General features: G+C 47.5%; 88 protein-coding genes, 2 tRNA genes, 5 pseudogenes and 1 riboswitch (1 of these 96 only partly in view). Of the genes and pseudogenes, 43 read left to right on the top strand and 52 right to left on the bottom strand.

The window, feature by feature from the left end:
• On the bottom strand, positions 1-444 hold the beginning of the coding sequence (locus BN102_RS05155) for an NADP-dependent malic enzyme (protein ID WP_019208030.1). It extends 1848 nt beyond the left edge of the window; only the first 444 of its 2292 coding nucleotides appear in the window; it begins with the start codon at positions 442-444; the stop codon falls past the left edge of the window.
• A 290-nt stretch (positions 445-734) separates the two neighbouring features.
• Between BN102_RS05155 and BN102_RS05150 the strand changes: the two genes are divergently transcribed.
• The 5 genes from BN102_RS05150 to BN102_RS05130 are packed head-to-tail and all read left to right on the top strand — an operon-like array spanning position 735 to position 8018.
• A complete protein-coding gene (locus BN102_RS05150) occupies positions 735-1916 on the top strand; it encodes an efflux RND transporter periplasmic adaptor subunit (protein WP_036787334.1) in 1182 nt (393 codons plus the stop codon).
• Between the two features lie 37 nt (positions 1917-1953).
• Positions 1954-5175, top strand: a complete 3222-nt coding sequence (locus tag BN102_RS05145; RefSeq protein ID WP_036787331.1) for an efflux RND transporter permease subunit — start codon at positions 1954-1956, stop codon at positions 5173-5175.
• Positions 5176-5179: 4 nt separating this feature from the next.
• On the top strand, positions 5180-6565 hold the full coding sequence (locus BN102_RS05140) for an efflux transporter outer membrane subunit (RefSeq protein WP_019208027.1): 1386 nt from the start codon (positions 5180-5182) through the stop codon (positions 6563-6565).
• 17 nt (positions 6566-6582) lie between these two features.
• Positions 6583-7356 (top strand): acyl-ACP--UDP-N-acetylglucosamine O-acyltransferase, encoded by a 774-nt coding sequence (gene lpxA / locus BN102_RS05135; protein ID WP_036787459.1) that lies wholly within the window; start codon positions 6583-6585, stop codon positions 7354-7356.
• On the top strand, positions 7353-8018 hold the full coding sequence (locus BN102_RS05130) for a TetR/AcrR family transcriptional regulator (RefSeq protein WP_051007712.1): 666 nt from the start codon (positions 7353-7355) through the stop codon (positions 8016-8018). Before lpxA ends, BN102_RS05130 begins: the two co-directional genes overlap by 4 nt.
• A 25-nt stretch (positions 8019-8043) precedes the next feature.
• Here BN102_RS05130 and BN102_RS05125 read toward each other — a convergent pair whose 3' ends face one another.
• The gene (locus BN102_RS05125) at positions 8044-9468 is read right to left on the bottom strand and encodes a sensor histidine kinase (RefSeq protein WP_019208024.1); all 1425 of its coding nucleotides are present in this window, start codon (positions 9466-9468) and stop codon (positions 8044-8046) included.
• Between the two features lie 221 nt (positions 9469-9689).
• On the opposite strand from BN102_RS05125, the gene BN102_RS05120 reads away from it, so the two are divergent.
• The 3 genes from BN102_RS05120 (at position 9690) to pfkA (ending at position 12617) form a co-directional block, all read left to right on the top strand.
• Positions 9690-10514, top strand: a complete 825-nt coding sequence (locus BN102_RS05120; RefSeq protein WP_019208023.1) for an AAA family ATPase — start codon at positions 9690-9692, stop codon at positions 10512-10514.
• Positions 10515-10529: 15 nt separating this feature from the next.
• On the top strand, positions 10530-11552 hold the full coding sequence (locus tag BN102_RS05115; RefSeq protein ID WP_021311510.1) for a DUF4435 domain-containing protein: 1023 nt from the start codon (positions 10530-10532) through the stop codon (positions 11550-11552).
• A gap of 84 nt (positions 11553-11636) precedes the next feature.
• On the top strand, positions 11637-12617 hold the full coding sequence (gene pfkA / locus BN102_RS05110; RefSeq protein ID WP_019208021.1) for a 6-phosphofructokinase: 981 nt from the start codon (positions 11637-11639) through the stop codon (positions 12615-12617).
• Here pfkA and BN102_RS05105 read toward each other — a convergent pair.
• From BN102_RS05105 to coaW, 8 genes are all read right to left on the bottom strand, one after another.
• Complete coding sequence (locus tag BN102_RS05105; protein ID WP_019208020.1) at positions 12585-13295, bottom strand: HAD family hydrolase; 711 nt, start codon at positions 13293-13295, stop codon at positions 12585-12587. The genes pfkA and BN102_RS05105 overlap by 33 nt on opposite strands.
• Complete coding sequence (locus tag BN102_RS05100) at positions 13292-14065, bottom strand: prephenate dehydrogenase (protein WP_036787457.1); 774 nt, start codon at positions 14063-14065, stop codon at positions 13292-13294. Before BN102_RS05100 ends, BN102_RS05105 begins: the two co-directional genes overlap by 4 nt.
• Positions 14066-14075: 10 nt before the next feature.
• Entirely contained in the window at positions 14076-15143 is a 1068-nt protein-coding gene (locus BN102_RS05095; RefSeq protein WP_019208018.1) for a bifunctional 3-deoxy-7-phosphoheptulonate synthase/chorismate mutase type II, read from the bottom strand.
• A 13-nt stretch (positions 15144-15156) separates the two neighbouring features.
• Positions 15157-16347, bottom strand: a complete 1191-nt coding sequence (locus BN102_RS05090; protein ID WP_019208017.1) for a pyridoxal phosphate-dependent aminotransferase — start codon at positions 16345-16347, stop codon at positions 15157-15159.
• On the bottom strand, positions 16322-17164 hold the full coding sequence (locus BN102_RS05085) for a prephenate dehydratase (RefSeq protein ID WP_019208016.1): 843 nt from the start codon (positions 17162-17164) through the stop codon (positions 16322-16324). Before BN102_RS05085 ends, BN102_RS05090 begins: the two co-directional genes overlap by 26 nt.
• A gap of 651 nt (positions 17165-17815) precedes the next feature.
• Complete coding sequence (locus BN102_RS05075; RefSeq protein WP_019208014.1) at positions 17816-18181, bottom strand: DUF2023 family protein; 366 nt, start codon at positions 18179-18181, stop codon at positions 17816-17818.
• A 20-nt stretch (positions 18182-18201) separates the two neighbouring features.
• Positions 18202-18696: a flavodoxin gene (locus tag BN102_RS05070; RefSeq protein WP_019208013.1), complete on the bottom strand. Its 495-nt coding sequence runs from the start codon at positions 18694-18696 to the stop codon at positions 18202-18204.
• Positions 18697-18846: 150 nt separating this feature from the next.
• Positions 18847-19668, bottom strand: a complete 822-nt coding sequence (coaW, locus tag BN102_RS05065; RefSeq protein WP_019208012.1) for a type II pantothenate kinase — start codon at positions 19666-19668, stop codon at positions 18847-18849.
• Positions 19669-20071: 403 nt separating this feature from the next.
• Here coaW and BN102_RS05055 point away from each other — a divergent pair, with 403 nt between their 5' ends.
• Genes BN102_RS05055 through BN102_RS10530 form a run of 4 tightly spaced genes read left to right on the top strand, consistent with a single transcriptional unit; the run spans position 20072 to position 27735 of the window.
• Positions 20072-23158: a SusC/RagA family TonB-linked outer membrane protein gene (locus BN102_RS05055; protein ID WP_019208010.1), complete on the top strand. Its 3087-nt coding sequence runs from the start codon at positions 20072-20074 to the stop codon at positions 23156-23158.
• A gap of 11 nt (positions 23159-23169) precedes the next feature.
• Positions 23170-25050 carry a RagB/SusD family nutrient uptake outer membrane protein gene (locus tag BN102_RS05050; RefSeq protein ID WP_019208009.1) on the top strand — a complete coding sequence of 627 codons (1881 nt, stop codon included), beginning with the start codon at positions 23170-23172 and terminating at the stop codon, positions 25048-25050.
• 27 nt (positions 25051-25077) lie between these two features.
• On the top strand, positions 25078-26304 hold the full coding sequence (locus BN102_RS10535) for a DUF5000 domain-containing lipoprotein (protein ID WP_083867200.1): 1227 nt from the start codon (positions 25078-25080) through the stop codon (positions 26302-26304).
• Between the two features lie 21 nt (positions 26305-26325).
• Positions 26326-27735: a DUF4998 domain-containing protein gene (locus tag BN102_RS10530; RefSeq protein ID WP_021311494.1), complete on the top strand. Its 1410-nt coding sequence runs from the start codon at positions 26326-26328 to the stop codon at positions 27733-27735.
• Positions 27736-28029: 294 nt separating this feature from the next.
• Here BN102_RS10530 and BN102_RS05035 read toward each other — a convergent pair whose 3' ends face one another.
• Positions 28030-29718 (bottom strand): phosphatase PAP2 family protein, encoded by a 1689-nt coding sequence (locus tag BN102_RS05035; protein WP_019208006.1) that lies wholly within the window; start codon positions 29716-29718, stop codon positions 28030-28032.
• A gap of 230 nt (positions 29719-29948) precedes the next feature.
• Here BN102_RS05035 and BN102_RS05030 point away from each other — a divergent pair.
• Positions 29949-30021 (top strand) — tRNA-Gly (locus tag BN102_RS05030).
• 127 nt (positions 30022-30148) lie between these two features.
• Here the strand turns inward: BN102_RS05030 and BN102_RS05025 are convergent.
• From BN102_RS05025 to BN102_RS05015, 3 genes are read right to left on the bottom strand one after another with little or no spacing between them, the layout of a single operon-like run.
• A complete protein-coding gene (locus tag BN102_RS05025) occupies positions 30149-31036 on the bottom strand; it encodes a carbon-nitrogen hydrolase (RefSeq protein WP_019208005.1) in 888 nt (295 codons plus the stop codon).
• 10 nt (positions 31037-31046) lie between these two features.
• Positions 31047-32087: an agmatine deiminase family protein gene (locus BN102_RS05020; RefSeq protein WP_019208004.1), complete on the bottom strand. Its 1041-nt coding sequence runs from the start codon at positions 32085-32087 to the stop codon at positions 31047-31049.
• Positions 32084-36553, bottom strand: coding sequence for a translocation/assembly module TamB domain-containing protein (locus BN102_RS05015; protein ID WP_019208003.1), 4470 nt, complete (start codon positions 36551-36553; stop codon positions 32084-32086). Before BN102_RS05015 ends, BN102_RS05020 begins: the two co-directional genes overlap by 4 nt.
• A gap of 296 nt (positions 36554-36849) precedes the next feature.
• On the opposite strand from BN102_RS05015, the gene BN102_RS11225 reads away from it, so the two are divergent.
• Both BN102_RS11225 and BN102_RS05010 read left to right on the top strand, forming a co-directional pair.
• The gene (locus BN102_RS11225; protein ID WP_019208001.1) at positions 36850-36972 is read left to right on the top strand and encodes a hypothetical protein; all 123 of its coding nucleotides are present in this window, start codon (positions 36850-36852) and stop codon (positions 36970-36972) included.
• Positions 36973-37087: 115 nt separating this feature from the next.
• Positions 37088-38275: an MFS transporter gene (locus tag BN102_RS05010; RefSeq protein WP_019208000.1), complete on the top strand. Its 1188-nt coding sequence runs from the start codon at positions 37088-37090 to the stop codon at positions 38273-38275.
• A 184-nt stretch (positions 38276-38459) separates the two neighbouring features.
• On the opposite strand, the gene BN102_RS05005 is transcribed toward BN102_RS05010, so the two are convergent.
• Positions 38460-40268 (bottom strand): glycoside hydrolase family 2 protein, encoded by a 1809-nt coding sequence (locus BN102_RS05005; RefSeq protein WP_019207999.1) that lies wholly within the window; start codon positions 40266-40268, stop codon positions 38460-38462.
• A gap of 439 nt (positions 40269-40707) precedes the next feature.
• On the opposite strand from BN102_RS05005, the gene BN102_RS05000 reads away from it, so the two are divergent.
• A complete protein-coding gene (locus tag BN102_RS05000; protein WP_019207997.1) occupies positions 40708-41547 on the top strand; it encodes a CPBP family intramembrane glutamic endopeptidase in 840 nt (279 codons plus the stop codon).
• Here the strand turns inward: BN102_RS05000 and BN102_RS04995 are convergent.
• The gene (locus BN102_RS04995) at positions 41468-42295 is read right to left on the bottom strand and encodes a glycerophosphodiester phosphodiesterase family protein (RefSeq protein ID WP_019207996.1); all 828 of its coding nucleotides are present in this window, start codon (positions 42293-42295) and stop codon (positions 41468-41470) included. The genes BN102_RS05000 and BN102_RS04995 overlap by 80 nt on opposite strands.
• Positions 42296-42905: 610 nt before the next feature.
• Between BN102_RS04995 and BN102_RS04990 the strand changes: the two genes are divergently transcribed.
• Positions 42906-43973 (top strand): glycosyltransferase family 4 protein, encoded by a 1068-nt coding sequence (locus BN102_RS04990; RefSeq protein WP_019207995.1) that lies wholly within the window; start codon positions 42906-42908, stop codon positions 43971-43973.
• A gap of 269 nt (positions 43974-44242) precedes the next feature.
• On the opposite strand, the gene BN102_RS04985 is transcribed toward BN102_RS04990, so the two are convergent.
• The 4 genes and pseudogenes from BN102_RS04985 to BN102_RS11155 all read right to left on the bottom strand — a co-directional run.
• Entirely contained in the window at positions 44243-44614 is a 372-nt protein-coding gene (locus BN102_RS04985) for a hypothetical protein (protein WP_019207994.1), read from the bottom strand.
• A gap of 382 nt (positions 44615-44996) precedes the next feature.
• The gene (locus tag BN102_RS10890; RefSeq protein ID WP_156810940.1) at positions 44997-45221 is read right to left on the bottom strand and encodes a hypothetical protein; all 225 of its coding nucleotides are present in this window, start codon (positions 45219-45221) and stop codon (positions 44997-44999) included.
• Between the two features lie 200 nt (positions 45222-45421).
• Positions 45422-45899, bottom strand: a pseudogene (locus BN102_RS04980) (IS982 family transposase); the annotation flags it as partial.
• Between the two features lie 75 nt (positions 45900-45974).
• Positions 45975-46082: pseudogene (locus BN102_RS11155) on the bottom strand (IS982 family transposase); the annotation flags it as partial.
• Between the two features lie 12 nt (positions 46083-46094).
• Here BN102_RS11155 and BN102_RS11280 point away from each other — a divergent pair.
• Positions 46095-46394 (top strand): annotated as a pseudogene (locus tag BN102_RS11280) (IS982 family transposase); the annotation flags it as partial.
• A gap of 124 nt (positions 46395-46518) precedes the next feature.
• Here the strand turns inward: BN102_RS11280 and BN102_RS04970 are convergent.
• From BN102_RS04970 to BN102_RS10710, 6 genes and pseudogenes are all read right to left on the bottom strand, one after another.
• Complete coding sequence (locus tag BN102_RS04970) at positions 46519-47211, bottom strand: ABC transporter ATP-binding protein (protein ID WP_019207992.1); 693 nt, start codon at positions 47209-47211, stop codon at positions 46519-46521.
• A 923-nt stretch (positions 47212-48134) separates the two neighbouring features.
• Positions 48135-49046 (bottom strand): radical SAM protein, encoded by a 912-nt coding sequence (locus BN102_RS04960; protein ID WP_019207990.1) that lies wholly within the window; start codon positions 49044-49046, stop codon positions 48135-48137.
• A gap of 192 nt (positions 49047-49238) precedes the next feature.
• Positions 49239-49955 carry a B12-binding domain-containing radical SAM protein gene (locus tag BN102_RS04955; RefSeq protein WP_019207989.1) on the bottom strand — a complete coding sequence of 239 codons (717 nt, stop codon included), beginning with the start codon at positions 49953-49955 and terminating at the stop codon, positions 49239-49241.
• A 38-nt stretch (positions 49956-49993) separates the two neighbouring features.
• Positions 49994-51442, bottom strand: a complete 1449-nt coding sequence (locus BN102_RS04950; protein WP_019207988.1) for a hypothetical protein — start codon at positions 51440-51442, stop codon at positions 49994-49996.
• Positions 51443-51591: 149 nt separating this feature from the next.
• Complete coding sequence (locus BN102_RS10880; RefSeq protein WP_156810939.1) at positions 51592-51735, bottom strand: hypothetical protein; 144 nt, start codon at positions 51733-51735, stop codon at positions 51592-51594.
• Between the two features lie 633 nt (positions 51736-52368).
• A pseudogene (locus BN102_RS10710) lies at positions 52369-52473 on the bottom strand (transposase); the annotation flags it as partial.
• A gap of 9 nt (positions 52474-52482) precedes the next feature.
• Here BN102_RS10710 and BN102_RS04945 point away from each other — a divergent pair.
• Complete coding sequence (locus BN102_RS04945) at positions 52483-53034, top strand: DUF6261 family protein (protein WP_198006552.1); 552 nt, start codon at positions 52483-52485, stop codon at positions 53032-53034.
• 180 nt (positions 53035-53214) lie between these two features.
• On the opposite strand, the gene BN102_RS04940 is transcribed toward BN102_RS04945, so the two are convergent.
• The 4 genes from BN102_RS04940 to BN102_RS04925 are packed head-to-tail and all read right to left on the bottom strand — an operon-like array spanning position 53215 to position 59200.
• Complete coding sequence (locus tag BN102_RS04940) at positions 53215-53736, bottom strand: lipid-binding protein (RefSeq protein WP_019207986.1); 522 nt, start codon at positions 53734-53736, stop codon at positions 53215-53217.
• Positions 53737-53748: 12 nt separating this feature from the next.
• On the bottom strand, positions 53749-54462 hold the full coding sequence (locus BN102_RS04935) for a BT_2262 family domain-containing protein (RefSeq protein ID WP_021311479.1): 714 nt from the start codon (positions 54460-54462) through the stop codon (positions 53749-53751).
• Between the two features lie 37 nt (positions 54463-54499).
• Complete coding sequence (locus tag BN102_RS04930) at positions 54500-55996, bottom strand: SusD/RagB family nutrient-binding outer membrane lipoprotein (RefSeq protein WP_019207984.1); 1497 nt, start codon at positions 55994-55996, stop codon at positions 54500-54502.
• Between the two features lie 15 nt (positions 55997-56011).
• Positions 56012-59200, bottom strand: a complete 3189-nt coding sequence (locus BN102_RS04925) for a SusC/RagA family TonB-linked outer membrane protein (RefSeq protein ID WP_036787323.1) — start codon at positions 59198-59200, stop codon at positions 56012-56014.
• A gap of 309 nt (positions 59201-59509) precedes the next feature.
• Between BN102_RS04925 and aldA the strand changes: the two genes are divergently transcribed.
• On the top strand, positions 59510-60946 hold the full coding sequence (gene aldA, locus BN102_RS04920; protein ID WP_019207982.1) for an aldehyde dehydrogenase: 1437 nt from the start codon (positions 59510-59512) through the stop codon (positions 60944-60946).
• A gap of 92 nt (positions 60947-61038) precedes the next feature.
• On the opposite strand, the gene BN102_RS04915 is transcribed toward aldA, so the two are convergent.
• Positions 61039-62205, bottom strand: coding sequence for an iron-containing alcohol dehydrogenase (locus BN102_RS04915; RefSeq protein ID WP_019207981.1), 1167 nt, complete (start codon positions 62203-62205; stop codon positions 61039-61041).
• 327 nt (positions 62206-62532) lie between these two features.
• On the opposite strand from BN102_RS04915, the gene BN102_RS04910 reads away from it, so the two are divergent.
• Together BN102_RS04910 and BN102_RS04905 are read left to right on the top strand one after the other, a co-directional pair.
• Positions 62533-63525 (top strand): family 43 glycosylhydrolase, encoded by a 993-nt coding sequence (locus BN102_RS04910; RefSeq protein ID WP_019207980.1) that lies wholly within the window; start codon positions 62533-62535, stop codon positions 63523-63525.
• Between the two features lie 70 nt (positions 63526-63595).
• On the top strand, positions 63596-64495 hold the full coding sequence (locus tag BN102_RS04905; protein WP_019207979.1) for a helix-turn-helix domain-containing protein: 900 nt from the start codon (positions 63596-63598) through the stop codon (positions 64493-64495).
• Positions 64496-64499: 4 nt separating this feature from the next.
• Here BN102_RS04905 and BN102_RS04900 read toward each other — a convergent pair whose 3' ends face one another.
• The 3 genes from BN102_RS04900 to radA all read right to left on the bottom strand — a co-directional run bounded on the left by BN102_RS04900 (position 64500) and on the right by radA (position 68399).
• Positions 64500-65090: a response regulator transcription factor gene (locus BN102_RS04900; protein WP_019207978.1), complete on the bottom strand. Its 591-nt coding sequence runs from the start codon at positions 65088-65090 to the stop codon at positions 64500-64502.
• Positions 65087-66682 (bottom strand): NAD(P)/FAD-dependent oxidoreductase, encoded by a 1596-nt coding sequence (locus BN102_RS04895; RefSeq protein ID WP_019207977.1) that lies wholly within the window; start codon positions 66680-66682, stop codon positions 65087-65089. Before BN102_RS04895 ends, BN102_RS04900 begins: the two co-directional genes overlap by 4 nt.
• 355 nt (positions 66683-67037) lie before the next feature.
• Complete coding sequence (gene radA / locus BN102_RS04890) at positions 67038-68399, bottom strand: DNA repair protein RadA (RefSeq protein ID WP_019207975.1); 1362 nt, start codon at positions 68397-68399, stop codon at positions 67038-67040.
• 226 nt (positions 68400-68625) lie between these two features.
• Here radA and BN102_RS04885 point away from each other — a divergent pair, with 226 nt between their 5' ends.
• On the top strand, positions 68626-70041 hold the full coding sequence (locus tag BN102_RS04885; protein WP_036787320.1) for a Gfo/Idh/MocA family protein: 1416 nt from the start codon (positions 68626-68628) through the stop codon (positions 70039-70041).
• Between the two features lie 458 nt (positions 70042-70499).
• Positions 70500-72932, top strand: a complete 2433-nt coding sequence (thrA, locus tag BN102_RS04880; RefSeq protein ID WP_019207973.1) for a bifunctional aspartate kinase/homoserine dehydrogenase I — start codon at positions 70500-70502, stop codon at positions 72930-72932.
• A gap of 17 nt (positions 72933-72949) precedes the next feature.
• Here the strand turns inward: thrA and BN102_RS04875 are convergent, their stop codons facing one another.
• Genes BN102_RS04875 through BN102_RS04865 form a run of 3 tightly spaced genes read right to left on the bottom strand, consistent with a single transcriptional unit; the run spans position 72950 to position 76171 of the window.
• Positions 72950-73960: an ABC transporter ATP-binding protein gene (locus BN102_RS04875; RefSeq protein WP_019207972.1), complete on the bottom strand. Its 1011-nt coding sequence runs from the start codon at positions 73958-73960 to the stop codon at positions 72950-72952.
• 12 nt (positions 73961-73972) lie between these two features.
• Entirely contained in the window at positions 73973-75004 is a 1032-nt protein-coding gene (locus tag BN102_RS04870) for an iron chelate uptake ABC transporter family permease subunit (protein ID WP_019207971.1), read from the bottom strand.
• Complete coding sequence (locus tag BN102_RS04865; RefSeq protein WP_425357566.1) at positions 75005-76171, bottom strand: ABC transporter substrate-binding protein; 1167 nt, start codon at positions 76169-76171, stop codon at positions 75005-75007. It abuts the gene before it with no gap.
• 128 nt (positions 76172-76299) lie between these two features.
• A riboswitch (cobalamin riboswitch) is annotated at positions 76300-76501 on the bottom strand.
• A 202-nt stretch (positions 76502-76703) separates the two neighbouring features.
• Here BN102_RS04865 and BN102_RS04860 point away from each other — a divergent pair.
• The 4 genes from BN102_RS04860 (at position 76704) to BN102_RS04845 (ending at position 82301) form a co-directional block, all read left to right on the top strand.
• On the top strand, positions 76704-77210 hold the full coding sequence (locus tag BN102_RS04860; RefSeq protein WP_019207968.1) for a nitroreductase family protein: 507 nt from the start codon (positions 76704-76706) through the stop codon (positions 77208-77210).
• Positions 77211-77268: 58 nt separating this feature from the next.
• Positions 77269-80004, top strand: a complete 2736-nt coding sequence (locus tag BN102_RS04855; RefSeq protein WP_036787317.1) for an alpha-L-rhamnosidase — start codon at positions 77269-77271, stop codon at positions 80002-80004.
• A gap of 582 nt (positions 80005-80586) precedes the next feature.
• On the top strand, positions 80587-81582 hold the full coding sequence (locus BN102_RS04850) for a gliding motility protein GldB-related protein (RefSeq protein WP_035456048.1): 996 nt from the start codon (positions 80587-80589) through the stop codon (positions 81580-81582).
• A gap of 11 nt (positions 81583-81593) precedes the next feature.
• Positions 81594-82301 carry an SAM-dependent methyltransferase gene (locus tag BN102_RS04845; protein ID WP_019207965.1) on the top strand — a complete coding sequence of 236 codons (708 nt, stop codon included), beginning with the start codon at positions 81594-81596 and terminating at the stop codon, positions 82299-82301.
• Here the strand turns inward: BN102_RS04845 and lipA are convergent.
• Both lipA and BN102_RS04835 read right to left on the bottom strand, forming a co-directional pair.
• On the bottom strand, positions 82298-83161 hold the full coding sequence (gene lipA, locus BN102_RS04840) for a lipoyl synthase (RefSeq protein ID WP_019207964.1): 864 nt from the start codon (positions 83159-83161) through the stop codon (positions 82298-82300). The two genes, BN102_RS04845 and lipA, sit on opposite strands and share 4 nt — an antisense overlap.
• A 9-nt stretch (positions 83162-83170) precedes the next feature.
• The gene (locus BN102_RS04835; RefSeq protein ID WP_019207963.1) at positions 83171-85372 is read right to left on the bottom strand and encodes a S9 family peptidase; all 2202 of its coding nucleotides are present in this window, start codon (positions 85370-85372) and stop codon (positions 83171-83173) included.
• Positions 85373-85465: 93 nt separating this feature from the next.
• Between BN102_RS04835 and mnmL the strand changes: the two genes are divergently transcribed.
• The gene (mnmL, locus tag BN102_RS04830) at positions 85466-86416 is read left to right on the top strand and encodes a tRNA modification radical SAM protein MnmL/YtqA (protein ID WP_019207962.1); all 951 of its coding nucleotides are present in this window, start codon (positions 85466-85468) and stop codon (positions 86414-86416) included.
• A gap of 146 nt (positions 86417-86562) precedes the next feature.
• Complete coding sequence (locus tag BN102_RS04825; protein WP_019207961.1) at positions 86563-87756, top strand: FprA family A-type flavoprotein; 1194 nt, start codon at positions 86563-86565, stop codon at positions 87754-87756.
• Positions 87757-87865: 109 nt separating this feature from the next.
• On the opposite strand, the gene BN102_RS04820 is transcribed toward BN102_RS04825, so the two are convergent.
• The 4 genes from BN102_RS04820 to BN102_RS04805 are packed head-to-tail and all read right to left on the bottom strand — an operon-like array spanning position 87866 to position 90518.
• Complete coding sequence (locus BN102_RS04820; RefSeq protein ID WP_019207960.1) at positions 87866-88477, bottom strand: L-threonylcarbamoyladenylate synthase; 612 nt, start codon at positions 88475-88477, stop codon at positions 87866-87868.
• Positions 88478-88480: 3 nt separating this feature from the next.
• A complete protein-coding gene (gene cdd, locus BN102_RS04815; RefSeq protein ID WP_019207959.1) occupies positions 88481-88960 on the bottom strand; it encodes a cytidine deaminase in 480 nt (159 codons plus the stop codon).
• A 12-nt stretch (positions 88961-88972) separates the two neighbouring features.
• Positions 88973-89866 (bottom strand): glycoside hydrolase family 73 protein, encoded by an 894-nt coding sequence (locus BN102_RS04810; protein ID WP_019207958.1) that lies wholly within the window; start codon positions 89864-89866, stop codon positions 88973-88975.
• A gap of 10 nt (positions 89867-89876) precedes the next feature.
• Positions 89877-90518, bottom strand: a complete 642-nt coding sequence (locus BN102_RS04805; RefSeq protein ID WP_019207957.1) for a carbohydrate-binding family 9-like protein — start codon at positions 90516-90518, stop codon at positions 89877-89879.
• Positions 90519-90695: 177 nt separating this feature from the next.
• Between BN102_RS04805 and BN102_RS04800 the strand changes: the two genes are divergently transcribed.
• The 4 genes from BN102_RS04800 to BN102_RS04785 are packed head-to-tail and all read left to right on the top strand — an operon-like array spanning position 90696 to position 93957.
• Positions 90696-91586 (top strand): hypothetical protein, encoded by an 891-nt coding sequence (locus BN102_RS04800; protein WP_019207956.1) that lies wholly within the window; start codon positions 90696-90698, stop codon positions 91584-91586.
• A 1-nt stretch (position 91587) separates the two neighbouring features.
• Positions 91588-92055, top strand: a complete 468-nt coding sequence (locus BN102_RS04795; protein ID WP_019207955.1) for a S24/S26 family peptidase — start codon at positions 91588-91590, stop codon at positions 92053-92055.
• Positions 92056-92057: 2 nt separating this feature from the next.
• The gene (locus tag BN102_RS04790; RefSeq protein WP_019207954.1) at positions 92058-92327 is read left to right on the top strand and encodes a PqqD family protein; all 270 of its coding nucleotides are present in this window, start codon (positions 92058-92060) and stop codon (positions 92325-92327) included.
• Positions 92320-93957 carry an ABC transporter ATP-binding protein gene (locus tag BN102_RS04785; RefSeq protein WP_019207953.1) on the top strand — a complete coding sequence of 546 codons (1638 nt, stop codon included), beginning with the start codon at positions 92320-92322 and terminating at the stop codon, positions 93955-93957. Before BN102_RS04790 ends, BN102_RS04785 begins: the two co-directional genes overlap by 8 nt.
• Positions 93958-94231: 274 nt before the next feature.
• Here BN102_RS04785 and BN102_RS04780 read toward each other — a convergent pair whose 3' ends face one another.
• Positions 94232-95608, bottom strand: a complete 1377-nt coding sequence (locus tag BN102_RS04780) for an MltF family protein (RefSeq protein WP_019207952.1) — start codon at positions 95606-95608, stop codon at positions 94232-94234.
• A 201-nt stretch (positions 95609-95809) separates the two neighbouring features.
• Here BN102_RS04780 and BN102_RS04775 point away from each other — a divergent pair, with 201 nt between their 5' ends.
• The 5 genes from BN102_RS04775 (at position 95810) to hisB (ending at position 100666) form a co-directional block, all read left to right on the top strand.
• Entirely contained in the window at positions 95810-96109 is a 300-nt protein-coding gene (locus BN102_RS04775) for a Dabb family protein (protein ID WP_019207950.1), read from the top strand.
• 229 nt (positions 96110-96338) lie between these two features.
• Positions 96339-97190, top strand: a complete 852-nt coding sequence (gene hisG / locus BN102_RS04770; RefSeq protein WP_021311511.1) for an ATP phosphoribosyltransferase — start codon at positions 96339-96341, stop codon at positions 97188-97190.
• A gap of 10 nt (positions 97191-97200) precedes the next feature.
• A complete protein-coding gene (gene hisD, locus BN102_RS04765; RefSeq protein WP_019207948.1) occupies positions 97201-98487 on the top strand; it encodes a histidinol dehydrogenase in 1287 nt (428 codons plus the stop codon).
• Entirely contained in the window at positions 98484-99524 is a 1041-nt protein-coding gene (gene hisC, locus BN102_RS04760; protein ID WP_019207947.1) for a histidinol-phosphate transaminase, read from the top strand. The genes hisD and hisC overlap by 4 nt, the downstream gene beginning before the upstream one ends.
• Positions 99525-99541: 17 nt before the next feature.
• A complete protein-coding gene (hisB, locus tag BN102_RS04755) occupies positions 99542-100666 on the top strand; it encodes a bifunctional histidinol-phosphatase/imidazoleglycerol-phosphate dehydratase HisB (protein ID WP_019207946.1) in 1125 nt (374 codons plus the stop codon).
• A gap of 32 nt (positions 100667-100698) precedes the next feature.
• Here the strand turns inward: hisB and BN102_RS10865 are convergent.
• Positions 100699-101270 (bottom strand): annotated as a pseudogene (locus BN102_RS10865) (glycosyl hydrolase 2 galactose-binding domain-containing protein); the annotation flags it as partial.
• A gap of 115 nt (positions 101271-101385) precedes the next feature.
• Between BN102_RS10865 and BN102_RS04745 the strand changes: the two are divergent.
• Positions 101386-102183: an alpha/beta hydrolase gene (locus BN102_RS04745; protein ID WP_019207944.1), complete on the top strand. Its 798-nt coding sequence runs from the start codon at positions 101386-101388 to the stop codon at positions 102181-102183.
• 164 nt (positions 102184-102347) lie between these two features.
• On the opposite strand, the gene BN102_RS04740 is transcribed toward BN102_RS04745, so the two are convergent.
• The 5 genes from BN102_RS04740 to BN102_RS10860 form a co-directional block, all read right to left on the bottom strand.
• Entirely contained in the window at positions 102348-103898 is a 1551-nt protein-coding gene (locus tag BN102_RS04740; RefSeq protein ID WP_083867198.1) for a LamG-like jellyroll fold domain-containing protein, read from the bottom strand.
• A 248-nt stretch (positions 103899-104146) separates the two neighbouring features.
• Complete coding sequence (locus BN102_RS04735; protein WP_019207942.1) at positions 104147-104326, bottom strand: hypothetical protein; 180 nt, start codon at positions 104324-104326, stop codon at positions 104147-104149.
• Between the two features lie 40 nt (positions 104327-104366).
• Positions 104367-105956, bottom strand: coding sequence for a LamG-like jellyroll fold domain-containing protein (locus BN102_RS04730; RefSeq protein ID WP_019207941.1), 1590 nt, complete (start codon positions 105954-105956; stop codon positions 104367-104369).
• A 35-nt stretch (positions 105957-105991) separates the two neighbouring features.
• Positions 105992-107794 (bottom strand): hypothetical protein, encoded by a 1803-nt coding sequence (locus BN102_RS04725; RefSeq protein ID WP_019207940.1) that lies wholly within the window; start codon positions 107792-107794, stop codon positions 105992-105994.
• Between the two features lie 36 nt (positions 107795-107830).
• Complete coding sequence (locus BN102_RS10860; RefSeq protein ID WP_019207939.1) at positions 107831-107983, bottom strand: hypothetical protein; 153 nt, start codon at positions 107981-107983, stop codon at positions 107831-107833.
• A gap of 347 nt (positions 107984-108330) precedes the next feature.
• Between BN102_RS10860 and BN102_RS10525 the strand changes: the two genes are divergently transcribed.
• On the top strand, positions 108331-109302 hold the full coding sequence (locus tag BN102_RS10525; protein ID WP_198006548.1) for a helix-turn-helix domain-containing protein: 972 nt from the start codon (positions 108331-108333) through the stop codon (positions 109300-109302).
• A gap of 603 nt (positions 109303-109905) precedes the next feature.
• Here BN102_RS10525 and ppdK read toward each other — a convergent pair.
• Complete coding sequence (gene ppdK / locus BN102_RS04715; RefSeq protein ID WP_019207937.1) at positions 109906-112695, bottom strand: pyruvate, phosphate dikinase; 2790 nt, start codon at positions 112693-112695, stop codon at positions 109906-109908.
• Positions 112696-112882: 187 nt separating this feature from the next.
• Between ppdK and rlmD the strand changes: the two genes are divergently transcribed.
• Together rlmD and BN102_RS04705 are read left to right on the top strand one after the other, a co-directional pair.
• Positions 112883-114310, top strand: a complete 1428-nt coding sequence (rlmD, locus tag BN102_RS04710; RefSeq protein WP_019207936.1) for a 23S rRNA (uracil(1939)-C(5))-methyltransferase RlmD — start codon at positions 112883-112885, stop codon at positions 114308-114310.
• Positions 114303-115214 (top strand): RluA family pseudouridine synthase, encoded by a 912-nt coding sequence (locus tag BN102_RS04705; RefSeq protein ID WP_019207935.1) that lies wholly within the window; start codon positions 114303-114305, stop codon positions 115212-115214. The genes rlmD and BN102_RS04705 overlap by 8 nt, the downstream gene beginning before the upstream one ends.
• Before the next feature lie 44 nt (positions 115215-115258).
• Here BN102_RS04705 and BN102_RS04700 read toward each other — a convergent pair.
• Positions 115259-115331: transfer RNA gene (locus tag BN102_RS04700), tRNA-Lys, on the bottom strand.
• Positions 115332-115343: the final 12 nt, after the last annotated feature.

The raw sequence follows: 115343 nt of genomic DNA, 5'->3' as shown, positions 1-115343 counted from the left end.
GTTCTCGATTTCAAAGCATTCGGGCGCCTTTATGTCTTCCAGATTGATTCCTCCGAAAGTGGGAGCAATTGCTTTTACCGCCTCGATGAATTTTTCCGGATCTTTCTCATCGATCTCGATGTCGAATACATCGATGCCTGCATAGATTTTGAAAAGCAATCCTTTTCCTTCCATTACCGGTTTCCCGCTCATAGCCCCGATATCGCCGAGCCCCAACACGGCTGTTCCATTCGAAATGACGGCTACTAAATTTCCCTTATCGGTATAATCGTATACGGTGTCGGGGTTGTTCTCTATTTCCAGACAAGGTTCTGCAACTCCCGGCGAGTAAGCCAACGATAAGTCTGTCTGGGTACTGTAAGGTTTCGTTGGAATGACTTCTATCTTTCCCGGCCGTCCTTCTGAATGATATCGTAAGGCAGCCTCTTTCGTAATCTTCACCATAAAATTCAATAATTTAATTCGATGCCAAAAGTACGAAGAATATTGTAAATACTTAATTAATCGACCGAAAAGAATCGGTAATTTGGGACGAGAGGGGGCACGAAGGGATAAATTCCGTTGTTTCAACTTCCTGTCGAATCATATATAACCTATGGCGGTGCGTTATTAATAGTTAAACTATTGAATGATGTATACCTCCTCATCAGAAAATTGTATACTTTTAGGGCGAAAAACTGAAAAGGCTTAAAAAGTTTTCAGCCGATTAATAATTTAAGAAAATAACAAAGAGTATGAAGAATTTAGGCAATCGTTGGATACTATTAGCTGCAACCATAGTTGCATTGAATAGTTGTGGCGGTAATAGCGGAATGAAGATGGGCGATGACGAATTCGCCGTGATGACTGTACAGAAAGCGAGCAGTCAGCAAAGTACCTCCTATCCGGCAACCGTCAAAGGTTTGCAGGATATCGAAGTCCGTCCTCAGGTATCGGGGAATATCACGAAATTATACGTGGACGAAGGAGCGACGGTTCGGAAAGGCCAGGCGTTATTCGGGATTGATCCCACTCAATATGCCGCTGCTGTGCATCAAGCTAAAGCCGCAGTCGAAATGGCGAGGTCGAGCCTGAATACTGCCTCTTTGAGTGAACAACAGAAGAAGAGTTTGCATGATAAGAATATTATCAGCGATTTTGAATATACCAGTGCTGTCGATCAGTTGGCTTCCGCTAAAGCTCAATTAGCTCAGGCCGAAGCTCAGCTTACGGCTGCTAATCAGAATTTAGAATTTTGTACTGTATCGAGTCCTTCAAACGGCGTGGTCGGTACGTTTCCGTATCGTATAGGTGCGTTGGTCGGCCCTTCTATCACCCAGCCACTGACAACAGTCAGTGAGATTGACGATGTGTATGTGTATTTTTCGATGACAGAAAAGGAATTGCTGAAGTTAACGAAAACGAATGCCTCGTTGAAAGACGAACTGGCCAAGATGCCGGAAGTGCAACTGCAGTTGATAGACGGAACGATGTATGATGAAAAGGGAAAGATCGATGCTGTCAGCGGAGTTATTGACCAGTCGACCGGTTCGGTCAGCATGCGTGCTGTCTTTCGCAATAAGAAGAACATACTGCGCAGCGGGGGGACCGTGAATATTATTTTCCCGTATCAGATGGATGACGTCATCTTAATACCGCAATCGGCGACACAGGAAATTCAGGATAAGAAGTTCGTCTTTGTGGTGGATCAGGATAATAAAGTTGCCACTACGGTGATCGAAACTTCTCCGCTGAACGACGGGCAGAACTATGTCGTGACAGAGGGTTTGAAACTCGGCGACAAGATAGTGATCGAAGGAGTTCAGCAATTGCGGAACGGACAGGAAATCAAGCCGATCACCCGGGAACAGCAAAAGGCTAAATATCAACAAGCTTTGAAAGATCAGAAAGAAGGCAATATCAAGACCGCATTCTGAAATAAACCGATAGTTAAGCATATTAAGACAGAAAAGAATGAAATTAGATAGATTTATTAATCGTCCGGTACTGTCCACGGTAATTTCTATATTTATCGTTATCTTGGGAATTATCGGGTTGGTATCTTTGCCGATTACCCAGTATCCGAATATTGCGCCTCCGACCGTCATGGTAAGCGCTACCTATACGGGGGCAAACGCTCAGACAGTGTTGAACAGCGTGGTCGTTCCGTTGGAAGAGCAGATCAACGGCGTAGAGAACATGATGTACATGTCGTCCTCTGCATCCAATAACGGTAGTGCAAGTATAACCATTTACTTTAAACAGGGGACGGATCCTGATATGGCCGCCATTAACGTGCAGAACCGGGTATCCATGGCTCAGGGGCTGTTGCCTGCCGAAGTGACGAGAATCGGCGTGACCACGATGAAGCGGCAGAGTTCTATGTTGATGATCTTCTCGCTGGTAGACGAATCGGACAAATACCCCATGGATTTTATCGAGAACTATGCGCAGATCAATATCATACCCGAAGTGAAACGCGTGTCCGGAGTCGGCGAAGCATTTGTGATGGGAGCGGATTATTCCATGCGGATTTGGTTGCGACCGGATGTAATGTCTCAATACGGCTTGATGCCGTCGGACATATCCGCCGTTTTAGCAGAGCAAAACATAGAAGCGGCTCCCGGACAGTTCGGAGAACGCTCTAATCAGACATTCCAATACACTTTACGGTATAGGGGACGTTTACAGACGGAGGAAGAATTCGGCAACATCGTTGTCAAGGCTTTGGCCGACGGGCAGATTCTGCGCTTGAAAGATCTTGCAGAGATTGAATTGGGACGACTTACCTATAACTTCATCAACAGAGTGGACGGTCATACCGGCGTAACGGCTATTGCTTTCCAATTGGCCGGTTCGAACGCCACTGCTACCATTTCGCAATTGGAAAAGACGTTGAATGAAACGAACCAGAATTTACCGACGGGGTTGAAGATCAATATCGCACAGAGTGCCAACGATTTCTTGTTTGCGTCCATCCACGAGGTGGTCAAGACTTTGATCGAAGCCTTTATCCTCGTATTCATCGTGGTGTATATCTTCTTGCAGGATATGCGATCCACCTTGATACCGGCTATTGCCATCCCCGTATCGTTGGTCGGTACGTTCTTCGTATTGAACTTGTTCGGCTTCAGTTTGAACTTGTTGACGTTAAGTGCATTGGTATTGGCCATTGCGATTGTCGTCGACGACGCCATCGTAGTTGTCGAGGGGGTTCATGCGAAGTTGGATCAGGGCTATCATTCGGCTCGCGAAGCTTCCATCGATGCCATGAACGAATTGGGTGGCGCGATCGTTTCCATTACCTTGGTCATGATGGCCGTATTTATTCCTGTATCGTTTATCGGAGGTACCTCCGGCACCTTCTATCGCCAGTTCGGTTTGACGATGGCCATCGCCATCGGCATTTCCGCTTTAAATGCTTTGACTTTGTCGCCGGCCCTTTGCGCATTGTTCTTGAAGCCGAAGGATGAAAATGGCACGACGGATAAGAAATCGACTTTTATTGATCGTTTCCATACGGCGTTCAATGCCTCTTACGATAAGCTCTTGAGTAAATATCGCCGCAAGGTGGTCGGTTTGATAAAGCGCAAGAGATTCGTCTACGTAGCCGTACCGGTATCCATTATCCTCTTGGTGATTTTAATGAGGGTTACTCCGACAGGCATGGTGCCTACGGAAGATCAGGGCACGTTGATGGGAGCGGTTACACTTCCTCCGGGAACGTCGCAAGATCGCGCCGAACAAATCTTCATGAAAGTGGATAGCTTGATTGCCGCTGAGCCGACTGTCGCCTCCCGCACCATGATTTCGGGTTACAGTTTTATCGGCGGGCAGGGACCTTCTTACGGGTCGTTCATCATCCGTTTGAAGCCATGGGACGAACGGGGCCTGATGCAAAGTGCGGATATGATTTACATCACTTTGTTCATGCGTGCGCAGAAGATTATTAAGGACGCACAGGTACTGTTTTTCATGCCCCCTTCCATTCCCGGTTATTCCATGTCGAGCAGCATACAGTTGAATATGCAGGACAAGACGGGCGGCACGTTGGATCATTTCTTCGAAGTGACGAACGATTTTATTGCTGCTTTGCAGAAACGTCCTGAAATACAGACTGCGCAAACTACGTTCAACCCGAACTTCCCCCAATATCAGATCGATATTGACGCGGCGGCCTGCAAGAAGGCGGGCATCAGTCCGAGTACTATTCTCTCCACGCTGCAAGGCTATTATGGCGGTTTGTATGCATCCAACTTCAACCGTTTCGGTAAAATGTACCGCGTCATGGTGCAAGCCCGTCCGCAAGACCGTTCCAATGTGGAGTCGTTGAATAAGGTGATGATTCGGAACGGTGACGATATGGCACCTATCACTCAATTCTTCACCATGAAGAAAGTATACGGCCCCGATATTATCAACCGTTTCAATCTCTATACTTCCATGACGGTCATGGTGAATCCGGGCGACGGTTATACTTCCGGGCAGGCACTGAATGCGATCTCTGAGGTGGCAGGGAAGAATCTGCCTGTCGGGTTCAGCTACGAGTTAGGCGGTATGGCCCGCGAAGAAGCACAGACAAGCGGTAATTCTACGGCGATCATCTTTGTGCTCTGTTTAGTCTTTGTGTACTTGTTATTGAGCGCTCAATACGAGAGTTATATCCTCCCGTTGTCCGTATTGTTTTCCATACCGTTCGGTCTGATGGGCAGTTTCATCTTTGTAGAATTGTATGGCGCCTTAGGATCCGTTTCTTTCCTGAAAATGATACTCGGGACGATGTCGAACGATATTTACATGCAGATTGCCTTGATCATGCTGATGGGATTGCTGGCGAAGAATGCTATTCTGATTGTGGAATTCGCCCTCGACCGTCGCAAGCAGGGAATGGGCATCGGCTGGGCTGCCGTCTTAGGCGCTTCCGCTCGTCTTCGGCCAATCTTGATGACTTCTTTAGCCATGATCGTCGGCTTGTTCCCGTTGATGGTCGCTACCGGGGCGGGTGCCCACGGGTATCGTACATTAGGTACGGCGGCCGTAGGTGGCATGTTGATCGGCATGTTGTTCCAGCTATTCGTTGTTCCCGTATTGTTCTCTATCTTCGAGTGGCTGCAGGAGAAAGTTAAACCCATCGTATGGAATGATATGGAGAAGGAAGCGGTTAATTCAGAAATTCAACAATACGTTAAAGAATAGTAGTATGAAGAAGTTGATTGTATTAGGCGGTATCGCTTTGTTGATGAGCAGTTGCCGAATCTATAAATCGTATGAACGTCCCGATTCGATCCATGTCGAGGGCCTCTATCGCGATCCGGTCGCATACAATGATATGCTGGTGCCCAATGACACTGCCAATTTAGGTAATTGGCAGTGGCGCGAGGTCTTTCGGGATGCGCAGCTCCAATCCTTGATTGAGGAAGGACTTTCCAATAATGTGGATATGCAGGCTGCTATTCTTCGGGTAGAAGAAGCCAAGGCTTTGCTTACCGCCGCTCACCTCTCGTTTCTTCCCTCTTTGGCTATGGCTCCGCAAGGTTCCCTGACCAGTGTGGATAAAGCAAAACCGGTGCAGAATTATACCTTACCGGTGGCTGCGAGCTGGGAAGTCGATTTGTTCGGTAAGCTGTTGAATGCGGATCGCGGCCAGCGTGCCACTTATTTGCAACGGGAAGCATCGCGCCAGGCCGTTCGTTCTCAACTTATTTGCGGTGTGGCCAACGCTTATTATACGTTGCTGATGCTCGACCGGCAGGTAGAAGTCACTTCGGAAAATCTTCGCCTGATGGAGGAAACGGTACGTACTATGAAAGCCTACAAGGAGGCTGCCATGACTACCGAAGTTGCCGTGGCGCAAAGTGAAGGCGCCTGTCATCAGACGCAGGCCTCGTTGGCCGATCTGCAACGTCAGGTTCGCGAGACGGAAAACTCATTGGCCGTCCTGTTGGGACGTACCCCTCAACGGATAGAGCGTACTGCGCTGGACGAGCAGATGATGCCGGAGAATCTCACTGTCGGCGTTCCTTTGCAACTGTTGGAGAATCGGCCGGACGTGCGGATGGCCGAGATGACTTTAGCCGGCGCTTATTACCAGACCAATCAGGCTCGCTCAGCCTTCTATCCGAACGTGATGTTGACCGGTACCGCCGGTTGGACGAACGGTTCGAACGGAACGATCATTTCCAATCCTGCCATGTTTCTTTGGCAGGCGATAGGTTCTCTCACCCAACCGATTTTCCAGCGCGGGAAATTGATTGCCAACCTAAAGGTCACTAAGCGGGAGGAACAGATCGCGAAGATGAATTATCAGCAAAAAATATTGGAAGCGGGCAAGGAAGTCAGCGATGCTTTGTATCTCTACGATACGGCCGGTAAAAAGTGGACGGAGCATCGGGCTCAGATCGAGAACATGACAAAGGCTCTCGCCATGAGTAAAGATCTATTCAAGGTCGCTAAAGCCACCTACCTAGAAATAATTTCGGCAGAGCAATCCTTGTTGAATGCTCGATTGAACGAAGCATCCGATGCCTACCAGCGCCTTCAGGCCGTGATCGACTTGTACAGCGCTTTAGGTGGAGGAAGGGAATAACACTTAAAAGAATGATTATGATTAGTCCATTGGCATATGTCGATCCGTCTGCAAAGATCGGGAAAAATGTAACGGTTTGTCCTTTTGTCTATATTGACAAAAATGTAGAAATAGGCGATGATAATGTCATCATGCCTCATGCAAGTATTATGAGCGGCGCCCGCGTGGGAAACGGAAATCGCATCTTCAACGGTGCGGTGATCGGGGCGGAACCGCAGGATTTCTTTTATAAGGGCGAGGACACGATCGCCCGTATCGGCGATAAAAATGTAATCAGAGAAAATGCGGTAGTAATACGCGCCACGCATCCCGGCGGCGAAACGAGGGTCGGCAACGGGAATTTTATCATGCAGGGCGCACGCCTTTCTCACGACGTGCACGTAGGCCATGCGTGCATCATCGGCAACGGTTCGCAGATCTCGGGTCACGGAGTGGTAGACGATTGTTCGATACTCACCTCCAACGTCTTGATGCAGGGAAACACGCACGTGGGGAAATATGCCGTCGTGTTAGGGGGAACGAATTTCCAGAAAGACGTTCCTCCCTATTGTGTGGTCAATAGCGAACGGGGAGGTTCGTTCGAAGGGGTCAACGTCACCATTTTGGAACATTTTCATTTCTCGGAAACCGTTATAAAGCATTTGAACCATGCCTTCCGTTTGTTGTACAAGGTGAATACCACGCAGGAGGAAGCGTTGCGACGGATCGAAGAGCAGATTCCGACCGGTCCGGAAATCGTTTATCTGGTAAAATTCATCCGGGAATCGAAATTGGGTATTATCAGTGAATGATGGAAGCGTTGGCAGCTGATATCGGGCACGACAGACGTTCCGGCAAGTTGAAAATCCGCCAGGAGGTGATAAAGGCTGCATCTTCGGCTTTTGAATCCAAAGGTATCAAACAAGTGCGGATGGATGATTTGGCGAAAGAATTGACCATTTCCAAAAGAACGCTTTATCAACTCTTTCGTGATAAGGAAGAATTGCTTTTCGAAGTGATAAAGCAGAAAGATGTCGAGATGGATAAATACATGAGAAGTGTATTGGGAGAGGCTTCGAACGTGTTGGAAATTATTTTCAAGTTTTATCGGTGGAATATGCAACATTTGAAGAATACCAACATCAAATTTTTTGAAGACTTGGACCGGTACCCGCTGATTGTCCGTTATTTGAAAAGTCGACGGGAAAGTAATTCCGTCAGTGCGGAGGAGTTTTACCTGAAAGGCGTGGAACAGGGAATATTCTGTGCAAATATCAAGTTCGGCATTCTGGAACAGATGTTTGAAGAACAAATGGAGAATATGCTCCATTCCGACCTCGTGAAAAAATATTCGTTGAGTGAGGTCTTTGAGACCATTCTCTTCGTCTTCTTGCGGGGAGTTTGTACCTCGAAGGGCTTGAAGTTGATGGAAGAGTTCAGAAAGGATATGCCGTTCATGTATGTCAATGAATGAGAGGGGAAAAATTGTTTCCCATCGTTCATGCTTGTAATTTGGCATGCAGTTCGAGGATGAAGCGGGTACCTTTCTTGAAGTCGTTATCTATATGCAGTTCTCCATTCAGTTTATAAGCGATAAGGCTGCAAATGGGCAAACCTAATTTATCGCCTTTGCGAAGGTCTTCGACAGCTTTAAAGGGCTTGAAGAGGCTGGGGCGGAGCGCTTGTGCGATGCCGCAACCGGTATCGGTGATGAGGAACTGCCCCGTGTGAGCGCTCCGTTTCTTAAATTCGACCGTGATCTTTCCCGTTTGGGTATGGGCAGCGGCATTTTTCAGCAAATGGCGGATAATCCGGCCTAAAGCTTCGGCATTGGTATGGATGAAAACGCGCGGAACTTTTATTACCGATTCGACTTCCGGTTTGAACCAAACCTTGGCTTCTTCCATCAATTTTTCACAGAAATCGCAAACATTAATTTGCTCCGTCGGATACATCTCATCTCGAGTTTCTTCCAAGCCGATGTAGGTCTGTACATCGTTGAAGAGCGTGAGGAGGGCGTCGATATTTTCTCGGGTGGTTGCATCGGCGGCTTTGGTGCGAATATCGGCAAGCGTTGGTTCCACCTGTTCGCTGATATGATTGATGTATTGGGATTTCAGATTGTTGTTATCGTTGGCCAGCTCTAAGCTGCGTCTCAGCGATTTGTTCTTCACGATAAAACGCAACAGGGAGAAGATCAGGAAGATGACGGCGACGGCTAAAATAGCGGCGACGGATCCCAACAGACCGATCAGGATCTTGTTGGTCGAGATCTTGACCTCTTTTTCCTTTAATGATTGTTGACTTTCGCTGTATTGTTGTTTCAGCGTATGCAATGTTGCCGCGTCTTTAGCCGTCCGGATAGAATCTTTCCAATGGTTATAAAGGATTTGCATGGAAGAGGCGAGCGCTGGGTTCGCTTCCTGTTTCGCCTGATCGAGAATATTCCGGTACGATTGTTCGATCGCATCCGTACTCTGCCCCGACACTTTGCGGGCGAACCATTGCTTGTAACTCTCCAAGCTTTGTGCGGTTTGTCCGAAGAGTTGATGGTATTGAGCTTTCGCATACCAATAATCGGTTTGCAGGGTATCTATCTTGGACTGAACGGCATAAGTCTGCATGATGTCGAGCTGCTGCTTACCCGATTCCGGTTTGCGGATGCGGTTATACATTCGGAGGCGTTCCTTTGCCACTAAATAGTGCAGCGCATAATGCGGATCTTTCGAAGTCTGGGTATCGTTATGCAAAAGCGCGTCCAATTGGCGACAGATGGCGAAGGCTTCGTTCCAATTCGCATTTCGGGTTTGTTCCATACTTTGACGGATGCCTTGCCGGACTGCATCGGACAGATTCGTGTTTTGAGCCTGAGCCGTCGTAACGAAACAACTTAGTGCAAGACTTAATAGGATATATTTTTTCATGGTTTTACATATTGTTCATGCGCAAAGATACTATATTTCCGTTTATATGGAAGAGCTCAGCCTGGTATTTGTGCAAAAGCTGTTGTTTCCGCCTGATTTTTCAGCATGGCGAGGGATGGGATCGAATGTCCGATTTTACCTTTTCTATGATATTTATGGGGTGTAAAAGCGATAAATCCATTTTATTCCTTATCTTTGTGATGAGATTAATACCTGTAAGTATGGGAAAACAAGCTGATTATATAACGCATATAGAGATTGTCGGTCTGTGGGGACGGAAAAATATCTCATGGGATCTGCGCCCCGACGTGAATATTCTGAGCGGAATCAACGGCATCGGTAAAAGCGCTATTATTAATAAAGCTATCGATAAGTTAAGACTCCTGCAAGGCGGCGATCTGACAAACGGAGGGACGCCGGGCGTGTTCTTCAAGTTCCACCCGGAGGATGCTACTTCCATCCGCTATGATGTGATTCGAAGTTTTGACCGCCCCATCATCCATTCCGATTTGTTGGAAAAGATGGCCAATCAGAATGTGAAGACAGAACTCGACTTCCAGTTGTATCAATTGCAACGACGTTATCTCGATTATCAGGTCAATATCGGCAATCGGATGATCGCCTCTCTGACGTCGGGAGCCCCCGACAGTCAACGAAAAGCGACCGACATCGCTTCCAACAAACAACATTTTCTCGATCTGATAGACGACTTGTTCAGTGAAACAAACAAAAAGATTATTCGCAACAGTAACGAAATCCTCTTCACGCAGGATGGTGATACCCTTTACCCGTACCAGCTCTCTTCCGGCGAAAAGCAGATGCTGGTCATTCTCTTGACCGTTTTGATACAGGATAACAACCATGACGTGCTCTTTATGGACGAACCGGAAATATCGCTTCATGTAGAATGGCAGCAACGGCTTATTTCCATTATCCGCGATTTGAATCCGAACGTGCAGATCATCCTCACCACTCATTCTCCAGCCATGATCATGGAGGGATGGACCGATGTGGTAACAGAAGTAAGCGATATTACTGCCGAATAAAGAAAGCGAGAGGACATGCCGCAACGATTGACCGATAATCTTTCTTCTTTTTATCTCGGAGCAGCTAATAGTATGCGCCCGAAGAAATCCCGTCATAAAATTATCGCGTATGTGGAGAGTTATGACGATATCGCTTTCTGGCGGAACGTCTTGGGCGAGTTCGAAGATCAAACCCGATACTTCCAGATCATGTTGCCTTCGAATACTTCCTTGTCGAAAGGGAAGAAGATCGTACTCGAAAATAATTTGGGATCGCGGTTGGGGGAAAATATGATCGCCTGTGTAGACAGTGACTACGATTATCTGTTGCAAGATTCGACGAGTACGTCACGATATATCAATAAGAGTCCTTACGTTTTCCAGACGTACGTCTATGCGATCGAAAACTACCAGTGTTATGCCGAATCTTTGCACGACGTCTGCGTGAATGCTACGCTCAACGATCGTCAATTGATCGATTTCGTCTCGTTCATGAAGCTATATTCTCAAATAGCATATCCGCTGTTCGTCTGGTCTGTCTGGTTTTACCGAAAGCATCAGTTGAACGAATTGTCATTGTCGGATTTCGGCAGATTCGTGAAATTGGATCACGTGAACGTATATCGTCTCGAATATTCTCTGGATGCGATGAAACATCGCGTCCAACGGAAAATCAAAAGTCTGGAAGAAAAACATAAAGACATGCTCCAAGAGATAGAGGAGCTGAAGAACGAATTGGAAACGTTAGGCGTTACGCCGGACAATACCTATTTGTTCATTCAGGGGCATCATATCATGAATAATGTGGTGATACGCTTATTGACTCCTGTTTGTACGCTTCTCAGAAAGGAACGGGAAGAGGAAATCTCCCAGTTGGCTACGCACGGCTTGCAATACCAGAATGAGTTGTCGTGCTATGAACAGCGTCAGTTGAACTTGGACCTCGTGCTGAAGAAAAATACCGACTTTAAAGATTGTCCCATCTTTAAGAAACTGAAAGCCGATATATCCGCTTTCGTCCAGAAACTCGACGGCAGAAACGTCGAAACTTCGACATGAAATGCGAATCGCCAGTCTCTCTCATCCGATTAATCGCGTAATTGATATAATTTTGCAACTGGAAAATGAAAAATAAATTCGAATATGAAGACGATTAAATGTATAGGGGTTTTAACCTCCGGAGGCGATGCTTCCGGTATGAATGCTGCCATACGTGCCGTGACTCGTAGCGCGATATGCAATAATTTTCGCGTGAAGGCTATTTTTCGAGGATACGAAGGTTTGATAAACGGGGAAGTGAAAGAGTTTACAACTCAGGATGTAAGCAGTATTATCCAACGCGGCGGTACGATCTTAAAGACCGCCCGTTCGGAGGCATTTAAAACACCGGAAGGTCGGCAAAAAGCAAACGAAACATTGGAGCGGGAAGGTATCGACGCCTTGATCGTCATAGGCGGAAACGGCTCGTTAGCCGGCGCTCGCGACTTTGCCACTGAATACGACGTGCCCTGCATCGGATTGCCGGGCACGATTGATAACGACTTGTACGGCACGGATTCCACCATCGGATATGATACGGCCTTGAACACGATTGTGGAATGTGTGGATAAAATTCGGGACACGGCTACCTCGCACGATCGGATCTTTTTCGTCGAAGTGATGGGGCGCGATGCCGGCTTTCTGGCGCAGAACAGCGCTATCGCTTCGGGTGCGGAGGCCGCTATTATTCCGGAAGACCGAACGGATGTGGATCAGTTGGAACTGTTTATCGGACGAGGATTCCGCAAAACGAAGAACAGCAGTATCGTGATTGTCTCGGAAAGCCCGAAAGACGGCGGCGCCATGCATTACGCCGAACGGGTGAAAGCGGAATATCCGCAATACGATGTGCGAGTCTCTATTTTGGGACATTTGCAGCGAGGAGGAGCACCGACGGCTTATGATCGTATTCTGGCGAGTCGGTTGGGCGTCGGAGCGATCGATGCCTTGTTGGAAGGGCAACGGAATGTGATGATAGGTATCCAGAACGATAAAGTCGTTTACGTGCCTTTTGTCAATGCCGTCAAAAAGGATAAGCCCATCGACCGTTCCTTAATCCGCGTGTTGGATGAACTGTCGATTTGATTGCTTCGTTTCGGGCGTCTCTTCCCATCGCTGCAGGTATGACAAAATCTCTTCAGCCTTATCGACGATAGCAAAGGGGTGATCTTTCTCCAATTCTTCTCTCGGCCTGAAGCCCCAGGTAACACCGATGCCGTCGACGTGTGCATGGCGCGCAGTTTGCATATCCACGTTCGAGTCTCCCACATAAAAGGTTTCCTCCCTACTTACTCCGACCCTGTTCATAATATCGATGACCGTCGTAGGATCCGGTTTGCGGGGGACGCCTTTGCGTTGTCCGAAAACGGCTGCGAATTGGATATTCGGGAAATAAAAGGGAATCAGTTTGCTCGTGGCCTGTTGGTATTTATTCGAAGCGACGGCTATCCGAAGGCCTTTCCGCTGGATCGTCTCCAACAATTCGGGGATATGGGGATACGGTTTAGTAAAGTCCGTGCAATGTTCGTCGTAATAAGGGATAAACCGTTCGCGGATTCTCAACACGTTTCGCTCCGTTTTCTCTCCTTCGGGCAAGGCGCGTTCGAACAGTTTGTCGATGCCGTTACCTACGAAATAGTTGTACCGATCGGTTTCATGGGTCGGGTATCCGTACGAAGCAAGGGCTTGATTGGTGGCCGTAGCGAGGTCGGCGATCGTATTCAGCAGCGTGCCGTCCAAGTCGAATATCACTAATTTCTTCATTTGATATGCAATCTGATTTTTTCCAGGTAGGCGTGCATGCGCGACGAATCTTTCTGTGAGATAATATCCAGTAAATCGTTCATTTCCGTACGGATGCGCTCTACCTGAGCGGGTGTTCTGGGGTTGAATAAGATTTCCTGAAGCAAATAATCGTCTTCATTCAGTACGCCTTTAGCAATTGCCAGATGGCGTTTGAAGGTCGTGCCCGGCGCATCCTGATGTTTCATCGCAGCGGCGAAGACGAAGGTCGAAACGAAGGGGATGGACAATGAATAAGCCACTGTTTCATCGTGTTCCTCGAAGGTGTATTCGAAGATATGCAGTCCTAAGTTCAGGTATAAGTCTTTGAAGAAGATCTTTCCGAGGTGATCGCCTTCGCTGATGAGGATCGCATTTTCGTTGCTCAACTGATCGAGATTGGCAAACGTAGGACCGAACATCGGATGGGTGGATACGTAACGGAAGCCGGTCCGCTCGTAGTATTCCTTCAGGCCGGTTTTTACCGAAGAGATGTCGCTGATGATGCAATCTTTTGGTAGGTAAGGAAGAACCCGATCGAAAGCGTCGATGGTGAACTTGACGGTCACCGCATTGATAAGCAGTTCCGGTTTGAACTCTTTGATTTCTTCCGTTCGGGTGAAGCGATAACAGTGGTATACGAAACGGAGACGTTTCGGATCGATATCGTAGACGGCCGTCTCGTGCTGAAAACTGAGCACGTCGGTAAAGAAAGAGCCCATTTTGCCGGCTCCCAGGATCAATATTCTCATCGGCTTGCGTTTATTGGTTAATGATTTCCAACTGTTGGCGTACGCTTTCTTCATGGATCGCCACGAATACTTTCTTGATGAAGTCCGCATCCATGCCGCAAATAGAACCTTGGGTTCCGCGATTCTCCAGAATTTCGTTGTAACGGGTTGGTTGCAGCACCGTCATGTCGTGTTCTTTTTTATAAGTGCCGATTTCGCGGCAGATGCGCATGCGTTTGGACAGGACGTCGATGATTTGATCGTCGCACTCATCGATTTGGCTACGCAGTTCGCGCAGACTTTCCGTAGTTTGTTTGGTGTCGCGGATCACTAACAGGTTCAGTATGTAGTCCAACACCTCCGGCGTAACCTGTTGGGCGGCATCGCTCCAGGCCCCATCTGGATTGCAATGTGACTCGATGATCAGGCCGTCGAAGCCCAAATCCATTGCCTGCTGACAAAGCGGGGCGATCAGCTCGCGTTTCCCTCCGATATGGCTCGGGTCGCAGAAGATGGGGAGGCGAGGAATCCGCCGGCGAAGCTCCATGGGGATATGCCATTGCGGCATGTTTCGATAGATCTTTTCATCGAATGAAGAAAAGCCGCGATGAGCGGCCGCCAACCGTTTCAGACCGGCCCCGTTGATTCGTTCCAAGGCCCCGACCCACAGTTCTAAATCGGGGTTGACCGGGTTTTTGACGATCACCGGTATGTCTACGCCTTTCAGCGCGTCGGCGATCTCTTGTACGGCAAAGGGGTTTGCCGAGGTACGGGCTCCGATCCAGAGGATGTCTATGCCTGTTTTCAGGCATTCGTCCACATGCTTGGCCGTTGCCACTTCGGTAGCGACCAACAGGCCTGTTTCCCGCTTTACCGCCTGCATCCAGGGCAAGCCTTCCGCGCCGACGCCTTCGAAACTTCCCGGTTTCGTACGCGGTTTCCATATCCCTGCGCGGAAAATTCGGATACCCTTTTTCGCCAGTTGCCGGGCGGTGTTCATCACTTGTTCTTCCGTCTCTGCGCTGCACGGCCCTGCAATGACGAGGGGGCGTCGCGGTTCCACGCCGGGGAGCGCTAACGATTGTAAATCTAATTCCATCTGTATTTTGTTTTTACTGTTTTATCGAGGTTTGAATTCGTTTTAGCGCTTCTCGTATTCGCTCTTCTTTCGCACAGAGGGATATGCGGATATAACGTTTCCCGTTGCTGCCGAAGACGAAGCCGGGAGTAACGAATACCCTTGCTTCGTGAAGAATCTTTTCCGTCAGAGCTTCTGCGTCGGCATAGGCATCGGGGATGCGTCCCCAAAGGAACATGCCCGTTTGTGCGGGATCGAAGGTGCATCCTAAGCTCGTCATGATTTGCTCCGCCCATTTCCGGCGACGGTCGTATACGTTGTAATTGGCTTCTTCGTGCCATGCCCGCGAGTTGCGGTAAGCTTGCGCAGCTGCCAGTTGCACGGGTTTGAAGGTGCCGTTGTCGATGTTGCTCTTCACCTTCAGAATCCATTGGACGAATCGGGCGTTGCTTGCCAGCATGGCCACGCGCCATCCGGGCATGTTATGGCTCTTGCTCATGGAATTGAATTCTATGCAGCAGTCTTTCGCTCCCGGTACGTTCAGGATGCTGATCGGTTTGCGGTTGAGGATGAAGCTGTAGGGATTGTCGTTGACCACTACCAGGCGGTGTCGCCGTGCAAAGTCGACCAGTTTCGTGTAAAGTTCCAGGCTGGCATTTCCGCCCGTGGGCATGTGGGGATAGTTCGTCCACATCAGCTTCGCCTTGCGAAGATCCATCTTTTCCAAAGCGTCGAAGTCGGGTTGCCACCGATTGTTCTCCAGCAGGTCGTAGTAAACGATGTCGCTCCCTAACAGTCTGTTGACAGCCGTATAGGTGGGGTAGCCCGGATTCGGGATGAGCACCCGATCGCCCGGATCGACGAATGCCAGCGTCGCATGCAGAATACCTTCCTTCGAACCGATCAGCGGCTGGATTTCCGTGTCCGGGTCGAGATCTACGTCGTACCATCGTTTGTACCAGTCGGCCATCGCTTTTCTGAGTTCCGGTATGCCGGCGGTGGGCATGTAGCCGTGTGTTGTCGGCCGGTGGGCTTCTTCGCACAGCACGTCGATCGTCTCGCGAGAGGGCGGCATATCCGGGCTGCCGATGGCGAGGCTGATGATGTCCATGCCTTCCGCATTCATCGTGGCGACTTCTTTCAGCTTCCGGCTGAAGTAGTATTCGCTGATTTCGGCCAACCGGCGAGCCGGCTCTATCTCATAGGATCGATTTTCCTTCTTCATATTCTCCTAATATTTTAAGTTCTTTGGTGAGTGGGGTTACGGCGTCGATAGACTGACGGTATCGCAGGTAATCGTGGAAGATTACGTCGACGTAGAAAAGGTATTCCCATTCGCGCCCGATGATGGGCAGGGATTGTATTTTCGTCAGACTGATGCGATAGAAAGAAAAGATGGAGAGCACTTGCGACAGACTTCCTTCGGTATGCGGCAGGGCGAATACGATGTTGGCCTTGTTTACGCCGGAACGGTCGCGCAAGTCGTCGGTCATCCACGGATCGGCAACGACCAGGAAGCGGGTGAAGTTGTGTTTGTTCGTCTCGATGCCTTCGGCCAAGATTTTCATGCCGTAGAGTTCGGCGGCATCTTTCGAGCAGATGGCGGCATGACCTCTCAGATGGTTCTCCTTGATGATCGCCGCGCTTTTGGCCGTATCGTCCGTCTCGACGATCTTCAGTCGGGAATGGGCGTTCAGGAAGTTGCGGCATTGAGCCAAGGCGACGGGGTGAGAGTTCACCTCGGTCAAGCTATCCCAGTCGTCTTCCGGAAGACAGAGGAAGCTGTGCGAAATGCGAAGCTTTTGTTCACCGGCGATCGTGCAGCCGCTTTCCCGAAGCAATTCGTAATTGTGCAGCAAGCTGCCGGCAATGGTGTTCTCGATAGCCATGAAACCGATTACACGGTTGTCTTGTTTGATGTGTTCGAAGATCTCTTCGAACGTATCGCAACAGATCAGATTAAGTTCCTCATGGGGGAAGTACTGATGGGCGGCAATGTCGTGGAACGAGCCCCTTATCCCTTGTATTGCTATTTTTTTCATCTTGTATGAATGCTTGTTTAATAAAAAATCCCGCTGGTAGTCGAGCGGGATTTTGTGGTTATTTCGAATTCATTTAATTGCTTAGATTGACGTATGCAAACTCCCGCTTCACTTCTTTGCTAAAGTAAAAGTAAAAATAGAAAAAGAAAGATGCATTCATTGACGCTTTCATCGTTTTGTTTTCGCTAAATTCGATGCAAATGTACGATATCTTTTAGGATATGCAAGTAAAAGCACGGATTTTTTCATTGAGAAATCCATTTTCTTTCTCGCTGATCGGATCGTCTGTAGCGAAGAGGGGCATATCGTCCTCGACGTACCCGGACACGTCCGGAATTCCTCCGGCGCGGTTGTTTATCCCGTCGTCGACGTTCCGAACCTCGCCGGATAGGTTGCACAACCTATCCGGATACGTCCGGGACGTCAAATTTTAGGTTGCCCAACGTCGACGACGAGGTTCGGAACCTCAACGGATAGGTTATTCAACGTCAACGGATCTATCTTGAACCTCAATGGCACGGTTCCGAATCTCGTCGTCAAATTCTTTGGGAGCATGACGAGGCATGCCGACGCGTCGTTTCGATATAAATAGGGGAGGGATTGCTTGTCGAAAGCAATCCCTCTCTTCCTAAATAGAGTATGGTTAGCGATTTATTGAATGTTCGTGTTGTTGTGTCCTTTGCGTTCGCAATATCGTTCGCATTGGGCGCACAAGTCGTAGCCCAACATGGTGCCGAGGATGAAATCCTCTTCGGGCGATAGATCGTTTAAGGGGCGGGTAGCCAGCAGCCGTACGGCATCGATGCATGCTTTGTTTCCGAAATAGAGGTTCAGCCGGTCGTTCCCCACGGGTTGGATGAGGTAATTGATGTGCTGGCTTTCCAAGCGCGCCACCGCAAACGGTTCGTACTTCTTGTTGAAAGTGAACAGCACCATTTTCCGAACTCCTTTCTTGTATTCGTAAATGTGATTCATCAATACTTTCATATCGATTGGCAGGATCGCTTTTTGTGGCATGGTCAATCTTTCCCCTGTGTTTATAAGCTGCTTTTTATTTCCTCGATCCAGGCATTGATTCGGTCGTCCGTCTTATTGTCTTCGTTCACTTCGTCGAGGACGAGTCCGACAAATTTTCCCTCTACCACCGCATCCGAGGCATCGAAAGTATACCCGTCCGTAGCGGTCTGTCCGACGAATTTGGCTCCGCAGTCTTTGATGCATTCATACAATTCTCCCATTCCTCCGACAAAGGTATCGCAATAAGATTCGCAATCTCCGCAACCGAACAGGGCGATCGTCTTTCCTGCGAGGTCGGCCGACTTCAATACCTTTACTCCGTCGTACCAATCGTCTTGCATTTCGCCCGCTCCCCACGTAGAGGTGCCGAGCAAGAGGTTCTGATAATCGTTCAGTTTGTCGGTCGTCAACGCATTCACATCGATGATGTCTGCTCCGAGCAACCCTGCAATCTTTTCTGCTATTGTCTGACAGGTGCCTGTCGAGGAACCATAAACAACTAAAGTTTTGTTCATTTCTTTACTATTTAAAAAATTATTTTCTGACAAAAGTAGGCATCGCAGTCGAAGCCTACAATACCTAAAAATGGGGATTTTCTCTCAGTTCGTTTCCGCTGTCGTCCATCGGTTGTTTATCCTTTTGCTTCGACGCTCAGTCATCGGTGATTATGCTTTGATTCCAGATAGGGCCGCTCCGAGGGCGGTGCGGTATTCTGCGTATTCTGGGATGTGGAAACGCACGTGGTAGAGTTCCTGCAGAATGGGGAATATAACTTTACATTGCGGGAGCTTGGCTAAGTTGCCTATCATGACGAAGTCTTTTATCGGACTGTTCATGGCGGCGAAGATTGCGGATTGTCCGATGCTTAAGAGCACCATGTGCAGGATGCCGGTCGCCATATCCTCGGCCGCAGTGGTGGCGGTGGCCTTTCCCAAGCTCGAGGCCGTAGCGTAAAGCGGCAGTCCCGGCAGGGGGGCATTGCTGATATCCCGTATTTGCAGGTCGACGTTGTCGATACGTCCGTTCTTCGCCAATTCTACGATGCGATGTATATCCGAAGTCTTGAATAACACGCTGGAAAGGCCGAGAATGGTACCTCCGCCTATTCCTACTCCTCCTATATGCTTGATGGTATCCCCTTCCACTTTCACGAACGAAGTTCCCGTACCCATGCTGACCACGATCAGGTTCTTCAGTTTCGACCCGTAGTGCGCGCCTAAGCCGTCGGCTTCGAATTCGTCGGCGTGGTGCGTAGGAAGTCCGTAGAGTTCTTGATTCACGTAATGGCTTCCTACGCCGGTGAGCATGACTTTCTTCACGTCCGAGAGTTGAATCTTATTATCGTACAAGTATTTGCCGAACGCCCCGAATAAAGAGGTGATCGGATCGTCGGCAGTCACAATCATCGGGTACTTGATGCCTCCTTTGTCCACACCGATGATTTTGGTCGTGCTTCCGCCGACATCAATGCCAATAACTATTTCCATAATTTCAAAATCGATGGTTATTATCGATACAAAAATACGAAAAGATTAACTTAAATCGGTTGTTTTTTGTGCTTTGTTTTTTATTTGTTATTGAACTTTTCGAATACGACGGAATGACGTCAAGATTAAATATTCCTCCCTTCGGAATGTACTGTCGCGATTTTCGTCGGTGTCGTATCGTCGGCGATTTGAATAATCTGGGTGATAGAGACGGTATTTGCCGGCGATATCTTCGTTTTTATTCCTTTTTCGCTTTTTGAGGTTAAAAATGCGGGAATGTAAGACTTGTTCCTTTTTTTTATCTTTTTCTTTGTATTCATTAATTTAACCTCTAATATTAAGAAAAATGAAAAGTGGTCATTCAAAAAGAGGCCGACGCATTGTTTTATGTGTTATTGGGTGCATGTTCGTAAGCACATCTTGCCTTTTCTCACAGGAAGAACGGAAACGAGTGACGGGAAGAGTCACCGATGAAAAAGGCGAACTGATGGTCGGCGTAGCCGTCACGGAAGAGCATACAGCACCTGTAAACGGAGTGGTAACCGATATGGACGGGAATTATATCATTTCAGTCGCCTCGAATAATTCGGTTTTAAAGTTCTCCTATCTCGGATACGAAGAAAAAGAAATCAGAGTAGGCAGCGAAAAAGTAATCGACGTCGTCTTAAAGGAATCGACGACCGAGCTCAACGAAGTAGTGGCCGTAGCTTTCGGAAAACAGAAGAAAAACAGCGTGGTGGGAGCTATCAGCACCGTCAGCGTGAAAGAACTGAAAGCACCTACGAGCAATCTTACGACAACCTTGGGCGGACGCATCGCCGGCGTGATATCTTATCAACGCTCGGGAGAGCCGGGAGAAGACAATGCCGATTTCTTTATTCGCGGGGTCACCACTTTTGGGGCAGGGAAAGTAAATCCTTTGATTTTGATCGACGGCATCGAAGTGGGCAGGACGGAATTAGCCCGATTGCGCCCGGACGATATCGAAAGTTTCTCCGTGATGAAGGATGCTACCTCTACGGCCCTTTACGGAGCGCGAGGAGCGAACGGCGTCATTCTCGTTACGACGCGATCGGGAGAAGAGGGGAAAGTGCAAGTCTTTTTACGAGCCGAAAATTCTATCTCGGCGCCGACAAAAAATGTAAAATTTGCAGATGGGGTCACCTATATGAATATGTATAACGAAGCTCTGCTTGCAAGAGATCCTTTTGCCGTGCCTTATTACTCGCGTGAAAAAATATTGAGTACGGCGGAAGGGATAAACCCCATCGTCTATCCGAACAATGATTGGAAAAAGATGCTGTTCAAGGATTATACGATGAATCAACGCTACGATCTGAATGTCAAAGGAGGAGGAAAGATCGCCCGGTATTACGTATCCGGTTCTTTCTCGCAGGATCATGGCATTCTGAAGGTGGATAAACGGAATAATTTCAATTCGAACATCGATCTGAAATCCTATACGTTGAGAGCTAATATGAATATCAATCTGACCCGTACCTCCGAGTTGGTAGTGAGATTGAACGGTCTTTTCGACGACTATACGGGACCGCTGGACGGGGGAAGCGAGATGTATCGGAAAATAGTCAATGCCAATCCGGTGGATTTCCCTGCCTTTTTCCCTCCTGACGAAGCGCATGCACACGTACGGCATATCATGTTCGGGGGAATAAGTACGCGGAGTTTTATCAATCCGTACGCCGATATGGTAAAAGGATACAGAAACTACGACCGCTCGAGAATGTCTGCCCAAATGGAATTTAACCAAGATCTGTCGTTTATCACATCCGGACTTAAATTCCGGGGGATGTTCAATATCAACCGGACATCCAGATACGACACGCAACGCTCTTATAACCCCTATTATTACGAAGTGAATTATTACGACAGAACGAACAATACTTATACGTATCACAACTTCAACGAAAGCGGAGGCACCGAATATCTCGATTTCAATATTCCCGGAGAATCGAGGCTGCAAAGTTCTTCGGTATACATTCAAGCTATAGCCGACTATAACCGTACTTTCGGCAAAAAGCACACCGTAGGAGCCATGCTCGTATATCTGCAAAACGAGATAAAAGATGCTTCTCCGACGAGTTTGCAGCTATCCCTCCCTTCCCGCAATATGGGCTTGTCCGGCCGACTTACTTACGGGTACGACGATCGTTACTTCGCCGAATTTAATTTCGGTTATAACGGATCGGAACGGTTCGATAAGAATCATCGATTCGGTTTTTTCCCTTCGGGAGGAATCGCATGGACGGTATCTAATGAAAAATTTTGGGAACGGTATGTAAAAGTGATCAACAATTTAAAAGTAAGAGCTACTTACGGATTAGTTGGAAACGATCAGATCGGCGATTTGAAAGACCGTTTCTTCTACCTTTCCGAAGTAGACATGAATGCGTCGAGGATGGGTTCGACATTCGGCAAGGAAGGGGGGTATTCGCGCCGAGGGATTCTGATCACCCGCTATGCGAATCCGAATATCACGTGGGAAAAAGCCCGAAAACTGAATGTAGCGGCGAGTATAGGCCTTTTCAACGAGTTGGACATAGAAGCCGAATATTTCCGTGAAATCCGTACCAATATTCTGATGTCCCGTGTAAGTGTACCCAGCACGATGGGACTTGCCGCTCCAATAAAAGCGAACGTAGGCGAAGCGGAAGGACACGGGTTCGAATTCTCTGCCGATTATCATCACTTCTTTAAGAACAAAATATGGGTGCAAGGCAAGGCTAATTTTACATACGCTACCGGGAAATATCGAAAATATGAGGAACCGGTATATGAAAAAGAATGGTGGAAGTCGAAGGTTGGATATCCTATAAACCAGCCTTACGGATATCTTGCCGAGCGTCTCTTTGTGGATGATAACGAAGTGAAAAACTCCCCGGCTCAGGTCTTCGGAACGGAAGCCATTGCCGGAGACATCAAATTCAAAGATATCAATGGCGACCATCAGATTACGGAGTTGGACATCGTTCCGCTCGGATATCCTACTGTTCCGGAAATACAATACGGTTTCGGCGCTTCTTGCGGATATAAGAATATCGATGTATCGGTCTTTTTCCAAGGAGTGGCGAGAGAATCGTTCTGGATAGACAGGGAAGCCATTGCTCCTTTTTATAACGGGCACCAGGTGCTGCAAGTCATAGCTGACGATTACTATTCGACGGAAAATCCCGATTTATATGCATTCTGGCCGAGATTGAGCACATTCAATCACAAGAATAATCTGCAAAGAAGTTCATGGTGGCTTCGGGACGGTTCTTTCCTGAGGCTCAAGCAGGCTGAAATAGGCTATACTTTCCCGCAGGAAATGACACGTAACTTTTTAAGAGGCGGATCTTTACGGATCTACGTGAGCGGAACCAATTTGCTCTTGTGGAGCAAATTTAAGTTGTGGGACGTAGAAATGGGAGGAAACGGATTGGGATATCCGGTTCAGCGAGTGTTCAATGTAGGAATTAATGTCAATATTTAATATCGATCATCATGAAAGCAAAATACTTAAGCAATTTGTTTTTTATTTCGCTGTTCTTGACTGCATGCAGCGATTATTTGGACGTGGCTCCAGACAATATTGCCACGATCGACAACGCATTTACTCTTCGCAGTCAGGCGGAGAAATATTTGTTCACCTGCTACGCCTATATGCCGCACGAGGGTTATCTGACGGAGTCCCCCTCTTACATGATGGGTACGGAATTGAACAAGGGGAACGATCAGCATTACAGTATTACTCAGAATATAAACAGTCCCTACCTCGATTATTGGAGCGGTTTCAACAGAGCCAGTTTATGGAGAGGAATTCGAGATTGCAACATCTTTTTGGAGAATGTCGATAAGGTTCCCGATCTGGATTATACGGATAAACTGCGATGGATATCGGAAGTTCAGTTTTTAAAGGCCTACTATCATTTTTATCTGCTGAGGTTATACGGACCTGTTCCTGTTATAGATAAAAATCAGCCGATCAATGCCAAAACCGAAGAAGTAAGAGTATTCAGGCAACCGGTGGATAAGGTTTTTGATTACATCGTCGACCTGATGGATACGGCGATAACTCATTTGCCGGATGCCATCATCGATGAGAACGCCGAATTGGGGAGAATCACCAAACCCATCGCCCTCGCTGTGAAAGCAAAGATCCTGACTTACGCCGCCAGTCCTTTTTATAACGGAAATACGGATTACAAAAGCTTCACCAACAAAGACGGGACGGTGTTGTTCCCTCAAGAATATGATCCTCAAAAGTGGAAAATAGCTGCCGAAGCGGCTAAAAAGGCGATTGATGCTTGTGAGGCTTTGGGATATAAGTTGTATTATTTCGAAGAAACGAATCAAACGGGGCAGCTTCCCGATATACTCCGTTCGGAAATGAATTATCGAACTGCTTTTACCGAAAGGTGGAATTCCGAAATTATTTGGGGGCTCGTCAATTGCAGATCGAGCGTTACTGACTATCAGCGTCAGGCATATCCGCGCTGGTTAGACCCGGCCACCTTGAATAATACCAATGGCAAGGGTGCTTTGACCGCATCATACAATTACGCCGAACTCTTTTATTCCGATCATGGCGTTCCGATAGAAGAAGATGTGACTTATGACTATGACGGTCGTTTCAATTTGAAAGTTGCTACCGAGGACGACCGGTTCCAGATCAAAGAAGGCTATGCGACGGCCAAATTCAATTTTAACCGCGAACCGAGGTTTTACGCTTCCATAGCGGGAGACGGATTTATCTGGTACGGGCAGGGACATTACAAACTGAACGATCTGTTGTATGTGCAAGGAAAACAAGGACAAATAGCAAGCGCCGTGAATGTGAACGGACAAAGTACGGGATATTATATTCCGAAGTTCGTATATTATACGAATGTGTTGAGCACCACGAGCGACACGTATGTACAACAGAACTATCCGTGGCCGCTTTTCCGTTTGTCGGAGTTATATCTGTTGTATGCCGAAGCGTTGAACGAAGCGGAAGGCCCTACCGAAGACGTTCAGAAATATGTGAACCTGGTACGCGAACGTTCCGGATTGCCTGCCGTCAGCGAAGCATGGACAACTTATTCAAAACGGCCGGATAAGTTTAAGTCTCGAGAGGGGATGCGTACGATCATTCAACAGGAGAGACAGATAGAACTTTGTCTGGAAGGACAGCAGTTTTACGATCTGGTACGGTGGAAAAAAGCTTTGAGTTATTATAACAAACCGTTCTACGGATGGGATGTCAGACAGGAAACGGTAGAAAACTATAACCGGCTGAGGGTGATGAGAAGTGTTAATTTCCAGCACAAACATTATTTATGGCCTATCAAAGAATATGATTTGATCATTAACCCGAACCTGGTACAGAATCCGGGTTGGTAATTCGTTGTAAAATAAAATCAGTTGAACATGAAAAGAATAGTTTTTACCATAAGTATTTCCTGCGTACTCTTTGCGTGTACTACTCAGGAACACGAGCCGCTCGTGAAAACGGGAATAAAGCCCGACATCGTTACGAATATAAAAGTAACCAATACGCCTGGAGGAGCAGACATCGTATACGATTTGCCTTCGTCGCCCAATCTCCTTTATGTGGAGGCGCGTTATAAGCTGGAAGGAAAAGGTCGGTCGACGGAAAAGATCGTGAAATCCTCCATGTACAGAAACATGTTAAACCTAGAAGGCTTTGCCGATACGTTGACTCATACGGTGACGCTTTATACCGTTACGCGTGACGAAACGTATTCCGACCCGGTAAAAGTGCAGATCAGCCCCTTGACTCCTCCCATACAAACCGTACTGAAGTCAATAACTGCCCAGCCGGATTTCGGGGGGGTACGCGTCAGTTTCAGGAACGAGGAGAAAAAAGATTACATCGTTTATACGTTAGTCCGCGATTCGACTGATAGCCGGTGGATCGCATACGACCGACTGTTCACCAATGCCCCAGAAAGAAGCTATGCGGTAAGAGGGTTGGAAAGTAAAAAAACGAAATTCGCATTTTGTTTGCAGGATCAATGGCAAAACAATTCTGATACGGTCTTTGCGGAATTGACGCCGATCTATGAGGAATTCCTTGATAAAACATTGTGGCAAGCGTTGAGGTTGCCCTCGGACTGGATTACTCCCGAATACAGCGATCGCTCGATAGAAAGAATGTGGGACGGCAAGCACGGCGTGTACGATTATTTCTTTATGAGATTAGTTGGTTGTCCCGCTCTGCCGAACTGGATATCCTTTGATCTCGGAGTGAAATGGAAATTAAGTCGTCTGAAAGTCTGGCAATATTGTGGGGCGAAGAAGCCGGGATATCTCTACGGCCTTTCGAATCCGAAAACATTCGAAATTTACGGATGGACAGGCGAAGAAAAACCGAAAGACGAGTGGACTGCCGATTGGAAACTGATTGCTCATTGCGAATCCGTGAAGCCTTCCGGTTTGCCCTACGGGCAGTCTAATGAAGAAGATTGGGCGTATGCGTTGGCCGGAGAAGATTTCGATATCGATTTCGAGGCCCCTCCTGTTCAATATATTCGTTTTAAAAGTATTTCGACGTGGACTAATCGTGTCAATCTGTTGATAGACGAGATTTCATTTTGGGGACAAAATCCCGATCACACATCATCCGAAGAATAGAATTATCAAAATATATAGATTATGAAGCTAAGAAATAACATAACAGCAATCTTTATTTGCCTGTCTTTTCCGTTTATCTGTTCCTGCGGCAGGATGGAAGATACGTACGAAAAATTCATTGGAGACGGAGAAGTGAATTATATTGCAAAGGCCGATTCTCTTAAACTGAGCAGCGGATACGGTCGGGTTCAACTCTCGTGGCTGTTGCCGCCGGACCCCAAAATAGACAGTTACAAAGTTTTTTGGAATAATCGTTCGGATTCCGTCATGAATAGCATAACAAACTCGACGGATACCATCAAAGTCATTATCGATGGGTTGGAAGAACGAGCATATACTTTCACGGTATTTATGTATGATAAGGACGGCGTGTCGTCTGTCCCTTCCGATGTGACGGGGAGCGTTTTCGGCGACAATTATGTTTCTGCACTTGCCCCGCGAGCCTACAATTCACTGGAACAAAAAGAGAATGAGTTCGTCATCAAATGGGGAGCTCCGAATGACGAGTTACGCGGAGTTCGGGTCGATTATACCGATACGCATGGAATATCGCAATCCGTCTTTACGGGAAGAAGTAGCGAAGAGACAATTCTGCCGGACTTCCCCAAGGGTGGGGATTTCCTGATGAGAAGTATCTATACCCCTACAGAAAGCGTATTGGATACGCCTTACGTCGATAAAAAAATGACCGTCAAAAAGGACAGGGTGACGGTCGATTTCGCCAAGTACACTAAAATAATCGCTCATTTTAAAAAAGATTTTCTGTACGGTATCGATGAAAAAGGCAATATATACCTCATTCGAAACGGAGCTGACATTATTTATTCTTCCCGCCCGCCCGCTGAAGAGTTGATCGGTTCCGGAGCCGATGCATTCGGCGTGTTTCAATTCGATTACGTGCATAACGTCCTTGTCGGGCAGCGAGTCCGGAACTGGACCATTCAGCAAATACCGTTTAAACCCGACGGAAGTCTGAGCTTCAACGCGATGAGGCAAATCGGATCTGGCTGGAACAACTTGAAAGTAGCGGTCGGAGACCAGGGCATCTTCGCCAATTACCCGGCATATCTGCGACTGTTTTTATATAGGACGGACGGTAGCTTGAACGGAAATGTGATTTTCAACCAGACAAACGGCTTTTATGAACAAAATAAATACTACTGGGCCATTGCGGATTTCTTGTTCATAGAGGATTCGGACGGGTTGATACGGAAATACGAACATACGGGTGAGAAAGAGTTGTCTTCGACTGAAGACACGAAGATTCGTGTACCGGAGGATGGAAAGGTCGTTCCGTTCGATGCCGGTTTTTTTATCGTGGACAATCGAGGGAAGATGGTTTGTTATAACGTGGACAGAGACACGGGAGCCATTACCGGCCCCGAGGAGGTGTCGCCCTATATCGAAAATAGGTATTACGGGGCCGAGTAAAAAGGAAATATAAGGTTCGTCGGAGTCCCGATTCGCTAAATTGACGTCGACCAACCTGTCCGTTGACGTTCAGAATAGCGCCGTTAACGTCCGGAACCTGAACGATGACGTCCCTTAACCTGTCCGATGAGGTCTCGAACCTCGGCGTTGACGTCTGAAATAGATCTGACTACGTTCCGGATCCCGGTGTTGAGGTTATATCACCTCAACACCGGGATTCCGAACGTCAACGACGGGATAAAAAACCTCATCGGACAGGTTTCCTCACGTCGACGACGGGTATGTCGTCTTCATTTAAAAGCTCAGCGTCATGCCCAATCCCATGCTCAGGTTATGCATTTTTGTCCGGTGGGTAAAAGTATCAATGAGGTATTCGGGAAAACCGTCTCCTACGTCTTTCCACCGGTTGGTTAATTGGTACGTATAGTGGGGAGATGAATAGTCATAGTCGAAGGTCACCCTGAAAGCCATGTCCTGCCTGTACGCCCATGCCAGGGAAAGGCCCGTACTGTAAACGGGCGTATTGTTCGATTGGATAGAAAGAAATTCCGTGTCATGCACATTTTTGCCGTCGCCGTAGCTTTTCAGACTTTCCAAAATCTCTTGTTTTTGTCCGGGATACTGGAAGTAATTCATATCGTTTTCGTCGATGGTGGAAAGTTTACGTCTGATTCCTTCCACGTCGATGTCGAGAATGGCGTCGACGCTGTAGTCCGTGGTCAGCCGGTTGCCGACCAGCCACTTGCTTCCGATCCTCAACCGATTGTTGATGGGATAAGAGACGTGTACGCCCGCACTGAAATCGAACATGCCGATATGGTTGGACTCCACGCCGACGAAGTGGGTGAACTTGGCATCGTCGTCTGCCTTACCGTCCAAGTTGGTGTCGTAAACGAAGCCTTTACTCAGATCCACTCTCGCCGTTACGGGAATGGCTGTCGCCCGCACCCGTCCGCCTACACCGACATACTTGTTGAAAAAGTAAGCCCCTTCGACGCTCACTGACGAGCTGTGTCCCATGTACAGTTTCAAGCCCAAGGGGTGGCTTGTTCCCTTAGGGTCACCTTCCGGATAGGGTTGCATGTGTTCGTCGTAATCGTCGTACACCTCGGGGGCATTCAGTTGCTTGGGCCCTATGCCCATCTGCACGCTGATGCCCAAAAACGAGGGACGTTCGGAGATGTCGGGTGCCACATGGTCAAAGCTGCTGTGTTTGATGCCTTTGTTTTTAAACAGCAAATCACCTACGAAGTAACCGATGTCGGTAGAAAGGATGCCGATGCCGGCACCTACCAGCACGTCGTTGATCCAGTGTCGATTGTTCAGGATGCGGCATACGCCGGTGGCCGTAGCGACGGAATACCCGGCAATGCTGTACCAGGGACTGCGCGTCAGGCCGTACTCTTTATGCAGAATGGTGGCGAAGACAAAGGATGTCGCTGTATGCCCCGAGGGGAACGAATTGCGGGAAGTGCCGTCCGGCCGCAGCTCTTTAGTGGAGTATTTTAGGCTGTTGACTAAAAAGGCCATAGTCAGGGCAGAGAAAGCATTGCTTGTCGCCATTCGTTTCCACGAACTGCGTCCCTCTACGCCGAAAGCTTTTAGGGCCCAAGTGGCTATAAGGGGCGTATACTGCGTATAATTGTCCCACGTGGTTTGGAAGTTGGGTTTGAAGTAATGGCGCATCGCCCGAAACTCTTTTTTCTGCGACTTTACCAAGAACCCTGCGGCTATGAAGCCCGCTCCCATATAAGTAAAGTCGGTTTTGAAAGCATTCGCTGCACTGTAACCGTGCGAAGGGTGCAGGATGATGTCCGGTTTACGATTCAATGAGTCTGTTTCAAGGCCGTATATTGCTTGCGGAACGAGGAAAGCGCAAGCCACAAGCAGGAGAATGCTTCCGCTCGGGCGAATACGTAAACTTTTCGTGAAAGGAGCGATACGAACGTTGATCGTGATGGTTAAAGCGATGAGATGTTTCATTGCGCAAAGGTACTACATTCTTTTGTAATATTTTTCTCATTCGGCTGCTATCGATGAATTATTTCGTTAAAGATTGGCGATCGTGCCTCTGCTGGGTTATTTGAGGTCGTCGGAATGGCTTTGGTATCCGCCTTTTTCCGTTGCATCGGAATTAAATTTTAAATAAAAGCGGGAATAATGTTTGCCGAATAAAGAAGTTATAGTATCTTTGTCTCGTCAAGTAAAACGATGCGGTAGTAGCTCAGTTGGTAGAGTATTGGCTTCCCAAGCCGAGGGTCACGGGTTCGAGTCCCGCTTACCGCTCGTCAGCAATAAGGGGATATCGCGAATATGGTTTATGGATCATCAGAATGATCAACATGTATTTCAGATAATCCCATTCATTGATTCTCACAAATGAAACTATGCGTCGATTTCCAATCTGTTTCGGTCAGTCGACGAAACGTTCGATCAGTTCCCCGAACGTGTCGATGCGTCGATCCCGGAGGAAGGGCCACCATCGGCGTACGTCCTCGCTGCGTGTCAGGTCGATTTCTACCATTTGGTTTTCTTCTTCGGTGCGGCTCGCCTGAAGAAGCATTTCTCCTTGCGGGCCAACGACGAAGCTGTTCCCCCAAAAGTGGATGCCGCCGGTTTGCCCGCTCGGATCGGATTCCCAGCCGACTCGGTTGACGGCTATGACGGGCAGTCCGTTGGCTATGGCATGACCTCGCTGTACGGTGATCCATGCATCCAGTTGGCGTTGTTGTTCCTCCTCCGTATCGGAACGTTCGAAACCGATGGCCGTGGGATAAATCAACAGTTCCGCGCCCTTCAGGGCCATCAGGCGGGCTCCCTCGGGGTACCACTGATCCCAGCAGACTTGTACGCCCAGCTTGCCCAAGGAGGTTTCTATCGGGCGGAAGCCCAGATCACCCGGTGCGAAATAAAATTTTTCGTAATAAGCCGGATCGTCCGGGATGTGCATCTTTCGGTATTTGCCAGCGATGCGGCCATCGGTATCGAATACTACGGCCGTGTTGTGGTAGAGGCCGACCGCACGACGCTCGAACAAGGATGCGACGAGTACGATGCCGTGTCGTCGGGCTATGTTCCCGTAAAATACGGTCGACGGGCCGGGAATCGACTCCGCCAGCTCGAAGTTTCCGGTATTTTCCGTCTGACAAAAGTAGAGCGAGTTGTGCAATTCCTGAAGGACGACGAGTTGAGCGCCCTTTCCGGCCATTTCTTCGATATTGGCGGCCGACTTCCGCATGTTTTCCTGCACATCGGCTATGCATGTCTGTTGGATGATACCTGTTTTAATCGTTCTTTTCATACGGGTGAGGTTATTTATGGATGAAAACGTTTGCGGGATATTGCATGGTGGCACAATGCAACGAACCGTGTTGCCGGATGAGTGCCCGACAGTCGATACCGACCGTTTCCCTTCCGGGGAAGGCTTGTGCCAAGGCTTCCTTTGCTTCCAGGTCGTAGAGGGGCTGCCCGTATGTCGGATAGAGCACGGCTTCGTTCATGATCAGGAAATTGGCGTAGGTGGCGGGCAGTCGCCTGCCGAGTTCGTCGTATTCGGGCAAAGCCATGGGGAGCGGTAGCAGCCGGAAGGGTTTGCCTTCCGGGGTACGGAACGTGTGCAGTTCTTTTTCCATCCGTCGCAAGGCCTCGAAGTGCTCGTCTGTCGGATCTGTACACTTCACGTAGGCGATCGTGTCGTTCGGGCAGAGTCGCACCAATGTGTCGACGTGCGAATCGGTATCATCGCCGGCTAAATGTCCGTGATGCAGCCATAGTATTCGCGTCGCACCCAAGCGCTCTCGGAGCACGGCTTCGATCTCGCGGACCGTCATCGGTTCGTTACGATTGGCTGCCAGTAGGCATCCGGTCGTGGTGAGAAGCGTTCCTTTCCCGTCGCTCTCGATGGAGCCACCTTCCAAAACGAAGTCCCGACAATCCAGATAAGTTCCGTGCAGTATCCCCGTCCGATACAGTTGGATATTGACCTGATTATCCCAATTGGCAGCGAACTTCATGCCCCATCCATTGAAACGAAAGTCGAGCAGGAGCGGTCGACCTTCCGGGTCGACGAGGGTGAGAAAGCCGTAGTCGCGTACCCACGTGTCGTTGGTGGGGCACGCGCAGAAAGTGATGTTTTCGGCAAGCAATCCGTTCGTTCGCAGGCACGTCTTCACCTTTTCCGGGTCGGGGGCGAGGATGAGCAACGGCTCTCGTCGGCTGATTTCGCTGATTAGAGCGAGGTAACAGCGTTGTACTTCGTCGAGCATATGCACCCAATCGGTTTCGGCGTGCGGCCAGGCTATCTGTATCAGGCTTTGCCTGTGCCATTCGGCTGGTAAACAATATCGGTTCATCGTTCTTTCAAATAAATCGTCGTCGACGCTTCCTGCCTTTTCTTTTTTCGTAGGAAACGTTTGAACATCTCCCCCCAGTGGTCGAAGTCTCTTTTATAGATCAATCCGATGCCTTGTGTCGTCAGGGTTGACTTTACGAAGTAGCGATCATTCGTTTGGTTATATCCTTTCAGTTGCCATTCTCCATTCTTGGTGAGCAGCCATCTCGCTTCGAAGTCGCCTACAAAGTTGGTGTTCGCTAAAGCATTATCGCGATAGCCGAAGTTCCCGTTGATCAGTAGCCGATTGTTCAACAGTCTTCCTGAGAGGATGGCTTCCGCCTCCACGTCGCTCCACCCTTCCTGCCCAGTGCTAAGGTTGGCGCCGATGTTCCAGTTCTTGTTCGTCATCCATTGCGACAGCATCTTGTTAAGCTGACTCGACAGGGTGGTAAAGGCTAAGGAACTGGTAGCGTTCGACTGAGTGGAATTGACGGCGTAATCGTACGTATAAAACTTACCGATGCCCAAGAGATAGATGATTTGCGTATTCATCTGTTCTTCGGTGGCTGTGATGTTTCTTACCAATTCGCGGTCTTCCTCATTGACGGTCGGCAATTCCAGATCGAAGTGGATTTCCGGGTCGCTCAAATTCCCCGACAGATTCATCAAACAGTTTACGCGGACTGTCGACTGGGTCTGGCTGATGTCACCGAGACCCAAGTCGCTCAACGAGACAGACGGAACCGTATAGACCGCCTGAACATTCACATTGGCATGATACGGATCGCCTGAAAACGAGACGGTACCTCCCTGGTTGAGTGCGAAGTCCTTCCGGATGATTTCTTGCATGCTCAGCTTGTAAATGCCTCGATTGATGGTATATGTACCGAACATTTTGAACTCGCCTTTGTTATAGTAGTTCACATGCAGGTTGCCCGTTCCGTTGGCGGAAATAAAGTCGCCGGCTACCGGATTCATGATAATCCGCATGGTTGCGTTTTCTGTGGCATCGATGAGCATATCCATCCGGACATCCATGGGAGGACCTTCTTCTTCCTCTTCTTTTTTCACGTCGGAGGGGTGATAAAAATGCGTTTGAATGCCGTCTTGCATTCTTCTCGGCGTTTTATCCACGAACGTGATGAACTGATTGTCTGCGGCTTCCGTCGTAATACCTGTCACGTAGGTGAATTCCGTATTGTTGCCTGAAGCTACGTTGGCATGAACGGTCAGCGTATTGTTACCGCCGTCGAGGATGACGTTTCCCGTCCCGTAGATTTTGCCGTAGAAGGGTACGTCGCCGGTGTTTTGCGTATTATACATCAACAGATTGGTGCCGTTGATATCGAAATGGTATGTCAGATTCGTCAGTTTTCGGTGATGCACATAGCCGTTGACGCTGCCGCGATGATTTTCCATATCCGTAATACGAACTTGGCGGAAGTCGATCAATCCGGGTCTCAGATGAACGGAATCATTCGGAATAGTGAATCCCGTATTTAGGATGGTGACGAATCCGTTGGCCGTAGCTCTGACGTCTCCTTCGAGGTCGAGGGCGGATAAAGGGCCGAAGAGTCGGACATATCCGTTGGCACGTCCGTTGAACTGGCTGAATATACCCTTTACGAAAGGATAGAGGAATCCGATGTCGGTGCTGTCTGCTCGAATGCGCAGGTCGAGTCCTTCTTTTTTCGGGGATACGAATCCCGTTACGTTCGTCTTCGATATACCTCTCTCTTCCATGTCGGCCCACAGTCTGACGCCTTCGAGAGCTTTATCCCATTGCCCGCGGATCTTCGCTTCTCCCAACGGAGACTTGTTCAGCAGGAAGTGATGCACGTTCAGGTCTGTATTCATGGTCATCTCTCCTAAGACTCCTTTTAGATCGATCTTTCCGGTAATCTGTCCGCCGAATTCGACGGCGTCGAATCGTACCATGGAGAGCAGATAGCTTAAATCGATATTCTTTAAGTCGATCAAACAGGAATCTTTGGGATGTTTGGTCAGCCGCCCGTTTACCCGAATGTACTGATTTCCGTGCTCGAACAGAAAATTATTGACGGAGACGAATCCCGAATCTATTTCTATTCGGGATTCGTGTACATTCCAGACCGTATCGTTCATAACCACCCGGGTGGGTTCGATATCTATTCGAGCCTGGAGGAACGGATGTTTGCCCTCGTGCTTGCGAAAATAAGTGTTCGAAGCTAATTTTCCAACATACGTTTCATTCGTATTGTTTCCCCAATTAATAATGGTTTCCAGTTTATTGTTCTTCGCCTTAACATCCGCCGAGAGATTCAGCATGCTCCCGCTATTGAGTAACATACCGGTGCGAATGCGACAGAGGAACTGATCGGACGTATTTTCGCAAAGGAGGCTGCCGGAATCATACCAGGTGTTCCGATAGCGGAATTCGGGGAAATGTCCTTCTATATGAACCTTTTCTTCGTAATCGTTTATGCTTCCCGTCAACGTTGCCGGATAATGTAACTGTATGGGGATCAGAAAGATCTTCTCGAAGAAGGTAGCATCGTCGATGCGGAAGCTGAAATGGAAATGATTATGCGTAGCCGCCTGATTTTGTTCCGGTGTCAGCAGGGAAGGGATGTATCGTCGTACCGTCTGCAAGATGCTGGCCGGCAAGGTCTTATAGGAATAATCGCCTTTGACGTTCGCATGGAGGAAGGAAGAACTGATGTACAACTCTTTTTCCCTTCCACTGAGCTTGGTGGCGGCAATAGTCAGGTTGTCCAGGAAGTATTCCGCACTGTCGGGGTTGGCGAGGAGCAGGCTGTCTATAGAGATCGTACCGATCAGATCGTCTATGGAATGTCCTGTAAAGTCGGCGGTAAGATTGAATGAGATCTCCTTCTTTTCATAGTTCTTCGTGAGGTGTAGTTCGTTGGGACGCAGTTTGCTGACTGTAGTTCTGATATTGTAAACAGGCATGGCTTGAGCCCGGTTGAACATTCCTTGCAGCTCGATGGTGCCGTTGATATCGTTCAGCGTAAGTCGGCCGTTAAAACCGCCGTCTTTGAATTTCCCGTCCATCAGGATGTTTTTATAGTCGTATCGGCCGTATTCCAACGAAGCGATCACTCCTTTGATCGAGGTTTCCGGGTAATTGTTTCGATAGTTGAATCCGTTGAAGTCGATGTTCAGATCAGCTCTCCCGAACCGATGATTGTCAATGAGCTTTCCGACGTTCAGGTCGGTGCTCGTCATAGTGCCGGTGTAGCTTCTGTTATTCTCCTCGTCGATATCCATTCGCATTTCTCCTTTTAGTTCTCCGATGCCGGATCGCATCGTCCCGACGAAGTTCAGTTTGTTCAGGCGGCCGCTCGCTTCTCCTTTCAGCTGGAGGAAGTCTATGTTTTGAATGAAAGGGGGAGTATTTCCGAGAAATGCTTTGGCAATGAAATCGATGCCGTTTTTATCCATCTCTCCCCGAAGTAATTTACTATGGATACGCATGTCCTTTTTCGCATTCCAGCCATGGATGTTCGCTTCTCCTTCGATGACGATGCCGTTAGAATTCGTGATTTTGAGAACCGGGCTCGCGAGGTCGTACCCTTTCCCCGCGAATTCGAGATTCACGTTGAAGGAGGTTTCCAGCGAAGAGAGGGCGGGGAGGAAAGGCGCGATGTCTTGGGGAGAAATGGAGGCGACTAACTTTCCGTTGTAACCTACGGTGTCGTGTCGGCGAATCGATTTTTCCCCATTGCTATACGCACAGACGAACGAATCGACTTTTACGGTCGAATTCGCAAGCCCGACATGGACGTTGCTGACAATGAATTCTCTACGATTTGCTACCACTTTGGAAGCGAATTTCTTTAACGCAAACCCGGATTGCTCGTCGAAGCTGATTCTGCTGATAGTAGCGTGAAGCGTATCTTTTCGGAGTACTTTTAAAGAGACGGTAGCCGTTAGGTTGTCGATGCCGATATGGTGGATATTGAATTTACCGGGTGTCGGAGGTTCCGAAAAGACGTCATAGTTGATTTGACCGCGGCGAACCAATACGGAATTTATGCGTAAATCGATGTTGAACGGTTTGGACACCGTATCCGTTGAGGCCAGTGCGTCGACGATGAACTGAAAATTCGTCTGCTCTTCGTACGACGGTCGGCTCAGGTTGGCTGTAAAACCGAAAAGCTGGACGCTGTTGATGCGTATCTTTCCTTCAAACAGCGGGAGCACATCGAATTTGGCGGAGAGCCGGGCTATCTGCACCAATGTTTTGTTTTGTCGGTCGTTGATCCTTACCTGCTCGATGATGATTCGGTTGAATAATCCTATGTCGATCTTCCCTATGGAAAGTTCCGTATGGAGTTTGCTCCTCAATTCTCGGGTGACGGCCGCAGTGATCTTTCCCTGAACATACGGCATGTTCAGCAGTATGATTATACTCAGATAAAGTCCTATGACGACGCTTATCAGCATATATATCGAATATTTCAATCTCTTCGAAACGTCCATTTTTCATTCGGTTGACAAAGGTATGAATTCTGCGGAACGTGTCCTAACGATTCTTTACTTTTTAACAACAAATCAACCGTTTAGGAATATTACTTTTTGTTTACGAAATTGCATGCCAGAAAGAAAAGGGATTCCTTCCGGGAGTTTTGTAATGCCACAACTTGTCGCCGTGCAAAATGTTAAAAATATGAAGATTGCAGCCATCTGACGGTGAAAGGACTCACTGTAAAGGTTACCGCTCATCTGTCGAGTGGAGGAATTGTCCTGCAAAGAAATAGCGATGTGATGATTGCCGATTGTTTTTTGAAACGACAGGTATCCCCGTCGATGCGCGGGGACAGATGAATGCGGAAGTGAAAGTGATCGATTGTAAAACCTCTTCGGGAGCAGAAGTGAAGGTGCAGAATGCTATCGACTGAAGCTGTCGATCTCCGGGAACAAGAGGATAATAGTTCGACGCATATCATGTTTAACGGGAAAAGGAATGCTGTTTCGGAAAGGAATTGCTAATTTTGTGCCGTTAAACAGAAATCTATGGAAGAAAAGAAAGAATCGCTTTGGAACGCAAATTACAGGAAAGTAATGGCGGCCAATTTTTCCCTCTTCTTCGCCTTTTACCTGCTTACTCCCTTATTACCGCTTTATTTGAGCGAAACGCACCATGCTACGAAGGATGTCATAGGCCTGGTGCTTTCGGGCTATACGATGACGGCGCTCGTCTTTCGGCCGTTCAGCGGCTACGTCGTCGACAGTTTTCCCCGGAAGAAAGTGCTGATGTGGTGTTTCTTTTTTTTCTTTATCTTCTTTGCCGGGTATTTGGCGGCGAGTACCTTGCTGCTTTTCGCTGTGATACGCACACTTCACGGCGGACCATTCGGCGCTTTGACCGTAGCCAACACCACTACTGCCATCGATGTGCTCCCCTCGTCTCGACGGAACGAAGGAATCGGCTATTACGGGCTGAGTAATAACCTGGCCATGGCTATGGCTCCTACCATCGGTATCTTTATCTATAAATACGTGCATAACTTTGATGTACTCTTTGGAATAGCTCTCTTCGTGGCAGGTATCGGCTTTTTCATCGATTTGACCGTTCGAATACCTGAGCGGGAAATCATGACGAACAAGCGTAAGGTTTCACTCGACCGTTTTTTTCTGTTCAAAGGCTGGATGATGGGCGTGAACATACTTTTCTTTGGATTTTGTTTCGGTGTGTTGAGCAATTACTTAGCTATTTACGGCAAAGAAATATTAGGGATGACAGGAGGGACGGGCACTTATTTCATGCTGTTGTCCGTAGGGCTGATGCTGTCACGTCTGCAAGGTTCCCGATCGTTGCGGTCTGGGAAGCTGACCCGGCATGCGGCCGAGGGAATTCTGTTGTCAACAGCGGGGTATACGTTGTTCGTAGCTTGCCCCGATGCTTTCGGGTATTATCTGTCTGCAATGCTGATCGGTTTGGGGAACGGGCACCTGTGGCCTGCCTTTCAGAACATGTTTATCAGTGTAGCCGATCATAACGAGCGGGGAACGGCCAATTCCACCCTCCTCGTGTCGTGGGATATAGGCATTGGATTGGGGATTCTGTTAGGCGGGGTGATCGTCGAAATTGTCGGTTATCGTTTTGCTTTTTGGAGCGTCTCGCTCGCTCATATCTTCGGTGCACTTCTATATTTTATCGCAACGGAAAAGTTCTACCTCAAAAGGAGGATTGTCGAGTAGGGAAGGAGTTTTTTAATTGCCGCCTTTTTTCGATGAACAGTTTTTTGAAAGTAATCGAGGCTGTATCAGAATAAAAGGTCTGCAAGAGCGTTCCCTTAAAAACTGCTCCCCCTGGAGCAGGGGAGCAGCTGGTTGTTTTCAAGTTGGAGGGTGTGAAAAGGTAAAGTCAAAAGGATATGCGTTTTTATTTCAATGATTTGCAAATCTGCTGATTGATAGCGCGAATACGATCTTCTTCCATCTTGATGACCTTTCTGTCGTACGTCATTAGTCCGTTCACTTCTATTTCGACGTCAGTCGTCTGCGTATAAACGCCTGCCGAGAAACCGCGAGCGATCATATCGTAAAGCATTCCTGCATACTTCATATATTCATCGGTTACTTCTTTCGAAGAGTTGAACTTGATATAGCCCCAGTTTTGATCCTGTTTCCAGACATGATCTTTGATGGCCCAGCCGATGCCGCCAAATTCCCCGAGAACAGTAGCCCGCGAGCCGTCGAACAGATACATTTTCGGTTGCGGATAATGGTGCAAGTCGAGGATATCGCCGCAATGATAGTGATTGCCTCCACTGGCAGGGTTCACTAAACGGGAAGGATCATAAGTTTTCGTCCAGTCCACGATCTCCGGAGTTTTGAACTGCCCCCATGCTTCGTTGAACGGAACCCACGTTCCTATGCAGGGATTATTATATAAGTAATCGATGATCTCTTTCCATTCTTTCCGATAATTCGCTTCTGATTCTGCCGAACGTACGCATTCCACCGCATTGAAATACTCATGGCTTTGCCAAAGGGGGCCTTTATCGCCATTGGGCATGTCTTGCCAAACGATGATGCCCAATCGATCGCAATGGGTATACCAACGAGCCGGCTCCACCTTTACATGCTTTCGGATCATGTTGAAACCGAAATCTTTTGTCTGCTGAATATCAAACTTCAAGGCTTCGTCGGTCGGAGCGGTATAAAGGCCGTCGGGCCACCATCCCTGATCCAACGGACCGTATTGGAAAAGCGGCTTATTGTTCAGCTGCATCCGGACAACGCCGTTTTCATCTCTCCCAACAGCATATTTACGCATAGCCGTGTAACTCGACACTTCGTCCAGCGTTCTGCCGTCGCGTTTGACACGGATCTTCAAGGTGTAGAGAAAAGGATTTTCGGGCGACCAAAGCTTGGCATCTTCAGGCATGTCGATACTTACTTTTTCTCCATTGATGCTCCTGCCCTCGGCAATCAACGTTTTGCCATCGTAAACATTCACTTCTACCAAATCGGAAGGCACGACGCCGCTGATACACGATCCGACACTTAGCTTATGAGCATCGATATCCGGCGTGATACGGAGATGATCGATATGTACTTTATGAACCGGTTCCAACCAGACTGTCTGCCAGATGCCCGTCACGGAAGTATACCAGATTCCATTCGGGTTTTTGGTTTGTTTACCTACGGGCTGATAGCCGTCGTCGGTCGGATCCCAAACACGGACGGTCAACAGGTTTTTCTGTTGCAACGCCGCCGTAATATCGAAAGAGAAAGGGGTATAACCTCCGGTATGATTGCCTACCTTTATATCATTGACCCATACTTCGGCTTTCCAATCGACCGCCCCGAAATGCAGGAGTATCTGTTTTCCTTTCCAGTTTGATGGGAGTTCGAATGAACGCTGGTAAATCAATTCATGCTCTTTCCCGACAGTTTTTCCTACTCCCGACAGGGACGATTCTACGGCAAAAGGCACTAAGATCTGTCCGTCGAACGATTTCGGCATATTGCCGCTCCGTTCAACGATGGCATAATTCCATAAACCATTCAGGTTCTTCCATTCCGGACGTTCCATGATCGGGCGAGGATATTCGGGCAACACATGCAGGGGATCCACTTGTTCGGCCCACTTCGTTTTAATTTTATCACCGGCAGGTTTCCATTGAGCAAAGACATTCGTCAGCGTCAATCCCCACACCAAAACTAAAAGGATTACTTTTTTCATATGATTGAATTTAATTTGAGTGAACAAATTAAAGAAAATAAATGCAAACGAAAGCGTATTTCCTCGAAATATATTTTCAGAAAAAGATTCTGCACGGCATCCTTGACGACTTCTTCTTCTTCTCCCAAGCTTATTCCATAGACATACAAGTCGTTTATACAAAATCGATAGAAAAATAGAAAAGGAAAATGCATACTCATCTGCTTCTTTGAATCTTGTAAATAAACGAAACATCATCAGGGGCGAGAACGTTCATGATCGGCGCGATTTCATATGTATGTTGCGGTAACATGTACATAAAAATATCGATCTGTAAACCGATCGAATGGAAAAATAATTCCCGCTCGAGCATACTATCCGGTAGTTTTCTTTCCTTTTTTCTCCGCTGTCTTTTTGCGAATAAGCGAAGATACGTTACATTTGCAATGCTAAAGAATATATGATGGATTACTTAAAAAATACATTCCGCACAGTGATTGTCCCTGTAAAACTTATCTTTTATTATCTCCTCTATCAGTTGGGAAGCACTTATGCCGTCAAGTTTCTGTTAGCGAGTATAAATAAGTTCGTTCCGATAACAGAAGAGGTGCGTACTATCTATGCCACTTCCGTGGGATTGGTTCTTTCGGGCGTCTTGATGATCGTTCACCTGATCCTGTTCGAGTATATCAAATTCAACCGGCAGAGTTGGAAGGAAGTATCGCCAAAGACCGTTTTCGTTTGTCTGCCGTTGATTATTTCCGCCTTGATTTCATCGAACATAGCCAACGAGGTCATCGCACTGCCCGATCTCTTTCAAGGTATATTCTTCGAGATGAGTCGCAATATCTTCGGATTGCTCTCCATGGTTATCGTTGCTCCCATTGTGGAAGAAATGCTTTTTCGGGGGGGGATCGAAGGATTCTTGCTACGCCGAGGCCTTCGTCCTGCCAAGGCGATATGTCTATCCGCCCTCCTCTTCGGACTTACCCATGTGAACCCCGCACAGGTCATATTCGCCCTGTTTTTGGGTTTGATCTTCGGATGGCTGTATTACCGTACGGGAAGCATCATCCCCAGTATGGCAGGACATATGCTGAACAATTCCGTAGCTGCTGTCCTGATAGCGACCAGTTCGATGGAGGAAATGGGCAAGACCACGGCCGATATCCTCGGGAATACGGCTACCTATTTCCTGTGGGCCGTGAGTATAAGCGTTCTTATCGCCTCTTTCCTGTATCTGAAAAAGTATTTGCCCCCATCGCCTTTCGGCTGTTCGGACCGGTCGGCTGTTTCCTAATCAGCTCCTGCCCTTCCACCGGATCATTGGTCGTGATGAAGTCAACTCCCATTTCGATGAATGCAGGGATATTCTCTGCCTTCACGGTCCATACGTTGACTTTCAGGCCTAAATCGTGTGCCTTTTTGATCCACTCTGGGTGTTTTAATAGCACATGCTGCTCATAATCCAAGCCGGCGAACCCGAGTGTTTTCAGGTCGGCAGGAGCAACTTCGCCGTTCAGATAGTAAACATCGGCCGACGGAACCAACCGAATCAAATCCTTACACATATTCATGCTGAAAGAAATGTAATCCACTCGATCGTCCAAGCTATACTTTCTCACCAAATCGACCGCCGCCAGAACGGCACGGTCTTCATTCACCACCCGTCGATGACTCTTCAGTTCGAGGATCAACCTCAATCCGGGTATCTTGGCGCCTTCCGCCAGGAACTGTTCCAAGGTCGGCAACTTCTCCCCGTTGGGCAACACCAGATCTTTCAAATCCCGCTCGTATGAGGCCTCTTCAATACGTATCCCCTGAATAGTCGGGTCGTGATGCACCACCAATACATGATCGGTGGTAATATATACATCGAACTCTGATCCGAAGACGCCGAGCCGGCCGGCATTTTGCAGTGAATTGACAGTATTCTCGTACGAACCTTCCGTTTTCCAATAACCGCGATGAGCGATTATTTGCGTCTGACTGAAAGCCGCTGTCAAACACGCGAGGATGACAGCGAATGATAATAAAAAGCGTTTCATGTACCTTCGATTTGTTTTGGATGTAAAGATAACTAATTCGTGACAAAAAATAAAATTAGATGGACACAATTACGGGGATATTGCATGGGTCGGCATCAAGTATTAAAAAACGTTTTTTCGTGATTGTGCAGAAAAAGATTGAACCATTGACATCAGGATCAAAATAAATACATTTTTTTCATTTTATACATGTGAAATTTGCCCGTGAATATGCGAAAATATCTCCATTTTTTCTGAAGTGATATGATCCCACATCAATATTTCCTCCGATATGTTGAGGAAAAAATCGACGGAACGATGTGCTGAGGCATCATATCGTAAGTGTTGCATAACTTGGGCACTTCCATTTACAACTCGTGAATGACTCTCATATGTCTTTGATTTGTTTTCTGCTTAAAAACTAACCGCGCTCGAATCGCTTTAGCCGAGAGAAGAGATTGACAAGGAATTTTCCCGACGATATTAATATACCTTAATAGATACGATATATTATATGGAAAATCATTATTTTTGCAGCTCAGTAAAAATGATCACATAAAAAAATGACTTTCATTTGAGGGTACACTACGTATTCGCCATACAACGATCATATGCATTATAAGATTACATTATGAACACTGTATTAATAGATGCTTCGCATATAGGTGCATTCTGCGGATTCGGTGAGGTTACGCGGCAATATATTCACTGCCTCACTCAAGCAGAAATACCGGATATTCACTTCATCTTCCTCTTACCGGAAAAATATAAAGGTGCTTTCGGCGACAGATTCGGTTATATCTCTGTAGAAAACAAACTCGAGGAGCTACGCGATCTGAAAGAAAATATCGATCTGTGGCATGCTACCAACCAATTGTTCAAATATAGAATGCGGGGGAAAAACACCATGCAACTGCTCACTGTGCACGACTTGAATTTCTTGGAAGAGAAGCAAGGCATACACCGACTGAAGCGGATCTACAAGTTAGGCTGGCGCATCAGATGTTCCGATTGCGTGACGGTTATTTCCAACTATGTGAAACAGGATCTGCTCTCGCATGTGAATACCGGTGGAAAAGAGGTGGAAGTAATCTACAACGGCATAGCTGATCTGGAAAAGGAAGAGCGCAAGAGACCGCCGTTTATTTCGGACGATCGAGAGAAATTCCTCTTCACCATAGGTCAGGTATGCAGGAAAAAGAACTTTCACACCCTCGTACCGATGATGAAATACTTACCGGAATACAAGCTCTACATCGTGGGTGACCATCATTTCGACTATGCAGAAGAACTCAGAGAGGCGATCAGGGCGTACGGCGACAACCGGGTTTTCCTGGTGGGAAAAATTTCCGACAGCGAAAAGAACTGGCTTTATGAACATTGCACAGGCTTCCTGTTTCCGAGCAAACTGGAAGGTTTCGGGATACCCGTGTTGGAAGCGATGAGATTCAAATGCAAAGTGTTCTCGTCGAAATTCACCAGCTTGCCGGAGATAGGCGACAAGTACGCCTCTTATTGGGACAGCTATGAACCGCAAGACATGGCGGAGGTGGTGAAAAAAGGTATCGATGCCTGGGACAAGCACAGCGATTTCGCCAACGAAATGAAGGCATACTCCCTCGGATTCAACTATCAGAAATATACGGCAGCTTACCTGGCACTGTACCGGAAGATGCTGGCGGAAAGAAAGCGAAGATAGCCTCGCCGAAATTATGGGGCGTTATCGGACGAGGTGAAAAACTCTTGTTGCCCATAAAACTTTATTGTGCAAATAAAACAAAAGGCTGAATGCTCGTGTGAGTTCAGCCTTCAGGGGATTGCTTGTGCAAGAAAACTTTCATAACACTATGAGCAAGGTTACCCCCTTTCACCGGATAGTCGCTCTATGGACAGCTGTCGCCGTTCGATTGGGACGGCTTGCTTTTACGAAGACAAAAACACGAGACCTGTTATTTGGTATCTGATAACCTAATGTTGTATAACTTTAATCTCTGCACAATCGTTATCAACCATACCCCTCACATATAGCGTGCGTTTCTTTCCCGTATGATTCGGAATCGCTGTCATTTCTAATTTTGCTCCAACAAGTTTTTTGCATTTTACCGTCAACCAATTATAGGTGACTTTTAGCGAATCCATGCTTTCTTCAGAGTCTTCTGCGCCATCACCGTTGTAATTGGCGACTTCTATACTATAAAAACTATCTGTCCCAGTACAAATTTTAGTTCCGCCTTCTTTTCCAAATGTTATTTTGGAAGGATAACCGAAATTGTCGTTTTTGTCACAAGAAACCAGCAGGAGCGGAATGGATAATAAAACTATTGATATATATCTTTTCATGATCTTAAATATTTATATTGGTTTGGTATATGTTATGATACGCATATGACGATTATATTTTGTATTTTTCTTTTCCCACTCAATGCAGTCGTAATCGTTGTTGTTGCTATTGAGTTTGAAAACGCCGTTGACATAGTATCCGTTACAACGTCCATTCCATCCAAAGTCGCAATGTGCCATTTTGCAGGTATCAGACACTGTACTTGTGCTAATTAAATTTCCATTTTTGTGTTTTTCCGCGATTTTCTGTCTTACTTTCGTTTTATAACCATCGATAATCTAAGCATGACTATTAGTAAGTTGTCAGTGCGTTGGACATTCTGCTAGCTTGAGTATGTGGTATTAGTCGTATAAGTATTATTTGTGCCGCCACCTCCATCTACTATTTCATCCATAGCGTATTTACACAATATGTCAAAGCTGTTGAAAATGTGTTTGGATTGAGGAACACCTCATCGGGATAATCTTTTACAGTAAACAGGCCATCTCCACTTGCTGGAAAATCGGGATCTGTATAACTTATATCATCAGAGAAATTAACTACATATATCACATTGTCGACATCATTTGCCGCAGTGACGCGTGTAGTAGCTTGATCTAATCTCATAGGTATTACATCTGTAATTTTAGGAATTACGCCATTAGCTCTTGTTGGACTGTCCTTCAAGTGGAAGAATCTCCACCCGATAAACTTTCACTTTTTGATTAAGAAGGGGCTTACTTTTCTGAAAAACTATCCGAAACACCTGTTTATCGGTATCGCAGATAGCTAATTCATGACCTTTAGAGTTTTAGCGGACAGCAATAATTCGCAATGAAGTTATCAAAGCTCTGATGTCTGGAATGTTCAACCTGAGCAATGTTCTTTAGTTCATCATTTACGGTCTCGATGATAGCTCGTTTTCGCAGAAATAGCTCATCAGGAACGCACATCAAAGCTCCTTTCATGTTACTTTTGAGCTCGGTTATAAGTTGTATGCCATTAACGAAGAGCCTTGAAAAAAGGTTTTTACCGATGTATCCCTTATCACCAACCAATTTTCCATAGATGAATTCTACAAACGCCTTGTATTCTAACGGCTTACGGTCATCAATATCCCCTGAGGTAATCATGAAGTTTAGTAACTCACCTCGTTCATTACAGATAAGATGTAGCTTAAAGCCAAAGAGCCAGCCCATAGAACATTTCCCTCTTTGGGCAATGTCCTTCCTTATGCATGTGTATACGCTGATTCCTGCATACTCGCAAAGGCGTACTGTCGACGAAACTTATACCCGTATACTTCAATGTAAAATTGATGGATATTTGCTTATTTGGGTTTCCCGCACTATATTTAATAACGCGAGTTTGATATAAATTCTATGCAATTAGTCTGCTTTTATCAATGATTTCTATGTTCATTGCTGGCTTCTTCGGCAATAGATTGTATGCAATGAGCCCTGCTATTAGATTTGTTGTAAAGTTACTCAAATATATTGTATGGCAGATGGATTTCTGCAAGTTTTTTGATACACTGATGAAGAAGTATACACTTAAAAACAATGATAGGCGAAATTACCATCGCGATTCAACGATGTCAAAAGCAGAGGTCATGCTCATCATTATAATCCTATTTCATGATTCAGGATACCGCTGCCTGAAGCATTTCTACGTAGAAAAGGTATGCAAGTATTTACGCCACCTGTTCCCGAATGTCGTCTCATACAATCGTTTTGTGGAGCTACAGAAAGACGTTGTCATACCCTTGACTTATTCATTAAGAAGGTCTTGTTAGGTAAAATCAGCACTTAAACAATTTTAGGAAATTTCATGCGGAAAACAAATAGAAGGTATCCTTTTCGGACACCCTCGATAGAAAGTGAATCTCCGACGTAGTCAACTGCCACCCTTCTCAAGGGGGCTGTCACAAAGTGACTGAAGGGGTCATCTTCTCCTCATACTTCTTTGCTAAATTTTCTTTGAACAAAAACTTTAAGCTGTCGAATTTTTCCTTTTGGTAGGTGTTCTCTATAACTCCATTATGGAGATAATGTATTTCATTACAGATAGGTGTTAATGTATCCATGATGTGCGAGGTGACGATTACAGTCTTCCCTTGTTGCTTCAAATTCTTTATAATCTCCGTCAGAAAAAACAAAGCCTCTATATCTAACCCATTAAAGGGTTCATCGAGAATCAGAATATCTTTATCAGGGATAAGAGATGCTATGATGGCTAACTTCTTCCTCATGCCCGTAGAATAGGTATCAACCAACTCATCCAGTGGAATGTCTAATAAATTTGCTAATGTACGATAGTCATACCCCTTATTATAGTACATAAACAAATCGAGATAATCCCTGCCTGTGATAGAGCCATAAAAGAAATTCTCTGCTTGCAGATACGATATGTCTTTTTTACTTAATGGCGAATCATTATATAAAATCGTTCCGGAAGCGATATTCAACAAACCATAAAGTCCATTCAGAAAGGTTGTCTTGCCAGATCCGTTCAAACCTACCAGACCGTGTGTCAGATGGTTCTCAAAAATCACATTTAAATTGTTGAGAACTATCTTCGGACCATATTTTATCGTTAAGTTATTGACTGAAATCATGCAAATAGAATTTTAAATTTTTAGTGGCTTGAAAATATAAAAAGACGGTGATGATCAAAATAAAAGGTGCAACCGGAGTATAAGCGGCTATCTTACCTATTGAGATGACAATATTATTCCCGATATCCCGATTATTTGGTATGTAGAACATATATTTCATGCAAATGACAAAAGCAAAAGAAATGAAGCTACACACCATGAATAACGGGATTACCCAGTATAACGAGGGAAACATAATGCAATAGAACAAACAGTACGGAATGCTGATGATCAGATAGTTTCGCATGGCAATTATTAATTTTGAAAAAATCAAGGAAGAAGGTTTTTGCTCCGGTAGGCAAAGTATATTTACCGGCTCTCCGGTTCGATAGAATTCCGAACACTGGAAAGAAGTAAGCAAATATATCAGAAACGCATATTCTGTGAAAAAAGAAACTACTATGCAAAGAATATAGATGAATAACAGGTAAAATAATCCTCCGCGCACACCTGCTTTCCACTCCACAGACGATATGAACAGTTTACCAAAACGGATATTCATATTCCTTTGTTTAAACTTAGGGATACAAGAGATGATACCAACGGCCGGCAGTAAATAAAGAGCCAACAAATAATTCTTTGTGATGAATAATAAAACAAGGAACGGGAGAGATATCAGCATGTATTCTATCAGACATAAATAAATTGTCGACTGATGTAGAAATCTGATAAAATAATAGTCGCGCCGTTTTTCATGGTAGGCATATAAAAGCACACAGAACAACACGAATATAATATAGCTGCTTGATTCATCAAGAAGGTTCGTATATATAATGTAGAACAGACCAACCGCTAATACTGCAATAAATATAATATAGAACAGTGGAAGCTCTTTTATCACTCTCCAAGCGCGTTTCAACTTTAATAAGACTACATTCATATCACTAAAAATACCTTTTAAACAATAATTCGTAGTTGTCACACATCTTAATATAAAAGTTAAGAATAGTTAGGCAATCATTATCTTTGTCTCTACAAATATTCATGATGTTTTGCAAACTATTTTTTCCATTGGCCAAATTTAATAAATCAAGTTCATATTCCATCAGTTTTATTACACCATTAAATGTGGAAATAAACCATGTGTCATTTTGAAAATTATACATTACTTCCCATAACGCGATAGGATATATTACATCTAAATTTTTTGATAGATTATCTTCAGAATAATCTGTAACTGTAGTGTCTTGAAAATACAATTCATAATACCGCTTTACAATCTCACTAGACATAAAAGTGTTATACCATGGAGTTTTGATAGAGATTCTTTTTTTTTCTAATTCCAAACACCATTTTATATGTCTATCTATTTCTTTTTTACTTTTTTGACGTAATTTTTTATTTATAAAATCATATATGGTATTATTGAAAATTATTTTCCAATTTTCTAATTCTGAAAGAGAGAGATTGTTGGGAAGACAAATAGGATATTCATATCCGGAATATTGATTATATTCAAATTCATCTATCAAAATGTTTAGATTGAAGTCTTTAGATTTTTCTCTAATCAATGTACCTACGTAGGGTACTAAGTAACCAGAGCTAATAAACAAATTAAAATCAGCTAATTCCAAAAGTTCTTCGATAAAAAGTAGAGATTCCTGATATGTACTTTCATTATCTCCGGATTGACCTAAAATAATATTACCTATTAACATAACATTTTCTACTTTCGCAATTTCTTTAGCAACTACTCTCATGTCATTTAGAGAGATTCGTTTGTTTTGAATATCCAGAACTTCTTGTGATCCTGATTCTATTCCGATTTGCAAAGCTATTAAACCGGCATTTTTCATAATTGAAATTAAATCGGGATGTTTTGCTAAGATATTAGCTCTCCCTTCTGCATACCAATATATCTCATGTTTTTTTCTTAATTCTTTTATTTTATTACATATTTCTATTACACGTTTATAAGATGATGTAAAAGTACTATCTGATATAACGATAATATTATCATTAACACACTCTACAAAATAGTCTAATTCCTATAAAACCCGTTCAGGTTTTTTCTCTCTTAATCCGCTGGAATGATTTCCTTCAACACAGAAAATACAAGAATAAGGACATCCTCTTGATGAAATAAAATATTTATTCGAAATTTGTTCTGCTTTAAAAAAATCTTTCGATTCTTTTTCTGTAAAATCTTGAGGAAATAGCCAATATTTACTATCTGATGCAATTTTATATTGGGGGATAGGCAATTCATTAGGATCGAACAATTTTAAATTTACATTTCTTTTAATTTCTGTTTTATCTTTATAAGTTATCCCATCAATATGGGATAAAAATCCTATACCCTTGATGAAATGGTTTAAAAGCTTTATTATTGTATAATCGCCTTCACCCCTGATAATCACATCACAATTAGTTGAGATAATAGTTTTTATATCATCAAAAGTTGCTTGAACACCTCCTAATATTATTTTATAATTATCTTCTTGTGCAATTCTTTGTGAAATTAAAGAAACGTTATAAATATTGTCTGCAGTAGTTGTCATTCCAACAATATTACATTCATATCTTTTTAGTTCTAATATAATTTTTTCAAGGCTAAAATCTTTGATAGTTTGAATATTTAAAATTCCAAAAGAATAGTTATTCTGTTCTAACATAGCTGCTATTGGGAACAAGTAGGTTAGATAGGAATTCGCATCAGCACTTGTGTCAACACCATCTATAAATATTATATCAAGTTTTTTCATACTAAAGCTCTTTTTAACAATATGACATTATAATTGTCTTATTTTACAATAAATTTTTCAACACATCCTTCTATATAAAAATTATTACTTTTCAAATACTGAATCGCATTTGAGATGCTTTTATTGCTTTTTAAAACTTTATATATCTCATATTCCTGTCTGTTGATTTCAAAAAATACATTTTTTTGATCATTACTATAAGCATCACATGAAAGAAAAAGTTTATCTTTTTGATTATATAAATAGCTTAATATCTTAACTTGGAAACAAGATAAATCTTTTCGATTTATATCTTTAAGACGGAACCAACCATTACCTAAGAATATATATAATTGTCGGTAATTTGATTTTGCTAAAAAATAAATGTAGTAAGAAGTAAGTATATTAAAATCATTTAATCTCATATGCTTTAAAGCCATCTCTATATTGATGGATTGAGACATCAACGTAAATATTTTAGTTATAATATTCTGTTTTAATAAGGTAACATTTTTATTAATACCATTTATATGATTATATTTTGATTTTTTTCCATAATAATTATATAATGAAAAATTCCCCAAAGCTAAATCCTCATTTTTTACAAAGATTAGATTTATGTCTAACAATCCTGGTGCATGATTGTATAATTCTATGATTCTATTTGTTATTTTATTATAATCAGTCGGTACGATTTGAGAACTTAAGATAACATCGGTGTGAATGTAAGGAACACCTTTTAAACGAAGATAATCAATCATACTAATGACATCATATAAAGAATAGTTCAAAGAAAATTTTTCACAAATAACTTCATCTATGTTACTGATAAGCAATGTTACTTCTGAGAGGTTTGAATCAGCTATTAAAAGATCATCCTGCCCCAAGCAAAAAGATAAGGGATCTATATTACAACTCCAAATAAAATCATAATCATTCAAATATTTTTTCATCAGAGATGAAATATCTAATAGAAAACATTTATATTGGGAATCAAAAATAGGCTCAACCTTTATATGTTTAACTCCAGCATTTAGAATACCATTTATTTGCTTATCAATAGTATCAATACTTAATGGCTTTGTATCAATACCTGTGATTGTAAAAGATTTTTTTGCATCTTCTGCTACATTAATAGAAACTGTATTATTATCAAAAAATATTTTGTTCGTATATAGCAGCGAATCAATTTTATATTGATAAGATTCTCTTTTCGTAATTATCTTAATGATAAATTCAATATTCTTTTTTACAGGAAAGAATGTATCTATATAAATTTGCTCTTTTTCCTTATCATAATAATCAGCATGTTTGCTTTGCGTTAATTCTGAAATGAATATAAAATTGCATTTGCATAATCTTTTTAAACCTAAGAGAAAATTTTCATTCTCTTCGGTCTTAATGCAAACAACAAAATCAGAATCTCCCAAATCTTCTCTTATCTTATGATAGGAACAATCATTATAATTAAAATATCTTACAGACTCTTCTAATCTATTAAGTTCCAAATAAGAATAGATAATAACTGATATGAATTACGTTTTATATCAGGATATTTTATACTACTTAGATCCAAGAAACCATCTATAATAGTTATTTTCATAATATCTAATTTTATAGAAGGGTTGCATATTAAAATACAGCCCTTCTAAGTGAATTAATTTGCTGGCGTTGGGAATGCAATGTTAGCAACGACGGTCAATACTATTACAGCAGGCCAAAAAGCCTGAGGCTGTGAAGTTACAGCATCTCCAACCATAGGAGAAATATCTCCAAGATTTTCAATCAGTAAATCAAACATAAATGCAACGTATTATTAATTCTGTCAATACAATATGTATTAACGTTTTCAAAATTATTATTATTTTTTTATTCTCAATATTATTTTGTCAAAATCTTATATATTTTTATTCTTTAATAAAAATATATCTGTAGGTGGATTTCAATAACATGTGTAAATTACTTTATAAATATCAGCATATCCTATTTTCCGCATGAAATTACCTAAAATTGTTTAAGTGCTGATTTCCAGATGTAAAATTGATGGATATTTACTTATTTAGGTTTCCCACGCTATATTTAACGTGAGTTCGACGAAATTAAAAGAGAGTTAGCTGCGTATAAACGGTTCTTTGTACATTGATACACGACTTCTTGGGGAACATGCAGTATGCTGCAATTGCACCAAGCAAATTCGCAATTATTGCTGTCCGGTGAAAACAAATTGAAAGTCCTATAAGCCTTTATTCATCGGCAATACAGACATTATTGCTCTATGAGAGCTTACTTTTTGCTTCAAAGAGTAACCATTACAAGAAGCTATCGTTTTCACTAATATATAGGCAAATAAACGATGAATAATCTCAAAAATGATAGTTTTAACCCCTTCTTTCTTACAGTGGTCAGAGGAGAAAGGTTTTAGCGGGCAGCAATAATTCGCAATGAAGTTATCAAAGCTCTGATGTCTGGAATGTTCAACCTGAGCAATGTTCTTTAGTTCATCATTTACGGTCTCGATGATAGCTCGCTTTCGCAGAAAAGCATGCTCATGGACGAGATTTCCGATGCCGACCGCGAGTGCGATCAGCTGCTTTCGGGCTATCGAGCAGCGGTGAAAGGTTTTCGGAACGTCTCCGTACTTGCCATGGCCGACGCCGCTAAAGTGCTCTGGCAAAATCTGAAAGACTACAAGATCGACCCCAGCATGCAGCTGGAACGGGAGACGGGGCTGATCAACAATCTGATAGACGATTGCGAGAAGAAGTACGCCGCACAAGTGACCCAGCTGAGCCTGACACCCTACGTGACGGTGCTCAAGGCGGCCAATGCCAAGGTGGAGAGCCTGTTGGTGCAACGCACCGAGATCAAATCCACGCAAGTGCTGGGTGCCCTGCGCTTGGCTCGCCTGCAGAGCGACGCCGCCTATCGGCTGCTGGTAAAAATCGTCAACGCCGTGGTACTGCTGCTGGACGAAAGTAAATACGCGGCGTTCATCGACTTCGTCAACGAACTCATCGTCCGCTACAAACAGCAGGTTATCCCCTCGGAGAAAAGCGGTAAAGAACCCGAATTTCCGCCTGAAGAGGAACCGGAAGCGTAAAGATCGGAAGTATGGGTATCGACGATATCGTGCTTCGAAGTGAAAAATATTCGCATCTTTGCTTCGAAATGATATGATGATGGAAAGATGAATATATGCATGAGAGGTCTATGCTACGCGAATGTGAACGCCCCGGAAGTTGCGAAAACTTCCGGGGCGTTTCGATTAAAAAAGGAGAATCTACTCGGTAAAGCCCGAATGTTTGATTCCGGTTATTCGGTAAGTCAGATTCTTTTCATCATCGCTGAACTTGGCCGTAAAGACGATGCTGTCGGTAGGCAATCCGTGCAGGTTGCGTCCCTGCCCGAGCAGCACCTTGCCTTCGGTGATAGTCACGTTGCCGGCCTTATCGCTGTTATAGACATACTTGGTAGCCTCGCAGGAAAAAGTCTTGGCGGCATAGTCGATGGGCACGATGAGCTGCATATCGTAAAACTCGTCCTTGCCGTCTAAGTTCAACCACATCCGGTTGTCCGCGTCATCGACGGTGTTATAGGTTTTCAGCGAGGTGGTTCCCAGTCCATAAGGATCTTGGGAGAGCACGCTGCCGTCTTCTTTGATGGATTGAACGGTCACATCCCAGAAGCCCGCCATTTTCACTATTTTTGTTCCGCCTGGCTTTTCGTCGGTCTCCGTATCGCAGGCGGAGAAAACGAATACGGCCAACGCGGCGAACATGATCGTTGAAATGTATTTTCGCATAATCTTTTTCTTTTATTTGTTTAACACTACGATGAAATTCATGCCGGCATACTCTACGTTCCAGGTTATCCCTCCCGTGTTCTTGTCGAACTTACCGTCCGTGAAGTTCGTATAGTCGTCGTTCCACGCATCCACATGGCCGGAGATACCGGTAATGGTGCCGTCGGCATGCAGCAGGATGTAACCTTTCATGGCGGTGATGTCGCCGTATTCGGCATACACGCCCTGGGCATAGTAGCCGCCTATCATGTCGTCTACATAGAACAGGCCCGACGCCTTCTTCTCGATACTTACCTTATTTTTGGGATAAGGTGTCTCGACGCCCTTCCTGATGCGCTTTGTCCCGTTCACGGTCAGGTAATCGCCGGAGATGTCATCCGTAATGGAGGGGTCGCAAACCGCTACGGTACGGCTGACAGAGGTAGTGAAACCGTCCTTGTTGGTACCCGAATAGGTCACTTGGTACAGGCCGGGGACATTCTTGTCTATCTTGTCGAGTCCGCTCACGGTGATTTGGTTGGTAAAGTCTTCCTCGCCCAACGTAGCCTTGCAGCCGGGGTCTACAAAATCCACGCCTATGGGCGATTCCATAAAGTCCTTGCCTTGCATCTCGAACTTCACGTAATAAGTGATTCGAGAGTCTGTCAATTCTTCATCGTCGCTACAGGAAACGAAGCCTAACAGCATCATGAAGAGTGGCAGACATGCTATAAAATATTTTTTCATTGTCTTTTTTCTTTAGAGTTGTTGCACATTCGTTTTATCATTTCACATCCCAGAATACGGGGTCGCTCATCTTCTTTTCGGAAGGCGTATTCTTGTTGAGTCGGCGGGCGTTACTCGGATAGGGCATACGTTTGGCCAGTCCGCCGGCCTGAATATAATTCACGGCGGGGATAATCATCTCGCCGGCTTTGTAGCTGCTGGGAGTCTTGAAGATGTCATGAGCCGTTTTATCGCTTGTCACAGGTGTATCGGTGCGTCGAATCTCGGACCAGGCCTCCATGTGGTTGCGCATGAAGAAAGCCGTCCATTTCTGCATGTAGACGAGTTTCAGCTTGTCGGCCGTCGTAGCCTGACTGTCGAAATCGACCTTGGAACCTGCGAGGAAGGAAGCAGCCTTGTCTGCCATGCCGCGCGAGGCAAAATCGGCGGTCACACCGGCCTCGTAGGCGGTTTTAGCCGCGGCCTCGTTGCTGTTGAAGCGGAGCTGCACCTCGGCGATGAGGAACTGCAGTTCGCTCTGCGTGAATACATAGATGGGCTGGGCAATGAATGCATCGGTCTTGATTTCGCTGACGTCATCGTTCTTCCAGGCCGTGTTGTTGTTCCACTCTTTCATGCGAGTCTTCGAGCCGGGAAGCTGTCCCACATAGACGCTGTTCTTCTCGTTGGGCAGTATCGCGTAGGAGATGCGCGGGTCGCCAGTGGACTGATAGTAACTCACGATGGGGTAAGCGGCTACGTAATTGTTGATTTTCAGGCGGAAGACGGCGCCGTACCAAGGGCTGTACTGTCCTTCGGCGTTGGTATAGACGTCGTACTTGATGTCGTCGGCGAAGAACTTGTCGGCCGTTACGAGCGCCTGAGCCTTCGTCGTGTAGGAGGCAGCGTCGATGCCCGCGTCTATCATGCGGAGATAGATGCGCAGGCGAAGCGCGTTGGCAAAACCTTTCCATTGTGAAAGATTCTTGTTCATCAGCGGGTCTTTCAGCGTAATGCTTTCGGTGCCGAGATCTCCCTCTGCCTTGTCGAGTTCAGCCAATACGCCCTCCATGATGGTCTTGCCGTCGTCCCATTTCGGGGTCGGTACCTTGTCGGCTCCCAGCGCTTCGGTATACGGGGCGTCGCTCACGTTGTCCACGAAGAGCTGGTAACCCCAGGCGCGCAGTACCGTGCAGGCGAAGGCGTTGGCCGTGTTCTTATCTCTCGAGACGATGTCCGCCAAGTCCTGGAATGCTCCAGCGAACAGGTTGCGGTAGGTACGGTCGAGGATGTTGCTGCCCTCGTCGAGGTGGAGTTCCGCATAGTTGTTATACTGGTTGGCTTCGGGACGCTGGTCAAAGTACTGGGCGAAGAAGCCCGAGTACGTAAACATCTGGTCGCCGAGTGCGTCGGCGATGAAGTTTTCGGCCGCTGGCAACACGAGGTCGGTTGTCACATCGCTCCCCTTCGGATAGTTAGGGTTCTCGTTGATATCCAGGTCGCAACTGCTCAACATCAGTAGGCCGGCCGCTACATATAATATAATCTTTTTCATATCTGTACCTTCGGGTTAAAATTTAACAGTCAAGTTGAAACCGAATTTCCGTGAACTCGGGTTCGCGGAATACTCTCCATAGTAACCGGAGAGGTCGTTACCGAACGAGGTGAGCTCCGGATCGACGAACGTATTTTCCGACGGGGTCCACAACATCAGGTTGTTGCCGAAAACAGACACACGCACGTCCGTGAGGAAAGTATGGACGAGCCACTTTTTGGGCAAGTCCCAGCCCAGCACGACGGAGCGCAGCTTCACATACGACTTGTCTATCAAGTAGCCGGAACCCAGATCGATGCCGCCGTTGTTCCAATAGTTATAGATATTGGTGGCGTCGAGCGGTGTGACATTTTCCGTGTAGACGGGATTGCCCTGAGCGTTCTTACCACTCTGTACCACGGTGTTCGGAATGATCCAGGGGTTACGGTCGTTATATGCGGTCTGTATGGCGTTACCCACAAAGTAGTTGATGGACTTCGTGCGGGAGTACATCCTGCCGCCGTGACGGATATCCAGGTCGACGGAGAGCGATACGCCCTTGTAGCGGAACGTATTGTTGATACCCATCATGTACTTGTAGTTCATGCTGCCTACAATCTGCTGATCGGGGTTCTTGAGGGGCAATCCGTGATTGTCGACGACGATTTTACCTGTCGCCGGGTCGCGTAGCGGGACGTACGCCTTGAAGATACCCAGTTCCTTGCCGGTCTCTGCGTAGAGTCCGGGACCTCCGCCCAAGCCGTAGATCAGCGTGCTGCCGCCCAAGGCTTCGGGCAGGCTGAGTACCTTGCTCCAATTCTTGGTAAAGTTCCACGAAATGTCCCACGTGAATCCTCTGAAGCTGACCGGGGTCACGTTGACTAATAGCTCGATACCTCGATTGCGAACCTTTCCGAGATTGATGTTCTGTGCGGTGTAGCCCGTGCCCGGATCCATGTCCAAACTGAAGATCTGTTTGTCGGAGATTCTGTTATAGAAGGAGGCGTCGAAGCTCACGCGGTTCTGGAAGAATGCCATGTTCAGACCCACCTCGGTTTCCGTCGTCATCTCAGGACTCAGCGTGCTGCTGCCCAAGACGTTGCCCACGGTATAGGCATTCCAGTTGCCGTTGGTAAAGGGGAACGCACTGTCCCACCACCCGCTGGAGTTGGCCAGCGCCTGAGCGAAGACGGATCCCGTCATGTAGGGATTGGCGTCGTTACCCGTTTTTCCCCAGGCCGCGCGCAGCTTGCCGTAAGTGATCACGCGCCTCAGGTTGTCGCTGAACAGTTCGGAGAAGATCCAGCTGCCCGTCACACCCGGATAGAAGAACGAGCGGTTGTCTTCCGGCAGCGTAGACGACCAGTCGTTGCGGGCTGTCAGTGTCAGGTAGAGCATGTCTCGATAGGCGAGCTCGGCCTGTCCGAATACGCCCATCAGGCGTCGAGTCTGCGTGTAAGTTGCCAGCGTGGGCTTTTCCGCCGAATTGCTGAGGTTGTACCACGTAGGAATGGTCAGGTTGGTGACGCGGCCGTACAGATAGTTGTACTTACGTTCGTTGCCGTTGAAGCCGGCCAGGGCGTTCACGTGGAAGTGGGTAGCCACATCCTTGTCGAAAGTCAGCATCAAATCCTGATTGATTTCGCGGCGTCGGGTCGTCGTTTCAGATGCCGCGCCTGTGATTTTGGACAGGGCGTCCTTCCAATTCGGCGTGCCCGTGAAGATGGCCGACATGTTCGGCGTACCCGTATCGTGATGCTCGGTGCTCGTGTCGAGGCCGAAACGGTAAGTCAGCTTGAAGTACTTCAGAAAGTCGTAATCCAGCTGAAATTTGCCGTAGAAGCGCTCGCTCTCGAACTCGTTCTTGAAGTTCTCGAGGATGTAGTAAGGATTCGTCACACCGTAGGGCGTATAGTAGTAGCCCGGCGTGTTGAAGGGGTCGTTCAGATCTTTCAGTTCCACGATACTGATATCGCGCGGCGTCTGCATGATGTTGTTGTACATGGAACCGGCGCCCTGTCCCGTAGACACGAATTTGTTCCGCTGATAAGCGTAGTTGAGCGATGTGCTGAAAGTCAAGTTCTTCACCTTGTGGCTGCCGCGGGCAGAGAAGGTGTACTTGTTGTAGCTGTCGGCGTCGGTGGGGATGATACCATCTTGATGTATCTGCGACAGACTTACGAAATAGTTGCTCGCATCCGTCGCACCGTTGAACGAGACGCCGTTGCTGTAGCGTAAGCCTGTGTCGAAGAAGTCTCTGATGTTATGCTTGATGGGTACGTACGATTTGATCTTCTGGGAGTGGTCGTAGACATTTCCATAGCGGAGCATGGAACCGTCGAATCTCGGTCCCCAAGAACCGTTCTCGATATCGGTCTTCTCGCCGTACCAACCCATACCGAAATCGTTCTGCATCTGCGGCAGGCGCAGCAGCGTCTCCCATTGCAAACCACCGTTATACTCTACGCCCACGCCTTTTTTCTGCTTGGCGCCGGTCTTGGTTGTGATCAGGATCACGCCGTTGGCGGCACGGTTACCGTAGAGCGCTGTGGCGGCAGCGCCTTTCAGAATGGTCATGCTCTCCACGTCGTCGGGATTCACGGCGCTGGCGCCGTTACCGAAGTCATAGCCGTTGTTCAGCCCGTCGGTGCTGTATACGGCACTGTTGGTCAGGGGCACGCCGTCAATGACGTAAAGCGGCTGGTTTGTACCGCCCAACGAGCTGATACCGCGCACAATGACAGATTTGGACGAACCCGGGTCGGACGAAGAGTTGGAAATCTGTACCCCCGCCACTTTACTCGAAAGGCTCGACATGATATCATTCGTACGTGCAGCGGCAATCTCGTCGCCCTTCACGGCCGTGGCCGAGAAACCCAACGCTTTTGCCGAACGCTTGATACCCATCGCCGTCACTACCACTTCGTCGAGCGTGGTATCCAGCGGTTCGAGTACGATATTCATGTTTTCACTTGCGACAAGTTCCACCGTCTTCATACCGATGAAAGAAATGCGAATCTTTCCTCGGTCCGGAACGGACAGCGTAAACTTACCGTCAACATTGGTCACTGTACCCTGTTTGGTGCCCACGATCACGATTGAGGCACCAATAACGGGCTGACCATCCTCGGAACTGATTACAGTTCCTGAGACTTTAGTTTGTGCCAAAGCCGCTCCTATGCAAAGGAACAAGCCGGCCAACACCATTGTTAGTTTTTTTACCATAAATAATCTCTCACTTTGGTTAGTAATAGTTCGTTAACACTCATTTCGCTCGCTAAAGTATAAAAACAGGAAATATTTTCCAAATATTTTGAAAGAAATTTTATGTTTCCTGCTGAAAAATATTTTTTGCGAATTTCGTAATATAAAATAGGTGTATTCTTCGGATAAATACGTCTCATGCACGAGATATCAAATAAAAATTCTTTAGAAATATTTTTTTTATTAAAAATATTTCGATTTTGTCCCCGTTATAAATATTTATGCCTAATTTAGGAAAAATTTGTATAACCTGTAACAGAAAAATTGCTTATGAAAGATTTAAAGATGTACGTCGACGGCAAATTCGTCGAAAGTAGATCCGGAAAATGGATCGACGTATTGAATCCATCTACCGAAGAAGTGGTGAGCCGTCAGCCCGAAGGGACGGTCGAAGATGTGGAAGCAGCGATCGATGCTGCGGAAAAGGCGCAGAGAGAATGGGCGAAAATTCCGGCATGCCAGCGCGCTGTTTACCTGCACAGGATAGCCGCCGGCATTCGCGCCAACGGCGATAAATTTCAAGAGATTTTAGTCAGAGAGCAGGGCAAGACGCAGGCCTTGGCAGCCATCGAAGTGGGGGTTACCGCTACATACTTCGACTATATGGCGGAGTTCGCTCGACGCATTGAGGGAGAAATCATCCAGAGCGATGCAGCCAACGAGACGATGATGTTGTTTAAAAAGCCGATTGGCGTCGCCGCCGGCATTCTGCCATGGAACTTCCCGTTCTTCCTGATTGCACGTAAAGCCGGAGCGGCTTTGATGGCCGGTTGTTCGATCGTTGTCAAACCTTCTCAATTAACTCCGGAGAACTGTTGCGAATTCTGCAAGATCGTCGACGAAGTCGGGCTGCCTGCAGGCGTATTCAATGTGGTAACAGGGAAAGGGTCTGTCGTGGGACATGCGTTAGCCGGCAATCCGAAAATCGGCATCGTCAGCCTTACGGGAAGTGTCGACGCAGGCACTCAAATCATGGAGGCCGCTGCTCCCCACATCACAAAGGTTTCTTTGGAATTGGGCGGTAAGGCGCCCGCCATCGTATTCCCCGATGCCGACCTGGAACTAGCCGCCCAAGCTATTCTGGAATCCCGTATCGGAAATACCGGACAGATTTGCAACAACGCCGAACGCGTATATGTGCACAGAGACGTTAAGGATGTGTTCACCAAGCTCATCGTTCGGAAATTCCAAGCCGTCAAAGTGGGAGATCCCGCCCTCATAAAGGATGTCGATATGGGACCGCTGGTTGAAAAGCGTGCCCTCGATGGCGTGGCGGCGAAAGTAGCGCATGCCGTAGAGCAGGGAGCTCAAATCCTTTGCGGCGGGCATCGTATCGGCGAGAAGGGGTATTTTTACGCAGCGACCGTCCTCGATAAGGTAAAACAGGATATGGATATTGTGCACGAAGAAACGTTCGGCCCCGTCCTCCCGCTGATCGAATTCGACCGTATCGACCAGGTGATCGAGTGGGCGAACGATGTGGAATACGGCTTGGCATCGTCCGTATTTACGAAAGATATTGATACCGCTACGCGTATCTGTCGTGAACTGCAATTCGGAGAGACCTATATCAACCGCATGCACTTCGAAGCGATACAGGGTTTCCATGCCGGCGTGAAGAAATCTGGCATCGGAGGGGCCGACGGGAAACGCGGCTTGGAGGAATATCTCAGCACCCAGGTCGTGTACTTAGCGACTCACTATTGACCGACGGGTCCTGTCATACAAAGAGGTGTGTCGAAACAAACGTTTCGACACACCTCTTTGTTCTCGAGCGAGGAAAAAAGACGAAAAACAGCCTACATACTCTCTTTCAGGATATCGATCACGTCCTTGCGAGTCAGCGTTTGATAGCCGCCGGTCAAGATAAAGGTGCCGTCGGCGATACCCTCGAACATCTCCTCCGTAACTCCCAATTCTTTCAAGCTCAGCACCAGGCCTATTCCCTTCATCCACGCTTCCATCGCTTTTAGTCCTTCGGCAGCCGTGTCCACATCCGTTTTTCCGGTGGGATCGACTTCCCACACGTTGACGGCGAACCGTTTGAATTTGGCCAAACCGGCCGCCATGATGTGTCGATAATAAGGCAAAGAAACGGCGGAGAGTGTCATGCCGTGCGTGGCATTGGTGTAAGCGCCTACCGATTGACCAATCATGTGAACCATCCAATCGGTGGATTTCCCTTTTGCAATCAGTGTGTTCAAGGCCCACGTAGCCGTCCACATGATATTGCTGCGAGCCTCGTAGTCATGAGGATTTTTTACGGCGATACGACTGCTGTGAATCAACGATTTCATCAATCCTTCTGCCAGATAATCGGAGGTATTGTCGTCCGTTCCCGAGAAATACTGTTCACAGATATGGCACAGGATGTCGAAGAAGCCGGCTACCATCTGATAGGCCGGAATGGTATAGGTGAACGTCGGATTCAATATAGAAAACTTGGGCATGACTTCTGGGCCGAACACTTTGCCGATCTTCAATTTCGCCGTATGGTTCGTGATTACGGAACCACCGTTCATCTCGGAGCCGGTTCCTACCATCGTCAATACGCAACCGACGGGAATGATTCGGCAAGTCGGATCCTCCTGCCGAAGGAAATATTTCGTCCAAGGATCTTCCTCGCAATAAGCGGAAACGGACACCGCCTTCGAATAATCGCACACCGAACCGCCGCCTACGGCGAGAATCAGGTCGACCTGATCTTCCTTGGCGACCTTGGCTCCTTCGTAAAGCTTTTCGAGGGTCGGATTCGCCATGACACCCGGTACCTCACAGACTTTTTTTCCCGCTTCCGACAACATCCTGACGATCTGATCGTAAATGCCGTTCTTTTTAATGGAGCCGCCGCCGTAAATCAGCAGTACTTTCTCTCCATAACGAGTCAATTCCTCGCTCAAGTATTTTAGAGAATCATCTCCAAAATACAGTTTCGTAGGGTTCGAATAACTGAAATTACCTAACATATCTTTTTATTTAAACGTTTTATTGCAAAGATATCCGTTTCATCTTTTAAAAAAAGATACCTATTCCGGAATTAACAACCATTTTTAAAGAATCCCTGCGAAAATCTCTTTCTGTACACTGATCAACGGCGATGATAGGCCTGTTTTCTTTGCAGATCAACGCCTACCCCTCTCTTTTATTCATCCCCTGAGAGTTTGAACAATCTTCCCGATTCTGTAAATTCTTTGTAAAAAAGATCGGACGAACAATAGATTTCCTTAACTTTGGGTTTTGGAGCACATCGTGGTATCGAATGTTAAAGCAACTCATTTTAAATCTTTGTTTCTATGAAATATGGTGTCGAAATATTCTTTATGTTTCTGCTGGCGGCATGCTCTTCCTCGACGAAGTGGGTTGCGCCTCAGAAAATCGCCTATTACACTAATCTTGTGGTCAATTATAGCTTACCCGATCCGACGATCCTGCAGGAGGGGGATGTCTTTTATCTCTTTGCGACGGAAGATATTCGGAACATTCCAGTTCTTCGTTCCAAGGATTTGGTGCATTGGCATCGACTCGGTACTGCGTTTACGGATACGACCCGTCCGACTTTTGAGCCGGGAGGCGCGCTCTGGGCGCCGGATATAAACAGGATAGGGAATAAATATGTGATGTATTATGCCATGTCGAAGTGGGGAGGAGAGTGGACGTGCGGCATAGGCGTGGCTACGGCCGATAGGATCGAAGGTCCTTATACGGATCTCGGCATGCTGTTCCGCAGCCGAGACATCGGCGTACAGAACTGTATCGATCCCTGTTTTGTTCAAACCAAGCATAAGAATTTCCTTTTTTTCGGCAGCTTTCACGGAATCTACTTCGTGGAATTGACGAAGGATGGCCTGGCTTTGTTACCGGGGGAAATGCCTTTGCAGGTGGCCGGCGATGCCTATGAAGGAACTTGTATTTTTCGAAAAGGTACATACTACTATCTTTTCGCTTCGATAGGCTCATGCTGCGAGGGGAGACGAAGCACCTATACGACTGTGGTAGGCCGTTCCGAGAATCCGTTCGGTCCGTACGTCGATAGGGAAGGAAACCGAATGATGGAGAACAATCACGAGATCGTGATTCATAAGAATAGGAAATTTGTCGGAACGGGACACAATGCTCGCATTGTGTCGGATAAGAAAGGCGATACCTGGATCTTATATCATGCGTTCGACGCGAATGCTCCTGAAAACGGACGGGTGCTGATGCTCGACAAATTGATTTGGAAAGATGATTGGCCGCAGGTAGAAAATCGCTCGCCGTCTTTACAGGCGAAGGCTCCCGCTCTTTAACTTTTTGCGCGTCGATAAACGTCGAAAAATAAAAACAAAAGAATGAATAACCATTAAAAAGCAAATAAGTATGGCGGAAATTCTGAAATTGAATACGATTCAACAATATGATGATTTATTAGGAGTCGAGACGTTGCATCCCTTGGTGAATGCCTTTGATTTTCCCGCTATTCGATCGAGCATACACGGAAAATTGAACATCGGTTTCTTCGTCGTGTTTTTCAAAGAGCTTAAATGTGGCACCTTGCTTTACGGACGGAGTAGATACGATTATCAGGACGGTACGATGTTATTTATAGCTCCGGGGCAGGTGATCGGCTTTTCTGACGATCAAGGAGGCAAACCTCGAGGCTGGGCGTTGATCTTTCATCCCGACCTGTTATTAGGGACCTCGCTTGCAAAGAAGATGAAGCGATATACTTTCTTCCGTTATGAATCGAACGAAGCCCTTCACATGTCGGATCGGGAAAAGCAGATCATCATGGACTGCTTTAGCGAAATTCGTTCGGAGCTGGAACATCCCATCGATAAGCATACGAAAGAGATTGTAGTAGCCAACATCGAAGTCATGCTGAATCATTGCGAACGCTTCTACGATCGCCAGTTTATAACTCGCGAAGCCGTGAACCACACCATCTTGTCGAGGTTCGAGAATATTTTATTGGATTACTTTCTGTCGGATAGACCGCTCAAGGTGGGGTTACCCTCTGTGCAATATTGCGCTTCGGAGTTACACCTCTCTCCGAATTATTTCGGAGACCTGATTAAGAAGGAGACGGGAAAGACGGCGCAGGAGCATATCCAGCTGGCGGTGGTCGAACAGGTTCAACACCTGTTGCTCGGAACCGATTTGACCATCAGCGAGATTGCATATCGCTTAGGCTTTAAGTATCCGCATCATTTGAATAGGATGTTCAAGAAAATAACGGGAGAAACTCCCAGAGGATATCGTTTACAGAAAGCAATCTAAGCGTTCAGATCTCGTTGGCGCCGACATATCCGTTTATGACGGCATAGATAGTCAGTCCTGAGACGGATTTGATACCTAACTTCTCTTGGATATTCTTTCGATGAGAGATGACCGTCGTCATACTGATGTGCAGTTTATCGGCTATTTCTTTATTTATATAGCCCTTGGCCAGCAGGATCAGCACTTCGATTTCACGTTTGGTGAGGAGCGTCGGGTCTGTGTTTCTTTTCTCTTTCGGTAATGGCGAACTGTGTTGGTGGCCGTATTTATACAGGCGGAGAATGTCTTTTACGATCGTTTCTTCGTTCTGATGAAGGTCGATCGTGTGAATGCCTCGTAGAGAGGGTTGTTTTTCGCCCAAGGTCAGTACGAAGGTTTTCATCTTTCTCTGGAGGAAGAAGGATGCGTGGTTGATGTATATTTGGGCGGAAACGAAGTAATGGGCAAACATCTCACTGGTGTCGTCCATCAATTCTTCGTAGGAGGAGAACGTATAGATGGCGGCCGCGGGAATGATCTTCTCGAGAATGGCTTTCAAGGCCAGGCAAGTCAACGTGTTCTGTTCGACGATCGCTATTTCGAATAAATGGTTCATCGTACGATTCTTAAATAGTTTGCAACGGCTTCGGCGCAATGCTCGCCGTCGATGGCAGCCGAGACGATGCCGCCGGCATAGCCTGCCCCCTCGCCGCAGGGGAATAAGCCGTTGACGGCTATATGCTGCAATGATTCCTTACGTCGGACGATTCGTACGGGAGAGGAGGTTCTCGTCTCGATGCCGATCATCACCGCCTCGTTCGTCAGGAAGCCGCGCGACACGCGATCGGCCGATCGGAAGCCCTCTCTCAGACGCGACGTGAGGAAGTCCGGCATCCAAAAATGCAACGGCGAAGCCAATAACCCTGGTGCGTACGACGAGGCGGGCAACGCGGCCGAGTTGCGTCGCGCTACGAAATCGGCCATCCGCTGCGCGGGTGCCGTCTGCCGCATTCCGCCGTTCAGCCGGCAAAGGCGTTCGAGTCGCTCCTGAAGGGCCATGACAGCAAGTACCTCGGGTATAGGCTCGGCCTTGTCCGATACGTCGGAGAGACGACACTTCGCCACATCTTCCGGACGAAGCTCCACTACCCAACCCGCGTTCGCCCACCGCGAACCGCGGTTAGCGGGCGACATGCCGTTGACGACGACCTCGTCGGGCGACGTGGCCGCGGGGATGACGAAGCCGCCGGGGCACATGCAGAACGAATAGATGCCCCGCCCGGCGGATTGAGACACGAAGGTGTACTCGGCCGCAGGGAGGTACGGGCCGCGCCCCTCACGACGGTGGTAGCGGATTCGGTCGATCAGTGGCTGCGGGTGCTCCAGCCGTACGCCGACGGCTATGCCTTTCGCTTCGATCGACACGTGTTGTGCGACCAGCATGCGATAGACGTCGCGCGCCGAATGGCCGGTGGCGAGGATCACGGGCCCGCAAAACTCTTCACCTGTGCGGGTGCGAATGCCCGTCACCTCGTCATCTTGCATCAATAGAGAATCCATGCAGGTATCGAAGTGCACCTCGCCGCCGCAGTCGATGATGCGTCGTCGCATGCGCTCGATGACGACGGGCAGTTTGTCGGAACCGATATGCGGATGGGCGTCGGCGAGGATCGCGGGGTTGGCGCCATGTTGGCAGAAGATGGTGAGGATACGCTCCACCGATCCGCGCTTTTTGCTGCGCGTGTAAAGCTTGCCGTCGGAGAAGGCGCCGGCGCCGCCCTCGCCGAAGCAGTAGTTCGACTCTGGATCGACGGTTTGCCGTCGCGCGATCTGCGCGATGTCTTTCTTGCGCTCGTGCACATCCTTCCCGCGCTCGACGACGATGGGACGTATACCCAGTTCGACGAGACGCAGCGCAGCAAACAGTCCGCCCGGCCCAGCGCCGACTATAACGGCCACCCGCCCGCCCGACACATCGCGGTATTCAACGGGTGCGAACAGCTGTTCCGTCGGCTCTTCACGGATAAAGGCGCGTAGGGTGACGTTGACGTACACCGTACGTTGTCGCGCGTCGATCGAGTGTTTCAGCACACGTACGGCGTGTACCTCGCGGGGCTCGTCGCCCGTTTCGCGGCAGACTGCTGTCCGCAGCGTATCTTCATTCGCCGCCTCTTCGGGCAGCAGGCGCAGTTGCAATTCTTTAATCATGGAGGTTAGGGATATTTTTTATGTTGATTTCTCATATATCAATATTTATCTGCTTTGGCGTTATTTCTGGCAAAGTTTTTCAGTCGACCACCCTCCATCAGATCCATTTTCTCGTTCAGTAATACTTCCATACTTGTGTTGCATGGAAGCATATGAAAAGAGTGACACCCGGGTATCTTTCAAGAAACGAACGAGCACGTCCACATCGCTTTCAGATACGTCTTCTCCGCATGTACAGGAGTCGAAAATCCGTGTCTTGTCCACCCTCGGCTGCGTTCGGAAGAAGCTCGACAGTCTATCCGCCCCACTTTTATTTACAGTCTTCATCTTTTTCTTTTTATGATGGTATCTTCATTCACCCGAACAACAACCTGACTGCCTCTTCCACCTTGCGCACCTGATGCAGTTCGATTCCGTCTATTGCGACCTTGATCCCTTTCATTTGCGGCATGATGATGTGCTTGAAACCTAGTTTAGCCGCTTCGCCGATACGCTGTTCGATACGGTTGACGGGTCGGATCTCGCCGCTCAAGCCGATTTCACCCGCCATGCAGGTGTTGCGTTCGATTTCTACATCCATGTTGCTGGAGAGGATGGCGCTGATAACAGACAGATCGATGGCCGGGTCGTTCACCCGAAGACCTCCGGCAATATTCAGAAACACGTCTTTCTGCGCTAACTTGAAGCCGACGCGTTTCTCCAATACGGCTAATAACATGTTCATCCTGCGCAGATCGAACCCTGTGGCCGAACGTTGAGGGTAGCCGTAGACGGCCGAGCTGACCAAGGCTTGTGTCTCGATTAGGAAGGGGCGTACGCCCTCGATGGCCGTCGCGATGGCCACGCCACTCATCCCTTCGTTATCGCCGCTCAACAGCAGTTCGGAGGGATTCGGTACCTGTCTCAGACCGTCCTGTCGCATTTCGTAAATACCTAGTTCGGATGTGCTGCCGAATCTGTTTTTCATGCTACGCAGGATGCGATACATGTAGTGTTGATCTCCTTCGAATTGAAGGACGGTATCTACGATGTGTTCCAAGATCTTCGGTCCGGCGATGGTTCCTTCCTTCGTGATATGTCCGATGAGGATCACGGCCGTATCGGTTTCTTTGGCGAATTTTAAAAGGGAAGTGGCGCATTCGCGCACTTGTACGAGACTTCCCGCAGGAGAGTCAGTTACTTCCGTACCGATGGTCTGAATGGAATCGATAACGACGATGTCCGGTCGTTCGTTCCGGATATGGACGTAGATCTGTTCCAACGACGTTTCGCAGGCGATCATGCAAGCGGAGGGAGGATGGCGTAGCCGGTCGGCACGTAGTTTCAGTTGTCGCGCGCTCTCTTCGCCGGAGATGTACAGTACCTTTTCATCTTGCAGCCGAAGAACGGTTTGCAGAATGAGGGTCGACTTGCCGATGCCCGGTTCTCCTCCTAATAACACCAATGAGCCCGGCACGAGCCCGCCTCCTAACACTCGGTTCAGTTCTGCGTCGAGCATATCGATGCACACTTCTCTTTCTCCGGCAATATGCTCGAGGACGATCGGCTTGCTTTCCGTTCTTTTTATTCCAGAGGCTTGTCGGCTACCGGCCGCTTCTTTCCGTACAAGTTGTTCGAGGTACGTATTCCACGAGCCGCAAGTCGGACATTTGCCTACCCATTTCGGAGATTCCGCTCCGCAGTGGCTGCAGACATATACGATCTTCTCTTTTGCCATTTCTTTTCGTTATTGATACAAAGATAAACAATTACTTAAAAAAATGACAGTCAAAGGGGGATTTCTTCTCTTTCCTGAGAAGAGATTTACGGACAGGGACGACACGTTGTCGAAAGTTTTGACAATTTTTTATTCGAACCGACGCAGAAATCGAAAATTTTTCCGTACGTTTGCAGTATGAAATGTAAAAACATTAATCAATTATCACTTAATCTATTAATCAGTAATGAACATTAAGCATTTATTCATGGTTGTGGCCGGCTTGGTTTTAGTCGGAATAATCGATTGCACCGCTCAGCAGAATATAACTGCCAGAAATGAAGTAAAACCGATTGAAGTGGCTGTCCCCGAACGTCCCACAGGGCAGAAAGACGTACTTCAGTTGACCACCGAAAAATTGGATACCGTACGCGTAGCATTCGTCGGCCTGGGAATGCGCGGACCACATGCCGTATCTCGTTGGACACATATTCCCGGTACGAAGATCATAGCGCTTTGCGATGTAGAGCCCGATCGGGTGGCGAAAGCTCAGGGGATTCTTACCCGAGCAGGCTTTCCCCAAGCTGCTGAATACAGTGGTAGCGAGGATGCCTATAAACAGTTATGCGAACGCGGAGATGTCGACCTTGTCTATATTACCACCGATTGGGTACATCATGCTCCTATCGCCCTCTATGCCTTGGAACACGGAAAGCATGTCGCTATCGAAGTGCCGGCCGCCACTTCTTTGCAGGAGTGCTGGGACTTGATCAATACATCCGAACGGACGCGTAAGCATTGCATGATGCTGGAAAACTGCGTGTACGACTTCTTCGAACTGACCACTCTGAACATGGCTCAACAAGGTTTATTCGGCAATATTCTTCATGTAGAAGGTTCTTACCTGCACAACCTGTGCGATTTCTGGACCGACTACTGGCACGACTGGCGTTTGGATTTCAACAGCAAGCATAAGGGCGATATTTATCCGACTCACGGATTCGGTCCGGCTTGTCAATTGTTGAACATTCACCGAGGCGACCGCCTGAAAACGCTGGTGGCGATGGAAACTGATGCCGTTACCGGACCGATCATCGAAAAGCAAAACAATAAGGTGGATATGCCCGACTTTAAAAACGGAGATCATACCATGACCATCATGCGGACGGAGAAAGGGAAAACCATTCTGTTAGAACACGACGTCATGAATCCGGAACCGTATAGCCGGATGTATAAACTGAACGGCACGAAGGGCTATGCCAGCAAGTATCCGATTGAACAGTATTGCCTCGTTCCCGATCAAGTCGATAAATCGGTGGCGAAAGGCCATGAAAACCTGTCCGTCCACACGGTGCTGCCCGACGACGTAAAGGCTGCCCTGATGGCAAAATACAAACATCCTATTCATCTGGAGTTGGAGGAGACGGCCAAGAAGGTCGGCGGTCACGGCGGTATGGATTATATCATGGATTACCGTTTAGTTTATTGCTTGCGCAACGGTTTACCCTTGGATATGGATGTTTACGATTTGGCTGAATGGTGTTGCGTAAGTGAGTTGGGCGCCATCTCGATCGAGAACGGCAGTGCTCCCGTAGCGATCCCTGACTTTACCCGCGGTGCGTGGAACAGGCTCGACGGTTTCCGTCACGCATTTGCCAAGTAAACTGTTACGAATCACGATACAAAGAGAGGGTATGCCGGGTCGGCGTACCTTTCTTTTTATATTTCGTTCCGCTGCGCAGCGATTTCTGCCTATGTCGCTCGCTTCGCGCAGTGCGGTTTCCTCTTGCGACGGTGATACGGGTGGACTGTTCTTTTAAAGAGAATTGGAAAGATCTTTGCAGAAAAAAAGCAAATTGCTATAGATTGTTTGAAATACTTATTATCTTTGTCACATCTTAAAATTCAGAGCAGACTACATGTTGCCATCCTATCAACATCCGATGAATATGTCCGAACGAATGCGTATCGGGGGCATGAATATGCCCTGGCGGGCTTAAGATAGTATAGTGTTTCTACGTGAATCGCGCTTGCAAACGTAAGCAAAACCAATCAGTTATATATTTTTAATCGTTCGGTTCGATCGCTTCGCGCGTCGGACTGTGTAAACAAGTCAATGATATGAAAGTTTTGAAATTCGGCGGAACGTCAGTAGGTTCCGTTCAGAGTATATGGAGTGTCAAAAGGATTGTCGAAGCCATCAGCGAACCTGTGATCGTAGTCGTTTCCGCTTTGGGCGGTATTACCGATCAATTGATTCGTACTTCAGAGATTGCTGCCAAGGGGGATTCGGCTTATGAAAGGGATTATCGGGAAATTGTCGGCCGGCATGTCGAGATGGTGGAAGCTGTGATTTCGGCCGCAGAAGAGCGCGTACTGTTGTTGAAGAAAGTCGACGGGCTTTTGACTGAATTGAAAGATATTTTTCAGGGTATATACCTGATTCGCGATTTATCGCCCAAGACTTCTGCGACGATCGTAAGCTACGGCGAACGGCTTTCGTCCGTGATTACGGCCGCATTGATTCGGGATGCGGTCTGGTATGACTCCCGCACCTTTATCAAGACTGAAAAGAAACGGGAAAAGAATATACTTGATTCTGAGTTGACGACGAAGTTGGTGAAAGAAACTTTCAATCCCTTACCGAAAGTTTCGTTGGTTCCGGGATTTATTTCGACGGACAAGGATACGGGAGAGGTGACCAACCTCGGTCGAGGTGGGTCGGACTATACGGCCTCGATCATTGCGGCGGCATTGGATGCCGACAGTTTGGAGATCTGGACCGACGTAGATGGTTTCATGACGGCCGACCCTCGCGTGATTGGCAATGCCTACACCATCAACGAACTGAGCTATGTGGAAGCTATGGAGCTCTGCAATTTCGGTGCGAAGGTGGTCTATCCGCCGACCATCTATCCCGTCTGTCATAAGAACATTCCTATTTTGATAAAGAATACGTTCAATCCGGAAGGGCGGGGGACCATTATTCAGCAGCATGTGGATTCGGGCAATAGGTTGATCAAAGGTATTTCTTCTATCAATAATACCAGTCTGATTACCGTTACGGGATTGGGAATGGTCGGTGTGATAGGGGTTAACTTCCGTATCTTTCGGGTCTTGGCTCAGAATGGTATCAGCGTTTTCTTGGTCGCTCAGGCTTCTTCTGAGAACAGTACTTCCATCGGCGTTCGGAATCAGGATGCTGAACTCGCTGCGAGAGTCTTGAACGAGGAATTCGCCAAAGAAATTGAGGAAGGCGAGATCAGTCCTTGCATCGTGCAAAAAGAATTGGCAACGGTTGCGATTGTCGGTGAAAAAATGAAACGGGTTTCAGGCATTTCGGGGAAACTGTTCGGTACGCTGGGGCGCAACGGCATCAACGTGATAGCAACGGCGCAGGGTGCTTCCGAGACGAATATCTCGTTTGTGGTAGCAATCGATTCATTGCGCAAGGCGCTCAATGTCATTCACGATTCGTTCTTTCTGTCGGAATATCAAGTATTGAATCTGTTTATTTGCGGCATAGGTACGGTGGGCGGAAGCTTGATAGAACAGCTCCGGGCGCAACAGGAAAAATTAGCGACTGAGCGGAATCTGAAACTGCATGTGGTCGGCATAGCTAATGGACATAAAGCCTATTTCTCGCGTGAGGGAATAGCGTTGGTCGATTATCGGAAGCAACTGGAAGAGAAAGGCATCCCGTCTTCCAAGGAAGTGCTGCGCGACGAAATTATTGGGATGAACATCTTTAATTCCGTCTTTGTCGATTGTACGGCCAATGCTGAGGTGGCCTCTCTTTATAAAGATTTCTTATCGCACAACATTTCGGTTGTTGCGGCCAACAAGATTGCCGCTTCATCTGATTATGCCAATTACAAGGAGTTAAAACAAACGGCTTTGCGCCGCGGCGTGAAGTTCCTTTTCGAAACCAATGTGGGTGCTGGACTCCCTATTATCAATACGATCAACGATCTGATCAACAGCGGCGATAAGATTCTGAAAATTGAAGCGGTCCTCAGCGGGACATTGAATTATATCTTTGACAAGATAAGCGCCGACGTACCGTTGAGTCAGGTGGTTCGACAGGCGAAGGAAGAACATTATTCGGAGCCTGATCCGCGTATCGATTTAAGCGGAAAGGATGTGATCCGCAAGTTGGTGATCTTAGCGCGTGAGGCCGGTTATCGACTGGATCAGGAAGAGGTGGAGAAGCACTTGTTCATTCCCAACGAAATGATGGAAAGATCTTTGGAAGACTTCTGGAAAAGTCTTCCTGCCTTAGATGCTGGTTTTGAACGGTGTCGTCGGAAATTGGAGAAAGAGCATAAACGCTGGCGTTTTGTCGCTAAGTTCGAGGACGGCAAGGGCAGCGTTGCATTGCAGGAGGTCGGAGAACGGCATCCTTTCTATCATTTGGAGGGAAGCAACAATATGATCCTCCTGACTACGGAGCGTTACAGGGAGTATCCGATGATGATTCAGGGGTATGGTGCCGGCGCCGGCGTTACGGCTGCCGGAGTCTTTGCCGACATTATGCGCATAGCGAATATCTAACTTCGGCCGTTTGTTCGCTATGTCAAAGCGGCGAGGAGTTGTTGGAACGAATGGAAGGTGGCGGTTTCGCCGTTTCGGCTTAACAAGAGATGCTGCCGATCGACCGCTTTCAGGCATGGAAGTGGTTTTCGGTCTGAACGATCTCGGTCAACGCAGACGAATCCGTGGCGGTTCAGAGCATTGAACACCCAGTGTCGGAGGATCTTGTCGTCGGATTCTACCAAGATAGCTTTTTTGCCTTTCGCCATAGGATAATAGATGCCATGGTCGTAATCGAAACGCATGTCGCATCGCTCGAAGAGCGTGTCCATTTGGTGGTTGAGGATGAGATCTTCGGTGACGCCGCATTCCAGTCCTCGTTTGGACAGCAGCCAGAGTTTGTCGCCCGAAACCAAAGCCTGTTCGATGTCGTGGGTAGAAAGGAGAATGGCTTTATGCCGTTCGACAGCCAGCTGGTGGAGGAGCGCCATGATTTCGATCCGACTGACTACATCCAAGAAGGCGGTAGGTTCGTCAAGCACGATCAACGGACATTCTTGAACCAAAGCTTTTGCGATCATGACCTTTTGACGTTCTCCATCGGATAATTCGGAGAAATAGCTCCGTACTTTATGCGAGATGCCTACAGCCTCGACGGCATGATTGATCAGGAGCCGATCTTCGCGATGCAGCCGACCGAAGAATCCCGTATGGGGTTGGCGTCCTAATGCCACCACCTCGTAAACGGTCAGTCCGCCGGCAAAAGTCTTGTCGGTCAAGACGATGCCGATCATTTTCGAACGTTCTTTCTCCGTATAAGAGGTGATCGGTTTTCCAAGCAATAGCAGTTCTCCTCCCAACGAGGGTTGTGAAGCCGATAACGTACGCAGTAACGTGGATTTCCCCGTTCCGTTGGCGCCTAACAGGCAGGTCAGTTCGCCGGAGAAGAGGGAGAGATTCAATTTCTCTTGAACTTTATTGCTTACCCTTCCACGTCGATAACCGATCGTCAGATCTGTCGCCTCGATGACCGTTCGCTGTTCTTCCATCTCCCTTTCCTGTTAATTGAAATACTTGATCTTTCGTCGGTTCATGATGACGTAGATAATTACGGGTGCTCCTAAAACAGGAGTAACCGCATTCAGCGGAATGATTCCTGATTCACCGGGAAGGATGCAGAGCAGATTGCAGAACAAGGCGATAACGCCTCCCGTCAGCATTGTCACCGGCATTAGGGTGTTGTGATTGGAAGTTCCTAACAGCAGTCGGGCAATATGAGGGACGGCCAAATCGATAAAGGCTATCGGACCACAAAAGGCTGTTGTCACGGCTGACAGAACGCCGGTTGCAATCAGCAGCAGATTTCTGGTTCGCACGATGTTTACTCCTAAGTTTTCCGCATATCTTGTTCCTAATAATAACGCATTGAGCGGCTTTATTAAAAGTATGGCGATAAGTAGACCGATCAGAACCGATCCCGCAAAGTACGGAAGCTGATTCAAAGATACACCGCTGAAATTCCCCATTCCCCAAACGGCATAAGAATGGACGCCTTCGTCGGTGGCGAAGAAATTGAGCAGCGAGATGCACGATGAGGCGATATAACCGATCATGATACCTACGATTAAGAGCATGATATTGCTTTTGATGATAGAGGAGAAGAATAGAATCAATCCCATTACTATCATAGAACCGATGAAGGCGGCAGCAAGTACGGTCATAAACCCGATCACGGAGAAATCGCCGCTTGCCAACACTCCGCTACTGCCTAAGATGACGAGTGCAACCCCTAAGTTCGCGCCGGAATTGATTCCTAAGATAGACGGACCGGCTAAAGGGTTGTTGAAAGCCGTCTGCACCAGCAAGCCTGCCGCTGCCAACGCAGCGCCGCAAAGCAGTGCGGTGACAGCTTGCGGTATGCGCGATTCCCAGACGATATAGAACCAACTTTCTCTGCCTGCCTCCTCGCCGCAAAGGATGTTCCATAGTGCATCGAAAGGGATCTTTACCGAGCCGTATAGCAGATTGGCTCCTACCAAGATGAGTAAGAGGAGCGAAAGAATAAGACTGTATGTGAATCCTTTACTTTTCAATTATTCCGCTAATTTACGGAAATATTTCAAATCGTACTCTTTTAACAAAGAAGGATGGAAAATTTTTATCAGATCTTTCAACAGCCGATCCGGCTGGAAAGGCGATTCTTCGTAGAAAGGAATATCGCCGGTGTTGCATCCGTAGACATTTTTATGCTGATACGCTTTGAACTTGGCGTAAGGAGCGAAGTCGCGCCGCAGTTCTTTTAACGTCTTGTCGGTAGCCTGATTATATTTGATCAGCCAGAAGTCGGCGTCATGCCCTTTGTCATAAACTGTTTCGAAAGCCATTGGAATCGATCCGCTATTCGGCGTATAATCGAAAATGTATTGGGCGTTTGCGTCGGCGTAGAGCTTGCCCGTCGTACTGCGTCCGCCGGGGACGTACCAGGCCGAACTGCTCTTTAACTCTGAGAAAACCGTAGGTCTAACGCTGTCTGAGGCAGCCAATGTCATCAGGGCTTTATAATTCTTTTCGATTTTGGCGAACAGACTGTCCGCTTCGATTGTCCGTCCGAAGAGCAGGCCGTAGAATTTCATCCATTCCGCCCTTCCGAGAGCGGACGTTTCCATATAGTCGGCACATTCGATGAGGGGGATATCGAGCTTTTCGATACGGCCGTACCCTCCGCTATTCTGAAAAGGAGACAGGAGTATGGCGTCTGGATGCAAGTCGATCACCTTTTCGATGGTGGGGTTCATGCTGTTTCCTATATCCGCAATGTGTCCGTTTTTACAGTCTTCCTGTATTTCCGGCAAGTAGATATAATCCAGATCACAGACTCCTGCGATGGCGTCTTTGGCTTTGAGTTGCAGCAGTAAACTGCAATGTACCGACGAATATACGATCGATCGGGTAAGCGGTATACGGATGACAGTCGCATCGGGCAGGGAATCGGGGATGGGTTTGTGCTTATCTATTAATATATAGGTATGCAGAATCTTCGTCGTATCCCAAGGATTGCGCAACCTTGCAAGGGTATATGCCGTATGCTTTTCCAAAACTATGTTTTCGGCATAATTAAAAGGAATATGTTCTTTGGCAGAAGAAGAAAATGAAATCTTGCTCCTTCCGCTACATGCGGATAGAAGCAAGATTAGAATTACTATGTTGGCAGATAGTAAAAATCTCTTTAGTGACCGGTCTTTGTTCATCATACTTCTCATCATTTCGTACTTTTATCTTTAGCATTGCAGTCTGAAGGAAGGTAACATTTGCTCCGTTCCTCTAACTTTTTCTGAATAGTAAACTATGTATAGCAGCACGTTCTTTCTCTCCTTTCCTCGAGGAAATAAAGCATGACTTTTGTTTTGCAGGTCTTCTGACTTACTCCGGTTGGCTTGCCTTCCCGTCCTTTATCGGGACAGTGGCTTGAGTATGAAGCAACCTTTATATGAGCTTACAGCAGCGGGACTGTTCGGGACTTTCACCCGATTCCCTTTTCATTCGTTCTATCGCTGTTGGATAATCGCGAAACAAAACATGGCAAATATAGAAAGTTTCAACGATATTCAAAAGAAAGAGGCGATATTTTTATCGTTTGTAAAGGAATGAATAACATGGCAGAAAGGGAATATGAAACGATCGCTTTTGTTATAGAATAGGATTATCCTCTTCGGGTATTTATATTATTTATCGAAATCCTTCGGTTTTTACACGAATTCTTCCTATATTTGCCATACGTTAAAAATAATGACTATGAACTTTTTGGCATTGACGAAGGCTCGTTTTTCCGTGCGGAAATACGATCCGACCCGGCAGCTTGAAAAAACGAAGTTGGATTATGTGATGGAATGTGTCCGAATGGCACCTTCGGCCGTGAATTACCAGTCGTGGCGTTTTCATATCATTACGGAGAAAGACGAACTGGAGAAAGTCTACGCCTGTTACGATCGCGATTGGATTCGCACGGCGCCGTGCGTGATTTTGGCCTGTGTCGACCATACGCTTTCTTGGCGTCGGAAGAATTTCGACAATAAGGATCATGGCGATGCAGATATTTCCATTGCGGTGGAACATCTGTGTCTGGCAGCCGCTGAACAAGGCTTGGGGACTTGTTGGGTCTGCAATTTCGATACGGCGCTTTGCAAGAAATCGTTTAATCTCCCCCAAGATTGGGAACCGGCGGTCCTGATACCGATCGGGTATGGAACGGATCCTTATCGGGAGAAGAACAGAAAAGAGATGCATGAGATTCTTTTCTGAATGCGACCTCCAAGGAAGATACCTTTAAAGCAGATTTATAATCAAATCCATTCATTTTATGAGAAAAGATTTATTTTCAGTACTTATTGGCATGATATCGTTGGTATTTGCCGGTTGTTCGCAAAGTCAGCAAATACAAGTATCTAACTTAAAGCTCGAGCAAATGGTGGAACCGCTCGGCGTTAACGTGACGCAGCCGCGTTTTTCGTGGCAGATTGCTTCGAGCACTCCCGACTTGGTGCAGACGACTTATCAGATTCAGGTGGCGGCAGATCCGGCAGAACTGAAGGCAGGCAAGAACTTGCTGTGGGATTCTGGTGTCGTAACTTCGGATACTTCTATCTGGGTGTCTTACGGTGGGAAGGCTCTGGAGCCCGGAAAGTATTACTACTGGCGTGTTAAGATCGGCACGAACCAAGGGGCGACAGGCTGGACGGAAATCGAACGCTGGTCGATGGCTCCCGATCCGGCTTCTTTGAAAGCCCTTTGGATCGGTGAAGATACGTTGTCGAATACCGGCGAGAATTTCGGTACGAAGGAGAATAACAAAACCAGAATCGCAGCTCGATACCTGAGAAAAGAGTTCGATTCGGATAAAAAAGATGTGGAAAGGGCGATGTTATACGTATCCGGACTCGGTTCGTCCGAGACTTATCTGAACGGAGAAAAAGTCAGTGAAGATATTTTTGCCCCGATGGTTTCTCAGTATGACAAACGAGTTTACTTCAACACCTACGATGTGACCGGTATGATCGCCGCGGGCAAAAATACCATCGGCGTGGTTTTAGGTGCCGGCCGCTTCTTTAATCTCCGTAATCCCGGACATACGATGTTCGGTTTGCCGAGATTGTTCGCTCAATTGGAAATCGAGTATATCGACGGGACGACTTCCCGGGTCGTCAGCGACACTTCGTGGAAAGTCACCTCAAAAGGGCCTATCATCGCCAATAACGAGTTCGACGGCGAGGAATACGATGCCCGTCTCGAGATGCCCGATTGGAACAGGAACGGCTATGATGACTCCGCTTGGCAGCAAGCCGACCGGATGGAAAGCCCTGCAGGGAAGTTGACGGCACAGCAGAATCCGAATTTGCAGATTCAGGATCGGTTGAAACCCGTCGCCGTCTTCCGGAATCACGAGGGGAACTATATACTCGATATGGGGCAGAACATGGTGGGGTGGCTATCGATCGATCTGAACGGAAAGAAGGATCAACCTATTCATCTCCGTTTTGCCGAAACGTTGAACCCGGACAGCACACTGTATGTAGCCAACCTTCGTACCGCCCGTGCGGAAGATATTTACATCCCTGCGGCCGACGGCAGGTTCCATTGGCATCCTTCGTTCGTCTATCACGGTTTCCGGTTCGTAGAAGTTTCCGGGCTCGACTATCAGCCCGATCCGGCGGATTTTACCGGAGATTGCATCTACGATAAGATGGAGACTACCGGTACCTTCGAGACCTCCGACAAATTGGTCACTCAGATATTTAAGAATGCGTACTGGGGAGTTCGCGACAACTATCGTGGTATGCCCACGGACTGTCCGCAGCGCGATGAACGCTTAGGCTGGATGGGAGACCGGGTGACCGGCACGTACGGAGAAGCTTATTTCCTGGATAACTCGCGCATGTATAACAAGTGGCTGCAGGACGTAGAAGATGCCATGAGCCCGGAAGGCAGCATCTCGGTGGTATCGCCGAGCTACTGGACCATTTATAACGATGATGTCACTTGGCCTGCGGCATTTTTCACCGTCGCCGATATGCTGTATCATCAGTACGGCGACGATCAGGCCATTCGTCTGCACTATCCGGCAATGAAGAAATGGATGCGGCACATGGAATCGACCGCAATGAAGGATAATATCATCACCAAAGATACGTACGGCGACTGGTGCATGCCGCCCGAATCGCCCGAGTTGATTCATTCGGTCGATCCGTCACGGATTACAAACGGCAGTTTGATGAGCACTGCGCTCTATTACGATTTGCTCCGTTTGATGACCGAGTTTGCTAATATCTGTGGACAGGACACCGATATACCTCATTACAAAGAGCTCTCAGCTAAGATGAAAGAGGCTTACAATGCCAAGTTCTTCGACCCGGCCACCGCGCAATACGACAATAATACGGTGACGGCCAATATCCTCTCGCTCCGTTTGGGGCTCGTGCCGAAAGGCTATGAGCGGAAGGTATTCCAAAACATTGTAGATAAGACGGAGAAGGAGTTCGACAGTCATGTGAGCTGCGGCGTGCTCGGCATGCAGCATCTGATGCGCGGCCTATCTGAAAACGGCCGAACTGACCTCGCATACCGGATTCTGACGAATACCGACTATCCGAGCTTCGGGTATATGATTCGAAACGGCGCTACCACCATCTGGGAACTTTGGAACGGAAATACGGCGGATCCCGCCATGAATTCGGGCAACCATGTCATGCTGTTGGGCGATTTGATCATCTGGTATTACGAAGATCTGGCAGGCATCCGATGTTACCCGGGCACGGTCGGGTACAAGAAGCTGTGGATGGCTCCGGTATTCCCTGACGGCTTGGATGAAATCGATGCTTCGTACAAATCCGTTTACGGCGAAATCAGAAGCGCTTGGAGCCGGAAGGACGGACGCTTCGAATGGGATATTACCATCCCCGGCAATACAAGTGCCGTCGTCCGTATACCGAAGGCTTTTGGAGTGACTGTCGCTAAGGTGGCCGGTATTCACGCCATCACGGAGGGTGAGGACTATACGGAAGTCGAAATCGGTTCCGGACATTATCACTTCGAGAAATAACCTGAGATTACTTTAAGAAGAAAGGGCTGAATACTACTCATGTAGGATTCGGCCTTTTTGTTGGAAAGCCCTTCGGTTTAATAACAGCCGACGCGAAAAGGTACGTCTTATAACGATTTTACTCGCTCTCGCCTTCGAAGGCTCACAAAGAGGCCGACGCCTCTCTTTCGCCGAAGTCCGAAAACAAATTTAGATGCCGACAAACATTATTCCCGGATCTTCGGGCACTCTGCAACGGAAGAATAAATCATTTCCCGACCGCCGAACGCTCCGCAGCGGCTCCCCTACAAAAGGCGGCAGTTTTAAAAAGTAATGGATTTCCGTGTAGAGACAGGTGAGCAGCTCTTGAGGAAAGAGACTGTGCCGAAACGTTCGTTTTGACATAATCCTAAAAACCGATGTGGTATTAATCGATAAGCTTGTCGGTCGATCAAAACAATAGAAAAAATCTTGTGCAAGGGAAGTTCACAGGTATCGTTTTGAAATTGTATGGAAAAACTGTCTGACATTCAATTCTTATTCGTATCTTTGTTCCGAACAAAGTCGGTCTTTCACAGACCCGATTCTTTTAGTCGTCTTTCCATGCGAAAAATAATTGCGTTCATATTATGGGTATGCGTCTTCACCTCTTGCGATTGGAGGATGAAGCCGGCGGAACGCAATAAGGAAATCTCCGTCAAAGTAGAGCGTTACGATCGGTTGCAGTTCGAGTACGTCACGATGAACAGCGTCTTTGCCTGGCAGAAGATGAATACGGAATACCCGCAGGCGACTAAATTGCTGATGGAAGATGTCTTGAATCTCGGTGAGGTAAGCGATGCTCGCATTGCAGATAAACTCCTGTCCTATTTCTCGGATACGACCCTGCTTCGCCTGATGAACGATGCGGAGCATAAGTATCAGGATGTGGAATGGATTGAGAAGAGGCTGAATAAAGGTTTCGGCTACCTGAAATCGAAATTGCCCGACTTGGTCGTCCCGCGTTTTTACGCTCAGGTGTCCGCGCTAAACCAGTCGGTAGTCGTCGGCGACAGTCTGGTCGGTTTCAGCCTTGATAAATACATGGGAGCGGATTATCCACTTTATAAGAAGTATTATTACGAGGAGCAAAGTCGATTGATGGATCCGGAGCGGATCGTTCCCGATTGCTTCCTGTTTTATCTCATCAGCCAGTATCCGATGCCGTTCGGCCCCGGTCGCACCCTGCTGGATGTGCTGATGCATCGCGGGAAAATCAATTGGTTGATCACCAAAGCGCTGGAGTACGACTCTGTCGAAGATGAGTTAGGATACGATGCCGACGAAAAGAAATGGTGTAAAAAGAACAAGTCGGCCCTGTGGAAATTCATGCTCGACCGCAATCATCTGAACGCTACCGATCCGATGGTGATCCGCAGCTACTTAAGCAATACGTACGTTCCCTTGTTCGATAAGGAAGTGCCTTTCGGTGTCGGTACGTGGATGGGCTACCAACTGATTGCCGAATACATGCGGACGCATAAGGACGTGACGATCCAGCAACTGATGGAGCGGACGGATTACTGGGAGATGTTGCTGAATACATCCGTTACATTTTGAGATCAGTAGAGATGGATATCGCTTTGTATTTGATTCCCGTTACGTTAGGCGACACGGCCGTCGAACAAGTTCTGCCTGTCTATAATAAGGAAATCATCCTGCATATCAACCATTTTATCGTAGAGAATATCCGTTCCGCCCGGCGCTTCCTGAAGAAAGTCGATGCAGAGATCGCTATCGATGCCCTTACCTTTTATGAACTGAATCAGCATACCGATCGAAAAAGGATCGGCGATTATCTAAACCCTCTTCTTGCAGGGGAATCGATAGGTCTTCTCTCCGAAGCAGGCTGTCCGGCCGTAGCCGATCCAGGGGCCGAGGTCGTAGCCATTGCTCAACGGAAACATTTGAAAGTTATCCCTTTGATAGGGCCTTCTTCCATTATTCTTTCCGTCATGGCGTCCGGGTTGAACGGACAAAGTTTCGCTTTCAACGGTTATCTTCCTATCGAGCCCGGAGCGCGCAGCAAGCGGATTCGGGAGCTGGAACAGCGTGCTTATGCGGAAAATCAGACGCAACTCTTTATCGAAACCCCTTACCGCAACGGCAAACTGCTGAACGATCTGGTAAGGAATTGCAAACCGCAGACTCGTCTCTGTATCGCGGCCGGCATTACCTGCAAAGACGAATACATCCGGACGAAGACAATCGGGGAATGGAAAAGTTCGCTGCCCGACCTGAATAAGGTTCCGTGTATCTTTCTGCTGTGTAAAAGCTAATGCTTTCCGCCCGCAAAACAAATGTGTTTTTCCGCATGATAGGAAGAGCGTACCAACGGGGCGCTTTCTACCGCTTTGAATCCTTTTTGCATGCCGATATCGCGATACTTCTCGAATTGTGCGGGGGAGATGTAGGCATGCACGGGATAATGCTTGCGGGTGGGTTGCAGGTATTGTCCGATGGTCAATATGCGGCAACCTGCCGTCAGCAGGTCGTCCATCGCTTCTTCTACCTCTTCGGGAGTTTCTCCCAAGCCGACCATGATGCCACTTTTAGTGGCGATGCCGCTTTCGGCTACTTGTCGAATCACTTTCAGGCTCGTATCATACCGGGCGACGCTCCGTACCTCGGGAGTAAGCCGACGAACGGTTTCCATATTATGTGAGATGATGTCGGGCTTCGCCTCTATTACTTGCCGTATGAGTTCCGCCCTCCCTTTGAAGTCGGGAATCAGGACCTCGAATGTGGTAGTCGGATTCAACCGTTTGATCTCCTGAATGGTCTTTACCCAATGAGTGGCGCCCAGATCGGGCAAATCGTCCCGATCTACCGAGGTGACGACGGCATGATCCAATTTCATTAGTCGAATACTTTCCGCTACGTTTGTCGGTTCTTCCGGATCTAAGGGAAGCGGTTTTCCTGTCGGCGTATGGCAGAATTTGCAACATCGGGTGCAGATATTTCCTCCGATCAGGAAAGTGGCCGTTCCGTGTCCCCAACACTCGTTGCGATTAGGGCAGAGTCCACTATGGCAAATGGTATGCAGGTGATGTGACTCGACGATTTCTTTGGTAGCGGCATATCGCGGGTTGGCGCCTATATCTATCTTCAGCCAGGAAGGTTTCCTTACGTGATCCATCGACAGCAGCTATTTCAAATTATCGATGAAGAACTCTGTCACGCGAGTCATCAAATGCTTTCGGGTATTTCCCCCGTAAATACCGTGGTCCCGGTTGGTATAAATCTGCATGTCGAACTGTTTGTCGGCCTGGACCAGTGCTTCTGCATATTCCGCATTGTTACGGTAATGCACGTTATCGTCGGCAGAGCCTTGGATCAATAGCAACTTGCCATGAAGTTTATCGACGCGTGCAATGGCGGAAGCCGCCTCGTAGCCACCGATATTTTCTTGCGGAGTACGCATAAAGCGTTCCGTATAAACTGAATCGTAGAAATGCCAATCCGTCGGGGCGGCGATCGCCACGCCCGCTTTGAATATCGGCGTTCCTTCGCTCATGGCCATCAATGTCTCGTAACCGCCGTAGCTCCATCCCCAAATGCCGATGTTATTCCCGTCGACATACGGCAAGCTTTGCAGATATTTGGCCGTTTCAACCTGATCTTCGGCTTCCTTCACGCCGATGGCCATATAGGTGCACTTCTCAAAGTCCGCTCCGCGACCGCCGGTTCCTCGTCCGTCCACACAGACGGAGATGAATCCCTTTTGCGCCATGTAGGCTTCGAAGATTCCGCCGTTCCCCATCGATCCGGCCGACCATCTGTCGATCACCTGTTGCGATCCGGGGCCGCTGTACTGATACATGACAACCGGATATTTCCTCGCCGGATCGAAATCGGCGGGTTTCATCATCCAACCGTTCAGTTCCGTGCCCCGAGCGGTGGTGAACCGAAAGAATTCCTTTTTGGGCATGGGCATGCGGGACAGTTTGTCTTTCAATTCCTGATTATCGATCAAAGTGTTTATCGTTTTTCCCGTATGGTCGTTGAGAGTGATTACGGGAGGCGTCGTCATGTTCGAGAACGTGTTGATATAATACTTCAGGTTCTTGCTGAAGATAGCGCTGTTCGTGCCTTCGTCGGCAGAGAGCTTGGTTCTCTTCCCTTTCGAATCGATTTTCCAGAGGGCGGTGCGTAGCGGACTCCCTTCGTTGCTTATATAATAGAATTCGTTTCTCGACTGATCCCATCCGATGTATTCGATCACTTCCCAAGCGCCTTTCGTGAGCTGCTTGACCAAATTGCCGCCGATGGTGTAGAGGTAAAGGTGGTTGTATCCGTCTCTTTCGCTCATCATCACGAAGTGAGCGGGGTAGAAGCGAATAGCCGCATACGGTGCTTCTTTCACATAATGCGCGTCTTCTTCGCGAACCATCAGCTTGCAAAGCGTACTCCTCGGATTGGCAAAATACAGATCGAAACGATTCTGTTGGCGGTTCAGGGTCATCACGGCCAATTTCTCCGGATCGTCCGTAAATTTGATGCGAGGAATATATCCGTCCGAATCCGAAGGAAGTTCGAGGGTGCGGTCTACCTTACTCTTGATGTCGAACGTATGGACCGTTACTTTTGAATTATTCACGCCGGCCAACGGATATTTGTAGGAGTAGAAACCGGGATAGGTCCGATATTTCTCGATCTCGGGTGCCAATCCTTTGTAATAAGGAATGCGGTACATGGGAACCTGGCTTTCGTCGAAGCGGATATAGGCGATCATCTTGCTGTCCGCACTGAAATCGAAAGCACGGTTGAACTCGAACTCTTCTTCGTACACCCAGTCGGGAATGCCGTTGATGATTTCGTGCTGTTTGCCGTCTCGGGTGATTTGCGATTCCGCGTTTCCGAAAAGTAGTTTCACCAGCCAGAGATTATTGTCGCGGACAAAAGCAATTTGAGTACCGTCGGGCGAAAACAAAGGCACTTGTTGAGGGCCGCCTTCCGACAAAGGTTCCAATTTATTGTTCTTCACGTTGAAGAGATAATAGACGGCGGTGAAAGAACGGCGATACATATATTTCGTCTCCGTCTGAATCAGGATGAGACGATCGTCAGGCGACACGATATAATCGTCGAAGCGATCGAAGCGGCATTCCCTGGCCGTACCGACGTCGAAAACCGTTTCGAGTTCTTTGCCCGTGCGGAAAGAATATTTTACGATACGCTTGGAATCGTCGCTCATTTGCGTATAGCTTTCACCGTCTGAACAGGGCTTTACGCCGCGAATGCCTTTTGCCCGATAAGTCGCATGAGCTATATCGTTAACGGTAAACTGCTGGGCGCTTGTCGTCAATGCACAACAAACCCAAAAGATGAAGAAAGTAACCTTTTTCATGACGCTGTTCTTTTATGATCCGTGTTTATAATTCGTGTAGCAAAGTTAAAACTATTTGTTTGAAAAAAGTCTAACTTTACCGAGAAATATAAGATGCAGACGCCGAATCGATATACCGACCTCTCCGCCTTTCTGGCGAAGCGCTTTTCGCAGAAGGTGCAGAAGATTTCCATCCATGCTGGCTTTACTTGTCCCAATCGGGACGGAACAGTAGGTTATGGCGGGTGTACGTATTGCAATAATCAGACATTCAACCCTACATACTGCCGGACGGAGAAGCCGATCGTCCAGCAGATGGAAGAGGGGAAGCGGTTCTTTTCCCGAAAATATCCGCAGATGAAATATATGGCTTATTTCCAAGCCTATACCAATACCTACGGCGAATTGGAAGACCTCAGGCGGAAGTACGAAGAGGCTTTGGCCGTAGAAGATGTGGTAGGAATCGTGATCGGAACGCGGCCGGATTGCATGCCGGACGAACTGTTGGATTACCTGGACGAGCTGAATAGATGTACGTTCGTCGCGGTGGAGTACGGCGTGGAGAGCACCGACGACGAAACCCTGAAGCGTATTCGCAGAGGACATACCTACCAGACTGCCGTAGAAACCGTTTGGCGGACGGCCGCCAGAGGCATCTGGACGGGGATACATCTTATTTTGGGACTTCCCGGCGAAGAGCGGGATCGAATCATCGGGGAAGCCGCCGAGATCTCCCGCCTTCCCATCGCTTCCTTAAAGCTCCATCAATTGCAGCTCGTTAAAGGAACGAGGATGGCAGAGGAGTTTGCCGAACACCCCGAAACGTTTCATCTGTATACCGCGGAGGAATATGTAGAGTTGGTGGTCGACTTTCTGGAACGGCTTCGCTCCGACATCGTCGTAGATCGCTTCGTCTCGCAGTCTCCGAAGAGCCTGCTCCTCGCGCCCGACTGGGGGCTGAAGAACTTCGAATTCACGGAGAAGGTGAAGCGGAGATTGAAGGAGCGGAATACTTGGCAAGGGCGCAAGTTCGCCGAATCCTCTTCGCTGCTTCACATCCGGTAGGAGAGTGTCGTCGCACCGGATCGAAAGAATCTTTTAAAGGCAAAGTTTGGACGAATAAACAAATTGCGTTATTTTTGCATTCCGATGGAAACGTATCGTTATTACTCAACGGTCCGGAATTTCGGAGAGATAAAATTTAATGGATTATGGAACTGAAAGGAAAGGTATATTATGTAGGCGTGAACGATCGCCAGAAACAGTTGTTCGAAAATCTTTGGCCCTTGCCTGACGGCGTAACTTACAATTCCTATCTGATCGATGACGATCGGATCGCTTTGATCGAGACGGTCGATATATGTTATTTCGAGGTATTCATTAAGAAAATTCGACAGGTGATAGGCGACCGCCCCATCGATTACCTGATCATCGATCACATGGAACCGGATCATTCAGGTTCCCTCAGTTTGATCAAGAAATATTATCCCGACATCACCATCGTGGGCAATGCCAAAACGTTCGACATGATCGACGGGTTTTACGGCGTGGAAGGAAAACGGCTGGTAATCAAAGAAGGTGACACCCTGGATCTGGGGTATCACCGATTACAGTTCGCGCTCATCCCAATGGTACATTGGCCGGAGACGATGGTTACCTTCGACATGACGGAAGGCATTCTCTTTTCGGGCGATGCCTTGGGAGCGTTCGGAGCGTTGAACGGCGGTGTGATCGATACGCAGATAAACACGGATGCTTATTGGAGCGAAATGGAACGCTATTATTCCAATATTGTCGGGAAATATGGCGCCCCTGTGCAAAAAGCCTTAGCCAAGCTGAAGAACCTGCCGATCACGATGGCTTGTACTACGCATGGACCGATTTGGACGAAGCAGCTGCCGAGAGTGCTCGACCTCTACGACCGCTTGAGCAGGTACGAAGCCGAAGAAGGCGTCGTGATCGCCTACGGTACCATGTACGGCAATACCGAGATGATGGCAGAAACGATTGCGGAAGAGTTGAGTGAGCAAGGCATCAGGAACATCGTGATCGACAATGTGTCGCACAAACATCATTCTTTCATCATCCGAGACGTATTCAAATATAAAGGGCTGATCATCGGTTGCCCTACGTATAACGCGAATATCTATCCCGAGACGGAAGCCCTGTTGAGCGAGTTGGCTTCGCGGGATATCAAACACCGTTATCTCGGTTGGTTTGGCTCCTTCTCTTGGGCTGGCGCTGCCGTAAAGAAAATCGGCGAGTACAATGAAAAGCTGAAGTTCGAACAGGTAGGTACGCCGGTGGAGATGAAGCAGGCGATGAACCCTGCCGTCGAAGCCGAATGCAGAACCTTGGCGAAAGCGATGGCCGACCGACTGAAAGCCGATCGGAGCGAATCGTAAGCCTCGATTTTTACAGCGCGCAGTACGACGTATCGCAAGCAGGTCGCTTTCTTCGGTCGCGCAGAGGGCGGAAAAGAAGGGAGAAGTGGAAACGGGAGCTATCCGCTTGCTAAATGATCAATATGCCTTTTCCCTGACGGATAATCTCCTCATGATCTTCCCTGCAGTCTACCACTGTAGAAGGGGCTATCCCGCCGATTCCTCCGTCGACTACGAGGTCCACCTGATCGCCGAGCTTCTCGGCGATCAATTCGGGATCGGTCATGTATTCGATATCTTCGTCCGTTTCATGAGGAACTGTGGTGGAGAAAATCGGTGCATCCAACTCTTGGCATATTTCTCGGACGATGTTGTTATCGGGCACGCGGATGCCCACTTCTTTTCGGCTTCGGAATATTTTCGGAAGATTGTTGCTGGTATTCAGCACGAAGGTGAACGGCCCGGGCAGGTTACGTTTCATCAGCTTGAATGTGGCGTTGCTCACTTTGGCGTATTCGCTGATATGACTTAAGTCGGAACAGATAATCGACAGATGATGTTTGGCGGGGTCGATCTTTTTCAATTTGCATATCCGTTCCACCGCCTGGCTTTTCAATCCGCTGCAACAAATGGCGTATACCGTATCCGTGGGGAGGACGATAATGCCTCCGTCGTTCATCAACTGTACGATGCGATCGATATCTTTCGGATTATTGTTCTTTTCGTATAACTTCGTCAACATCTTTTATTTCAAAAAATCGTCGGTAAAAGTGAGCGGCAGCAAATCGTTCACTTCTTCGACCGTGTAGATATGCTTCTTACTGTAAAGCAGAATCCGCATGGGGCAGCCGTATCTTTTTTCCGTTTCTGCCAGTACTTGCCGGCACGCGCCGCAAGGCGGGGTAGGCGTATCGGTAAAGCCGTATTCGTCGCACGCGGCGATCGCTATGCTCTTTATTGCCGCAGAGGGGTATCGGGAGTTAGCATAAAAGATGGCTGTACGTTCGGCACAGGTGCCGGAAGGATAGGCGGCATTCTCCTGATTGCTTCCCGTAATGATTGTACCATTGCTCAGCAAGGCGGCGGCTCCTACCGAGAAACGAGAATAAGGTGCATAACTTCGAGAGGTCGCTTCTTTGGCGGCATCGACCAACAGACGGTCCGCTTCGGCCAATTCTTCGTAGGTTCTGACTGTTATATGGATTTCAATCCTGATGTGTTCCATCCGATTCGCTGTTTATCTGAGACGGATATAGTCTCCTGCTTCCGGGGTGGGATCATCCGGTCTCATTCTGTTCATTTTATATAATTTCTTCAACTGAATACCGTAAGTCTGTGAGATCGCATGCATGGAGTCTCCCGCCTTTATCCGGTGAATAACGTGTTCTTTGTCCGCTCTGGCGTGTTTCTTCTCCAGATAGACGATATCGCCCGGTTTCAGAATGTATCCTTTGTACGAATCGTTGTATCGGATGAGCTTTCTCCGCGAGATTTCGAATTCTTTCGAGATCGATTTCCAACTGTCTCCTTCCCGGGCAACGATGTAAAGCAAGTCGTTGGACAGATAAGGCTGGTGCGGGTTTGGGAATCTGATCATCCGGTTCCTGTCGGCCTTACTGTCATACCGATAGAGCTCGTACAACTCGATGATGTGGATCAGTCGAGCAGCGTAATTCGGATCAGTCGCGTAGCCTGCCCGCTTCAGCCCCTTAGCCCAGCCTTTGTAGTCTTTCGGATCCAATCGGAACAGGAAGGCGTAGCGCTGACCGGTAATCAGAAATTTTGAATGATCTTCGTACGATGCCTTTGCATGCTTATAGGCTCTGAAACACTCGTTTCTATCGTCATCGTCGTGGCGTACGGTTTTCCCGTCCCAGCTCTTCCCGCATTTAATGCCGAAGTGGTTGTTGGCATAACGGGCTAACGTGCTCTGTCCCGCTCCCGATTCTAACAATCCCTGCGCTAAGGTGATGCTGGCGGGGATATGATGCCGTTCCATTTCGTCGATGGCGATATCTTTGTATTTGTCGATATACTGTTCGTAGGCGCGGTTTCGGGTCTGTCCCTGTGCGGCCAGACAGCTCCACAGGGCGAACAGGATCGACAAAACGGAGGAACGGTTGATATTCATTTTCGGTTATTTATTCGAAGTACAGTTCTCCAAAGAATTCGGGGCGATGAAAATCAGGCTGGTTGGTCTGAATCGGATTCCAGGAAAGGAAGTGAGGCGTTTGCAGTTCGTCGCCGCACTTATAGAAGTTCGCCCTGATCAACTGTTTGTCTAACGAAACGATGCGATGCTTGAAGAAAACGGCGTATGGAACGATTAAGGCCAGTTCCCAGCGGCAACTGCCGATTTTCTCGTCGAAGGTCTTAGTGCCCAACGAGCTCCAGCGCAATACTTTCTTCATCGTTTCGACAGATGCCATCTCCCGATCGTTTCTTTCCGAACCGGCGGCCAATAGGATGGTCCCGATACAATTGCATTCCAAGTTATAATAAATATTGTCTCCGCCGGGAATGGAGAAGAATTCCACGCACGAATCGGTCCACACCTTTCCTGCATCCTCTCCGTATTTGGCGCGAGCGCTTTTTTCCGATACCCGGTAGTGGAGGTGGATGGCCTCGTCGGAATGGGCGATTCGGAATTCGACTTCAGGCCGGTAAGGGTACGCTTCCCAATTGACTGTATTGATCGGGATGAATTCAATCCCTGCCCGATCTAACGCGGAAGGAACTCCCTGCGCATCAGCGACCGTTCTGTTGAGTTTCTTGACATTCATGACTTCCTTGTTTTTTATGTTCACGGCAAAGATAGCAAAACATCGACACAACGAAAAATTAGCAGTTAATTTTATGCAAATGCGCTTTGTCCCGATTCCTTTTCAACATTATCGACGAAAAAGGAGGACCTCTATCGATTTTTTTACTACTTTAGCCCTCGATTAAAGAAACAAACCATGAAGACCTGTTTGTACGAAGTGGGAGAGCTGACTTTTGCGCTGCATCTGCCGGAAGAAGAAGCGTGGGATTCCCGATTACAGAACTATCGACCCTTTTCCGTTCGACAGGCGGATGACTTATTGTTTCAGCTGTCTGTTCTGCCTGCGAGAGAAATGCTTCCGGATACTGCCGCCGATAAGCTGATGACGACTTTCGAGGAAGAGAGTCAGCAATTTCGACTGTTTCGCACGGCCGCCGACGAGGTGAAAATAGAGATGACCTTGTCGAATCGACCGAAGGCGATTTCGTATCTGGTCATGGCCGACCGATATGCGAGCGGCAAATTGTATATTCGAGGGGGGATCGAATTCCGGGATTATGTCGTGAACAATGCAGTGATGATACTTTACGCCTTTGCCGGCGCTTTCCACCATCGACTTTTGCAACATGCTTCCGTAATCAAGCGGAAGGACAAGGGGTATTTGTTCTTAGGCAAGAGCGGCACGGGGAAGAGCACGCACAGCCGATTGTGGCTGCGGCATGTCGATCAGTGCGAACTTCTGAACGACGACAATCCCGTGATCGGTCTCAATGCGGAAGGCATTCCTACGGTCTACGGAACCCCGTGGAGTGGGAAGACTCCCTGTTATAAGAATGAAGCGGCACGGATAGGCGGGTTCGTCCAGTTGTGGCAGGCTCCGGAAAACAAGATCGCCGAGCTGTCTGTCGTGCAAGCTTACGCCGCCTTGCTGCCGACGGTTTCGAGCATGAAATGGGACCGGCGGATGGCGGATGCGATGAACGAGACCTTGAATGCCCTTATCGCGAAGGTACCGGTTTTCAGCCTGAATTGCCTGCCCGATGAAGCGGCTGCCGAATTGAGTTTTCATGCTTTAACGGGAGAATGAGATGGAAGCGGAGAAGCATACGAAGGTGACGATGCCCAATGCCGTTTTGCTCGGAGAAGTGAAACAGTTTCTTCGCGAAGGAAGAAGGGTGATCCTGCAAGTGAAAGGGAACAGCATGTTGCCTTTCATCCGAGGAGGTCGGGACAGCGTGGAGCTGACGGCGGAATCTTCGTACGGAATAGGCGATATCGTACTGGCGGAGATCGACAAAGGGCATTACGTCCTCCATCGCATCGTGGCGATCGGCGGGCACGAAGCCGCCGACAAGGTAGTACTGATGGGTGACGGAAATCTCCGCGGTACGGAAGAATGTATGCGAAGCGAGCTCGTCGGAATGGTCAGACTGATTCTCAAAAACGGCAGAGAGATCGATCCGAACACAAGAAAAGAAAGGCGAAAAGCCGAGATATGGCGGCGATTGTTGCCCGTCCGTCGTTGGCTGTTGGCCATATATAAAAGAATAAGGTAGATATGAGAATTAAAAACGGATTTGTATTGAGGAAGATCGGTGACAAAGAGGTGGTCATCGGCGAAGGGATCGAGCAGATTAATTTCAATAAGCTCATCGCGTTGAACGAGACGGCGGCTTTCTTATGGAAAGAATTGGCGGAAAAAGATTTTACGGAAAAAGAGGCGGCCGACTTGTTGATAGAAGAATATGATGTGACCGAAGACGTAGCTGCAAAGGATGTCGGCGCACTCATTGCACGCTGGAAGACAATAGGTCTGATTGATGATTAAACACGTCGCGCAATGGTTGTGGAGGGCGACGAAAGGCATCCGTTGCCGCTTGCTTTTCAACGGCGTGCTCGGCATGGTCAGAGTGGCGGCGGGATTGCTGTTCATCTATGTCAGTAAGCAGCTGATCGATATGGCTACCGGGCATATCGCACATGCGTCCGCGGCGTTTACGCTTTATTTGGCGTTATTGGTCGTCTTTATGGTCGCGCAGATCGGCGCAGTGCTCTGTAACAGCTGGTTTACCAACCAGACGGAGGTCAGGATGAAGAACCGCCTTCGTCACAACCTGTTCACTCATTTGATGAATGTGACGTGGATGGGGAAAGGATGCTTGCACAGCGGAGACATACTGAACCGCTTGGAGGAAGATGTCCGGGTGGTGACCGAAGTCGTATGCCGTTCATTGCCTGATTTGACGGTGACGCTGATCAATCTCTCGGCCGCTTTCCTCTTTTTGTACCGACTGAGTCCCCCCTTGGCGTGGTGCATCTTGTTTATCATGCCCGTCTTCTTGGGATTGAGCAAGATCTACATCCGGCGGATGCGTCGGCTTACCAAGGATATCCGTTCTACCGACAGCGATGTGCAAAGCGTTTTGCAAGAGAGCATCCAACATCGGATCGTGATTCAAACGATGGAACAGCACGATCAGATGGCGGGGAAGTTGGACATGCTGCAACAAGCGCTTTACGATCAGACGATGGACCGGACGCGCTTCTCTCTGTTTTCCCGTTCGATGGTCTCCTTCGGATTTGTCGCCGGTTATCTCTTTGTCTTTATCTGGAGCCTCTTCCAATTGCAGCAGGGACTGATTACCTTCGGCGTCATGAGCGCTTTTCTCCAGTTGGTCGGTCAGATCCAACGCCCTACCATCGAACTGACTCGGCTGTTGCCTCAGTTTGTTCATGCTACGACTTCGATCGACCGATTGCATGAACTGGAAGCCCTGCCCGGAGAAGAAACGGCCGACCGGCATCGGTTGGACGGAAAGGTGGGGATCCTGATGCAAGAGGTGACCTTCGGCTATGAGGAGGGAAAAGAAGTGCTGCATCGGTTTACGCACGATTTCAAGCCCGGCAGCCGAACCGCCGTGATGGGAGAAACGGGAGCGGGTAAGAGCACGACGATCCGTCTGATCTTATCCCTGTTGAAACCGAAATCGGGAACCATCGAGCTTTATAATGCTTCGGAACGAATTGTTGCGGACGCCCGCAGTCGCTGCAATACGGTATACGTTCCGCAAGGCAATTCCCTCTTGAGCGGAACCATCCGCGATAATCTGTTATTGGGCGATCCGGATGCCGGCGATCCGGCACTCTATGAAGTGCTTCATCATACTGCTGCCGATTTTGTAAAGGATTTGCCCGAAGGGTTGAATACCGTTTGCGGAGAGCAGGGCGGCGGACTGAGCGAAGGGCAGGCGCAGCGGATCGCCATTGCTCGAGGATTGCTTCGAAAAGGGAATATCTTGCTGTTGGACGAGTTCAGCGCTTCGCTGGATGAGGAGACCGAAGAGATCCTGATGGAGCGCCTCTTGGCGAACTACCCCGACAAGACCATGATATTCATTACGCATCACGAAACGGTTGCCGGTTATTGCTCGGATGTCGTCCACTTGAAAAAACTGTGATTATCTCCCGTCGATCGGCTCGACAACACCTAAAACGGATTTTATCTCCCGCTGAGCGGCTCGACAGCACCTAAAACCGATTTTATCTCCCGCTGAGCGGCTCGACAGCACCTAAAACGGATTTTATCTCCCGCTGAGCGGCTCGACAACACCTAAAATGGATTTTATCTCCCGCTGAGCGGCTCGACAGCACCTAAAATGGATTTTATCTCCCGCTGAGTGGCTCGATAGCACCTAAAACGGATTTTATCTCCCACTGAGTGGCGCGCCGGCATCATTCGTCTTTTATCATGGCTCGATATTCTTTCGTTCGGCTAAGAATATCTTTCACAAAGCGGTAGGTATCCTCACCGCGAAAATAGCCGTTCTTGCAAACGGGATCGTTATAATATTCTTCCTTGCTTTTCAAGAGGATGTAGTTTTCTACGTTATGATCCCATACGTATTTGTTCTTACCGTATTTCTCCGCCAGCGCCATCGCATCGGCGATATGTCCGACGCCGGCGTTGTAAGCCGCCAGGACGAATTTGATCCGCTCCGCGCTGTCGGCGATCTGCTTGAAGAAATCCGTCGTAATCTTTAGGTACTTGACAGCCCCTTTGATACTTTCTTCCGCGTAGTATTCCTTTCCGCGGGGGATGCCCATCGAGCGGGCTGTCGCCGGCATCAGTTGCATCAGACCTTTGGCCCCCGCCCATGAGACGGCGGTGGTATCGAAGTTCGATTCCGTATAGGCCAACGAGGCCAGCATCCGCCAGTCCCACCCGATTTGTCCGGCGTATTTCCTGAACAGCTGATCGAAGTGGGAGATGATGCCTTTCTCTAAGGAGAGCAGCGGGGAGTGGGGGATTTGTTTGCTGACTTCGAAATAGCGTTTGGCGCTGGCTTTATAAGCTGACGAAGCCACGTTCAGTTCGTGCCATCGGGTGGCGTAGGCCGCCAACAGAGGAGAGGTTTTGCGCACTGCCCACGATGACTTCTGGTCGAAACTGATGGCCAGGTCGATGTGAAGGTTTGAAAAATAGGTTTGATTCAGCTTTGCGAGCGTGTTGTCGCAAATCGTATAATCGATCTTCCTGCGGGCTACCTGTTCGATCAGATCTTCCGTCGACAGGCTGTCGCTGTTTACCGGACGGATGAGGATGCCTCCGCCCAATTCTTCGTTTAAGTTGTTCAGCCGGTCGAGGTATTTTCCGGGTTCTACGTAGACTTCCTTACCTACTAACTGGGTCACGTCGCTCAACGGTTTCTCCCGGCCGTACCCGTCCCGTTGAACGAGGACCTGATGCGTGATGTGTTCGTCGCCGCAGAAAAGGACGCTGTCCTTGTACGTTTTCGTAATGGCCAAATTATAAGCGATGATGTCACCTTCACCGCGTTGAAGCATCTGCACCAATTCCTCCTGGTTGCGGCCGACTTTGATTTCCAGTTCTATATTCAGAGATTTCGCCAATTGTGCCATCAATTCGTATTCGAATCCCATCGGCTGGCCGCGGTAAAGGAAATACGACGTAGAGCCGTACAGGGTTAAGGCGACGATCTTGCCGCTATCCTGAATTTGCAGCAAATCCACGTGCCGTTCCTCTCGAGGGCCGATACGACAGCAGCAGAATACGCCGGCAAGAATGATCAGTATGCCGACTCTTCTCATTTGCCTAAGGGCTTTTCGATTTCATTTTTTGTAGAAAGACTGTGCATGACGTTCTTTACCACCGTCGTCTTTCCGGAATCCGTCCCGCCGCCTGTAATGCCGATTATTATCATTCTGTTCGTGAGTTATTGAAACAAATTAATTACTTTTGCCTCGGGCAATTCGGCATAAAAGTAAAACATTTAATTAAAATATCAAACGATGGTCAAGCACATTGTATTATTTAAGTTGAAAACATCCCTGTCAGTCGAAGAGAAATTGGAATATATGCGGGCCTTTAAGTCGGCTATCGAAGCTTTGCCGGCTACCATTCCGTTTATCAGAAACATTTTCGTCGGTTTTAATATCAATGAAGCCGAGCATTGGGATTTGTGTTTGGAGAGCGAGTTCGATACGCTGGACGAAGCGAAGGCATATACCCTTCATCCGGAGCATGTAAAAGCGGCCGCTATCTTAAAAGAGGTGAAGGTTGACCGGGCCTGTACAGATTATGTGTATTAAACTGCCCGATTGAAAGAAAAAATGAAATTTTCCTTTCATTTTTTTTGTTATCTCGATAGAAAGCAATATTTTTGCTCCATAAAATCGAAAAAGAATGAATAGAATTTTGTTATATCATCAGAGACCGACGGCGTAATTCCGGTGGGCTGCGATGCTATGATACGATGCAGAATGAAAGGCTTGCCAGACGGTGAGCCTTTTTGTTTTTGAATAATATAAATGAAATGAGATGTTAAGAATTGCAGTACAATCGAAGGGACGTCTTTACGATGACACAATGGCATTGTTTGAAGAAGCCGATATAAAGATTCCTTTCTCAAAACGTACGCTTTTGGTACGAAGTTCCAATTTCCCTCTCGAAGCGTTGTTCCTTCGCGACGACGATATACCGCAATCGGTGGCCGGAGGCGTAGCGGATTTGGGTATCGTCGGGGAAAATGAATTTGCCGAGCGGCAAGAAGACGCTTTGATCATCAAACGGCTCGGATTCAGTAAGTGTCGCCTTTCCCTGGCCATACCCAAAGATATCGATTATCAAGGGCTTCGGTGGTTTGAAGGGAAGAAAATAGCCACTTCCTATCCTCGTATCTTAAAACGTTTTATGAACGAACGCGGCATTAAGGCCGATATTCACGTAATTAACGGGTCGGTCGAAATCGCTCCGGGAATTCATTTGGCCGATGCTATCTTCGATATTATCGGCTCCGGTTCTACCCTGATAAGCAATAGCTTGAAAGAAGTGGAAACAGTGATGAAAAGCGAAGCATTGCTCATCGGCCATAAAAAACTGAACGAAGAGAAAAAGAAAATACTCGACGAATTGCTCTTCCGCGTGGAAGCTGTAAAGGCGGCGGAAGACAAGAAGTATGTATTGATGAATGCCCCTGACGAGAAGTTGAAGGAAATAGTCGACGTGTTACCGGGCATGAAGAGCCCTACCGTGATGCCTTTGGCTCAGACGGGGTGGAGTTCGATCCATACTGTATTGCATGAAGAGTGCTTCTGGGAGATTATCGGAAAACTGAAATCGTTGGGTGCCGAAGGCATATTGGTGATCCCCATAGAAAAGATGATCGTTTAAGAAAGAGGCCATGGAAATTATAAAATACCCTGCAAAAGCGTTGTGGAACGAATTGATCCGTCGTCCGTCCCTCAGTACGGAGGCCTTGTACGGGATGGTAAAGGAAGTATTGAATCGAATTAAGACGGAGGGCGACAAAGCCGTCATAGCCTGCGAAGCCGAGTTCGATCAAGTAGCATTATCCTCTTTATCGGTCTCGGATACCGAAATGGCGGAGGCGGAAAAGCTGGTTCCCGAAGTGTTGAAAGCCGCCATGACACTGGCTGCCGCGAACATCAGAAAATTTCACGAGTCGGAACGGTTTGTAGGCCGTAAAGTGGAGACGCAACCGGGAGTGATGTGCTGGCAGAAAGCGGTCCCCGTTGAACGAGTGGGGTTGTACGTTCCCGGCGGGACGGCTCCTCTATTCTCTACCGTGCTGATGTTGGCCATCCCTGCACAGATCGCGGGTTGCCAAGAGGTGGTACTTTGCACTCCACCCGACAGGGAAGGAAAGATCAATCCCGCCATTCTCTACGCGGCCAAGATGTGCGGCGTAAAGCGGGTCTTCAAAGTCGGTGGCGTCCAGGCCATCGGAGCGATGGCCTACGGCACGGAAAGCGTTCCGAAAGTATATAAGATTTTCGGGCCGGGCAATCCATACGTGCAGGCAGCGAAACAGTTGGTTTCACTCCACGAGGTGGCTATCGATATGCCGGCTGGCCCCTCGGAAGTGGAAGTGTTGGCAGACGAGACATCGGATCCGTCGTGGGTGGCTGCCGACTTGTTATCACAGGCGGAGCACGGAATGGACAGTCAGGTGATAGTGGTTTCTATTTCGGAAGAATTGTTGCATCGAACGGAAAGAGAAGTGGAACGGCAATTGGCCTGCTTGCCGCGAAGGGATATCGCAGCAAAAGCTTTGGAAAATAGCAAACTCATCTTGGTGCGCGACTATGCCGAAGCCATGGAACTGTCGAACGAGTATGCTCCCGAACACCTGATCATAGCGACGAAGAATTACGCGGAGTTAGCTGAAAAGGTGGTCAATGCCGGTTCCGTCTTCTTAGGTCCGTTAACGACCGAAAGTGCCGGCGATTACGCATCCGGCACGAATCACACCTTGCCTACAAGGGGATATGCAAAAGCTTATAACGGCGTGAATATGGATAGCTTTGTTCGTAAAATCACTTTTCAGGAAATAACTGAAGAAGGTTTGAAAAGGATCGGGCCGGCTATTGCCGTCATGGCTGCGAGCGAGCGACTTGACGCGCACAGGAATGCAGTGGAAATAAGATTAAAACCTATGGAAAAATGAAATCGTTAAAAGAACTTATCCGGCCGAATATATGGAATTTAACGCCATATTCGTCCGCCCGGAATGAATATGGCGGTCGTACCGCTCGGGTTTTTCTCGATGCTAACGAGAATCCGTTCAACCATCCTTACAATCGATATCCTGATCCGTTGCAAGAGGAGCTGAAGAAGGCTATTTCGGAGTTGAAGGGAGTATCTGTCGGGCAAATTTTCCTCGGCAACGGTAGTGACGAGGCGATCGATTTGTCCTATCGATGCTTCGCACGTCCGGGAATCGATAATGTAGTGGCCATCGAACCCACTTACGGTATGTATCGCGTATGTGCCGATATCCACGATGTGGAATATCGTCCGGTGCTATTGGATGATCGTTTTCAACTCTCTGCCGATAAATTGCTCGCCTCCTGCGATGCAAACACAAAGCTCGTCTGGATATGCAGCCCGAATAATCCTTCGGGGAATAATATGGAAAGGGAAGCGATTGTCCGCGTGTTGCGACAGTTCGAAGGCATCGTCGTCGTAGACGAGGCATATTCCGATTTCTCAACGCAGCGGCCTTTCCGTTTGGATATCGATAGCTATCCGAACCTGATCGTGCTCAATACTTTCAGTAAAGCTTGGGGGTGTGCGGCTATCCGGTTGGGCATGGCGTTTGCCCGGGAAGAGATCATCGAGGTGTTCAACAAGGTGAAGTATCCCTATAATGTGAATCTGTTGACGCAGCGGGCGGCGTTGAGGGCGCTTCGGCGCAAAGAGTCGATCGAACGGTGGGTGCAGACGCTAACCGACGAGCGGAGCAGGGTCATGGAAGCGTTGGTAAAACTTCCGTGTTGCATACAAGCGTATCCGACGGACGCGAACTTCTTCTTGGCAAGAATGACTGATGCAAAAGCTATTTATGATTATCTGGTGGAAAGGGGTATTATCGTCCGCAATCGGAACAAGATAGCGCTTTGCCAAGACTGTTTGCGTGTGACGATAGGTACGCGCCTCGAAAATGACGAATTATTGGAAGCATTGAAAAATTACGGATTGTAGCAGGGAGGGTATGGAAGATGAAAAAGAAAGTATTGTTTATCGATCGGGACGGAACATTGATCATTGAACCTCCTGCCGACTGCCAGGTCGACTCTTTTACAAAATTGGAATTTTATCCGAAGGTGTTCCGGAATTTGAGCTTCATCGCTCAAGAACTGGATTTCGAATGGGTGATGGTGACGAATCAGGACGGTTTGGGCACTCCTTCGTTTCCCGAAGAACGGTTTTGGCCTGTCCATCGTCTGCTCATGAAGACGCTGGCGGGAGAGGGAATCTTTTTCGACGATGTCCTGATCGACCGAAGTCTCCCCGAAGAGGAGGCTCCCACGCGCAAACCCCGTGTAGGCATGTTGAACAAATACCTGAACGGCGACTATGATTTGGCGAACAGTTTCGTCATTGGAGATCGTCTTACCGATGTGGAGCTGGCCAAAAACCTCGGATGCAAAGCCATCCTGTTGCAGGATGATATGGACAGTCTCGAGGAAAAGCAGGATTTGAAAGAGATTTGCGTGCTGGCTTCTGCTGATTGGGACGAAGTGGCCGAATTTCTTTTCGCGGGCGAACGGACGGCGGAGGTACGTCGGGTGACGAAAGAAACCGATGTTTACATCCGGATGAACCTCGATGGGAGAGGGACCTGCGAGATCGAAACCGGTTTGGGATTCTTCAATCACATGCTGGAACAGATAGGGAAGCATGGCGGAATGGATCTTACAATTCGGGTCAAAGGCGATCTGAACGTTGACGAACACCATACGATCGAGGATACGGGCATCGCTTTAGGCGAATGTCTTTACCGGGCATTGGGGGATAAATGCGGCATAGCGCGCTACGGATTCTGTCTGCCGATGGACGATTGTCTTTGTCAGGTCGCTTTGGACTTCGGCGGACGTCCTTGGTTGGTATGGGACGCCGAATTTCGTCGCGAGAAGATCGGAGAGATGCCTACGGAAATGTTTTCGCATTTCTTTAAATCTTTAAGCGATGCGGCGAGGATGAATCTGCATGTCAAGGCGGAGGGGGAGAACGAACACCATAAGATAGAGGGTATATTCAAAGCCTTCGCACGCTCCGTAAAGATGGCCGTGCAAAGAGATATCCGCCATTACGAAGTACCTTCGAGCAAAGGAACGTTATAGGGAGGTTCGGCCATTACGAAGGCCTTGCTGGTACGCATAGCAGTATAGCCGGATACTTCATCAACCACCTTTCCGTCACGCTTTACAGTCACTTTTATATCATAAAGGAACGGACTTTCGGGAGACCAGAGTTTTGCATTTTCGGGCATATCTAAACTGACCTCTTCGCCATTGATGCTTTTTCCGGAAGCAACCATGCTTTTGCCATCGTATACGTCAACCTGAACCAAATCGGAAGGAGTAGCACCTGCTACGCAAGGCTTAACGCTCAACCGATGGGTATCAATATCCGGAGTAGTATGCAGTGCAACAACATGGATCTTATTAACCGGCTCCAACCATACTGTCTGCCAGATTACCTGTTACAGAGGTATACTAAATTCCTTGAGGATTATTTGTCTGCTTACCGATAGGCTGCGTACTGTCGTCTGTCGGGTCCCACGCGGACCGTCAGAACATTATTCTGAGGCTGCAAAGCTGCTGTAATATTGAATGAGAAAGGAGTATAGCCACCGGTGTGACTGCCTACTTTAATATTATTCACCCAAACTTCCGCCTTCCAGTCTACTGCTCAGAAGTTCAAAAGAATCTGTTTATTACTCCACAAATTAACGAAAATAAATGCAATCCGCCGAGTGTTTTACGTTGTAAAAGTAGAAATTCTTCTCCGAATATCAAAAAATATTTTATCTTTGTCTTATCTTATCAATCGGAATAATATGAAAAAACTGTTTATCCTTTCGTTGGTCAGTCTGTTATATATCTCTCTGTCAGCACAAAATTACAGTATTGTCAAAGATATCTCTTATCGCACCGATGGAAATGAATATGCTTTGAGCCGTTGCAAACTTGATATTTACTATCCTGAAAGCACAAAAGACTTTCCTACTGTCATATGGTTTCACGGGGGCGGACTGACTTCGGGCGAGAAGTTCATCCCTGAAGAATTCAAGAATCAAAAAATAGCTGTTATTGCTGTCAACTACCGTTTGTTAGGTGATAAAGCTACTATTGACGACTGTGTGGATGATGCAGCAGCTGCTGTAGCCTGGACTTTTAAAAACATAGTTAAATATGGTGGAAGCACTAAGAAGATTGCGCTGTCCGGTCACTCTGCCGGAGGCTATCTCGTCGATCTCATCGGACTGGACAAGCATTGGCTGAAGAAATACGACATTGATGCCGACTCGGTTGCCGTACTTGCTCCATTCAGCGGACAGGTCATCACTCATTTCAATATCCGCGCGCAGAAAGGGATGAAACCTACCCAACCGCTTATTGATGAGTATGCTCCACTCTCGTTCGTCAGATCCGATTGTCCTCCTATCCTTATTGTCTCAGGTGACCGAAACTTAGAACTTTATGGACGTTATGAAGAGACAGCCTATTTCTGGCGTCTGTTTCAATTAGTCGGGCATAAAGCTGCTTACCTGTACGAACTTGACGGATTCGATCATGGTGTTATGTATGCTCCGGCTTGTCACATTCTCATCGAATATATCAAGAAGAATATTTGATAATTTCTCAATAAACGTTGCAGCTTTTCATCTGTACTCTGCATTTTGAGGTAATATACAATACAAAAATCCGTTGGCAGAAAGAAGTTATACTTAATTCTCCTAACGGATTTATTATGAATTATTTCTGTTTGTGCCGTATGATAATCCCTATTTTACATGTTTTATATGGTTGAAAGATATAACGCCAACACCTCCTCAGCAGTCAAAGCCCGATTGTATATACGAACATCATCAATCTTCCCTCTATAATATTCAAGACGATTCCCAGAACCTATCCATAAGCCCAATCTTGAAGACACATTATTGACTATTCCCGTTATATCATAATTTCCAATCAGAACACCATCAACGTATAAAATCCCTTTCTTATTCTCTACATCACGTACGAAAGTCAACATGTGCCATTTTCCATCACTATATTGGTTCGTAGAAATATAGCTATAACTATTACTTCGTCCTTCCCATATTTCTATACGCCCATTATTGAACCGGAGAAGCCAGCCTTGACTACTCCAGCAATCATCCGTTCTTAAAACATTGCCAAGTCCAGAAGATTGTATGCTATTTATCCAAACATTACAAGAAAAAGAATTTTCACCAAACGCTGTAATAGCCCCATCATTAATACGAATATGTGAACTTCCATCAAAGCTATAAGCTCTGTTACTATTCCCTTTTTTATCTTCGGTTAATACCGCTCCATTAACGGTTCCATGATATTTATTTTCAACACTATTATTAGCATCCCCATCAAATTTCCAATGTGCTATCAAGTCGCTTGCCGGCGGCAAGGAGATATGTTTTAAGTTTGTACCGTCCCACCACAGTTTCAGCCGGTAGTGCTTGCCTTTCCCAAATTCTTTGTAAGGCAGATTGAGCATACCCGTGCCGCCGTCATGGTTGAGCATAAGGGAGAAACTTTTCGTGTTGTCCGGCGTTTCCGTGGGGATAAACCAGCGGTAGAAACTCTCTTTTCCGCCGGTGGCAATGGTTTTACCGTTCACGGGAGAGAACATCAGGGATGGCTGTTCCCGAGTATCGGTATATGTGCCCGTTGCCAGGTCGTATTCCGCATTTTTTCCTTCCCCTGAGGAACCGTATGCCCAGTTGTAACCGTACTTGTCGCCGATGATGGAGATGCTGTTTACCGTGATGCCGGTGGCGGATCCGTTCGTGATTTCCACCTTCATGATGGAACCGAGATGCTCAAAGGTTACTCCCGGCAGTGACGCTGCGTCGGTAATATCCTTTAATGCGAAGCGCATGGCAGAACGAGGAGCCACGTAATCGAGCGTCACTTCTTCATCCTCGTTGGCATTGAGCAGTACGACGCTGTTGTTGTCGGATTTGAACGCCGCTCCGTAGATGCCGTAGAGGTCGAAAGGAGCGGTGATGCCTTCGGGCAGGGAGAAATCGAAGTCGGCTTTTTTACCATCCTCGCGGATATTGGTGACGGCGATGTCGCTCAATGTCCTTACCGTTTCTCCGCTTACGAAGCAGAGACTGATTTTATCGCCTTCTTTCCATTTTACGGATATATTGCCCTCGTCGGTTTCGGTAAGGGCGAGGCGGGTTTCGGGTCTGCCTGCCGGCATCGAGGCCGTGAGGGTGAATACATTATCTCGTTGCCCATCAAGCTTCGAAACTTCGGAGGTGCAGGATGACAACAACAATGCGAAACATATAAAAATAGAAAAGTTGAATATTTTCATAATTGTATGATTTTTAAATGGAGTTCTCTATACGGCATTCACATATTTGCCGGTCGCCCAAGGGACGACCGCAATATTCACATCTGCGAGTATAAGGCTTAAAGTCTTTCTCTTTCGAAGATAAACATTTAGAGCAAAGCCTGTGATAAACCTCGGTGCGAGAAAACAGTTCTGCCCCGCAACGGCCACATTTCCGAAAATCCTGTTCCATTACAATGTTTTTATTGTTTAGATGTGATTGGTCGGGATTATTTGCTCGCCTCCTCGGCATATCCTTTTTTAAATTCCTTCCCATAGCCTATATCTTTGGCTTGTTGGTACTTGTCCTTGAATTCTTCCTTGGTGATTTTACCTTCTTTCAAATCTTTGGCGGCTTTTTTGCCGGCTTCTTTCGGATCGTGTCCGAAATGTTCTGCTGCTCTTCCCATTTTTTTGTTTTTAATGATTTGTAAAATGATTTATCTCGATTTATTTGGTGGAATAATACAATCCCAACACCTCTTCGGTGCTTAAGGCGCGGTTGTAGATACGCAGGTCGTCGATGGCACCTTTAAAATAATTATTTTCATTATCATCTTCATATTTTCCAATTCTGCCCCTACTTGGTGAGTATGCAATATCTCCGGCTTGTTTATTCGATTCTGCCGACAGTTTCCCATCCACATACAACTTCATTATCGTTCCATCATAGGTTCCGGTAAAAAAATACCATTGATTGATTGCACAGGAGTTTTGTGTGGGAAGGTAAGTAATGCCCATTCCTCCTCCGGCAATTCCAAAAATAAATTTTCTTTTGCTCGGATACTCATGAAGAGCCAATGTCACTCCATACTCAAAATCAAAAGTATCTTGGATAAACGAGAATATTCCGGCCCATGCGGTAAACTTTTCCACTTTCACCCATGCAGATATTGAAATGGCTTTTTGGGGCAAACCCAGAGACGAAGCCTCCACATTGCTCGTTCCTTCGGTCAAATGAATGGCTGCGTCCGTGCCGTTAAAGAGGTAGGCGCTGTTAGGATTACCCTTGTGGTCTTCGGTTGGCATTATCCCGCCCACAAGGGTGCCGTGATGTTCATTCCCGGATATGTCTTCCGCGTTGCCGTCCATCGGCCAGTGCGCCACTAAGTCGCTTGCCGGGGGCAAGAGGAAACGTTTCCACTCCGTGCCCTCCCACCACAGCTTCAGCCGGTAATAGTTGCCTGCTGCGAAGGCCTTGGCGGGGAGTGCCTGTGGCATGGCTGTCCCGTTCAGGGTGGCGGTGATGGTCTTGCTTGCGTCGGGAGCAGCGGTAGGAACTATCCAGCCATACACCTTCGCCGTCGCGCCGGGGGCAATGGACAAGCCGTCCGGCGGCAAAGGGAAGTCAAGGGCGGAACCCGCCTTGGCGTCGGTAAACGTGCCGGTGACAATGTCATAGGCGGCTTGTCCGGAAGCGTTGTACAGCCAGTCGTAGCCCTCGTTCCCGGCAAGGGAGAAGCCGGTGAGCGTGTAACCGGCATCCGAGGAGTTGGTCAGTTGGATACTTAGCAACGAGCCCAAGTGCGTGAGACTTACCGATACGGGTACGCGAGGCATGAGGTTTTCCACCGCAAAGTGCATCACGCATACCGGCTCTGTGTCCGGCAACCCGCTCCCTGCGGGAGCCGCGGGGAAAGTCACCGTCTTGCTGTCTGTTGCAAGCGTCGCACCGTAAATGCCGTAAAGATTGAAAGGATAGTGGATACCTTCGGGCAGGGAGAAATCGAAGTCGGCTTTTTTGCCATCCTCGCGGATATTGGTAACGGCGATGTCGCTCAACGTCCTTACCGTTTCTCCGCTCACGAAGCAGAGACTGATTTTATCGCCTTCTTTCCATTTCACGGATATACTGCCCTCGTCGGTCTCGGTAAGGGCGAGGCGGGTTTCGGGTCTGCCTGTCGGCATCGAGGCCGTGAGGGTGATGGTTTGTCCGGTAGCTGTTTCCTGTTGTCCGGTTACGTTGCTATCGGTGCAACCGACCGCCAACAACAAGGCCGCCAATCCGATATAAGCTATATAAAATGGTCTGTTGCTCATATTCCGATATTTTTTATTTACTTTCCTTTTAGCATCTAATGACTTTGGTTTTTAATACATCTAATTAGATATGCGTTTCCGCGCTTTGACCAGCAACACCCTGCATCGTCAGGAGTTACATAAGCCGTGGACGTTTTCATGTAAACTACCCAAATATCGTAACTCGTATTATTAGCCTCTGAAGTCCAGTAGTATCCCACATTTTTATACGATGCATCTATTGTTCCGTTATCAAAGTAACGATTTCCCGCCGTGGGGAAGTAACGTACCACCGCATGTGTCCAATCAAAAGAGGAATTGGCTATTTGGTCGATGGTTGTAGAGGCATCCGTTTGGATGGCGGAAATTTTCATGCTTTTGGTTGCTTCTTGCCATTCGTATTTAAAGGCCGTGGCCCGGCAGGTGCCTTTGAATTTCAGGCCGACCATAGAATTTTCTGTAATCGTCTTATAATCGGCTACATAGGTTTCACCCACACCGTCGCCATCCAAATCGATTTCTTCGGTTCTATTCAGATAGTTATTACTGAATTTAAAACCATATCCGCCGGAACTGAAAGGGAGGATGATTGTCCACTCCATACGGGAAGGTATGTGCCAACCTTCCGGAGAAGGGTCGCCCGGATATGACGTATTGGTACCCTTATATGTGTCTGGTGCGGTTGCTGCTTTTGCCATTATCGTTCGCCATGTATCGGTGGCTTGATTCCCCACATGCCAGTATGCATTGCCCGAGATGAAATCGGCACTCCATATCCTACTGTCGTCCCAGGAAGAAACTTGTCCTCCCACCGTGTTTACCGTTCCTTCGGCTTCAAATGGAATATTCCGTCCCCATTGATACATTTTGCCTTTGGTCGTTTGTTCATCTCCCGTTGCAAGTGTATTTAAAACATCCAAGTTATGTGTGGCAAAACGTGCTAACGGATTTTCAAATCTCTTCCAACTCACACCGTCCCACCACAGCTTCAGCCGGTAATAGTTGCCTGCAGCGAAGGCCTTGGCGGGGAGCGCCTGCGGCATGGCCGTTTCGTTCAGGGTGGCGGTGATGGTTTTGCTTGCGTCGGGGGCAGCGGTAGGAACTATCCAGCCATACACCTTCGCCGTCGCGCCGGGGGCAATGGACAAGCCGTCCGGCGGCAAAGGGAAGTTAAGGGTTGCACCTGCCTTGGGGTCGGTAAACGTGCCGGTGACAATGTCATAGGCGGCTTGTCCGGAAGCGTTGTAGAGCCAGTCGTAGCCCTCGTTCCCGGCAAGGGAGAGGCCGGAGAGCGTGTAACCGGCATCCGAGGAGTTGGTCAGTTGGATACTTAGCAACGAGCCCAAGTGCGTGAGACTTACCGATACGGGTACGCGAGGCATAAGGTCTTCCACTGCAAAGCGCATCACGCATACCGGTTCGGTGTCCGGCAACCCGCTCCCTGCGGAAGCAGTGGGGAAAGTCACCGTCTTGCTGTCTGTTGCAAGCGTCGCACCGTAAATGCCGTAAAGATTGAAAGGATAGTGGATACCTTCGGGCAGGGAGAAATCGAAGTCGGCTTTTTTACCATCCTCGCGGATATTGGTGACGGGGATGTCGCTCAATGTTTTTACCGTTTCTCCGCTTACGAAGCAGAGACTGATTTTATCGCCCTCTTTCCATTTCACGGACATATTGCCCTCGTCGGTTTCGGTAAGGGCAAGGCGGGTTTCGGGTCTGCCTGTCGGCATCGAGGCCGTGAGGGTCAGCGTCCGCTCAGACGTTTTTCCGGACAAGTCTTGTTCCGTCACTTCATTATTGGCGCACCCTGTCAACAGAATCAAGGATGCTATTCCGATGTATGTCAGTATGTTCTTCATAAATCTAAACTTTTTTATCATTAATAAATAAAGATACTACCAATCCTCACCCGGCATATCAGAGGGTGCCCATCCCTCACCCGTTTTACTGCCGGCAAGGATAGTATCTTCCAACATCATGTCAATAACTTGCACTCGGGGCGCAATGTAAATCACTTCTTTTTTTTCTTCTTCTTCCATTTCTTTCATACTTTAATTGTTTTATAGTATTTCTTCTATTTCTTTTTCTCTTTTTCCATACGAGTTCGCACGAATTTACAACCAAAACGCTCGAACATCTTTCTCAAATCGTAAAAAAGATTTCTCAAATCGTAAAAAAAGCCTATTTTTGTACAAAAATTAATTTTAATATGCTTTTGTATCACATATTCTCTATAATGCCTATACTGGTATGTTTATTTTGGATCACCATATTATTACACACCGGCAAGACAAATTTGCCCAAACGATATCTTGCTTTTTTCCTTATATTGTCCTCACTTAATTATTTGGTACATGCTGCATTTTTCAACCATGCATACCGTTTATTTGCATTCATGGATAATATATGGGTATTTACATCGTTAGCCGGTTACCCTCTATACTATTATTATATACGTTTACTAACCCACGATTTAAAAATCAATTGGCGCTGGAGCTGGATACTGTTGCCATCTATAGCATTATCTGCCTTCTCATTCTTTATTTACTTTTCAACGTCGCCCGATAATATGCAGGCTTACATTCATAGTGTCATGTACCATGAAGAAGGATATACAGAGCCCCTGCCTTTATTAATGACTTTAGAAACATTCAAAGACGGAGCTTTCAAAGTCATTTTCCCAATACAAGTAATTTTATCCGTTTATTTCGGTTACAAACTCATCAACCAATATAACAAAACATTAAAAGACTTTTATTCCAATACCGGAGGAAAAGACCTCAGTCACATCAAATGGTTGCTCTTTGCATTCATTTTCGCATCAATTATCTCTGTCATTTCCAGTCAAATAGGCAAAGACTTTTTTATAAATAAAGGGACCTTATTAGCTATCCCTTCTGTCACGCATTCATTATTTCTGTTTTTTATCGGATACGTGGGTTTTCATCAAAAGTTTACCATTACAGATTTTGCCAACGACTTAAACAGTACCAACAAAACAGATGAATGCGAAGATGAAAACTCTATCCTTTCCCAAACAATATCCAAGATACAATTGAATCAATTATTAGAAGAGAAAGAATTATTTAAGAACCCTGAACTACGTATTTCTGATATTGCTTTAATGTTGGGAACAAATCGCACCTATATCTCTCGCATAATAAACGAAACAATGCAAATTAACTTTTGTGATTGGGTAAACAGCTACAGAATCACTCATGCAAAGAAGTTAATGAAATCACCCTATTCGAATGATCTCACTTTATCTGAAATTTCAGAAAAGTCCGGATTCAAAAGCGTTAGCACCTTTTATCGCTTGTTTAAAGAGAAAGAAGGTATTCCACCCGGAGAATATCGAAAGAAGTAATATACATCTCCGTTTAAATCTTTTTATACTACTTTACGAAAAAATCTATCATTTAGGTCTAAATAATTGGCTATGAACAGCCTTATGAGTTATGAAATGCAGTAGGTAATGATTTGGCGACCTATCTTCTGCAATGACACACAACGCTTTGCATAACTCGAATAACCTATTGCAAGGGTAATATTATCTACGAAGAAAGACGAAACTTTCTCCAAAAATGGTAGATAAGGTTGAATATAAACATACTTAAGCATGCATATAATATTTTGTAAAAAGGTTATTTTACCCCTTTTACTAAAGTAACTCTATCTCTTGATCTGTGAACCAACCTTTGCTTATGGTTTGATTTTTAACTCCATTAGAATCACGATGGAACATGCCTCAAATGTAAACCGAAATTAAATCTATGTAAACGTTTCGTTTTACAGCGGTAAATTCCTGTCGTCAATGTAACTATTTGATATACATGTTATTAACACTCTTTTAGTCTCATCTTCTTTGATACGTTTCGTATTGTGCCCCATACAGGTGGGTAAGGATGATAAAAGGGCTGAATACTACGCTTCATGAAGTATTCAGCCCTTATTGAAAAGGAGTTGGCGCTTATTCTGCTGCTACCTGGGCGGCTTCCATTTCGGCCTTCCTTTTTTTCTTTTCCTCTTCTTCGCGAAGGAGGTCTTCGACTGCCGCCTGCGCCGCCGCCAACCGGGCGATGGGCACGCGGAACGGCGAACAACTGACGTAGTTCAGATGCACGCGATGGCAGAATTTCACGGACGAAGGCTCGCCACCGTGTTCGCCGCAGATGCCGCAAATCAGTTCAGGACGAACATGACGCCCTTTCTCCACAGCCATTTGAATAAGCTGTCCCACGCCTTCCTGATCCAATACTTGGAAGGGATCGACGTTCAAAATCTTCTTTTCCAAATAAGTGGGCAAGAAGCTGGCAATGTCGTCACGGCTGTATCCGAAAGTCATTTGGGTCAAGTCGTTCGTACCGAAACTGAAGTATTCAGCATGTTTGGCGATCTTGTCTGCAGTGAGAGCTGCGCGAGGGATTTCGATCATCGTACCGATCTTGAATCTCACTACGATGCCCTCTTCCTTAAACATCTGCGTTGCCGTTTCCCGAATCACTTTCTCCTGCAAATCGAACTCGTTGACGATACCGATCAACGGAACCATGATTTCCGGGCGCGGGTCGTAGCCTTCCTTGCGGAGCTTGATCGCTGCGCCGAGGATGGCGCGGGTTTGCATGGCTGTAATCTCCGGATACGTATTTCCCAGGCGGCAACCGCGATGTCCTAACATCGGGTTGGATTCGCTCAAGCTGGCGACACGTTGTTGAATTTCCTGTACGGTAACCCCCATATTTTTCGCCATTGCTTCCTGGCCGGCCAGATCGTGCGGGACGAATTCGTGCAAAGGCGGATCGAGCAGGCGGATATTAACCGGACAATTGTCCATCGTCTTCAAGATCTCGTAGAAATCGATCATCTGATAAGGCAGTATTTTCTCCAAGGCTCTCTCGCGGCCTTCTTTCGTTTCCGAGAGGATCATCTCCCGCATGGCGCGGATCTTCTTCTCCTCGAAGAACATGTGCTCCGTACGGCAAAGTCCGATACCCTCAGCCCCGAAACTGCGTGCGACGGCGGCATCGCGAGGGGTATCCGCATTGGTGCGGACATGCAATTTCGTATATTTATCGCATAGGTACATCAACTCCGCAAAATCTCCCGTAACTTCTGCTGCCTTCGTGTCGACGCGTCCCTGATAAACCTCGCCGGTACTGCCGTTCAACGACAGATAATCGCCTTCGTGCAACACTTCGCCGTTTACTTCCAATGTTTTCTTCTTATAGTCAACCACCATGGATCCGGCACCGGTAATACAACATTTTCCCATGCCGCGCGCTACCACGGCGGCATGGCTCGTCATACCTCCCCGGCAAGTGACGATGCCTTCGGAAAGCGCCATGCCTGCCAAGTCTTCGGGAGAGGTTTCGATACGGACTAAAACGACGCGTTTACCGAGGGCATGCACTTTTGCGGCATCGTCAGCGAAGAATACGATGTGTCCGCATGCAGCTCCCGGAGAAGCCGGCAAGCCGTGAGTCAGCACCTTGGCGCGACGCAGGGCAATCTTGTCGAATACCGGATGCAGCAACTCGTCCAACTTGTTCGGTTCGCAGCGCATGACCGCCGTTTTTTCATCGATCATATCTTCGTGCAGGAGGTCCATGGCGATCTTCACCATGGCAAATCCCGTACGCTTGCCGTTGCGGGTCTGCAAGAACCAGAGCTTTCCTTCCTGTACGGTAAACTCCATATCCTGCATATCTTTATAATGTTTTTCCAACTTATCCTGAATCTCGAACAACTGTTTATAGATTTCGGGCATGGTTTCTTCCATCGAAGGATATTTAGAAGCGCGTTCCTCTTCCGTAATGCCTTGCAACTTAGCCCATCGCCGGGATCCTTCCAGCGTGATTTGCTGGGGGGTGCGAATACCGGCTACTACGTCTTCTCCCTGTGCATTCACTAAATATTCGCCGTTAAAGATGTTTTCGCCTGTAGCCGCATCCCGGCTGAAGCAAACGCCCGTGGCGGAGGTAGCACCCATATTACCGAACACCATCGCCATGATGCTGACGGCGGTTCCCCATTCCGAAGGTATCCCCTCCATCTTGCGGTAAAGGATCGCCCGCTCGTTCATCCAGCTGTCGAATACGGCGCATATAGCTCCCCAGAGCTGTTCGATGGGATCAGTCGGGAATTCTTTTCCCGTACGTTTCTTAATGGCTTTCTTGAAGAGGGTGACCAGTTTTTTCAGCTCATCCACGTTCATTTCGTTGTCGAGCTTGATATCTCGTTCTTTCTTTACTTCTTCTATGATGGCTTCAAAAGGGTCGATTTCTGTCTTGTCGGCCGGTTTCATTCCTAAAACGACATCGCCGTACATCTGTACGAAACGGCGGTAACTGTCATAAGCAAAACGCTCATTACCCGTTTTATTGGCAAGGCCGACCACCACTTCATCGTTCATGCCAAGATTCAGAATCGTATCCATCATGCCGGGCATCGAAGCGCGAGCTCCGGAACGGACGGAAAGAAGCAACGGATTCTTCGGATCGCCGAACTGATTGTTCATCAACTTTTCAATATGTTTGACCGCTTTCTCCACATCTTCTTTCAATACGGCGACGACAGCTTCTTTCCCTTCTTGAAAATATTCGTTACATACTTCCGTAGTAATTGTAAAACCGGGAGGAACCGGAACTCCGATTAAATTCATCTCTGCACAGTTGGCTCCCTTGCCTCCAAGCAGATTTCTCATATCCGCATTGCCTTCGGCCTGCCCGTTACCGAAGGTGTAGACTCTTTTTTTAGTCATAAGATTTACAATTTAAATTTTTAATGAGAATTTTATTCCACAAAATTAGACATTATCAGTCAACCTGCAAACAAATCGCCTATAAAATTGCAATATCTACATGACAGCTTTTAGATACTTTTATTTTATAAATCAGGAGTGGGAGATTTTGATTATTTTTGTCGCAAAATCAACGGATATTCTCAGTGTGAGCAGAAAGAAAAAAGAATTTCCTGTCTTCGAGAAAGTAACTATCGCAGAGGTAGCGGCAGAGGGAAAAGCATTGACGAAGGTAAACGACTTTGTCGTGTTCGTTCCTTATGCGGTGCCCGGCGATATCGTCGATCTGAGGGTGACTCGGATGAAACACCATTATGCGGAAGCTGAAGCGATCAAATTTCATGCCTATTCCCCCAACCGAGTAAAACCGTTTTGTACCCATTTCGGCATTTGCGGAGGGTGCAAATGGCAATGCTTGGATTACCGCGAACAAATCAAATACAAACAACGGCAAGTAGTGGATAATCTTACCCGAATAGGGAAGATCGAGCTGCCGGAGATTTCTCCGATCATCGGATCGGAAAAGATCATCGCTTATCGAAACAAATTGGAATTTACTTTTTCCCACAAGCGTTGGCTGACTCGGGAAGAGATTGCGCAAGACGTGAAATACGAGCAGATGAATGCCGTCGGTTTCCATATTCCTGAGGCGTTCGATAAAGTGTTGGCCATCGATAAATGCTGGTTGCAAGACGATATCAACAACCAGATTCGGAATGCGATACGCGATTTTGCATACGAACACGCTTATACTTTCTTCAACCTGAAAACGCAGGAAGGCTTGTTGCGTAACCTGATGATCCGCACTTCCGCTACGGGAGGACTGATGGCGCTCATTCAATTCAAAATCACAAACGCTGCGGAAGAAGCGCAAAAGAACGACTTGCTGAAGTACGTCGCCGAGAAATTTCCTCAAATAACTTCGTTGCTGTACGTGAATAATGACAAGCACAACGACACGCTCGAAGGATTGGAGGTGAAAGTCTTCAGGGGAGAGGATCATATCTTCGAGGAAATGGAAGGATTGCGTTTTAAGGTGGGGCCGAAGTCGTTTTACCAAACCAATAGCGAACAGGCGTATCGATTATATAAGGTGGTACGTAACCTCGCCGGCTTGACGGGAGGCGAACTCGTTTACGATCTTTATACGGGGACGGGGACGATCGCCCATTTCATTTCCCGTCAGGCAAAGAAGGTAATAGGTATTGAGTACGTTCCGGAGGCCATCGAAGATGCGAAGGTCAATGCTGCGATCAATGGCATCGGGAATACCTTGTTTTTGGCAGGGGACATGAAAGATATCCTCACGCAAGATTTCATTGACGGGTACGGACATCCCGACGTGATCATCACCGATCCGCCCCGCGCCGGCATGCATCCCGATGTGATCGGTACGATGTTGTTTGCGAGGCCTGAGCGTATCGTCTACGTGAGTTGCAATCCTGCTACGCAGGCCCGCGATCTTTCGCTGTTGGATGCGAATTACAAGGTGACGGCCGTCCAGCCGGTGGATATGTTTCCCCATACCCAGCATGTCGAGAATGTAGTTTTACTTGAAAAAAGAAATCATGATTGAATCGAAAGGAAGACCCGTAGCACGGGCTGTCGCTCAATATACGGTGTTCCGTGTGGACGAACCGGACGAGCTGATGGCTTTTCTGATGAAGAAAATGGATGGCATCAGCCGTACCAAGGTGAAGCATCTTTTATCGAGCCGGGCGATACAGGTGGATAATGTCATTACCACTCAACACGACTTTCCGTTGAAGCAGGGAATGAAAGTTCAGATGAGCCGTTCGAAGAATAATAAGGGATTCCGTCATCCACTGTTGAAACTGGTTTACGAGGATGTTTACCTGATAGTGGTCGAGAAGAAGGAAGGGCTTCTCTCGGTGGGTACGGAAAACCAAAAAGAACGGACGGTGCAGCATATTCTGAATGAATACGTGAAGCGCGAACGTCCTAAAAACCGTATTTATGTGGTTCATCGCCTCGACCGCGAGACCAGCGGACTGATGATGTATGCAAAGGATGAAAAGACGCAACATTCACTTCGCGATAATTGGCAGGAAGTGGTGACCGACCGCCGGTATGTGGCTGTGGTGGAAGGGCGGATGGAAGAGAAGGAGGGGACGGTAAAGTCATGGCTGACCGATCATAAATCGCATGTCAGCTCGAGCGATTACGACGACGGAGGGAAATATTCCATAACGCACTATCAGACGATCAAATGCCATAACGACTATTCGTTGATCGAATTGTACTTGGAGACGGGACGGAAGAATCAGATTCGCGTCCATGCCTTGCGATTGGGACATCCGGTGTCAGGCGATTTCCGCTACGGCGCTCAGACCGATCCTTTACGCAGACTTGCCTTGCATGCGTTCAAGCTTTGTTTTCGCCATCCGGTGACGGGGGAGTTTATGGAATTCGAAACTCCTTATCCGAAAGCATTTAAAGATCTCACGGCAGATAAATAACCGCGTACGAAAAGCTTCGGAAGTATCGCTTCCGAAGCTTTTCGTACATCCTCAGGGATTCGAACCCTGGACCCACTGATTAAGAGTCAGTTGCTCTGCCAACTGAGCTAAGGATGCTTCTTTCGTTTG

This window comes from Phocaeicola abscessus CCUG 55929 (assembly GCF_000312445.1).
GTDB lineage: Bacteria > Bacteroidota > Bacteroidia > Bacteroidales > Bacteroidaceae > Phocaeicola > Phocaeicola abscessus.
The sequence above is the reverse complement of the archived record's forward strand: the minus strand, read 5'-3'. Positions and strand labels throughout refer to the sequence as shown.

What these genes read in the sequence shown, in the direction of transcription:
- BN102_RS10890 (WP_156810940.1), bottom strand. Translation starts at nt 45,221, where the DNA reads ATGAGATTAGATCAAGCTACTACACGCGTCACTGCGGCAAATGATGTC.
- BN102_RS04745 (WP_019207944.1), top strand. Translation starts at nt 101,386, where the DNA reads ATGAAAAAACTGTTTATCCTTTCGTTGGTCAGTCTGTTATATATCTCT.
- BN102_RS04995 (WP_019207996.1), bottom strand. Translation starts at nt 42,295, where the DNA reads ATGAAACGCTTTTTATTATCATTCGCTGTCATCCTCGCGTGTTTGACA.
- BN102_RS04955 (WP_019207989.1), bottom strand. Translation starts at nt 49,955, where the DNA reads ATGAAAAAACTTGATATAATATTTATAGATGGTGTTGACACAAGTGCT.
- BN102_RS05140 (WP_019208027.1), top strand. Translation starts at nt 5,180, where the DNA reads ATGAAGAAGTTGATTGTATTAGGCGGTATCGCTTTGTTGATGAGCAGT.
- BN102_RS05120 (WP_019208023.1), top strand. Translation starts at nt 9,690, where the DNA reads ATGGGAAAACAAGCTGATTATATAACGCATATAGAGATTGTCGGTCTG.
- BN102_RS05125 (WP_019208024.1), bottom strand. Translation starts at nt 9,468, where the DNA reads ATGAAAAAATATATCCTATTAAGTCTTGCACTAAGTTGTTTCGTTACG.
- BN102_RS04845 (WP_019207965.1), top strand. Translation starts at nt 81,594, where the DNA reads ATGGATATCGCTTTGTATTTGATTCCCGTTACGTTAGGCGACACGGCC.
- BN102_RS04705 (WP_019207935.1), top strand. Translation starts at nt 114,303, where the DNA reads ATGATTGAATCGAAAGGAAGACCCGTAGCACGGGCTGTCGCTCAATAT.
- BN102_RS04855 (WP_036787317.1), top strand. Translation starts at nt 77,269, where the DNA reads ATGAGAAAAGATTTATTTTCAGTACTTATTGGCATGATATCGTTGGTA.
- hisD (WP_019207948.1), top strand. Translation starts at nt 97,201, where the DNA reads ATGGAAATTATAAAATACCCTGCAAAAGCGTTGTGGAACGAATTGATC.
- BN102_RS04915 (WP_019207981.1), bottom strand. Translation starts at nt 62,205, where the DNA reads ATGTTAGGTAATTTCAGTTATTCGAACCCTACGAAACTGTATTTTGGA.
- BN102_RS05055 (WP_019208010.1), top strand. Translation starts at nt 20,072, where the DNA reads ATGTTCGTAAGCACATCTTGCCTTTTCTCACAGGAAGAACGGAAACGA.
- BN102_RS05150 (WP_036787334.1), top strand. Translation starts at nt 735, where the DNA reads ATGAAGAATTTAGGCAATCGTTGGATACTATTAGCTGCAACCATAGTT.
- BN102_RS05050 (WP_019208009.1), top strand. Translation starts at nt 23,170, where the DNA reads ATGAAAGCAAAATACTTAAGCAATTTGTTTTTTATTTCGCTGTTCTTG.
- BN102_RS04960 (WP_019207990.1), bottom strand. Translation starts at nt 49,046, where the DNA reads ATGAAAAATGCCGGTTTAATAGCTTTGCAAATCGGAATAGAATCAGGA.
- BN102_RS04795 (WP_019207955.1), top strand. Translation starts at nt 91,588, where the DNA reads ATGGAAGCGGAGAAGCATACGAAGGTGACGATGCCCAATGCCGTTTTG.
- cdd (WP_019207959.1), bottom strand. Translation starts at nt 88,960, where the DNA reads ATGGAACACATCAGGATTGAAATCCATATAACAGTCAGAACCTACGAA.
- hisC (WP_019207947.1), top strand. Translation starts at nt 98,484, where the DNA reads ATGAAATCGTTAAAAGAACTTATCCGGCCGAATATATGGAATTTAACG.
- BN102_RS04800 (WP_019207956.1), top strand. Translation starts at nt 90,696, where the DNA reads ATGAAGACCTGTTTGTACGAAGTGGGAGAGCTGACTTTTGCGCTGCAT.
- radA (WP_019207975.1), bottom strand. Translation starts at nt 68,399, where the DNA reads ATGGCAAAAGAGAAGATCGTATATGTCTGCAGCCACTGCGGAGCGGAA.
- BN102_RS10860 (WP_019207939.1), bottom strand. Translation starts at nt 107,983, where the DNA reads ATGAAAGAAATGGAAGAAGAAGAAAAAAAAGAAGTGATTTACATTGCG.
- BN102_RS04865 (WP_425357566.1), bottom strand. Translation starts at nt 76,171, where the DNA reads ATGAGAAGTATGATGAACAAAGACCGGTCACTAAAGAGATTTTTACTA.
- BN102_RS04735 (WP_019207942.1), bottom strand. Translation starts at nt 104,326, where the DNA reads ATGGGAAGAGCAGCAGAACATTTCGGACACGATCCGAAAGAAGCCGGC.
- BN102_RS05010 (WP_019208000.1), top strand. Translation starts at nt 37,088, where the DNA reads ATGGAAGAAAAGAAAGAATCGCTTTGGAACGCAAATTACAGGAAAGTA.
- pfkA (WP_019208021.1), top strand. Translation starts at nt 11,637, where the DNA reads ATGAAGACGATTAAATGTATAGGGGTTTTAACCTCCGGAGGCGATGCT.
- BN102_RS04985 (WP_019207994.1), bottom strand. Translation starts at nt 44,614, where the DNA reads ATGAAAAGATATATATCAATAGTTTTATTATCCATTCCGCTCCTGCTG.
- BN102_RS04850 (WP_035456048.1), top strand. Translation starts at nt 80,587, where the DNA reads ATGCGAAAAATAATTGCGTTCATATTATGGGTATGCGTCTTCACCTCT.
- BN102_RS04775 (WP_019207950.1), top strand. Translation starts at nt 95,810, where the DNA reads ATGGTCAAGCACATTGTATTATTTAAGTTGAAAACATCCCTGTCAGTC.
- BN102_RS04730 (WP_019207941.1), bottom strand. Translation starts at nt 105,956, where the DNA reads ATGAGCAACAGACCATTTTATATAGCTTATATCGGATTGGCGGCCTTG.
- BN102_RS04925 (WP_036787323.1), bottom strand. Translation starts at nt 59,200, where the DNA reads ATGGTAAAAAAACTAACAATGGTGTTGGCCGGCTTGTTCCTTTGCATA.
- hisB (WP_019207946.1), top strand. Translation starts at nt 99,542, where the DNA reads ATGAAAAAGAAAGTATTGTTTATCGATCGGGACGGAACATTGATCATT.
- BN102_RS05025 (WP_019208005.1), bottom strand. Translation starts at nt 31,036, where the DNA reads ATGAAAAGAACGATTAAAACAGGTATCATCCAACAGACATGCATAGCC.
- BN102_RS10525 (WP_198006548.1), top strand. Translation starts at nt 108,331, where the DNA reads ATGGATAATATATGGGTATTTACATCGTTAGCCGGTTACCCTCTATAC.
- BN102_RS05105 (WP_019208020.1), bottom strand. Translation starts at nt 13,295, where the DNA reads ATGAAGAAATTAGTGATATTCGACTTGGACGGCACGCTGCTGAATACG.
- BN102_RS04940 (WP_019207986.1), bottom strand. Translation starts at nt 53,736, where the DNA reads ATGCGAAAATACATTTCAACGATCATGTTCGCCGCGTTGGCCGTATTC.
- BN102_RS10880 (WP_156810939.1), bottom strand. Translation starts at nt 51,735, where the DNA reads ATGTTTGATTTACTGATTGAAAATCTTGGAGATATTTCTCCTATGGTT.
- BN102_RS04860 (WP_019207968.1), top strand. Translation starts at nt 76,704, where the DNA reads ATGAACTTTTTGGCATTGACGAAGGCTCGTTTTTCCGTGCGGAAATAC.
- BN102_RS04990 (WP_019207995.1), top strand. Translation starts at nt 42,906, where the DNA reads ATGAACACTGTATTAATAGATGCTTCGCATATAGGTGCATTCTGCGGA.
- BN102_RS05100 (WP_036787457.1), bottom strand. Translation starts at nt 14,065, where the DNA reads ATGAGAATATTGATCCTGGGAGCCGGCAAAATGGGCTCTTTCTTTACC.
- aldA (WP_019207982.1), top strand. Translation starts at nt 59,510, where the DNA reads ATGAAAGATTTAAAGATGTACGTCGACGGCAAATTCGTCGAAAGTAGA.
- mnmL (WP_019207962.1), top strand. Translation starts at nt 85,466, where the DNA reads ATGCAGACGCCGAATCGATATACCGACCTCTCCGCCTTTCTGGCGAAG.
- BN102_RS05000 (WP_019207997.1), top strand. Translation starts at nt 40,708, where the DNA reads ATGATGGATTACTTAAAAAATACATTCCGCACAGTGATTGTCCCTGTA.
- thrA (WP_019207973.1), top strand. Translation starts at nt 70,500, where the DNA reads ATGAAAGTTTTGAAATTCGGCGGAACGTCAGTAGGTTCCGTTCAGAGT.
- BN102_RS05115 (WP_021311510.1), top strand. Translation starts at nt 10,530, where the DNA reads ATGCCGCAACGATTGACCGATAATCTTTCTTCTTTTTATCTCGGAGCA.
- BN102_RS05075 (WP_019208014.1), bottom strand. Translation starts at nt 18,181, where the DNA reads ATGCCACAAAAAGCGATCCTGCCAATCGATATGAAAGTATTGATGAAT.
- BN102_RS05020 (WP_019208004.1), bottom strand. Translation starts at nt 32,087, where the DNA reads ATGAACCGATATTGTTTACCAGCCGAATGGCACAGGCAAAGCCTGATA.
- BN102_RS04825 (WP_019207961.1), top strand. Translation starts at nt 86,563, where the DNA reads ATGGAACTGAAAGGAAAGGTATATTATGTAGGCGTGAACGATCGCCAG.
- BN102_RS04970 (WP_019207992.1), bottom strand. Translation starts at nt 47,211, where the DNA reads ATGATTTCAGTCAATAACTTAACGATAAAATATGGTCCGAAGATAGTT.
- BN102_RS04875 (WP_019207972.1), bottom strand. Translation starts at nt 73,960, where the DNA reads ATGGAAGAACAGCGAACGGTCATCGAGGCGACAGATCTGACGATCGGT.
- BN102_RS04740 (WP_083867198.1), bottom strand. Translation starts at nt 103,898, where the DNA reads ATGAAAATATTCAACTTTTCTATTTTTATATGTTTCGCATTGTTGTTG.
- BN102_RS04805 (WP_019207957.1), bottom strand. Translation starts at nt 90,518, where the DNA reads ATGAATGTCAAGAAACTCAACAGAACGGTCGCTGATGCGCAGGGAGTT.
- BN102_RS05095 (WP_019208018.1), bottom strand. Translation starts at nt 15,143, where the DNA reads ATGGAATTAGATTTACAATCGTTAGCGCTCCCCGGCGTGGAACCGCGA.
- lpxA (WP_036787459.1), top strand. Translation starts at nt 6,583, where the DNA reads ATGATTAGTCCATTGGCATATGTCGATCCGTCTGCAAAGATCGGGAAA.
- BN102_RS05005 (WP_019207999.1), bottom strand. Translation starts at nt 40,268, where the DNA reads ATGAAAAAAGTAATCCTTTTAGTTTTGGTGTGGGGATTGACGCTGACG.
- BN102_RS10535 (WP_083867200.1), top strand. Translation starts at nt 25,078, where the DNA reads ATGAAAAGAATAGTTTTTACCATAAGTATTTCCTGCGTACTCTTTGCG.
- BN102_RS04905 (WP_019207979.1), top strand. Translation starts at nt 63,596, where the DNA reads ATGGCGGAAATTCTGAAATTGAATACGATTCAACAATATGATGATTTA.
- coaW (WP_019208012.1), bottom strand. Translation starts at nt 19,668, where the DNA reads ATGGAAATAGTTATTGGCATTGATGTCGGCGGAAGCACGACCAAAATC.
- hisG (WP_021311511.1), top strand. Translation starts at nt 96,339, where the DNA reads ATGTTAAGAATTGCAGTACAATCGAAGGGACGTCTTTACGATGACACA.
- BN102_RS05085 (WP_019208016.1), bottom strand. Translation starts at nt 17,164, where the DNA reads ATGAAAAAAATAGCAATACAAGGGATAAGGGGCTCGTTCCACGACATT.
- BN102_RS04810 (WP_019207958.1), bottom strand. Translation starts at nt 89,866, where the DNA reads ATGAATATCAACCGTTCCTCCGTTTTGTCGATCCTGTTCGCCCTGTGG.
- BN102_RS04910 (WP_019207980.1), top strand. Translation starts at nt 62,533, where the DNA reads ATGAAATATGGTGTCGAAATATTCTTTATGTTTCTGCTGGCGGCATGC.
- BN102_RS04885 (WP_036787320.1), top strand. Translation starts at nt 68,626, where the DNA reads ATGAACATTAAGCATTTATTCATGGTTGTGGCCGGCTTGGTTTTAGTC.
- BN102_RS04900 (WP_019207978.1), bottom strand. Translation starts at nt 65,090, where the DNA reads ATGAACCATTTATTCGAAATAGCGATCGTCGAACAGAACACGTTGACT.
- BN102_RS04935 (WP_021311479.1), bottom strand. Translation starts at nt 54,462, where the DNA reads ATGAAAAAATATTTTATAGCATGTCTGCCACTCTTCATGATGCTGTTA.
- BN102_RS04895 (WP_019207977.1), bottom strand. Translation starts at nt 66,682, where the DNA reads ATGATTAAAGAATTGCAACTGCGCCTGCTGCCCGAAGAGGCGGCGAAT.
- BN102_RS04930 (WP_019207984.1), bottom strand. Translation starts at nt 55,996, where the DNA reads ATGAAAAAGATTATATTATATGTAGCGGCCGGCCTACTGATGTTGAGC.
- BN102_RS04945 (WP_198006552.1), top strand. Translation starts at nt 52,483, where the DNA reads ATGGACGAGATTTCCGATGCCGACCGCGAGTGCGATCAGCTGCTTTCG.
- BN102_RS05130 (WP_051007712.1), top strand. Translation starts at nt 7,353, where the DNA reads ATGATGGAAGCGTTGGCAGCTGATATCGGGCACGACAGACGTTCCGGC.
- BN102_RS05090 (WP_019208017.1), bottom strand. Translation starts at nt 16,347, where the DNA reads ATGAAGAAGGAAAATCGATCCTATGAGATAGAGCCGGCTCGCCGGTTG.
- BN102_RS04725 (WP_019207940.1), bottom strand. Translation starts at nt 107,794, where the DNA reads ATGAAGAACATACTGACATACATCGGAATAGCATCCTTGATTCTGTTG.
- BN102_RS10530 (WP_021311494.1), top strand. Translation starts at nt 26,326, where the DNA reads ATGAAGCTAAGAAATAACATAACAGCAATCTTTATTTGCCTGTCTTTT.
- BN102_RS04820 (WP_019207960.1), bottom strand. Translation starts at nt 88,477, where the DNA reads ATGTTGACGAAGTTATACGAAAAGAACAATAATCCGAAAGATATCGAT.
- BN102_RS04790 (WP_019207954.1), top strand. Translation starts at nt 92,058, where the DNA reads ATGAGAATTAAAAACGGATTTGTATTGAGGAAGATCGGTGACAAAGAG.
- BN102_RS05070 (WP_019208013.1), bottom strand. Translation starts at nt 18,696, where the DNA reads ATGAACAAAACTTTAGTTGTTTATGGTTCCTCGACAGGCACCTGTCAG.
- BN102_RS04835 (WP_019207963.1), bottom strand. Translation starts at nt 85,372, where the DNA reads ATGAAAAAGGTTACTTTCTTCATCTTTTGGGTTTGTTGTGCATTGACG.
- lipA (WP_019207964.1), bottom strand. Translation starts at nt 83,161, where the DNA reads ATGGATCACGTAAGGAAACCTTCCTGGCTGAAGATAGATATAGGCGCC.
- BN102_RS04785 (WP_019207953.1), top strand. Translation starts at nt 92,320, where the DNA reads ATGATTAAACACGTCGCGCAATGGTTGTGGAGGGCGACGAAAGGCATC.
- BN102_RS05145 (WP_036787331.1), top strand. Translation starts at nt 1,954, where the DNA reads ATGAAATTAGATAGATTTATTAATCGTCCGGTACTGTCCACGGTAATT.
- BN102_RS05035 (WP_019208006.1), bottom strand. Translation starts at nt 29,718, where the DNA reads ATGAAACATCTCATCGCTTTAACCATCACGATCAACGTTCGTATCGCT.
- BN102_RS05015 (WP_019208003.1), bottom strand. Translation starts at nt 36,553, where the DNA reads ATGGACGTTTCGAAGAGATTGAAATATTCGATATATATGCTGATAAGC.
- BN102_RS04780 (WP_019207952.1), bottom strand. Translation starts at nt 95,608, where the DNA reads ATGAGAAGAGTCGGCATACTGATCATTCTTGCCGGCGTATTCTGCTGC.
- ppdK (WP_019207937.1), bottom strand. Translation starts at nt 112,695, where the DNA reads ATGACTAAAAAAAGAGTCTACACCTTCGGTAACGGGCAGGCCGAAGGC.